This window comes from Yersinia ruckeri ATCC 29473 (genome assembly GCF_000754815.1).
Lineage (GTDB): Bacteria > Pseudomonadota > Gammaproteobacteria > Enterobacterales > Enterobacteriaceae > Yersinia > Yersinia ruckeri.
On sequence record NZ_KN150747.1, the window covers coordinates 1,303,608 to 1,418,950 of the forward strand.

The window sequence follows — 115,343 nt, forward strand, 5'->3', positions numbered from 1 at the left end:
ATCGAAGCTTACGAAAATTATGATTTCCACTTGGTTGTTCAGCGCCTGATGCAGTTCTGCTCAGTCGAAATGGGCTCCTTCTACCTCGATATCATCAAAGATCGTCAGTACACCGCGAAAGGCGATAGCGTTGCGCGCCGTAGCTGCCAGAGTGCATTGTTCCATATTGCGGAAGCATTGGTGCGCTGGATGGCTCCGATCATGTCCTTTACTGCCGACGAAATCTGGAACCAATTGCCGGGCGAACGTTCGGAATATGTCTTCACTGAAGAATGGTACCAAGGTCTATTCGGCCTGACCGGTGCGGAAAGCATGAACGACAGTTTCTGGGATGAGTTACTGAAAGTTCGTGGTGAGGTGAACAAGGTTCTGGAGCAGGCGCGCAGCGACAAACGCATCGGCGGTTCTCTGGAAGCGGATGTAACCTTGTATGCAGAACCTGAACTGGCAGTACGCCTGAACAGTTTGCAGGATGAGCTTCGTTTCGTCTTGTTGACTTCTGCCGCGCATGTGGCTGACTATGCCGCTGCGGGTGATGATGCACAGCAAAGCGAATTGATCGCCGGTTTGAAGATCACCTTCAAGAAAGCCGATGGTGAGAAATGCCCACGTTGCTGGCATTACACGCAGGATATCGGCCTGGTAGCGGAACACGTAGATTTATGTGGTCGCTGTGTCACTAACGTTGCCGGTGTCGGCGAAGAGCGTAAGTTTGCCTGATGAGTAAGCCGATTTGTTCGACCGGATTGCGTTGGCTTTGGCTGACGCTGTTGGTAGTGATCGTGGATTTGGGGAGCAAGCAGTGGGTGATGACTCACCTTGCTCTGGGGGAATCAATCCCTCTTATTCCTTTCTTTAATATGACCTACGCACAGAATCCGGGGGCTGCGTTTAGCTTCTTGGCAGATAAAGGCGGCTGGCAGCGTTGGTTCTTTGCGCTGATTGCCATCGCTATCACGGTGACACTGGCGGTACTGATGTATCGCTCCAGTGGCAAGCAACGCCTGATAAACTGTGCTTATGCGCTGATTATCGGCGGTGCGTTAGGTAACCTATTTGATCGCATGGTACATGGCGTGGTGATCGATTTTATTCATTTCTACGTTAATGACTGGCACTTCCCGATCTTTAATCTGGCCGACACGGCTATTTGTATCGGTGCTGCGCTAGTGGTATTCGAAGGGTTTTTAAGCCCTTCTGAAACGGCTGCAACAAAGAAAGGTGAGTAATATGTCAGACCGGGTACAGGATAACAGCGCCGTTTTGGTGCATTTCACCCTGAAACTGGAGGATGGCTCAACGGCTGAATCCACGCGCACGCACGGTAAACCGGCATTATTTCGCTTGGGCGATGGCAGTTTATCCGATCAGTTGGAAGAAGAACTGCTTGGATTGCAGGTCGGCGATAAGCACGCCTTTACTTTGCCACCGGAAGCGGCCTTCGGTCTAGAAAGCCCGGATTTAATCCAATACTTTAGCCGCCGTGATTTTGCGCAAACTGGCGTGCCGGATGCTGGCACTATTATGCTGTTTACCGCCCGTGATGGTAGCGAAATGCCAGGCGTGGTGCGTGAAGTGGCTGAAGAGTCCGTCACCGTTGATTTCAATCACCCATTGGCGGGTCAATCCATCAGCTTTGATATTGAAGTTCTGGAGATTGATCCCCAACCGGAGGCGTCTCATGCAAATACTGCTGGCTAATCCACGCGGCTTCTGTGCCGGAGTTGATCGGGCTATCAGCATTGTGGAACGTGCGCTGGAGATGTACGGTGCGCCCATTTATGTTCGCCATGAAGTGGTGCATAACCGTTACGTAGTTGATAGCTTGCGGCAGCGCGGAGCCATCTTCATTGAGGAAATCGCTGAGGTTCCCGATGGTTCCATCCTGATATTTTCAGCACATGGAGTGTCTCAGGCGGTGCGAGCTGAAGCCCGTTCTCGCCAGTTGACGATGTTGTTTGATGCCACCTGCCCATTGGTGACCAAAGTCCATATGGAAGTGGCTCGAGCCAGTCGCAAGGGCAAAGAAGCCATTTTGATTGGACATGCAGGTCATCCAGAAGTGGAAGGCACAATGGGGCAATACAGCAATCCGCAGGGGGGCATGTACCTAGTGGAGTCCCCTGCTGATGTCTGGACGCTCAAAGTCAAAAATGAAGATAATCTGTGCTTTATGACGCAAACCACCTTATCGGTTGATGATACGTCTGAAGTGATTGATGCTCTGAATAAGCGTTTCCCTAAGATTGTTGGTCCACGTAAAGACGATATTTGTTACGCCACCACGAATCGGCAGGAAGCGGTTCGCAATCTGGCGGATGAAGCTGATGTGGTTTTGGTTGTTGGCTCTAAAAACTCATCCAATTCCAATCGGTTGGCGGAGCTGGCTCAACGGATGGGTAAGGCGGCTTATCTCATTGACTCGGCTGATGATATACAGGAATCCTGGCTGAGCCATGTTTCCTGTATCGGTGTGACTGCCGGAGCCTCTGCGCCAGATGTCCTGGTACAGCAGGTGATTAGTCGTTTGCAAGCGTTAGGAGCAGGGCAGTCTATTGAGCTAATCGGCCGGGAAGAAAGTATTGTTTTTGAAGTGCCAAAAGAGCTGCGGGTTGATGTAAAACAGATCGACTAAGTGAACGGAATAGAGTAAAAGCAGCCCAAAAGGCTGCTTTTTTTATGCCGAAAGAAGAGGTATCACTGAAAAAAATCGTAAAATCTTGCCGCCATACATGACGTTTAATTGCATGAATATGCGCAAACAGATGCTGATTAAAGTTCGCTCAATACTGATATAGCAACCGATGATTGAAAAAAGAGGACTTGATAATTCAGCCCCACTAAGCCGTTGGTTTTTGTTAGATTAGTAATTAAGTGCTTTCACTGATAAAAATAGATGGATATCATTTTTTTCTAATACAGCTTAAATAATCTGGCAGACTCAGTATCAGACCGCTAATCTGAACCCGGATCAAGACGGATAAAAAACAATAAGAGGATTTATGACTGATGCAACAATTCGTGTCGCTATCGTCGGTGCTGGTGGCCGCATGGGGCGACAATTGATTCAGGCCATACACCACATCGCTGGCGTGACATTAAGTGCTGCACTGGAACGTAAAGGCTCATCGTTGGTGGGAACGGATGCCGGTGAACTGGCCGGCGTGGGCCGGTTAAATGTTAAAGTTACAGATGATATTGTCGCCGTAATAGACAGTATTGACGTGCTGATTGATTTTACCCGCCCTGAAGGCACGTTGGCGCATTTAGCCCTGTGTCGCCAGCATGGTAAAGCGATGGTTATCGGTACGACGGGCTTTGATGATGCAGGCAAAGCAGCGATTCAAGCCGCTGCCACTGATATTGGCATTGTTTTTGCGGCTAACTTCAGTGTTGGGGTTAACCTGGTTCTGAAGTTGTTGGAGAAAGCGACAAAGGTCATGGGCGATTACGCCGATATTGAGATCATCGAGGCACACCATCGTCATAAAGTCGATGCACCTTCGGGTACGGCGCTGGCAATGGGCGAAGCGATAGCCGAAACGCTAGGACGCGATTTGAAAGACTGTGCGGTATACAGCCGTGAAGGTTATACCGGTGAACGTAAAGAAGGCACCATCGGTTTTGCTACTGTCCGTGCGGGCGATATCGTCGGCGAACATACCGCAATGTTTGCTGATATTGGTGAGCGTGTAGAGATCACTCATAAAGCGACCAGTCGCATGACTTTTGCAAATGGTGCGATTAAATCAGCAATCTGGCTTTCAAATCAGGATAAGGGACTGTTTGATATGCGAGATGTCTTGGGTTTGAACGATCTATAAGAATATAAAATATAATAATTCTATGAATTTATATTTATAAGTCACTGATAGCATGGTGATATTTTATCGCCTTGCTTTATTTTTTTTATTTTAAGCTCTTTGTTTTGTTTTTGATGTTAGTTGTTTATTTATCTGTGTTTTGCCTTTGTTTTTGTCTTTTTATTGATGTTTTTTCTTCGCCATCACCTCGAGTCTCTCTGTAATCCACTTTTATTGCGTTTTTTACACTCAACCCACCTCGCAACCGTTTACTATGTTAACTTATCTTGTGTTTTTACTACTATAAACCCCGTATTTTCATGAGAAGGGTAAAAAACAAAGAAAAAATGCCAGTTTGGCTAGACAAGAGCGCCGCTCATCATTAAAATGCGCCCAATTTGCCAAAAATTGGCTTTGAGGGCGGTTTTTACATTGATTTAGATCGTTAATTCTGAATTAATATGCAGGTAATGTGACTGTTTATTCCCTGGAGGATGTTTTGATTAAGTCAGCGCTATTGGTTCTCGAAGACGGAACCCAATTCTACGGTCGGGCCATCGGGGCAGAAGGTACGGCAGTGGGGGAAGTGGTCTTCAATACGTCGATGACCGGTTATCAAGAAATCCTTACTGACCCTTCCTATTCCCGCCAAATCGTTACTCTTACTTATCCCCATATCGGCAATGTCGGCACCAATGCCGCCGATGAAGAATCCTCCTCAGTACACGCTCAAGGCCTTGTCATCCGCGACCTGCCATTGATTGCCAGCAATTACCGAAATGAAGAAGGCTTATCCGAGTATCTCAAACGCCACAATATCGTGGCGATTGCAGATATCGATACTCGTAAGCTGACACGTTTGCTGCGTGAGAAAGGTGCCCAGAACGGCTGCATTATCGCTGGCAATTTGACGGATGCGGCTGTGGCGTGGGAAAAAGCAAAAGCTTTCCCTGGTCTGAAAGGAATGGATTTGGCGAAAGAAGTGACCACCAGGGAAGCCTACACTTGGCTGCAAGGGAGTTGGACACTGGAAGGTGAGCTACCTGCGGCGAAAAAAGCCGAAGAATTACCCTTCCACGTGGTGGCTTACGATTACGGCGTAAAGCGCAATATTCTGCGTATGCTGGTGGATCGTGGTTGTCGTCTGACGGTGGTTCCTGCACAGACACCAGCGGAAGACGTCTTGAAGCTGAATCCAGATGGTATCTTCCTGTCCAACGGCCCAGGTGACCCAGAGCCATGTGATTATGCCATTACCGCCATCAAGCGTTTCCTTGAAACCGATATCCCAGTGTTTGGTATCTGTCTTGGTCATCAGTTACTGGCGCTCGCCAGTGGTGCGAAAACGGTAAAAATGAAGTTTGGCCACCACGGCGGCAACCATCCGGTAAAAGACCTGGCGGGTAACTGCGTGATGATCACCGCACAAAACCACGGTTTTGCCGTCGATGAAACCTCATTACCTGCAAACTTACGCACTACCCACACCTCATTGTTTGATGGTTCTCTGCAAGGCATTCATCGTACCGATAAGGCAGCATTCAGTTTTCAGGGACATCCTGAAGCTAGCCCGGGGCCGCACGATGCCGCACCGCTGTTTGACCACTTTATCGCGTTGATCGAAGCTTATCGCGCATCATCAGCAAGCACTAACAGCCAGTAATCAGGAGCTAAGACCATGCCAAAACGTACAGATATCAAAAGCATCCTGATTCTCGGTGCTGGCCCGATCGTTATCGGCCAGGCCTGTGAGTTCGACTATTCGGGCGCGCAAGCCTGTAAAGCACTGCGTGAAGAAGGTTATCGGGTCATCTTGGTTAACTCTAACCCGGCGACTATCATGACCGACCCAGAAATGGCCGATGCGACTTACATCGAGCCGATTCACTGGGAAGTAGTTCGCAAAATTATCGAAAAAGAACGTCCAGATGCGGTTTTACCGACCATGGGTGGGCAAACGGCGCTGAACTGTGCTCTGGAACTGGAACGTCACGGCGTGTTGGCCGAGTTTGGTGTGACCATGATTGGGGCTACCGCCGACGCAATTGATAAAGCAGAAGACCGCCGTCGTTTTGATATCGCGATGAAGAAAATTGGTCTGGATACCGCGCGCTCTGGCATTGCCCACAATATGGAGGAAGCGCTGGCGGTGGCGGCTGACGTTGGCTTCCCATGTATTATCCGTCCGTCCTTTACTATGGGCGGTACCGGCGGCGGTATTGCCTACAACCGCGAAGAGTTCGAAGAAATTTGCGAGCGCGGTCTGGATTTGTCACCAACCAAAGAGCTGTTGATTGACGAATCGCTGATCGGTTGGAAAGAGTACGAGATGGAAGTGGTGCGTGATAAAAACGACAACTGCATCATTGTTTGTTCCATTGAAAACTTCGACGCTATGGGGATTCATACCGGTGACTCGATCACCGTTGCACCTGCGCAAACCCTGACCGATAAAGAATATCAAATCATGCGTAACGCCTCGATGGCGGTACTGCGTGAAATCGGCGTAGAAACCGGCGGTTCCAACGTACAGTTCTCGGTTAACCCGAAAACTGGCCGTTTGATTGTGATTGAAATGAACCCGCGCGTATCTCGCTCCTCGGCGCTGGCATCTAAAGCAACCGGCTTCCCGATTGCTAAAATTGCCGCCAAACTGGCGGTGGGTTACACGTTGGATGAACTGACCAATGACATCACGGGTGGCCGTACTCCTGCCTCTTTTGAACCCTCTATTGACTACGTTGTGACCAAGATTCCTCGCTTCAACTTCGAAAAATTTGCTGGGGCCAACGACCGTCTGACCACTCAGATGAAATCTGTGGGTGAAGTGATGGCGATTGGCCGCACTCAGCAAGAATCTTTGCAGAAAGCCCTACGTGGTCTGGAAGTGGGTGCCACCGGTTTTGACCCGAAAGTCAGCCTGGATGACCCGGAAGCATTGACCAAGATTCGCCGCGAATTGAAAGACGCCGGTGCGGAGCGTATCTGGTATATCGCCGATGCTTTCCGCGCAGGTATGTCTGTTGATGGTGTTTTCAATCTGACCAACGTTGATCGCTGGTTCCTGGTGCAGATTGAAGAGCTGGTTCGTTTGGAAGAAAACGTCGCTGAATGCGGTATCAATGGGTTAACCGAAGATTTCCTGCGTCAACTGAAGCGTAAAGGTTTTGCTGATGCTCGCTTGGCTAAATTGGTTGGCGTCGCGGAAAGTGAAGTGCGTAAACTGCGTTACAAATTCAATATGCATCCGGTTTACAAACGTGTAGATACCTGTGCGGCAGAGTTTTCTACCGATACCGCCTACATGTACTCGACCTACGAGGAAGAGTGTGAATCCAACCCAACCAGTGACCGCCCGAAAATTATGGTGCTGGGTGGTGGCCCGAACCGTATCGGCCAAGGCATCGAGTTCGACTACTGCTGCGTCCATGCCTCTCTGGCTCTGCGTGAAGACGGTTACGAAACCATCATGGTTAACTGTAACCCAGAGACGGTCTCAACGGATTACGACACGTCTGACCGCCTGTATTTTGAGTCGGTGACCTTGGAAGACGTACTGGAAATTGTACGTATCGAGAAACCACAGGGCGTAATTGTACAGTACGGTGGGCAAACTCCACTGAAACTGGCGCGTGAATTAGAAGCCGCAGGCGTACCGGTTATCGGTACCAGCCCGGATGCGATTGACCGTGCTGAAGACCGTGAGCGTTTCCAGCAGGCGGTTAACCGTCTGGGTCTGAAACAGCCGGCGAATGCCACCGTTGCGACTATTGAACAAGCGGTAGACAAGGCCGCAGGTCTAGGCTATCCGCTGGTGGTGCGTCCTTCTTATGTGTTGGGCGGGCGTGCGATGGAAATTGTGTATGACGAAGTTGATCTGCGTCGTTACTTCCAGAATGCGGTGAGTGTCTCCAATGATGCACCGGTGCTGCTCGACCGTTTCCTTGACGATGCGGTTGAAGTGGACGTGGATGCGATCTGCGATGGTGAACGTGTGCTGATTGGCGGCATCATGGAGCACATTGAGCAGGCTGGCGTCCACTCCGGTGACTCTGCGTGTTCTCTGCCAGCTTACACCCTGAGCAAAGAAATTCAGGATGTTATGCGTCAGCAAGTTGAGAAACTGGCATTTGAACTGTGCGTTCGCGGTCTGATGAACGTCCAGTTTGCGGTGAAGAACAATGAAGTTTACCTGATTGAAGTTAACCCACGAGCGGCGCGCACCGTGCCTTTCGTATCCAAAGCAACCGGTATGCCGTTGGCTAAAATTGCCGCCCGCGTGATGGTGGGTAAATCGTTAGCTGAACAAGGTATTACTGAAGAAATCATCCCGCCGTACTACTCGGTAAAAGAAGTCGTATTGCCGTTTAACAAATTCCCTGGTGTAGATCCCATTCTTGGACCTGAAATGCGCTCTACCGGTGAAGTAATGGGGGTTGGCCGCACTTTTGCAGAAGCCTTCTCGAAAGCAATGTTGGGCAGTCAGTCTGGGATGAAGAAAAGCGGCCGCGCGTTGTTGTCGGTACGTGAAGGCGATAAAGCTCGGGTGGTTGATTTGGCCGCTAAGCTGTTAAAACAGGGCTTTGAACTAGATGCAACTCACGGTACTGCGGTTGTACTGGGTGAAGCGGGTATCAATCCACGTCTGGTTAATAAGGTGCATGAAGGTCGTCCGCACATTCAGGATCGTATTAAGAATGGAGAATACACTTATATTGTTAATACCACAGCGGGGCGTCAGGCTATTGAAGACTCCAAGCTGATTCGCCGTAGTGCATTGCAGTATAAAGTACACTACGACACTACGTTGAATGGTGGCTTTGCGACAGCGATGGCGCTAAATGCGGATCCAACTGAGCAGGTGATTTCGGTGCAGGAAATGCATGCCAGGATTAAGCAAATGAAAGGCTGATGCCGGAATAACAGAAGGACGATGGTAACATCGCTCAGACTGCTGGCAAACCGCGATCCTGCGATCTCTGGTGGGGAAGAGCGGTAGAAGAGTCAAGCGTCCGCGCCAGGGATGGCGCGGAACGAGCCGACAAGGACGTATTCACGGCGTCTTGACGATCTGCCGGTTTTCACCGCAGCGAGCACTTTGTCATTAACATCGCTCTTTTTTACTTGGCATTCGAAAAATCAGCTTAGCGCGACTTTAATACCCAGGCCAATCAGCAAACCACCTAATACCTTATCCATCCATTTTTGTGCCCTGGCTAAACTGCTACGAACGGGTGCGCTTTGAATCAAAATCACCAATAAAGGCCACCAAACTACTGCCAATGCCAGGATGATCGATGCGTACCACAGTTTTTCGCCGATTCCAGAGTTAATCTGAAGTATCTGAGTGAAAACGGCTAGGAAGAATAAGGTCGCTTTGGGATTCAATAAGTTGCAAAGGTAGCCTTGCAAGAATGCATTCTTCATTTTGATTGTTTGTTGTGATCGATCGCTGAGGCTAATTTTATTTTCCCCTTTTGACAATAATGCCTGAATTCCGACCCACATCAGATAAGCCGCACCAGCGTATTTCAAAAAATTAAATAGCCAAGGTGTTGTGGTAATTACCACTGCCAATCCGGCAACGCAGTAGGACATATGAGTAGCCACGCCACAGATAATGCCCAAAGCCGTCATCATGGCGGCAGAACGACGAAAACGAGCGGCGTTCTTGATTACCAGAAAAAAATCAGGGCCGGGAGAAAGCATGCCTAAGGTAGCGATAGTGGCGACAAATAATGAGGTTTCAAACATCAGCAGTTCCTAAGCGTTTAGCGACGAAAGTAAATAATAACGCGGTACTGGCTTCCTAACACGACCTTAATGGGTAAGATGTTAATCACTCACTTTTCACTCTTTCGACGGATATTGATGCAAAAATGATGAGCCAGGAGACGGTGATATGCCAAGGTATGCCTCACCAGCAGCAGCGGGAGATTACCCGGTTATGTATTAAATGTGCCCTGCTACTGTTACAGCATGGTGCAGAGAGTATGTTGGTGGAACAACTTTCTGCTCGGCTGGGCATCGCGTTGGGAATGGACAGTGTCGAAAGTTCGATCTCGGCGAATGCGGTGGTGTTGACGACGATAAGTCAGGGTATATGCCTGACTTCTACTCGAAAAAACACTGATCGTGGCATCAATATGCAGATGGTGACTGAGGTGCAGCATATTGTTATTTTGGCCGAACACCGGTTGCTGGATGCTCAGGATGTTGCCAAACGTTTTGATCATATCCGCCCACTGCGCTATCCACGTTGGTTGGTTGTCGTGATGGTGGCGCTATCCTGTGGTTGTTTCAGCAAGCTGAATGGTGGTGGCTGGGATGCTTTTGCCATTACGTTCGTTGCCAGTGGGCTGGCGATGTTTGTCCGACAAAGCTTGACCGCCCGCCATATGAATCCGTTGATCAATTTCTGTATTACAGCGTTTGTCGCCACCTCGGCCTCTGGTTTGTTGATGCGTCTACCACAGTTTGAACAGGCTTCCAGCGTTGCAATGGCCGCCAGTGTGTTACTGCTTGTGCCGGGATTTCCACTGATTAATGCGGTGGCCGATATGTTTAAAGGCCATGTCAATACGGGACTTGCGCGCTGGGCTATTGCCAGCCTGCTGACGTTATCAACCTGTATTGGTGTGGTGTTTGCGATGGCATTATGGGGGTTGCGGGGATGGGCATGAGTTTACTATGGGCATTACTGCAAGATATGGTGCTAGCCGCTATTCCAGCCTTAGGATTTGCGATGGTGTTTAACGTGCCGCAGCGCGCATTGCGCTATTGTGCCTTGTTAGGTGCTATCGGCCACGGTTCGCGCATGATAATGATGCATTTGGGCATGAATATCGAACTGGCTTCGTTATTGGCTTCGATAATGATTGGCATCATTGGTATCAGTTGGTCCCGCTGGTTACTTGCTCATCCTAAGGTATTTACGGTGGCTGCGGTTATTCCGATGTTTCCTGGTATTTCAGCCTACACTGCCATGATCTCTGTGGTTGAGATCTCTCATTTGGGATACAGCGAAGCATTGATGTCGACAATGGTGACAAACTTCCTTAAAGCTTCATTTATTGTTGGTGCATTATCGATCGGACTATCCTTGCCTGGGTTATGGCTTTATCGCAAACGTCCTAGCGTATAAGGCTTTTTTTTCATGACTCTCTATCCTGGTATTAAGAGCTATCTTATATGTGCGATTAGCATGATTATCACTATCGACGACCGATAAGGCTTTACGTATAGTGGCAGCAATTTTTCGGGACTGGCTTACTTGGCCTACTAGGGTTTAATAATGATTATCAGCCTGATTGCTGCACTGGCGGCGGATCGCGTTATCGGTATGGAAAATGCCATGCCGTGGCACTTACCGGCTGACTTAGCGTGGTTTAAACGTAACACGCTGAATAAACCGGTGATTATGGGGCGTAAAACGTTTGAATCAATTGGACGTCCGCTTCCAGGACGTTTGAACATTGTGATCAGTAGCCAGCCGGGTGCCGATAGCCGGGTGAGTTGGGCGACGTCAATCGATGAAGCTTTGGCTTTGGCGGGTGAAGTTGAAGAAGTGATGGTGATGGGGGGAGGACACGTCTATAGCCAATTCCTCGATCGTGCGCATCGTATGTATCTCACCCATATTGATGCTGAAGTGGGTGGCGATACTCATTTCCCTGATTATGAGCCTGATGAGTGGGAAACTTCTTTCAGCGAGTTTCATGACGCTGATGAAGCCAACTCTCATAGTTATTGCTTTGAGGTGCTAGAGCGTCGTTAGTCCCTTACGTTATAAAAATGCAGGCTGCTGACAAACCTCGATTCTGCGATCTCTGGTGGGGAAAATAGATAGAAGGGTCAAGCGCCCGCGCTAGGGATGGGGCGGAACGAGCCTACAAGGATGTATTCACGGCGTCTTGACGATCTGCCTGTTTTTACCGCGGAAAACATTTTATCATTAACCTCAATGGAGGCATCAACTGCCTCCGTTTTTATTTTTACAATAACCATTGCCGTTAATTGAATAATTCAGAGTAATCCAATCATTAAGTTAGATAAAGCTAGCCCATGCTTTGATTGATATATTGCTTCTGTTTGTGGATTTTATTTTATAATTTAATTAAACGGAGTGTTCAATGGAAAAGACTGGATTGTTTTTATTACTGACGCTGTCTTTATTTAGTCAATCGGTATCAGCATCAATAAATATGTGTCCAAACCCATCAGATATTGATGAGGCTCAGGGATTGGGGCTTTACTCAACGCCAGACGGAAAATGGCTGGGTGTTTCTCAGGGTATTGAAAATAATGGTGAAGTTAAACAGTTCTTACTGGCGTTATATCACCCTTATAAAAATAATGATCGTGAAATAGGTACTTTGGTTCGTTGCACCTATAAGCTCGATTTTGGCACCATTGATATGTATCTAAAAGATGAAGATGTGATCAATAATCGCGGTTTTTTCGTTTCTATTATAGGCAGTATTTTTTGGCACAAGGTAACATCGCCATTTCATGATGATAAATATGTCTGTTATTCCACAGATGTCAAATATTGTTCTTTTGAACGACTGGGGCATTATCAGATTAAACAATATGAATAAGTGATGGCCACCTCATATTAGTTGATATTCAGGTCTAGTAACAGTTAATTAGCCTTCATGTTCTTGATGATTGTGATGCAGGTATTAATTTTCACGGTTTTGTTATATAAATAATTCTCTGATTTATATTAATCTGATTACATCGATATCTATTTTTTTATTCATGACTATAAAATAATGATGGAAAGGAAAATAATAAAAACTGAATACAGACTGCTTAAAAAATCACGCTGGATAGCAGTTATAGGTCGAAAATTTCGCTGAAATAGGCCTGGCGAGTTTTCTTGGTTACTGGGGTTTCGCCAACGCCATTGGAGGATAGTCACATCAGTCACTTATACCAATATTGTAGTAGCCAGTGTTGAGATCTTTCGGGGTTAGATTGAATTCTTGCTGGGATCTGAATGAAAAATGGCACAAATTGATTCCGTGCCATTTAATCTCGTTAGACAGATTTAGACTGCACGGTTTTTTTGAGCGTTGCCATCCATGCTTTTTTGCTGGAAAGCATGCTGAGTAAAGTAGCGTTTGTCCTCCCAACGTAACATTGTTAACATTCCACCCCAGCAACATCCTGTATCTAGGGCATAAATGCCTTCGGGAGTGCCATTACCCTCTAGCGAAGCCCAATGACCAAATGCAATTGCATAGTCAGCATCAATCTGACGTGGTAAATCAAACCAGGGCTTTAATGGCGCAGGGGCGTTGTCCGGTGTATCTTTACAGATCATATCCAGTTGCCCATTAGGAAAACAGTAGCGCATACGTGTCAGAGCGTTGGTACTGAAACGTAGGCGGGCTAACCCTGACAATTCAGGACTCCAATTATTCGGCATATCACCGTACATGGCATCCAAAAATAATGGGTAGCTATCGCTACTCAGTACTGCCTCCACCTCACGAGCGCAAGTTTGTGCGGTTTCTATATCCCACTGTGGCGTAATTCCGGCATGTGCCATGACCAGCTTGAGCTCTTCATCAACCTGAAGTACTGGCTGGCGGCGTAACCAGTTGATCAGTTCGTCGGCGTCAGGAGACTCCAGCAATGGGGTGATACGATCTTTCGGTTTATTTCGGCTGATGCCCGCAAAGACCGCCAGTAAATGCAGATCGTGATTTCCCAGCACCATGCGAACCGCTGATCCCAAAGAGCGAACATAACGCAAGACATCTAAAGATGCAGGGCCACGGGCAACCAGATCACCGGTTAACCAGAGGGTATCTTGCTGAGGATTAAACTCAACTTGAGCCAGTAAGGCGCGCAGTTCATCTATACAGCCGTGAACGTCACCAATCAGGTAGGTAGACATAATTAATGGAGCCGGATTAATGGATCAGGGTTGGAATAGCTAGGCGGAAAACCGGAATCACCGTGCGGAACGCCTGACCAAGGTGATCGACCATGTGGTAATGACCTTCCATGGTGCCCAGTGGTGTTTCCAGTACCGCACCGCTGGTGTATTGGAACTCATTGCCCGGTAAAATCAGCGGTTGTTCACCAACAACACCTTCGCCTTGAACTTCGGTCCGGCGACCATTGCTGTTGGTGATCAGCCAATAACGACCAAGTAGCTGAACGTTTGAACGCCCAAGATTGCGAATAGTGACGGTATAGGCGAAGACAAAGCGCTCTTCATCCGGTATCGATTGGGTTTCCACATAGATACTCTGCACCTGCACACAAACTCGAGGCTGTTCAATCATTGCAAACTCCTGTTATTCCTGAGGTGTCTGAGCTGAAAGCCAGTTAGCCAGCTTGCAGTACTGCGCCACGGAAATATTCTCTGCCCGCAGTGTCGGATTGACACCTAACTCGGTTAATTGCTCTGGTGTGAATAAATCACCCAAGCTATTGCGCACGGTTTTTCTGCGTTGGTTAAAGGCTTGCGTCGTGATGCGACTCAGCATACGCACATCGCCTACCGGATTCGGCATATTAATATGGGGAATCAGGCGTACCACGGCAGAATCCACTTTAGGTGCTGGGGTGAATGCCGTTGGCGGCACTTCCAGAACCGGAATCACATTACAGTAATACTGAGCCATCACGGTCAGACGGCCGTAAGCCTTACTGTTTGGGCCTGCCACCAGACGGTTGACCACTTCTTTTTGCAGCATAAAGTGCATGTCCAGGATAGCTTGAGTATAGCTGAACAGGTGGAACATTAAGGGGGTCGAAATATTATAAGGCAGGTTACCAAACACTCGCAGTGGCTTACCTGACTGCTCTGCCAATTCAGCGAAGTTAACTTTCATGGCATCTTGTTGATGAATAGTCAGCTTGTCTTTTAACTGCGGATGGCAGGCTAAACGTGCCGCAAGATCGCGATCCAGTTCGATAACGGTCATGTGATCCATACGGGCAGCAACAGGTTCGGTCAATGCACCTAAGCCGGGACCGATTTCAACCACCGCTTCACCCGGCATCGGATGAATGGCGGAAACAATACTATCGATGACAAACTGATCGTTTAAAAAGTTTTGTCCAAAGCGTTTGCGGGCAAAATGCCCTTGGTGGACTCTATTATTCATTGCTGTTATTTATCATTTTAATGGCTAAATTTAATGCCGTTTTGAAGCTGCCTACATCGGCAGTGCCAGTGGCAGCGAGTTCCAAAGCGGTTCCGTGATCCACAGATGTGCGGATAAAAGGCAGGCCAAGGGTAATGTTTACCGCTCGTCCAAAGCCCTGGTATTTTAACACCGGTAGCCCTTGATCGTGATACATGGCTAATACGGCATCGGCATGTTGTAAATATTTCGGTTGAAACAGAGTATCTGCGGGGAGTGGCCCGACAAGATTGACTCCTTGCTGACGTAATTCATCCAGTGCCGGAATAATAATATCCAGCTCTTCGCGGCCCATATGGCCACCTTCACCGGCATGTGGATTTAATCCACAGACATAAATGCAAGGATGAAGAATGCCAAATTTGGTTTTCAAATCATGATCGAGAATCGTGATCACTTCATGCAAATTATCGCGGGTAATGGCGCGAGGAACCTCAAATAGAGGCAAATGCGTCGTGGCTAGCGCAACCCGTAATTCTTCGGTTGCCAGCATCATAACGACTTTTTCACACTGGCTACGTTCGGCAAAGAACTCAGTGTGGCCAATAAATGGCACGCCAGCATCATTGATGATACTTTTCTGTACCGGTCCAGTGATCAGTGCCGAAAACTCACCACGCAGGCATCCATCACACGCCTGGGCCAGTGTTTCAACAACATAGGCGCTATTTTCCCGGCATAAAACACCCGGGGTAACCGTATTTGCCGTAGCAATCGGCAGGATAGTCAAAGTGCCCGCTTGCTGAGGCTGGCCGACGGCATCCGGCTGATACGCCAGCAATTGTAGCGGCAAATCGAGATGTTTGGCTCGCTCAAGCAACAAGGCCGGATCGGCGCACACAACTAACTCAACAGGCCAATCCTGTTGAGCCAGAGTGATAACCAAATCCGGCCCAACCCCGGCGGGTTCGCCGGGGGTAATGACAACGCGATTATTTCTGTGCATCGCTACCATCAAGAATTTTTACGTATGAAGCGGCACGTTGTTCCTGCATCCAGGTCTGTGCTTCTTCCGCAAATTTACGGTTAAACAGCATACGATACGCACGATCTTTCTGAGCAGCGTCCGTTCTGTCTACTTGACGGGTATCCAGCAACTGGATTAAATGCCAACCGAAAGAAGAATGAACTGGCGCACTGATTTCGCCTTTCTTCAGTTTTAGCAAAGCATCGCGGAACGCAGGGTCATAGATATCTGGTGATGCCCAACCCAAATCGCCACCTTGAATTGCCGAGCCTGAATCTTCAGAAAGTCTTTTGGCTTCATCAGCAAAGGTCACTTTACCATTTTTGATATCATTCGCTGCGGCTTGTAATTTTGCACGAGCCTGATCGTCGGTCATAACGACGGAAGGCTTAAGTAAAATATGGCGAGCATGAACTTCGGTCACTGAAATCGATTTATTTTCTCCGCGAATATCATTTACTTTCAGGATATGGAAACCAACGCCTGAACGGATTGGGCCAACAATATCGCCTTTGCTGGTCGTTTTCAGTCTTTCAGCAAACAGTGTTGGCAATTCCTGCAACTTGCCCCAACCCATCTGACCGCCTTTCAGCGCCTGTGAGTCAGCGGAATTGGCAATGGCCAACTTACCGAAATCTGCACCTTTTTTGAGTTCGGCAACTAAATTTTTAGCCAAGTCTTCAGCCGTATCAACCTGCTGTTGAGATGGGTTTTCTGGCAGGGGAATCAAAATATGGCTTAAATTTAATTCGGCATCATCACCGGTTTGAGCGGAAATCTGCTTAGCCAGAGATTCAACTTCCTGCGGTAAAATATTTACCCGGCGGCGAACTTCATTATTACGAACTTCAGAGGTCAGCATTTCTTTACGAATCTGGGCACGATAAGTACTGTAGTTCAGGCCCTCTGCCGCCAAACGGCTACGCATTTGATCGGTTGTCATCCGATTTTGCGCCGCAATATCGGCGATAGCTTTATCCAGCGCTTCGTCCGAAACGGTAATACCCATTTTTTGTGCCATCTGTAATTGGATATTATCCATAATCAGACGCTCAAGAATCTGGTGGCGCAAAGTGGCTTCGTCAGGAATCTGCTGCCCGGCCTGTTGGGCATTGAGTTTCACCGACTGTAGCAAACCATCGACATCACTCTGCAAAACTACGCCGTTATTAACCACGGCGGCGACTTTATCAACTTCTTGTGGTGCTGCGAACGCGGTATTGGCACAAACCACCAATCCGAGAATAAGCGTTCTCCAGTTCTTCATACCTTTTCCATTATGTAATCCGCAGTTGCGGGTTTAAGTTCACTGAATTCAGTGTGTTACTCAGTATCAAAATGCGCTTTGGTAAGGCAGAATACCAGAGCGCAGCATTTGTTGGGTACCCAGACTGTGGTCGCTGCTCAAACCACGTAACTCGACGTTAAACGAGATTTTGTTATCATATTTACTGGTATTGTCCAGCGTGTTCCAGCCGTTGATTTTACGTTCATAGCCCAGATTAACCGCCCAGCAACAGGTATTGTACTGCACGCCGAGTAATTGGCTGGCCGGTTGTCTCGCTTTGGTATCGTAGTAATACGAGCCTACGATAGCCCAGCGATCAGCCAGAGGTAAACTGGCTGTAGCACCTACCTGAGAAATACCGTTCTGGTAGCCAGGGGCTTCAGTATTTATATTAGGCAGCGCCGCTTTAACATATTCAGGGCTAGCGTAACGGTAGTTCAATTGAAATACTGTTTCGGCATTATGGCGATATTCCATCACCGTATTACCCTGAGTCAAACTGCCCAGACGGGTGTCATACTGCGCCCCGCCTCTTAAACCCCATTTATCGGTAATTTTCCAGTAAGTGTCGCCGGCCCATACCAAGCTGCCAGTATCATCACTATTATCGATATTGGTCTGGTTTTTATTCTCATCACCGGTACGGGAACGACTGAAGTAATAGATTTGACCTAAAGAAACGTTAAAACGTTCAACCAGAGCATCATCATAAATACGCGAGGTTAAACCGGTGGCAATCTGGTTGGCGGATGCAATGCGATCCAGACCACTATAAGTACGATCGCGGAATAGCCCACTGTAGTCTGTTTGCAACAGGGTGGTATCGTAAAGGTAGATATCATCTTGGTTACGATAAGGGACGTACAGGTATTGCGCCCGTGGCTCTAAAGTTTGGGTATAATTCTCAGCCCAATCCATTTGACGATCAAATACCATTTTACCGTCGATTTTAAACTGCGGAATGACTCGGTTGACTGAGTCTTTTAAAGCAGGTGCTTGATTACCTTTGTTCGCAGCAGCATAACTGTTGGCAAAACCGGTAGGGATATCTTGCTGGTAATGGGTTGCCAGCAGTTTGGCTTCGGTATTGATACTGGCCCAGCCGTTGGCCAACGGTAGGTTGAGCGCAGGTTCGATGTGGTAACGGTCAGCTTTCGGATTATTCGGGTTAACGCTGGTAAATTTAGCAACCTGCCCATAAACATGCAGATCAAACGGACCAATATCGTTTTTGTAATAATTCAAGTCTAGCTGTGGCTGGGCGCGGTAGGCATTCGCATTACCTGCATCGGTAAATACCTGGAATTGTTTGGATGCCAAGGTGGCATTCCAGTTTTCCTGTGCGTAGCCTACGCTGAAAATCTGCGTGGCATAGCCATCAGTACTGGAGCCATACAAAGAGGTGAAGTCAGAAAAGTAGCGCGGATCACTCACTTTGGTGTAGTCGATATTAAAGCGCCATACCTGATCCATTACACCAGAATGACCCCAGTAGTATAACCAGCGGGCTTTATCATTATTGACGGGATCCAGACTTTTGTATTCCCGATCACTCGGCAGCCAGTCTAGTGCCATCGTACCGGAGCCAGGTGCCAGCAGGTAACGGAATTCGTTCTGGAGTTGGGTGCCCCGTTTTTCCATATAATGCGGCGTAATGGTGGCGTCAAAGTTAGGCGCGATATTCCAATAATACGGCAAGAAAAACTCTAAACCAGTATTTGTCGAATAACGCGCATTCGGAATCAGGAAACCTGAACGACGCTTGTTACCCACCGGAAGTTGCATATACGGGCTATAGAAAATAGGAACTGGGCCGATTTTAAAGCGAGCATTCCAAATTTCAGCCACTTCTTCTTCACGATCGTGGATCACTTCACTGCCCACTACGCTCCAGCTGTTATCGCCAGGCAAGCATGAAGTAAAGGTACCATTTTCTAAAATGGTATAGCGGTTTTGACCACGTTGTTTCATCAAATCCGCGTCACCACGTCCCTGACGGCCAACCATCTGATAGTTACCTTTGTCCATATTGGTATCTTTGGTATTCAGATTCGACCAGGCTTTGGGTCCTTTCAGGATAATCTGTGGGTCATCATAATTGACATCACCGATTGCGGTAACCGTTCGCACAGGCACCGGCTGACCGGACTCCTGGGTTTGATGTAACTGAACCTGGTTCGCGGTCAGGGTACTGTTACCCTGCTCTACAATCACGTTACCGGTGAACACCGCGCTGTCGGGATAATTGGCTTCGGTTTTATCCGCCTGGATATTCACTGGAAGCTGATTGGTATCACCCGTCACTAACGGTTTATCATAGGTTGGAACGCCGAACATACATTGTTCAGCGAGGCCAGCCAGCGATTGTTGGCTATAGAGTGCCGTCCATATCAACGTGGCCAGCAGTGTTGGGAATCTTTTTTTCATACGCGCTTTTGGTGTTCCGTCATCAGGGGCATCGTGTCGGCAAACGGTCTGAGACTATCTTACTCATCAGAGTTGCGCTAGCGTTAAATCCGGCCGTTTACACGTCTCGCCGTTAGGCACAGAGCTAAATGCCGAGTATGATAATGCAAAATTTGACTGACGGCATGGTGAATTGAGGAGTATATGCAGTATTGGGGAAAACTGCTCGGTCTGATATTGGGATTAATGTCCGGTATCGGTTTCTGGGGCGTAGTATTGGGGTTGATCGTCGGTCATATGGTAGATAAGGTACGTACCGTACGGCGACGCGGCTTTTTCGTCGATCAACAAACACGACAATCGCTGTTTTTTCGCACCACTTTTCAGGTTATGGGGCACCTAACCAAAGCTAAAGGACGCGTTACCGAAGTTGATATTCAACTCGCCAGTCAGTTAATGGATCGAATGCAATTGCACGGCGATGCTCGAACGTCGGCGCAGCAAGCTTTCCGCGAGGGGAAGGAAAGTGATTTTCCGCTACGGGCAAAACTACAGGAATTACGTAGTGTTTGTTTCGGTCGTTTTGATCTTATTCGGATGTTTCTGGAAATTCAGTTACAGGCGGCTTTTGCCGATGGTTCACTCCATCCGAATGAACGGCAGGTGCTGTATGTCATTGCTGATGAGCTGGGTATTTCCCGCAGTCAATTTGATCAATTCCTCAGCATGATCGAAGGTGGCCGCCAGTTCGGTGGGCAGGGTGGCTATTCCCAAGGCGGCTACCAGCAGGCACCACAAGGACCAACGTTGGCCGATGCCTGTAAAGTACTGGGAGTGAACTCTGATGATGATGCTGTCGTCATTAAGCGCGCCTACCGCAAACTGATGGGGGAACATCACCCGGATAAATTGGTTGCGAAAGGTTTGCCGCCGGAAATGATGGAAATGGCCAAGCAGAAGGCGCAAGAAATCCAAGCCGCTTACGATTTGATTAAGCGGGAAAAGGGATTTAAATAAGTTTTTATTGTTGATGGAGTGAGCGGGTTCAGTTGTCGTGAGATAAATGATGATCTCATTAGTCATACCGCAACCGATGGGAAGGCCGTTCGGCTTTTACCCGCTGACTCCACTCTTTTTGACCGCGTTCCCGTTCGGGATATTTTGTTTGAAAAATCATTCAAAAATCATTTAAAAATCATTTAAAAATCAGCTTCACTGCGAAAGTGCATTGGTGTGCCAAATTCTGGATGAGTTATGCATAACTCCTGAGCATGTAACTGCAAGCGTGATGCCATCGCTTTGGCTTCTGGATGGGCGTAGAAACCGTCGCCGAGGATAGGGTGACCCATGGCCAGCATATGCACGCGTAATTGGTGTGAGCGACCTGTGATGGGGGAAAGTTTCACCCGGGTGCTACCATCGGCATCGCGGCAGAGTACCTGATATTCGGTTTGCGCCGATTTACCGGTTTCGTAGCATACTTTTTGTTTTGGCCTGTTGGGCCAATCGCAGATTAGTGGCAAATCAATCAGACCTTCGTCTTGCTCTAAATGTCCCCAAACTCGTGCAATATATGACTTTTTAGGCTCGCGTTCACGGAATTGGCGTTTTAACTCTCGCTCTGCGGCTTTAGTCAGTGCTACGACCATGACTCCACTGGTCGCCATATCCAGACGATGGACGGATTCAGCAGTAGGAAAATCTGCCTGAATACGCGTCATGATGCTGTCTTTGTTTTCCGGTGCCCGACCGGGTACCGAAAGTAACCCGCTGGGTTTGTTAACCACCATAATATGCAAATCCTGGTACAGGATATGCAGCCAAGGATCGCGCGGGGGATTATAAGCTTCCATATTCAATCAGTTACCACCTTACCGCAAATTGAGATTTATTGGATATGAGAATGGATCAAAGAGCCGGATGCGATCCGGCTCTTCCTGGTTCAGGTGAATTATTGGTGAGTGACTACCACCAAACGGATCGCATCGAGACGCCATCCAGCCTGACTCAGGTTTTCCATGACCATCTTGCGGTTATGCTCCAGCGTTTCCAGCTCATCATCGCGGATATTTGGGTTGACGGCTTTTAATGCTTCCAAACGAGACAGTTCCGCACTCAGTTTCTCATCGGCTTCACGTGTGGCCGTTTCGATTAGCGCTTGCGCCTGTTCTTCTACCAGTGCTTCCGCCTGTTGCAACATGGTGTGTACTTCTTGCTGCACCGCATTGACCAGCTTACTGGAGGTATGACGGTTGACCGCGTTCAATTGGCGATTGAAACTCTCGAACTCGACCTGAGCGGCAAGGTTGGTACCGTTACGGTCCATTAGCATGCGCACCGGTGTCGGTGGTAGAAAGCGGGTTAATTGTAAATGTTTCGGTGCTTGCGCTTCTACCACATAAACCAATTCAGCCAACAGCGTACCAACTGGTAATGCTTTGTTTTTCAACAGAGAAACAGCACAGCTTCCAGTATCGCCAGACAGAATCAAATCCAAACCGTTACGAATAATCGGGTGTTCCCATGAGACAAACTGCGCATCTTCACGAGACAGCGCTTGATCGCGGTTGAAGGTCACGGTGCAGCCATCCTGCGGTAAGCCAGGGAAATCCGGTACCAACATATGATCTGACGGCGTCAGTACGATCAGGTTATCGCTGCGATCTTCTTGATTGATGCCGACGATATCAAACAGGTTGAGTGCGAAGCTGACCAGATTGATGTCATTGTCCTGATTGGCAATGGCTTCGGCCAGTTCTTGCCCGTGCTCGCCGCCATTGGAGTGCATTTCCAGCAGGCGGTCACGGCCTTGTTCCAACTGTAGTTTCAGTCCGTCGTGCTGTTTACGGCAGTTTTGGATAAATTCATCCAGCCCTTCCTGTTCGGCAGGCGTCGCCAGGTAGCCAATTAATTCCTGATAGGCGCTGTCGTAGATAGTCCTGCCGGTCGGGCATGTGTGCTCAAATGCATCCAGACCTTCGTGATACCAGCGTACTAATACTGCCTGAGCGGTATTTTCCAGGTAAGGCACCATGATCTGAATTTCGCGGTTCTGACCGATACGGTCCAGACGACCAATACGCTGTTCCAGCAAGTCTGGGTTAAACGGCAGATCAAACATCACCAACTGGCAGGCAAACTGGAAGTTACGGCCTTCGGAACCAATTTCGGAACACAGCAGAACCTGCGCCCCGTCTTCTTCAGTGGCAAAATACGCCGCTGCGCGATCGCGTTCGATCAGCGATAAACCTTCATGGAACACGGCGGCACGAATCGCTTCACGCTCGCGCAATACCTGCTCCAATTGCAGAGCGGTTGCGGCTTGAGCACAGATAACCAGCACTTTTTCATCGCGATTGGCGATCAAATAGTTAAGCAGCCATTCGACTCGCGGGTCAAAGTTCCACCAGGTCGCATTTTCCCCTTCAAATTCCTGATAAATCTGCTCTGGGTAAAGCATATCTCTGGCACGGGCTTCCAGCGATTTCTTCGCGCTCATAATACCGGAGACTTTAATGGCCGTTTGATACTGGGTGGGTAGCGGCAGCTTGATTTCATGCAGTACGCGGTGCGGGAAGCCTTTTACGCCGTTCCGGGTGTTACGGAATAGGACTCGGCTGGTACCGTGGCGATCCATCAACATGTTAACCAACTGACGACGGGCAGCCTCGCTGTCTTCACCGTCGCTATTAGCCGCTTTCAGCAACGGTTCGATATCCTGTTCGGCAATCATTTCGCCCAACATATTCAATTTGTCATCAGCCAGACGTTCACCGCCCAGCAACAGGGTGACGGCATCGGCAATCGGACGATATTGCTGCTGTTCGCTGACAAACTCTTCGTAATCGTGGAAACGATCCGGATCCAGCAGGCGTAAGCGGGCAAAGTGGCTCTGTTGACCCAGTTGCTCCGGTGTCGCTGTTAGCAGCAATACGCCGGGGATATTTTCAGCCAGTTGCTCGATAACCTGATATTCACGGCTCGGTGCTTCTTCGCTCCAAGCCAGATGGTGAGCCTCATCCACCACCAACAGATCCCAAGAGGCATCGGCCATCTGCTCCAAACGTTGCTTATTACGGCGGACAAAATCCAGCGAGCAGATAACCAGTTGTTCGGTTTCGAAAGGATTACTGCTGTCTTGCATCGCTTCAGAATAGCGGCTGTCATCAAACAGCGAGAAGCGTAGGTTGAAGCGGCGCAGCATCTCGACCAACCATTGATGTTGCAGGCTTTCCGGTACCACAATCAGCACGCGTTCTGCACGACCAGCCAACAATTGCTGGTGGATAATCATCCCGGCTTCAATGGTTTTACCCAGACCGACTTCATCGGCTAATAATACGCGTGGTGCATGACGTTGACCCACTTCATAGGCAATATGCAACTGATGTGGGATCAGGCTGGCGCGCACGCCACGTAGGCCACTCCACGGCAGTCGGAACTGCTCGCTTTGGTATTTACGAGCGCGGTAGCGCAGGGCGAAACGATCCATGCGATCGATTTGCCCGGCGAATAGCCGATCTTGAGGTTTACTGAAGGTCAGTTTGCTATCCAGTAACACTTCGCGCATTACCACGCCGGTTTCCTCGGTATCCAAACGGGTGCCGATATAGGTAATCAATCCGTTTTCGTGGATAACTTCCTCAACTTTCAGTTGCCAACCTTCGTGGTTACTGATGGTGTCACCGGGGTTAAACATCACGCGGGTGATTGGCGAGTCATTCCTGGCATAAAGGCGGTTTTCACCGGTTGCAGGGAACAGTAAGGTGACCATACGTACGTCGATGGCTACGACAGTACCCAGCCCAAGTTCGCTTTCTGTATCGCTGATCCAGCGTTGACCAAGTGTAAAAGGCATAAATTATCGGCTCGATTTTTGTTGTTTATCTAGGCGGTATGTTTGATAACGTTATGTTAATTCGTTATAAATTTAATTTTTTCGTCAACAGAATACCGGCGTTCATCATCAACTTACTGGCAATAGTTTACCCTCCATGCAGGCAAGTAGCCTAAGAGTCTGCCGGAATAAACAGAACAACGTACTTTACGTTGGCAGGCAGAGTCCGTTTGCACGGATAGATAACGATATTATGGTTGATGCACGATTCGGCAAGGGCGCTATGGTAATGGAAGGCGAGGCTGCCGTCACCTGTAAAACCGTCCTAAAGAGATTAAAACAGTCCCATCTGACCGGTTATCAACGTCGTAAAATCATCCTGCAAAAAGGGAAGTATAGCGTCTGCAACCGGTTGCAACTGTCGGGTGAGATAATGATCGTAATCGATGGGAGAATGCTGATTCTCTAACGGTTCAGGTCCAGCGGTGGTCATGATATAGCTAATCCAGCCGCCATTTTGGTATTGCAGTGGACGACCCTGTTGGCGGTTATATTCATCAGCAAGTCGCGCCGCGCGGGCGTGAGGCGGCACATTTCGCTGATAGTCATCCAGCTTGCGGCGTAAGCGTTTTCGATAAACCAGAAGATGATCCCGCTCACCGTTAAGCGTTTGCGCCACATAGTCACGAACATAATCCTGATAAGGCTGTTGCTGAAAAATCCGCTGATACAGTGCCTGTTGGAATTCTTGCGCCAGTGGTGTCCAGTCAGTGCGGACCGTTTCCAGCCCTTTATAAATCATGCGGTCGCCTTCTGGTGTTGTCACCAATCCCGCGTAACGTTTTTTACTGCCTTGTTCTGCGCCACGAATGGTCGGCATGAGAAAGCGACGGTAGTGGGTTTCAAACTCCAGTTCCAGTGCGCAGGGTAGACCAAAGGTGTCCTGTAAATGCTGTTGCCACCAATTGTTGACGTATTCGACCAGTGCTTTACCGATCTGGCTGGCCTGTTCGTCGCTGTGAGCGTGTTTCAGCCAGACAAAGGTTGAATCCGTATCGCCGTAAATCACTTGGTAGCCACGGGTTTCGATGAGTTCACGGGTTTGACGCATAATCTCATGACCACGCAGCGTGATCGAGGATGCCAGGCGCGGATCGAAGAAGCGGCAGCCGCTGGATCCCAATACACCATAAAAGGCATTCATAATGATCTTCAACGCTTGGGAAAGTGGCTTATTTTGCTGGCGTTTAGCCTCTTCGCGCCCTTGCCAGATCTGATTGACGATGGCGGGTAGACAATGTTTTTCCCGCGAAAACCAAGCATGACGAAAGCCGGGAACGGCGTGTTCCGGTACGGGCTGATGCATGCCCTCGATCAAACCAACGGGATCGATCAGAAAAGTTCGAATAATGGAGGGATACAGACTTTTGTAATCCAATACTAATACCGAGTCGTACAAGCCGGGTTGCGAATCCATGACAAAACCGCCGGGGCTATGTTCTTCCGGTAATTCCCCCAGATTGGGGGCCACATAGCCGATCCGATGCATGCGCGGTAGATAAAGATGGGTAAAGGCCGCGACGGAGCCGCCACTGCGATCGGCTGCCAGGCCAGTGACGCTGGCTCTTTCCAGTAAGAAGTCTAACAGTTCGGTTTTGGCAAAAACTTTGCTGACTAGCTCGCAGTCTTTCAGGTTATAACGCGCTAGCGCCGGTTTATCCTGAGCGAAGCGGCGATTGATTTCATCCATGCGCTGATAAGGCGTATCGCTATCTTTTCCCTCACCCAGCAAAGTTTGCGCGACAGATTCCAAACTGAATGAAGGAAAGTTCCAGGTGGCTGATTTTAGTGCTTCAATACCATCAATAATCAGGCGGCCAGCAGCGGAGGCAAAAAAATGTCCTTGTTTGAAGCCGTGTTCGCGCCATTCCAGCAGGTTACGGCCTCGGCCAAAACGGAGTGGGATTTGATAGCGATCCGCATGTTTTTGCAGTACCCGCAGATCGAATTGCACCAAATTCCAGCCGATAATGGCATCGGGATCGTGCTGTTCCAGCCATTGATTCAATTTTTCTAGCAGCAGTGGGCGGCTGGGAACATATTCCAGATCGAAATCTTGCGGTTGATCGTCGCCATTGGGTGGGCCGAGCATGTAAACCTGACGCTGACCACAGCCTTGTAGTCCGATACAGTACAGTTCGCCGTGCTCGCTGGTTTCAATATCCAGCGACAGCAGTTTCAGTGGTGGGCGGTAGTCCTCCGCAGGTTTCATGCGGGTTTCCAGTAACACCCCGTGGTTATTGGCTTGTCCGCTAAACCATACCGGCGCAGTAATAAAACGCTCCATTAGAAAGCGTTCCGGTGGCCGAATATCACTTTCATAAACATTCACACCGCCTTCTTTCAGCAGCCTATCCAGCCGCATCAGTTGGCGGTGCTGTGAACAATACAGGCCGAGCACCGGGCGGTGATGGAAATCGGCCAGAGGCAGCGGACGCAGTTGATAGCAATGTTCATCCCGCAGAATTTTTTCCGCCAATGATCGTTGCTCCGCAGGAATAAAGGCCACGGAAGATTGAGGCGGCAGGCGGACAAGCTGTGGCCCTTGGTCGGTTGCCAGCCAGAACTCGACTTCGGTACCTGCCGGTGTATCTCGCCAGTGGCGAGTAAGCAGGAAACCTTGGCGTGCTTGCTCTACAGGATGACCTTTAATAAATGCTACCTTTAATCAATGGCACGATGAATGAAGAGTAAGTCTATATTCTTTTAGTATGGGTTTTTATACAGTCATTGTCTATTTGAATGCTAACCTGCCAAGGTTGCCGATATCCGATAAATTTCCCGTTGCGGCAAGTGGGCAATTGCGGGTAATTAATCAGCCAAGTACCTAGGATGAGCGAGGATTGCCAATGTTATGTTTGAGTGAGAGGAAGGATACAAATCATTGATTGACTGATATTGAGTGTGATTGGACAATCTTACGCGCTTTATACAACGGATAAATTTATGGAAGCCTATTTAGAACATCTTCTGACACAATCGCTGGCTTTCACGCTATTTGTCATCATGTTTGTTACTTTTATCGAGTCTTTGGCCTTTGTTGGCCTGTTATTACCGGGAACGGTCATGATGGCGAGCGTGGGAGCGCTGATTGGTAGTGGTCAGGTTGGCTTCTATCCTGCTTGGGCTGCAGGGATTGTTGGCTGCCTGCTGGGAGATTGGATTTCCTACTTTATTGGGCGGGCATTTAAACAGCCGCTGCATCGCTGGTCATTTCTGCAGAAACATAAAACCATGCTGGATAAAACTGAGCATGCATTGCATCAACACAGTATGGCGACGGTATTGATAGGTCGTTATATCGGGCCTACACGCCCGTTGGTGCCGATGGTCGCCGGGATGCTGGATTTGCCGCCGCTGAAGTTCGCACTGCCCAATATTATTGGCTGTCTGACCTGGCCTGCGGTGTATTTCTTCCCCGGTATTTTGGCCGGTGTCGCAATCGATATTCCGCCGAGTGCCAACAGCTATATGTTTAAGTGGTTGTTATTCCTGGTTGCGCTCACAGTTTGGCTGGCTGTATGGCTGATTTGGCGTTGGATAAGGCACGGTAAACGCGGGCCGGACCGCTTGAGCATCTGGTTGCCGCTGGCGCGTTTGCGTTGGCTTACAGTGTTGATGGTGATAGCGGCGATAGCCAGCTTTATCTGGCTACATATGCAGCCACTTATGCCGATCTATCGCCATCTACTGTGGAATGTATTAGCGGGTTAAGATGGGGTAATTCCCAGAATTCGTGCTTCTGGAACCAATCCGTCCACCAGAGCCTGTGTCGGGCCATCGTAATAGATGCGCCCGTCGACCACCAATAGCGTGCGTTCGGCAATACGTGCGGCATCGTCCAAATTGTGGGATACCATCAGTAATGTCAGTTGGCGACGTTGGCAGACTTGATTCAGCAACTGAAGCATTTCGGTGCGTAAGGCCGGGTCGAGAGCGGAGAAAGGCTCATCCAGTAACAAAATAGGCTGACTGCGTACCAGACAGCGTGCTAAGGCCGCGCGCTGCCGCTGGCCACCAGAAAGTTGGGCAGGCAGACGATCCAGACAGGCCTCCAATCCGACCTGTTGGACGATTTGTTGGAACAATTGGCGCTGCTGGGCATTGAGTTTCAATCCGGGATGTAATCCCAACCCGATATTCTGTTCCACCGTTAAGTGTGAGAAAAGGTTATTCTCCTGAAACAGCATTGATACGGGTCTTTTAGCGGGGGGACTATTGCTGTGATCCTCATTATTTAACCGCATCTGGCCACTGGCTGGAGTCAGAAAACCAGCAATCAGGCTGAGTAAGGTGCTCTTACCGGCACCGCTCGGGCCAAGAATAGCCACCCGTTCACCTGGCTTAATATGCACATCAAAGCGCATTGGTAAGTGATCATATAAATAGGTAATTTTCTCAAGCTTTAGCATGGCGACCCGGCAATTTCTCAATAAGAGTAAACAGCAAGAAACACAGTAGCAGTAGCAGTAGCGCAGTCACGGCACCGTCATTACTGCGATATGCCCCGATTTGTTGATACAGATAGAATGGCAGCGTGCGGAAATGTTCATTGCCAAATAACGCCACAATGCCGAAATCCCCGATGGAAATTACGCAGGCAAAAGCCAGCGCTTGGGCCAACGCGCGTTTTAAGGCGCTAAGTTCTACCCAGCGCAATCGGTGCCAGCCGCGAATATCCAGTGATAGACACAGCGGGCCGTAGCGTTCAGCCAGATCGCGCATCGGATTATCGAGTACCTTTAGTGCATAAGGTATCGCAATCAGGGCATTGGCAAGAATAACCAGTGGATAGGGCGATTGAGGTAAGCCAATGGTGTCGTTGAGTAACAGGAAGAAGCCAGTAGCCAGCACAATGCCCGGCATTGCCAATATCACCATCCCGCTCATTTCCATGGCCTGACCCAAAGCCATTTTATGGCGTAGTTTCAGTTCGCGGCTGCTCCATAACAACATCATGGTAAGTAATACGCAGAGTACACCGGCTCCCAGCGCGATAGTTATCGAGGTAGTTAAAGCTTGCCATAGTGCTGGTTGTTGCAACACGGTTAACATTGTCCGATTACAGCCATCCACCACCACCGCTAACAGCGGAGGCAGCAGTAGCAGCAAGGCGGCGGCGATTAAAATGCTATCGCCGATGCGGCTCCAATAGCTATCCTGTGGGTTACGCCAAACCTGAGCGTGGGTATTGCCAACGGCCAGTACGCTATTGAGACGCTGGCTAAGCAGTACCCATCCCAGACAGCATCCCAGTTGAATCAGCGCCAACAGCGCCGCTCGCGCCAAATCATAGTCATAACTTAGCGCCTGATAGATCGCCAACTCGATGGTCGTGGCCCGCGGCCCGCCGCCCAGAGATAGCACCGTAGCGAAGCTGGCAAAGCACAGCATAAAAATCAATGCGCCAGTCGGCAGAATTTGGCGACGCAGATAAGGCCATTCTACCCAACGGAAATGCTGCCAGCTGTTCATGCCTAACTGGGCAGCCAATTGCCGCTGCTCTACCGCAATACTTTCCAGCGATTGCAATAATAAGCGGGTTGCCAGCGGCAGATTAAAGAAGATATGCGCCAGTAAAATACCCTGTAAACCATAGGGTGAAAAACGATACTCCACGCCCAGCCAGCCTAAAATCTGTGCCAGCCAGCCTTGACGACCGTAGACGCTCAGAATACCAAACAGTGCCACCAACACCGGTAGCACCAAGGTCATGGCACAGAGTCGCAGTAATAATTGGCGTCCGGGAAAGCGGCGGCGATACAGCGCGCGCGCCAATAATATGGCTGGTGCGACCGACAGCAGAGCGGACAGAAAAGCCTGCCAGAAGGTAAAACGCACCACATGCCATAGATAGCTGTCATGCCATACGCCCAGCCAATCGGCCGAGGGCGCATGCTGCCAGATAGCCGTGAATGCCAGTGAGGCCACGGTAATCAACAGACCGGAGGCAATCAACCCCGGCCATAACCATCCGGGAATTAATGGCTGACTGCGGATTGCCATGCTTGAATCCATTTGCTGCGGTTATCTGCCACGTCTTTTACATTGAATTCCAATGCTTTCTGCGGCACGGTCAGCGTATCAAATCCGGCGGGCAGATCCATTTTGATCACCGGGTACATCCAGTTGCCGGTTGGAATGTGGTTTTGGAACGCGGGAGAAATGATGAACTGCATAAATTTATGTGCCAGTTCCGGTTGCTTGCTGGAGGCAACCTGTCCGGCGACTTCAACTTGTAGGTAATGCCCTTCGCTAAAATCTGCAGCGGCGTATTGAGTTTTCTGTTCTTCAATCAGGTGATAAGCCGGGGAGGTGGTGTAACTGAGTACAAAATCCCCTTCGCCTTTCAGGAACAGTCCGTAAGCTTCACTCCAACCTTTGGTCACGGTAACGGTCTTTTTCGCCAACTGCTGCCAGGCCGTTGGTGTTTTATCACCATAGACTTTTTGCATCCACAGCATCAATCCCAAACCCGGTGTGCTGGTGCGAGGGTCTTGATAGATGATTTTCCACGGCGTCTCGCTACTGATCAGCTCATGTAGGCTTTTGGGCGGGTTCTTGATTTTATCCTTGTTATAGACGAAGGCAAAATAGCCGTAATCATAAGGAACGAACGTGTTGTTCTGCCACACGTCAGGCAGTACCAGTTTGCTGGTATCGACCTGACTTGGCACAAATAGCCCGGTTTTCTCTGCCGACTGTACCAAATTGTTATCCAGCCCCAATATCACGTCCGCCGGGCTATTTTTCCCTTCCATCCGTAGGCGGTTCAGTAAAGAAACGCCGTCTTCCAGTGCAACAAATTTTAGTTCGCAGTGACATTCTGCTTCAAAAGCTTGCTTGATGGCTGGCCCTGGTCCCCAATCAGCGGCGAAAGAATCGTAGGTATATACCGTTAAGGTCGGTTTGGCGGGGGCGGCGGCTAAAGCGGCAGTGGCCGAAAACAACAGCAAGCAGGGAAGAATTCGTTTAAACACTTTGCACTCCTCAAAAAGAAAGGTGGCAAAGGTATCTGAGGCGGCGGTCAATATTGGCAAATATATTGTTCGCCGAATATATGACTCTCTCAAATCCCTTCGCCGGTATTAACCGGATCAGGTTCGACGGGTTTACTCTCAGCAAAAATTTTGCACCCCGTTGAGACGGCGCTATTGTAAAGACATAGTTAATTCAATGAAAGCCTACTTATCCATCAGGTGGTGTAAACCACGCCGACTTGAAATCAAACCAGCCTAGCGTATTCATGCGTACGCCGCGCATGCTGTGCTGGCCGAATAACTTTAGCCAGTGATGGAATAGTGGATGAAATTGATGGCTATTGACCAAGTGCTGACTCCACTCGGCCAGCGGTAAGTCGTTATTACGCCATAGTTCGACATCCTGATGCAGTTCTTCGCTGAGGCAGTATTGCAGCAGCGGCAATTCATAAAGCGTTGCCATTAGAGAAAACTCAATGGGCAGATAGAAATTGGCGCTGCCGAGCCAGAGGTCACTTTTCGCCTCTCCCTGATACCAACTGGCGTAATCCAATACCTGCACAATCAGTTCGACCCCTTGCTCAGCCAAAACCTGACGTAACGTTTGGTTGATGGCATCGAATTCCGGATGTTCACTAAAGCAGGTTAACGTCAGCTCAGTGAGTCCGGCTGGCTTGTGACCCGGCGGATTCAGAAGATTGTGATGCCAACGTGGTAACATGCCATAAGCGGGCGACCAGTAACGCTGATAAAGCGCATCGGCATGGCTGAGTAATGCCACCGGCGTGATCAGTTCGCACAGCCAGCGTCTGACTTCTGGCCGGCAAATCAGGGAAGAGCGCTGGTCGAATAGCAAGAAATAGCAGCCTTCCTCCAGTCGACTTTCCAGTGCATCGCGACCGGTATCATCTGCCTGTAAATGAACGCCAGAAGAAACCAGATCTTCCGACAGATCGGGTAACACCCAAACATTCACCTCATCAATCAACGCCCTGAAACCAAAATAGTTATCAAAAGCTTGAATTTTAAATTGATTGTGGCGGTTGTGGACGACCGAATAAGGACCGGTGCCAATCGGATGGCGGGTAAAATCAGGCAGACTTTCCCATTCCTGTGGCAGAATCATGGCTTGAACACTGCCCAGTAACCAAGGTAGCCAATAGTCGGGCGTACTCAGGTGGACATCAATGACATAAGGCGTAGGGGAGTTAATCTGGATGATATGGGAAAACAGGGGTTGGGTCGTTAGGCGGCTTAACGAGCTAATCACATCCTCCGTTTCCAGCTCTCGTCCATGATGGAAATGAATCGCCGGACGCAGATAAAAGCGCCAGTGCAGCGGATTCAGGGGTTTCCAGTGATGAGATAAATCTGGCTCGACTTCCCCATTTTCCTCATTTATGCGAGTCAGTCCGTTAAAAATCTGTCGCACGATATGGGTTTCTGAACGCCTGAGCGCCGAACCGGGCAGTAGATTTTGCAACTGGCGATAGTAAAGAACTCTAAGTATATGTTTTCCTTGTCGAAAACTGCGTCCAAGTTGAGATAGTAGCATCTGGCGTACCGCTTGCTTATCACCCACCAACTGAACCAACTGATCGATATGGTCTTGTTCCAGGAGTTCTTCAGCTCGTTGTTGTTGTAGTGCCAAACCGGTGTAGAGAAAGGTGAGTCTGGAGCGTTTACCTCGACCCGCCTCAGCCTGCCAATTCAACCATCCGTTTTGCTGCATCGTTCCCAATAGAGAGCGAACGTGACGGCGTGAGCAATTTAGCACGTCGGCCAGCTCTTGCAGCGTGGTATCCATCGGTTGGCCGTGGTAATACTGCCATAAACGGATGAATTGGTGTTGCAGGCGAGAAGTGGACATAAAAGAGGAACTCCACGGCAAAATGCATCAATTTATCTTTCCCTATATTACGCAGATAATGATTCGTAATGAAAGGGGAGGAGCATGATGAAAAAGTTCTTAACCAAACAGTTTTATCAAGATTACTTTTCGGCAGTCAGGCAGCAGAAACGTGACTGGCTGAACTGGGTACCGATAGAATGGCGGATGCGTACGCTGGCAAATTTGACCCAGTGGGATATTGAGAATATGCCGGAAAAAGAATATCGCAAGCATCTGTAATGTCACTGGGTGACATTCTGGTTTTGTTGGCAAGAAAGGTTGTCTACCATCAAAAATTTCTGAGTAATGGTGTTTTTCACCAGCCAGTGGGGCGACCTGCTGGCTTTTTTATTCTCCGATAATTAATTGCTGCATAAGTATTAGGCTTTTAACTGCAATGACCCTTCTGTAGCATGTAAATGAATAGTGGTTTTTGGCGATGGAGCCTGAAATTGAAATGAAATCTGCCCTGATTGACTCCCGTCGGACTCATCCGGTTTTTATTGCGTTTTTTGTGGTGGCCTTTCTTTCCGGTATTGCTGGCGCATTACAGGCACCGACACTGAGCTTATTTTTAACCACCGAAGTTCATGCGCGCCCACTGTGGGTTGGGTTGTTTTATACCGTGAATGCCATCGCCGGGATTACGGTAAGTTTTGTGCTGGCCAAACGATCTGACTTGCGTGGTGATCGCCGTAAACTGATTATGCTGTGTTACGGCATGGCGGTCGGCAACTGCCTGCTATTTGCTTTCAATCGTGATTATCTGACTTTGATTACGGCCGGTGTGCTGCTGGCCGCGGTGGCCAATACGGCTATGCCGCAAGTATTTGCTCTGGCGCGCGAATATGCCGATAACTCGGCCAGGGAAGTGGTGATGTTCAGCTCCATTATGCGAGCGCAGCTTTCATTAGCATGGGTTATCGGGCCTCCACTTTCATTTATGCTGGCATTGAATTACGGTTTTACCCTAATGTTCTGTGTTGCGGCTGGCATCTTCGTGCTCAGTGGCATTTTGGTCTGGTTTCTGTTGCCCTCGATTCCTAAGGCCGTGGTGGCGGAAGATGCACCAGTGGCGATTCAGGCCGGACTGTTTGCTGATAAGAATGTGTTGCTGTTGTTTATTTCATCGATGCTGATGTGGACCTGCAACACTATGTATATCATTGATATGCCTTTATATATCACCGCGGATTTAGGGTTGCCGGAACGTCTGGCTGGATTATTGATGGGGACTGCCGCCGGCCTGGAAATTCCTATTATGCTATTGGCCGGTTATTCAGTTAAACGCTTTGGCATGCGTAATATTATGTTGCTTGCCGTGGCTGCTGGCGTCGTGTTTTATGTCGGCCTGATATTGTTTAAATTCAAAGCGGCGTTGATGCTATTGCAGATCTTTAATGCCATTTTTATCGGCATTGTTGCTGGTATTGGCATGCTTTATTTTCAGGAATTGATGCCCGGTCGAGCGGGTGCTGCGACCACGCTATTTACCAACAGTATTTCCACCGGTGTGATTCTGGCGGGAGTATTGCAGGGGATACTGACAGAAAACCTCGGCCACTATGCGGTTTACTGGATGGCTGCTGCGTTGGCAGTGTTATCGCTACTGATTTTTAGCCGCGTGAGGTCAATTTAAAAAACTTTACTCCCCCAGTGATAAGTGACCGGGGGATGAGCCAAAAAGACACATCTCTGGGGATTAGCGCAAGAACTCGGGCTGTTGCAGCTCGTAGGCAGAGATAAGATCTTTGTGTTGCAAGGTCAATCCGATGCTGTCTAGCCCATGCATCAAGCAATGCCGGCGGAAACCGTCAATCTCAAAAGAATAGCGTTTACCCGCGGCATGGACGGTTTGTTGTTCTAAATCAACAACAAATTCAATGCCTTCATTGCTTTCCACTAACTTGAATAGTGTATCGACATCGGCGTCACTTAATGTCACTGGTAATAATTGGTTATTGAACGCATTGCCATAAAAGATATCGGCAAAGCTGGGGGCAATGACCACCTTAAATCCGTAATCCGTCAGTGCCCAAGGGGCATGTTCACGGGAGGAGCCGCAGGCAAAATTTTCCCGCGCCAACAGGATAGAAGCCCCTTGATAGCGTGGACGGTTCAATACGAATTCAGGGTTATCAACCTGACCGGCGGCATCCAGAAAACGCCAGTCATGAAACAGATGTTGACCGAAACCGGTGCGGGTTACTTTTTGCAAATACTGCTTAGGAATAATGGCATCTGTATCGACATTCGCTGCATCCAGCGGAGCGACCAAACCGGTGTGTTGAATAAATTTTGCCATGGGCGCTATCTCCGATTAATGAGTGGGTGCGGTTAAATCGCGCACATCAGCAAAGTGACCGCTTACTGCGGCAGCAGCTGCCATGGCTGGGCTCACCAGATGAGTTCGTCCGCCGCGCCCCTGGCGGCCTTCAAAGTTACGGTTGCTGGTGGAAGCGCAACGTTCGCCCGGCTCCAGACGGTCATTGTTCATTGCCAAACACATTGAACAGCCCGGTAGACGCCATTCAAATCCAGCTTCGATAAAGATTTTATCCAAACCTTCCGCTTCGGCCTGCGCTTTTACTGGGCCGGATCCGGGAACCACGATAGCCTGCACACCGCTGGCCACTTTGCGCCCTTGGGCGATAGCAGCCGCAGCGCGTAAATCTTCAATCCGTGAGTTGGTACAAGAGCCGATAAAGACTTTATCAATTGCGATCTCGGTCAGTTTGATACCGGGTTGCAAGTCCATATAAGCCAGTGCTTTTTCGGCGGAAGCTCTCTCCACGGGATCGCAGAAGGATTCCGGTGTCGGGATCAACTGATTGATGGCAATGACCTGACCGGGGTTGGTGCCCCATGTTACTTGCGGTGCGATCTCCGCTGCATCCAACCTGACCACGGTATCGAATGCGGCGTCGGCATCGGATTTCAGCGTACGCCAATAAGCGAGGGCTCGCTCCCAGCTTTCGCCGGTTGGAGCAAACTGTCGGCCTTTCAGGTAGGCAAAAGTCGTCTCATCTGGCGCAACCAAACCGGCTTTGGCACCCATTTCAATCGCCATATTGCAAACCGTCATCCGGCCTTCCATGCTCAGTGCTTCAATAGCACTGCCACAGAACTCGACAATATGACCGGTGCCAGCAGCACTGCCGGTTTTACCAATAATCGCCAGCACGATGTCTTTGGCGGTGATTCCTGCGCTGACCTTACCGTGGACTTCAATTTTCATGTTCTTGGCGTGGCCCTGCTTCAGCGTTTGAGTGGCTAAAACATGCTCAACTTCCGAAGTGCCGATACCGAAAGCCAGGGCACCAAAGGCACCGTGAGTCGCGGTATGAGAATCTCCGCAAACAATGGTCATGCCTGGCAGTGTCATACCTTGCTCTGGGCCAATAACATGAACAATGCCCTGATACGGGTGGTTCAAGTCGTATAACGCGATGCCGAATTCAGCGCAGTTTTTGATCAACGCCTGCATCTGGATGCGTGCCATTTCACCGCTGGCATTGATGTCTTTACTCTGTGTCGAAACGTTATGATCCATCGTGGCGAAGGTTTTGCCTGGCTGGCGAAGTGGGCGACCCATCGCCCGTAAACCGTCAAAAGCCTGCGGCGAAGAGACTTCATGTACTAAATGGCGATCGATATACAGCAGCGGTGTCTCGTTCGGGGCTTCTCGAACGATATGGGCATCATATAATTTCTGATATAAGGTTCTGGCCATCTTAACCCCGCTTGGTGATAAGGCTGGCGATCACATCACCCATTTTATTGGTACCAATCGCTTGGCCACTGCCTACCAAATCCGCAGTGCGATAACCCTGTTCTAAAGCCTGATTAACCGCGTGTTCAATAGCGTCGGCGGCAGCATCTTCACCTAAACTGAAACGGAATAACAAGGCAAGAGACAGGATCTGGGCAATGGGGTTAGCAATATCCTTGCCAGCGATATCAGGTGCAGAACCGCCAGCAGGCTCATATAAACCAAAACCTTGCTCATTCAGACTGGCAGAAGGCAACATGCCCATCGAACCGGTAATCATGGCGCATTCATCAGACAAAATATCACCAAACAGGTTGGAACACAGCATAACGTCGAACTGGGACGGATCTTTAATCAACTGCATAGTTGCGTTATCAATATACATATGTGACAAGGCGACATCTGGGTAATCCGCAGCAATGGCCGTCACCACTTCACGCCACAGAATCGAGCTTTGTAACACGTTGGCTTTATCCACGGAGGTGACTTTACCGCGACGTTTGCCGGCCGATTCGAAAGCGATACGTGCAATACGTTCGATTTCAAAGCGGTGATAAACTTCGGTATCGAAAGCGCGTTCGTACATTCCCTGGCCATCACGGCCTTTCGGTTGACCAAAATAGATACCGCCGGTCAACTCACGCACACACAGAATATCGAAGCCACGAGCCGCAATATCACTGCGCAGAGGGCAGAAATCTTCCAAGCCTTGATGCAATTTGGCTGGGCGCAAGTTACTGAACAACTTGAAATGTTTGCGTAACGGTAATAATGCCCCACGCTCTGGCTGTTCGGCGGGAGGTAAATGTTCCCATTTTGGTCCGCCAACGGAGCCGAATAAAATTGCATCGGCCTGTTCACAGCCGTTGATTGTTGCTGTTGGCAGCGGGCAGCCTTGACGATCGATAGCGGCACCACCGATGTCATAAACGCTGGTTGAAATCCGCATGTCGAAGCGCTGACGCACTGCATCCAGGACTTTATTTGCTTGCACCATGACTTCCGGGCCAATACCGTCACCGGGTAAAACGGCAATATGATAAGTTTTTGTCATCTTCACACCATTTCCTGAGAGTTTTGTTGCAAGCGCTGCTTTTCTATTTCTACCTGCTGTGCGCGCCAGATGTTATTCAATACGTGAACCAATGCCTGGGCAGAGGATTCGACGATATCGGTGGCTAACCCGACACCGTGGAAACGGCGGCCCTGATGCTCGACGACGATATCAACCTGGCCCAGAGCATCTTCGCCCTGACCCTTGGCGGACAATTGGTATTTAACTAACTCAATCGGGTAATCGGTAATGCGGTTAATCGCCTGATAAACCGCGTCTACCGGACCGTTACCTGTAGCCGCTTCGGATTTCACCTGTTCACCACACACCAATTTTACCGAAGCCGTTGCCATCACGCTGGAGCCGGATTGCACGCTAAAATAGTCCAAACGATAATGTTCAGGTTCTTCCTGTTGTTTATTGATAAAGGCCAGTGCTTCCAAATCATAATCGAATACTTGCCCTTTTTTATCCGCCAGCTTCAGGAAGGCGTCATACAACGAATCCAGATTGTAATCAGCGTCTTGGTAGCCCATTTCTTCCATCCGATGCTTCACTGCTGCGCGGCCAGAGCGGGATGTCAGATTCAATTGCACGGCTTTTAAACCGATGGATTCTGGGGTCATAATTTCGTAGTTTTCACGGTTTTTCAGCACGCCATCTTGGTGAATACCGGAAGAGTGGGCGAAAGCGTTGCTGCCAACAATGGCTTTGTTGCCCGGAATCGGCATATTGCACAATTTACTGACCAATTGGCTGGTGCGGTAAATTTCCTGATGGTTGATATTGGTGTGGACACCCAGCATTTCATGACGCACTTTAATCGCCATGATCACTTCTTCCAATGAACAGTTACCCGCACGCTCCCCCAAGCCATTAATGGTGCCTTCAACCTGACGAGCACCAGCCTGAACTGCGGTAATGGAGTTGGCCACGGACATGCCCAAATCGTCATGGCAGTGGACAGAAATAATGGCCTTATCAATATTAGGAACGCGTTCATACAGGTTGCTAATGATTCCACCAAACTGGTACGGCGTGGTGTAACCCACGGTATCCGGGATATTGATGGTTGTTGCACCGGCACCGATCGCCGCTTCTACAATACGGCACAGATTATCAATCGGCGTGCGGCCAGCATCTTCACAAGAAAACTCAACGTCATCGGTGTAATTCCGCGCGCGTTTTACCGAGTGAACGGCCATCGCCAGAACGTCGTCAAAAGTACGTTTTAATTTGGATTCGATATGTAAGGTAGACGTCGCCAAAAAGACGTGGATGCGGAAGGCTTCGGCGATACGCAGGGCTTCGGCAGCTACATCAATATCGTTGTCCACACAGCGCGCCAATGCACAAACCCGGCTATTTTTAATCTCTCGAGCAATGGTTTGAACTGACTCAAAGTCTCCGGGGGAGGAAACGGGGAAACCCACTTCCATAATATCGACGCCCATTCTCTCCAAAGCCAGCGCAATCTGTAATTTTTCTTTCACACTCAGGCTGGCTTGCAACGCCTGTTCGCCATCGCGCAATGTGGTATCGAATATAATGACTTGTTGACTCATCAGATAATTCCTTTTTTGGGTGATTTTTTTGCGCGCGACGGATAAAAAAAAACCCGCGCATTTGCGCGGGTTTCTGAATCTCGATGGCTGAATCAGTTCTGATTTCCGTCCACCAACATACCGCGCAAAAGGAATGCGTTAAGTAGTAGGCTTAGTAGACGGATTGAGTCGAACATGGTCAGTTTCTCATCGGTTAATTATTTCGCTTCCTAATTTGATACGTGATTTTGAAAGCAGTGTCAACTTTTGTTTTAAATGGCGACTTATACTGGTTACATGATTTTCCCTCACTGTTTATTAGAGTTAAACTCTTCTATTTTGTTTTTTCTGATTTTTTATTCCATTAAGGCATTCTTTACTGCAATAATTATTTGCCATATGGCATTAAACTTGGCCGATTATGCTTATGAGTGAATTTATTCTTCTTCTCGGCGATCCAGATGAATCGTTAATACTTGTTTAAGTAAAATTATCCTCTGACAAACTTGATAAGGTGGATAAAAATGACAGATAGCATTAATGTAATAAGGCATCTTACTGCATTCGCTATTGACGATGATTAATAATCATAAATATATTTATATGAAGTCGTGCCAATGTATTCACAAATTAAATGTGTCAAGCTTTAGTTTATTAATCCACACTTAATGTTTATTATGTCAATGTTATGGTTTCAATCATTTAACAGCTGTTAATTTATTTTAAGAACTAATAAGGTTCAATTTATGAAGTTATCATTTAATAATGGCATGATTATGAATCATCGTATTTTGTAATGTGAAGGTGTTATATGTTTTTTTAGGGCTATTTATCTCACCACTGAAACGGGTTCGTTTCAATGATAATATGCCAGATTATTCTCTTTTATTGATGTATGAGGACTCTCTGTCAATAGGATGCGTTAGATGTGATACGTAGTTTCACATTTTATACAAGGACGAGACTCATAGTTATCACTTTAAAAATGATAGCAAATGAGAACATTGGCTCTATTAATTGTGAGATATCTAATATATCAGTAATTAAACTAATTGATATCAAGGATAGTCATAATACTAATAGCGCCATCTGCATAAAGCTTAGTGGAGTTAAGCATGTCTGAACACAACTTAGTAACTGCAAATCCAGTAGCTAAAAAAGAATCTTTTGATGTCCATCTGCGAAGTGTCGATCTCAATTTACTGACGGTTTTTGATGCCGTTATGCAAGAGCAGAATGTCACTCGTGCTGCGCAATCATTGGGTATGTCGCAGCCTGCGGTCAGTAATGCAGTTGCACGATTAAAACTGATGTTTGATGACGAACTCTTTTTCCGTAGTGGTCGTGGCATCCAACCTACGATCAGAGCCAAACAGTTATTTGGCCCGGTTCGTCAAGCATTGCAATTGGTGCGTAATGAATTGCCGGGTGTCGGTTTTGAATCGAAAAGCAGCGAACGTTTGTTTAACCTTTCTATTTGTAGTCCACTTGATGTTCGCCTGACTGCCGAGATAGTTAGTCGGGTAAAACAATGTGGCCCACATGTTCAGTTATCGATTAAATCCTATCTGAATGATGATATTGAACATCAGTTACGCTATCAGAAAACCGATTTTGTGATCGGTTATACTGAATTTGAACGACCAGAATTCAAACGCGCACTTTTATTTAATGATGAACTTGTATTAGCTGTTTCTGCCAACCATCCACGGATCAAAAGTACCATTACATCTGAGCAACTTTTTGAAGAGCAGCACGCTGTCGATTCATTGGATAAGGTCGGTTCATTTAGTAAAAACTATTATGAGGCTAATGATATTTCACATACTATTGCTTATGAAAGTACGGATATGAATAGCGTTCTTAATGTTGTGTCTAAAACAAGTTATGTTGCTATAGTTCCGCGCTGGCTAATAAAAATCTGTAGTGAAGAGTCTAATTTGAAATTGATTGAGTTACCGTGGGCAAATACTACACGGGCCTGTTACCTGACCTGGCATGAATCCACCGATCGAGATAAAGGACATCAGTGGATGAAAGCATTATTAAGTCAATTTAGTATTTCGATTTAAATTACATTATTGGCTACAGGTACTGTTACTACTGGGGTGCTTTCGGTACCCCAGTAGTTTTGCTGTCAGTCATTGTAATTGCCACTTCATGTGCACGCAGGTTCATTACCCCCCCAACTTGGGGCGCTTCTTGTTTTTCCAGTAGTGATGTCATTTCGAATAAAAGTTGAAATTTTTTGTATTAAATTGAAATATATAGAAAAATATATTTCCCACCACACTTTTACGTCGAAATCTGTTTGCCATAGGCGTCAGAGTGAGTAGACTGCGCAAAAAAGTGAACACCTGTAAGCTGAAATCTTGGCTGGAAGGGGTCATTACTCTATACTTTTCTATTAAAACGCCGGGTAGTTCTTATTATGATAAATAAATTGCAGCAATATCATTTGGTGAGTCGACTGCATCAGCAGATTAATGATCGTGCTGATCGGGTTGCGTTTCGCCAGTGGTCACCCGTTACTGAAATGCAACTTACCTGGCAACAAGTTGGTCAGCATGTAAAACGCATTTCAGCTGCATTATTGGCTTTGAACGTCAGTGTTCAAGAAAATGTCGGAATTTTTGCCAATAACAGCATGGCTTGGTCATTAGTCGATTTGGCCATTTTACAGCTGAGAGCGGTTAGCGTTCCTCTTTATGCCACCAATACGGCGCCCCAAGCGGCTTTTGTGGTCAATGATGCGGATATTCGCATTCTATTTGTTGGTGGCCAATCTCAATATGATGTTGCTGTTACGCTGAAAGCGACTTGCCCACAGTTGGAAAGCATTGTTGTGCTGGATCCGACGGTAGATCTGGGTAGCTGTGAATATGCACAATATTTATCGTCTTTCGAAACCGAACCGGATGCGGAGATTCAGGCATTACTCAATGCTCGTATCGACAGCCGCGATTTAAACGATCTCTTTACGCTGATTTATACCTCCGGTACCACTGGCGAACCGAAAGGCGTGATGCTGGATTACCGCAATATGGCGGCTCAGCTCTACCTTCATGACGAACGCTTGACGCTAACGACGGATGATATTTCCCTAAGCTTCCTGCCGCTTTCGCATGTTTTTGAACGTGCGTGGAGTTTCTATGTGATGCATACCGGCGCGCAGAATGTCTATATCAGTAACACTGATTGGGTACGTCAGGCGATGCAGGCAGTCAGCCCGACGGTAATGTGTGCCGTTCCACGATTCTATGAAAAAGTCTTCAGTGCCATTCATGAGAAAGTTGCTCAGGCAAAGTGGTATCGTCGGGCGTTATTCCATTGGGCAGTCGGCTGTGGAAAGAGAAAATTCCGTCAGCAACAGCAAGGCCGACAACCGTCGTGGTTCTCCAACCAGTTAAACCGTCTGGCTGATCGTTTGGTGCTGCAAAAGTTGCGTGGTGTTCTTGGTGGTCACGTGCGTTTTTTACCGGCGGCTGGGGCGCGCCTCGATGACAATGTGATTCTGTTTTTCCAGGCTATTGGTATCAATATCAAGTATGGCTATGGGATGACGGAAACTTGCGCAACGGTATCCTGTTGGGAAGAAGGTCGCTTCCGTTTTGGTTCTATCGGTAAACCACTGCCGGGAATTGAAGTGCGTATGGGGGCTGAAAATGAAATTCAGATCCGTGGGCCGATTGTGATGCGGGGTTATTTGAATAAGCCGGAAGAGACGGCGGCTACCTTTACCCAAGACGGCTGGTTGAAAACCGGTGATGCGGGTGCCATTGATCAGCAAGGTAATCTATTTATCACCGAGCGTTTGAAAGACTTGATGAAAACATCAGGGGGCAAATACATCGCGCCTCAGATGATCGAAGGCACGCTGGGTCAGGATCGTTTTATCGAACAAATCGCAGTGATTGCCGATACACGCAAGTTTGTTTCAGCGTTGATTGTGCCGTGTTTTGAGTCTTTGGAAGAATATGCCAAATCTATCAATCTGAAATACCATGATCGTCTGGAATTGTTGCGCCATAGTCACATTGTGGAAATGTTTGAGCAGCGCTTGAAAGAGATGCAGAAAGAACTGTCGAAATTCGAGCAGGTAAAACGTTTTACGCTATTGCCACAGGCTTTTTCAATGGAGTCCGGTGAACTGACGCCAACCCTTAAATTACGCCGTAAAATCATTTCTCAGCGCTATCAGTTGGAAATCGACTCTATGTACCGGGATTAAGTCGGCGGCTATTATTTTCTCTGGCCTGATACGCCGCATTGTTCGGTTAAATGCAACGTATTGGCCAGAACCCTGCTGCCGACACGTATCATCCTCTCCAGCCTCATCGCGGTTCTTTTTGCATAAATGTTATGCAAACGTGATTACCTCATTTAGTTCTGTTATTGCCAGCGACATCAATATAATCCAGATAGTTTATCGGGTCTTGCTAGTGTTTTATTTTTGTAAAATTAATGAAACTAGCGGGCCGCCGATTTTACCTTCGCTTTGCGCCCTATTTGCTGTTTGCCTGCCAGAAATTCTGACGTTATGTTAATTCATCATATTCGAACAATAACAAGAGTTGGGCCTCGTGCCTTTCCTACAGGACAACGTAGAAATGACTTGCGGTTGTCTAAAAAAAGCAAACCTAAGCCTGGAGGCAAAACCCATGGAGATGTTGTCAGGAGCCGAGATGGTCGTCCGGTCGTTAATCGATCAGGGCGTAAAACATGTATTCGGTTATCCCGGCGGGGCCGTACTTGATATTTACGATGCCCTGCACACCGTTGGGGGAATCGACCACATTTTAGTTCGCCATGAACAAGGTGCGGTTCATATGGCTGATGGCTATGCTCGGGCAACAGGCGAAGTTGGCGTCGTGCTGGTGACTTCTGGCCCTGGCGCGACTAACGCGATTACCGGGATTGCCACCGCTTATATGGATTCCGTACCTATGGTGGTGTTGTCTGGTCAGGTACCCAGCTCACTTATCGGTTTTGATGCTTTTCAGGAATGCGACATGGTCGGTATTTCCCGACCCGTGGTAAAACACAGTTTTCTGGTAAAACGCACCGAAGACATTCCTTCGGTATTGAAAAAGGCGTTTTATCTGGCTTCCACTGGCCGTCCTGGTCCGGTAGTGATTGATTTGCCGAAAGATATCGTCAGTCCGGCGGTGAGAATGCCTTATGCCTATCCGGATCAGGTTAGCTTACGTTCGTATAACCCGACGGTACAAGGGCACCGTGGGCAAATTAAACGTGCGCTGCAAACCATTTTGGCTGCAAGAAAACCCATCATGTATGTGGGTGGCGGTGCGATTAATTCCGCTTGTCATGAGGAGCTGTTAATTTTGGCGGAGAAATTGAATCTGCCAGTAACCAGTTCATTGATGGGATTGGGCAGTTTCCCCGGCACTCATCGTCAAAGTGTTGGTATGCTTGGGATGCATGGCACTTTTGAAGCCAATATGGCGATGCATAATGCGGATCTGATTTTTGCCGTGGGCGTGCGTTTTGATGACCGTACGACCAACAATTTGGCTAAATACTGTCCAGATGCCACCGTGTTACATATTGACATCGATCCGACCTCGATTTCGAAAACGGTAAATGCAGACATTCCTATTGTGGGCGATGCCAAACAAGTGCTTCAGCAAATGCTTGAATTGGCAGCACAGATCGACTGTGTCCAGGATTTTGATGCCTTGCGCGATTGGTGGCAGTCGATCGAACAATGGCGTGCTCGCGATTGTCTGAGCTACAACAAAGAAAGTGGCAAAATCAAACCACAGGCGGTGATTGAAACTTTACACCGTTTGACCAAAGGCGATGCTTACGTCACTTCTGATGTAGGCCAGCATCAAATGTTTGCCGCGCTCTATTATCCGTTCGATAAACCACGCCGTTGGATTAACTCAGGCGGCTTGGGAACCATGGGATTTGGTTTGCCTGCCGCTTTGGGCGTAAAACTGGCGTTGCCGGATGAAACCGTGGTGTGTGTGACCGGCGACGGTAGCATCCAAATGAATATCCAAGAGTTGTCCACAGCGCTGCAATATAATCTGCCAGTATTGGTTTTGAACCTGAATAACCGCTATTTGGGCATGGTGAAACAATGGCAGGACATGATTTATTCTGGTCGCCATTCGCAGTCTTATATGGAATCTCTACCTGATTTTGTCAAACTGGCTGCAGCCTATGGGCATATAGGTATTGCCATTCGCACTCCAGATGAGCTGGAAGGCAAGCTGGCAGAAGCATTAACGCAATTGACAGAAACTAATCGTTTAGTGTTTGTTGATGTCACCGTTGATGAAACCGAACATGTTTACCCGATGCAAATTCGCGGTGGTGGTATGGATGAAATGTGGTTAAGCAAAACGGAGAGAACCTAATGAGACGCCGGATTTTATCAGTATTGTTGGAAAACGAATCCGGGGCGCTGTCTCGGGTGGTCGGCCTGTTTTCACAACGTGGCTATAACATTGAAAGTTTGACCGTTGCACCGACTGACGATCCGACACTTTCCCGCATGACGATCCAGACCGTCGGTGATGAAAAGGTATTGGAGCAGATTGAGAAACAGCTACATAAACTGGTTGATGTTCTCCGAGTGAGCGAACTGGTTCCTGGCGCGCACGTTGAGCGGGAAATCATGTTGGTTAAATTGCAGGCCAGCGGCTATGGTCGTGAAGAAATCAAACGCTGCACCGAGATTTTCCGCGGGCAGATTGTTGATGTAACCGCCACGCTTTATACCGTCCAACTGGCTGGTACCAGCGATAAACTTGATGCATTCCTTAATGCAGTGCGTGAAGTGGCCGAGATTGTTGAAGTTGCACGTTCCGGCATTGTCGGTGTTTCCCGTGGTGATAAAATCATGCGCTAAACCGGATTCCAACTACGCTGCTGCATAATTTAAGGCTCTGCGTTGACGCAGGGCTTTTTTTTTACATTTTTAACTCACATAGCGACATCTTATGGTGAAAGCGGTTGCTCAATCGAGTGTTCTGCGGTTAGATCTATCATGGGTTATATCCATGGTCAGATTATGTATATAAAACCCTCGGCAGACCAATCTGCCTTTCATTACTTTACTGGGTTTATAAGGGGTTAACGTGAAACTGGATGAAATCGCGCGTCTTGCGGGTGTTTCGCGCACTACGGCCAGTTATGTCATTAATGGCAAAGCGAAACAGTACCGTGTCAGCGATAAGACAGTCGAAAAAGTGATGGCTGTGGTGAGAGAACACAACTATCACCCTAATGCCGTAGCGGCTGGTTTACGCGCGGGCAGAACCCGATCCATCGGTTTAGTTATTCCAGATCTGGAAAATACCAGTTATACACGTATTGCCAATTACCTTGAGCGTCAGGCGCGTCAGCGCGGCTATCAACTGTTGATCGCTTGTTCTGAAGATCAACCGGATAACGAAATGCGTTGTATTGAGCATCTGCTTCAACGGCAGGTCGATGCGATTATCGTTTCGACAGCTTTGCCACCAGAGCATCCGTTCTATCAGCGCTGGGCAAATAAACCTTTCCCAATTATTGCGTTAGATCGGGCTTTGGATCGAGAGCATTTTATCAGCGTAGTTGGCGCCGATCAGGACGATGCCTTGATGCTGGCGCAAGAATTACGAACATTCCCAGCAGAATCCATTCTTTATCTGGGTGCCTTGCCCGAACTTTCCGTAAGTTTCTTGCGGGAGCAGGGATTCCGTGAGGCTTGGCAGGATGATCCGCGTAAAGTCGATTACCTGTATGCCAATAGCTATGAGCGTGATGCGGCTGGTACGGTGTTTGCTGAATGGCTAAAGACGCATCCCATGCCCCAGGCATTATTCACCACCGCATTCCCGCTGTTGCAAGGTGTGCTGGACGTCACTTTACAGCAAAGTGGTCGCTTACCAACCAATCTGGCTATCGCTACTTTTGGGGATAATGAGTTACTGGATTTCCTCGAATGTCCGGTGCTGGCTGTTGCCCAGCGTCATCGGGATGTGGCCGAAAGAGTGCTGGAACTGGTACTGGCCAGCCTGGATGAGCCGCATAAACCGAAGCCGGGTCTGACGCGAATCCGGCGTGATTTATTCCGTCGGGGGAGTTTAAGTCGTAAATAACGCGCTGAATCATGAATGCAATCGGGCACCTAAATAGGTGCCCGAATTCTATCTAAAACGCTTACCCAGTGTGCCTTAAAGCCCCGTCCTTCAGGGCGGGGATATAAGGCACGGTTTTCCACCTAACTGAGTGTTTGTTGTTGCTCAATGTATTGCCTGATGATGGATATTGGCGCGCCGCCGCAGCTACTGGCAAAGTAACTCGGAGTCCACAGAACGCCTTTGTAATAATACCGAGCCGCAATATCAGGGCGGTCACGACGCAGTAACCGACTTGATACCCCTTTGAGGCTGTTAACTAAACTGGAAACTGCCAGTTTTGGTGGGTAGTTAATCAACAGGTGAACATGCTCACTTTCACCATCCATCTCAACTAGCTCGACATCAAAATCAGCGCATACGCTGGCAAAATAGCCTCTCAGCTTCTCGATAGCATCCTGATCAAATACTTTGCGTCGATATTTGGCGACAAACACCAAGTGTACATGCATCAGGAAGGTGCAGTGTCTACCTCGACGAATATCAATTTTTTTTATCATAGGCCAAGAGTATAATTCTCAATATGAAACGACTACAAGCCTTCAAGTTCCAGTTAAAACCCAATGGTCAGCAGGAGCGCGATATGCGGCGCTTCGCTGGGGCATGTCGTTTTGTATTTAATAAATCATTGGCCTTGCAGAACGAAAACCATGAAGCGGGAAACAAATACCCTCCCTATGCAAAAATGACAGCATGGCTTGTTGAGTGGAAAAAAGAACCTGAAACTCAATGGTTGAAAGAATCACCTTCTCAGTCTTTGCAGCAAGCGTTAAAAGACCTCGAACGCGCCTATAAAAACTTTTTCCAAAAACGGGCATTATTCCCACGGTTTAAAAAACGCGGGCAAAGTGATTCATTCCGCTATCCGCAAGGTGTGAAGCTGGATCAGGACAATAGTCGCATATCGTTGCCAAAATTGGGCTGGATCAGCTACCGCAATAGTCGTCAGGTTGTAGGCGAGGTGAAAAACGTCACCGTCAGCCAGTCATGCGGTAAGTGGTTCGTCAGCATCCAGACGGAATACGAAGTATCGGAACCTCAACATGAATCAACATCAATGGTTGGTCTGGATGCAGGAGTAGCAAGACTCGCCACGCTCTCTGATGGCACTGTTTTTGAGCCTGTAAACAGCTTTAAATCCAACCAGAATAAACTCGCCAGACTCCAGCGTGTAATGAGCCGTAAGGTTAAGTTCAGCAACAACTGGAAGAAAGCAAAAAGCAAAGTACAAAAGCTGCACTCTCGTATCGCAAACATCCGCCGCGACTACCTTCACAAAGTCAGCACGACAATCAGCAAAAACCACGCAATGATCGTCATTGAAGACTTGAAGGTTGCCAACATGTCAAAGTCGGCAGCGGGTACGGTAAGCCAGCATGGGGGCAACGTCCGTGCAAAATCCGGCTTAAACCGTTCGATATTAGATCAGGGGTGGTACGAACTCCGCCGCCAGCTTGAGTACAAACAGCTCTGGCGCGGTGGTCAGGTGCTGGCAATTAATCCAGCCTACACCAGTCAGAAATGTGCCTGCTGTGGTCATACAGCGAAAGAAAACCGCCAGTCACAAAGTCAGTTCGCGTGTCTGGAATGTGGATATACAGAGAACGCCGATATAAACGGCGCTCGTAATATTTTAGCGGCGGGACACGCCGCGTTAGCCTGTGGAGAGATGGCAGCTTTAGGCCGCTCGATGAAGCAGGAACCCACCGAGGTGAGTCAGGCTTCGGTCTGAACGCTGTAGGAATCCTCGCCCTTTAGGGCGGGGAGGATGTCAAATCGGTTTGTTTCTTCTCAAACATATCCGGTAACGCGGAATAGTCGACGACAGTATTCAAGGAAGTAGCCATAAGCCACGCCCATCACCATCGAAACCACGGCGTTACTGGCAACCGCGGTAGCAATTTGCTGGAAGTCGGCACCTACGATCCACAAAATAATAGCGTAAACCGGTGATTGAAAACTCACATAAGCCAGCAAATCAGCCAGATTTTTTGCCCAACCAGAATGGTTGCCGTGACGGCGGGCAAACCGGATAAAACTATCCCGATACATACCATAAGGCCAAGCAATAAGAATATTTACCGGAATCGACAGCAAGCGCGAAGACAGCGATTGTTCAAAACTCATCCCGGAAACCAGAATTTCGATCACCATACCGGTTATAAAGCAATAAACCACCAGAGCAAAAGTATCAGCAGCGGCACTACGTAAACGAGAATCAGTAGAAAACATCGTTCTAACCTCCCAAATAGGGAAAAAATCTGTGGATAGATTAAATACCCTTCATTTCTTTATTTAATGTTTATTTTTTTCAACTATAGCAGTCTATTGTTTTAACTTTTCCTGCAAAAGTAGTGTACATCACTGCCTTGATTATTATAACTAGCTGAAAATTTCTTTTTTTAACATTTGCCTGATTTTTATACGTTTAACTGGTCTGGAAAAACCTCTTTGTGGTGAATTACGCGGAGGGATACATGTTTACTGTTACAAAACATATGGTTAGATTTGGCTAGGGCATGGTTCGAAGGAAGATTGATAATATCGAGGGTCAAAAAAAGCGATTTCAATACGTCATTCTAATTTGGGATTTTTCTTATTATTCTTATTTTTATTAAAAAAGACTACTTAATCAGCGTTTAATAATTTATTTCAAAATAGATTCATCCTCTGCTGGGAAATTGAAGTAAAATACGGGTCAGCCAATACCGTACAATTTTAAAGGTATTATTCGCTGCTGAGTTACAGCCAGATGGCGGCGTCGGATAATTCTTTGCTGCCGCCAGTAACGACGGGATATACGCGCAGTTCCGAATATTTCGGTATGTGCAATTTTTATACTGAAAATGAGATATCCCTTGCAGAAGGAATTAATGTGACAATTAATTTATAAATTAATTGTTATGTAATCAGTAATATCATTTGTTGGAAAAATAGCCGTTTTATCATGATGTTAATTTCCGCACTGCCAACTGAAAATGCCCCTTCTACGAGATATATCTCAAAATAGACCCATAAATATTGCTAAACCGCATCTGCTCTGGCTTGACAAGGTTTTCATACCATCCGTAAACTCTTTAATGTGGGGATTTGTGGGATAAAGTGGCAAATAAGGCCATGAGGGGTAACTCAACCATGTTTCGTGGGGCAACGGTGGTTAACCTCGACAGCAAAGGGCGGCTTGCGGTACCAACCCGTTATCGGGATTTGCTGAACGAGGAAATGCAAGGACAGATGGTCTGCACCATTGACCTTCACCAACCATGCCTGTTGCTTTATCCACTGCCCGAATGGGAAATTATTGAACAAAAGCTATCTCGTCTATCAAGCATGATTTCCGCTGAACGTCGTATTCAACGTTTACTACTGGGACATGCCAGTGAATGCCAGATGGACGGTTCTGGGCGTTTGTTGATTGCCGCTACATTGCGTCAGCATGCCGGACTGAGTAAAGAAGTGATGCTGGTTGGACAGCTCAATAAATTCGAGCTGTGGGATGAACAGACCTGGTATCAACAAGTCAAGGATGACATAGACGCACAACAGTCGACTCAGGAACCTTTATCTGAGCGGCTACAGGACTTATCGCTATAAGCATGGTAGATCACTATAAGCACACAAGCGTGCTGTTGGATGAGGCCGTTAACGGTCTGAATATTCGCAGCAACGGCATTTATATCGACGGTACTTTTGGTCGTGGTGGCCATTCACGTCTGATTTTGTCCCAACTTGGGCCAGAAGGACGTTTGATTGCAATTGACCGGGATCCGCAGGCAATTGAAGCGGCAAAATCGATTACCGATCCGCGTTTCTCAATCGTACATGGTCCATTTTCCGAATTGGCACATTATGTGCGAGAGCTGGATTTGGTCGGGAAAATTGACGGTGTACTGCTGGATCTTGGCGTTTCTTCGCCGCAGTTAGATGATCCTGAGCGCGGTTTCTCCTTTATGCGAGACGGGCCATTGGATATGCGGATGGATCCTTCACGCGGTATCTCTGCCGCTGAATGGTTGATGAAAGCCGGAGCTGACGACATTGCTTGGGTATTGAAAACCTTCGGTGAAGAGCGTTTTGCCAAGCGTCTGGCTCGTGCCATTGTTGAACGCAACCTGACTCAGCCGATGACACGTACGACAGAACTGGCGAATTTAATCGCTAACGCCAGCCCGTTCCGTGAGAAGCACAAACACCCGGCCACGCGCAGCTTCCAAGCGATCCGTATTTATATCAACAGCGAGCTGGAAGAGATTGAGCGGGCTTTGGAAGGTGCACTGGAAGTTCTGGCTCCTGCTGGTCGTCTTTCTGTCATCAGTTTCCACTCCCTTGAAGATCGTATTGTTAAAAACTTTATTCGTAATCAAAGCCGTGGGCCAAAAGTGCCAGCAGGGTTGCCATTAACGGAAGAGCAATTACAAAGTCTGGGTGGACGTAATTTGAAAGCCGTAGGGAAAATGATGCCTTCCGATGCGGAAGTGGCAGAAAACCCTCGGGCGCGTAGCTCGGTATTGCGTTTTGCTGAGAGGATTAACGCGTGATAGGACACGAACGCCACGGCTTGGTTGGGGTGATTGGCGCGGACTTGATCCGTAATGCCAAAATCCCTTTGATTCTGCTGGTCGCGGTGTTGGTGTCTGCGGTGTTGGTGGTGACGACCGCTCACCGCACGCGATTATTGACCGCCGAACGTGAGCAATTGGTGCTGGAGCGTGATGCTCTGGACATCGAGTGGCGCAACTTGATTCTGGAAGAGAACGCCTTGGGCGATCATAGCCGTGTCGAACGCATCGCGACTGAAAAATTGCAAATGCAACACGTTGATCCGGCACAAGAGAACATTGTGGTTAAACAATGAATAAATTTGCTATCACCATGACTCGGAGTAGCCAAGGTAACGCATGAAAGCAGCGCGCACCGGTAAGTTGAAACGGCAGGAAGAACAAGCCAGCTTTATAAGCTGGCGTTTTGCATTGCTGTGCGGCTGTATCTTGTTGGCTTTAGTTGGCTTGATGCTACGTACCGCCTATCTGCAAGTCATCAACCCGGATAGGCTGGTGCGCGAAGGGGATATGCGTTCGCTGCGCGTTCAGGCTGTGCCGACAGCCCGTGGCATGATCAGCGACCGCGCCGGAAGGCCTCTGGCCGTTAGTGTGCCGGTTAATGCTATTTGGGCCGATCCAAAGGAATTGCATGATCGGGGCGGAATCACTCTGGATACACGCTGGAAGGCATTGTCCGATGCGCTGGGTGTTCCTCTCGATCAATTGGTTTCCCGCATTAACGCCAACCCGAAAGGGCGTTTCGTCTATTTGGCTCGTCAGGTTAATCCCGCGATTGGCGATTACATTCACAAGCTGAAACTGCCAGGTATTTATCTGCGCCAAGAATCACGTCGTTACTATCCAGCCGGTCAGGTTATGGCTCACATTATTGGTGTAACCAATATTGATAGTCAGGGGATTGAAGGCGTTGAAAAAAGTTTTGATCGTTGGCTAACCGGTCAGCCGGGTGAGCGTACGGTACGGAAAGACCGCTATGGTCGGGTCATTGAAGATATCTCTTCTGTAGACAGTCAGGCGGCGCATAACCTGGTGCTAAGCGTCGATGAACGCTTGCAGGCGCTGGTTTACCGTGAGCTGAACAACGCGGTTGCTTTTAACAAGGCAGAATCAGGTACGGCAGTGCTGGTGGATGTTAGCACCGGTGAAGTGCTGGCGATGGCCAATAGTCCCTCTTATAACCCGAACAATCTGACCGGTACGCCGAAAGAAGCCATGCGTAACCGGGCAATCACCGATATTTTTGAGCCTGGTTCTACCGTCAAACCGATGGTCGTGATGACCGCATTACAGCACGGTGTCGTGAAAGAAAATAGCGTGCTTAATACTCTGCCTTACTCCATTAGTGGCCATCAGATCAAAGACGTGGCGCGTTATGCTGAGTTATCGGTAACCGGGATTTTGCAGAAGTCGAGTAACGTTGGTGTTTCTAAACTGGCGTTAGCGATGCCATCCTCAGCGTTAGTAGATACTTACTCACGTTTTGGGTTTGGGAAAGCGACCAATTTGGGGTTGGTCGGAGAAAGTAGTGGCTTATATCCAAAAAAACAACGGTGGTCCGACATAGAGAGGGCCACCTTCTCTTACGGCTACGGGCTAATGGTAACGCCGTTACAATTAGCGCGTGTCTATGCAACGATTGGCAGTCTCGGCATATATCGCCCGCTGTCGATTACCAAAGTTGATCCGCCGGTTGCCGGTGAACGTATCTTCCCTGAGTCCATTGTTCGTACCGTGGTTCATATGATGGAGAGCGTGGCATTACCGGGTGGTGGTGGTACCAAGGCGGCTATCAAGGGTTATCGTATTGCTATTAAAACCGGTACCGCCAAAAAGGTCGGGCCGGACGGTAAATATGTGAACCGATACCTTGCCTATACTGCCGGTGTTGCCCCGGCAAGTAACCCTCGATTTGCTCTGGTGGTGGTTATCGACGACCCACAGGGTGGAAAATATTACGGTGGTGCGGTTTCTGCACCGGTATTCGGCGCAATTATGGGTGGCGTGCTGCGCACCATGAACATCGAACCGGATGCATTACCCACCGTTGATAAAAGCGAATTAGTGACTAATACAAAAGAGGGTTCAGGTGGCAGATCGTAACTTGCGCGAATTACTCGCTCCTTGGGGGCTTGATGTCCCGGGGCGTGCGCTACGGGAAATGACATTAGACAGCCGTGTCGCGGCTGCCGGGGATCTGTTTGTCGCCGTTGTCGGCCACCAGACGGATGGGCGGCGTTATATTCCGCAGGCTATCGCCCAAGGAGTGGCGGCGGTGATTGCCGAGGCTGAAGGGATTGCGGCGGATGCCAGTATAACGGCAATGCACGGTGTCCCGGTAATCTATCTGAGTAATCTGAATCAGCATTTATCCCGACTGGCTGGGCAATTTTACCAACAACCTGGCGCGGCACTGCGTTTGATCGGCGTGACTGGCACCAACGGCAAAACCACCACCACACAATTATTGGCGCAATGGAGCCAGGCGCTGGGCGAAACCAGCGCGGTGATGGGAACCGTAGGCAACGGTTTATTGGGGCAGGTAATACCGACAGAAAATACCACCGGTTCTGCCGTAGATGTACAACAGGTATTGCATTCACTGGTTGAGCAAGGTGCCACCGTTGCGGCAATGGAGGTTTCTTCCCACGGCCTGGTACAAAATCGTGTTGCTGCGCTACCGTTTGCTGCCGCGGTGTTCACTAACCTGAGCCGTGATCATCTGGATTACCACGGTGATATGGCGAGTTATGAATTGGCTAAATGGCTGCTGTTCTCCACTCATCAGTCCGAACACAAAATTATCAATGCTGACGATGATGTCGGGTTACGTTGGCTCAGCCAGTTGCCACAGGCGGTTGCCGTCAGCATGGAAAACAAGGTTCCTCAGGGCTGGAGTGGCCCGTGGTTATCAGCCAGCCACGTTGATTACCATGATAATGGTGCAACCATTAACTTTGACTCCAGTTGGGGTAAAGGCCAGCTGGACAGTCGCCTGATGGGAGCGTTTAACGTCAGTAACCTGCTGGTTGCGCTTTCTACCTTGTTATCACTAGATTATCCACTGGCTGATTTACTGGCCGCAGCGCCGCAGTTGCAGCCGGTGTGTGGCCGGATGGAAGTGTTTAACGCACCGGGTAAACCGACGGTCGTGGTGGATTATGCCCACACGCCAGATGCGTTGGAAAAAGCATTGGCGGCCGCACGGTTGCATTGCAAAGGTCAGTTATGGTGCGTATTTGGCTGTGGCGGCGACCGTGACAAAGGTAAGCGCCCACTTATGGGGGCTATCGCAGAACAACTGGCCGATCGCGTCGTGGTTACCGATGATAACCCGCGTAGCGAAGAGCCGCAGGCGATTGTCGCCGATATTCTTGGCGGTTTGATGGATGCGGGTCGTGTACTGGCGATTCATGGTCGAGCAGAAGCGGTGACCAGCGCAATTATGCAGGCCAAAGAAGATGATGTAGTACTGGTGGCCGGTAAAGGTCACGAAGACTATCAATTGGTGGGGCACCGTCGCCTGGATTACTCCGACCGCATTACGGTCGCGCGTTTGTTGGGGGTGGTGGCATGATTCCCATTTCTCTACAACAACTTGCGCTACAGCTCGATGCTGAACTGGTCGGCAACGACGGTATGATTACCGAAGTAACTACCGATACGCGTAAGGTAACGGCAGGCTGTCTGTTTGTGGCATTGAAAGGTGAGCGTTTTGACGCACATGATTTTGCGGAAAATGCGATAGCCGCAGGTGCTGGGGCTTTGCTGGTAAGTAAGCGCTTATTGGTGGATGTGCCGCAAATCGTGGTGAAGGACACTCGTCTTGCTCTTGGTCAGTTTGCTGCCTGGGTACGTCAGCAGGTGCCAACCAACGTGGTGGCGCTGACGGGTTCTTCTGGCAAGACCTCGGTTAAAGAAATGACCGCTGCGATTCTGCGTCAATGCGGTAATGTGCTGTATACCGCGGGTAACTTTAATAACGATATCGGCGTGCCGTTGACGCTACTGCGTCTAACGCCAGAACATGATTTTGCCGTTATCGAGTTGGGTGCTAACCACATTGGTGAGATTGCTTACACCACCGATTTAAGTCGTCCAGAAGCCGCGCTAGTGAATAATCTGGCAGCTGCACATCTGGAAGGTTTTGGATCGTTGGCAGGGGTTGCGCAAGCTAAAGGCGAAATTTTCGCCGGCCTACCCGCCAACGGTATCGCGATTATCAACGCCGATAGTCATGATTGGTCGCACTGGCAGACTACGCTGGCGCATAAACAGGTTTGGCGTTTCTCGCCACTGGGCGGTGAAGATATCGATTTTTATGCCACCGACTTGCGCATTGAACAGCAAGGCATGAATTTCACGCTGCATTCTCCTTTTGGTCATGTTGTCGTTTCACTGCCGTTACCAGGCCGCCACAATGTGGCTAACGCTTTGGCGGCGGCGGCTTTGGCTATATCGGTTGGGGCTGATTTAGACGCTGTTCGTGTCGGGCTGTCTCAGTTGAAGGCGGTGCCGGGGCGTTTGTTCCCGCTGGTGTTGGCCGACGGGAAATTGCTGCTGGATGACACTTATAACGCCAATGTGGGTTCGATGACGGCGGCAGTGCAGGTCTTGGCAGAAATGCCGGGCTACCGGGTGATGGTCGCGGGTGACATGGCAGAACTAGGTGAAACTGCCGAGGACTGCCACCGCCAGGTTGGTAACGCCGCCAAACTGTCCGGTATTGATAAGGTATTAACTGTTGGCACATTAAGTCAACTGATCAGCAGTGCCAGTGGTCATGGCGAACATTTTCACGATAAGAGCGCGTTGACGGCTCGTTTGGCAGCGTTGTTGTCCCAACATCAAGTTATCACCGTATTAATCAAAGGGTCACGTAGTGCTGCCATGGAAAGCGTAGTGCAGGCGTTACAGGAGAAAGCATCATGTTAGTGTGGTTGGCTGAGTATCTGGTCAAATTTTATTCCGGTTTTAACGTCTTCTCTTATTTGACGTTTCGCGCCATTGTCAGTCTATTGACCGCTCTGTTTATCTCTTTATGGATGGGGCCGCATCTGATCGCCTATTTACAGAGGCTACAAATTGGTCAGGTTGTGCGTAATGACGGCCCAGAATCTCATTTCAGCAAACGCGGTACGCCAACCATGGGCGGGCTGCTGATCCTGTTCTCCATCACCATTTCGGTATTGATGTGGGCTTATCCGTCCAATCCCTACGTCTGGTGTGTACTGTTTATTCTGATCGGTTACGGCATCATCGGTTTTATCGATGATTACCGTAAAGTGGTTCGTAAAAATACTAAGGGCTTGATAGCTCGCTGGAAATACTTCTGGCAGTCAGTGATTGCATTGGTGGCCGCTTTTGCCATGTACAGCATTGGTAAAGACACCTCAGCCACGCTGTTGGTGGTGCCTTTCTTTAAAGATGTCATGCCACAGCTAGGGCTGATGTATATCTTGCTGGCTTACTTTGTCATCGTTGGAACCAGTAATGCCGTTAACCTGACTGATGGTTTGGATGGATTGGCGATCATGCCTACAGTTCTGGTTGCTGCCGGTTTTGCTTTGGTCGCTTGGGCAACGGGCAACGTCAATTTCGCCAGCTATCTGCATATTCCCTATTTGCGCCATTCCGGTGAGTTAGTGATTGTCTGCACTGCCATTGTCGGTGCGGGTCTCGGCTTCTTGTGGTTCAACACCTACCCGGCACAGGTGTTTATGGGTGACGTCGGTTCCTTGGCTCTGGGCGGAGCCTTAGGCACTATCGCGGTATTATTGCGCCAGGAATTCCTGCTGGTGATCATGGGCGGGGTGTTTGTGGTAGAAACGCTGTCGGTGATTTTGCAAGTCGGTTCCTTTAAGTTACGCGGGCAACGAATATTCCGCATGGCACCGATTCATCATCACTATGAACTGAAAGGCTGGCCGGAACCGCGCGTGATCGTGCGCTTCTGGATTATTTCGCTGATGCTGGTCCTGATTGGCCTGGCGACGCTGAAGGTGCGGTAATTATGGTGGATTATCAGGGTAAACAAGTCGTCATTATTGGGCTGGGGCTAACCGGTCTCTCCTGCGTTGATTTCTTTATGACTCGCGGTGTGACGCCACGGGTTATGGATACCCGTATCAATCCGCCTGGCCTAGATAAACTGCCAACCAGTTTGGAGCGCCATTTGGGCGATCTGAATCAGCAATGGTTACTGGATGCGGATCTGATTGTTGCCAGCCCAGGCATGGCGTTAGCGCATCCTGCATTGAGTGCGGCTGCGGATGCTGGTGTTGAAATCGTCGGTGATATTGAACTGTTCTGCCGTGAAAATCAGGCACCTATCATCGCTATTACCGGTTCGAACGGCAAAAGTACCGTGACTATGCTCGTTGGCGAAATGGCGAAAGCGGCTGGCTGGCAAGTGGGCGTCGGCGGCAATATCGGTGTACCAGCGCTGACATTACTGAAGCAAGAAAATCAATTGGTGGTTTTGGAGTTATCCAGTTTCCAGCTTGAAACGACCTCCAGCCTGCAAGCAACAGCGGCGACGATCCTTAACGTGACCGAAGACCATACGGATCGTTATCCTTTTGGTTTACAACAGTATCGCGCTGCCAAACTGCGTATCTATGATAACGCAAAAATCTGCGTAGTGAATGCCGATGACGCGCTAACTATGCCAGTCCGTGGTGCCGACAGCCGTTGCATCAGTTTTGGCGTTGATGTTGGCGATTATCACCTGAACAAGCAACAGGGTGAAATCTGGCTGCGGGTCAGTGGTGAGAAAGTATTGAACACCCGTGAAATGAAGCTGACGGGTCGCCACAATTATACCAATGCCTTAGCGGCGCTGGCGCTGGCGGATGCTGCGGGTATCCCGCGCTCTTCCAGCCTGAAAGCATTAACCACTTATGCTGGTTTGGCTCACCGCTTCCAACTGGTGTTTGAAAACCACGGCGTGCGTTGGATCAATGATTCCAAAGCGACCAATGTTGGTAGCACTGAAGCGGCACTGGACGGCTTACACATCGATGGAACCTTGCACCTGCTGTTGGGGGGCGACGGTAAATCGGCTGACTTCTCTGGACTTACGCGTTTCCTGCAAGGGGACAAAGTACAGGTGTATTGCTTTGGACGTGACGGTGAACAGCTGGCACAGCTCCGGCCTGAAGTATCGCAACTGACTGACACCATGGAACAAGCAGTGAAATTACTGGCGCCGACGCTAAAAGCAGGCGATATGGTCTTGTTGTCACCGGCTTGTGCGAGTTTGGATCAGTTCCGCAACTTTGAACAACGGGGCACAGAATTTGCCCGTCTGGCGGAGGAACTGGGCTGATGCGCATGCTGGGGCTAGGGTTGTTTAACACATTAAAGCACTGGGTCATGGGATCGCGGGAAAGCGACACCACCAGTATGGTGCTTTATGACCGAACCCTGCTGTGGCTGACGTTTGGTTTGGCTATTGTCGGTTTTGTGATGGTGACATCAGCATCGATGCCGATAGGTCAGCGATTGGCGGGCGATCCTTTCCTGTTTGCCAAGCGCGACGCGCTGTATCTTGGTTTGGCTTTGGGCTTGTCATTGGTCACGCTGCGTATCCCTATGGACGTGTGGCAGCGTTATAGCAATATAATGCTGTTGCTTTCTATTACGTTGCTACTGATTGTACTGGTCGTGGGAAGCTCGGTGAATGGTGCCTCCCGCTGGATCGCCATTGGTCCGCTGCGTATTCAGCCTGCCGAGCTTTCCAAGCTGTCATTATTTTGCTACTTGGCCAGTTATCTGGTGCGTAAGGTTGAAGAGGTTCGCAGTAACTTCTGGGGCTTCTGCAAACCCATGGGTGTCATGGTGATACTGGCGGTATTGCTGCTGGCTCAGCCGGATTTGGGTACCGTGGTGGTATTATTTGTCACCACGCTGGCGATGCTGTTTTTGGCGGGAGCCAAAATGTGGCAGTTCCTGGCGATTATCGGCTCTGGAATCTTTGCCGTTTGTCTGCTGATTATTGCCGAACCCTATCGTATGCGCCGGGTCACTTCCTTCTGGAATCCGTGGGAAGATCCGTTTGGCAGTGGCTATCAGTTGACTCAGTCACTGATGGCATTTGGTCGCGGTGAATTCTGGGGACAAGGACTGGGTAATTCGGTGCAAAAACTCGAGTATTTACCGGAAGCGCATACCGATTTTATTTTCGCTATTTTAGGCGAGGAACTCGGCTATTTCGGTGTGGTTTTGGCTCTGTTAATGGTATTCTTCGTCGCTTTTCGTGCTATGTCCATTGGTCGTCGAGCATTAGAGATTAATCAGCGGTTTTCCGGCTTTTTGGCCTGTTCAATTGGTATCTGGTTCAGCTTCCAGGCGCTGGTTAACGTTGGGGCCGCGGCTGGGATGTTGCCGACCAAAGGTCTGACGCTTCCCCTGATAAGTTACGGTGGTTCAAGTCTGTTGATTATGTCAACAGCCATAGTGTTACTGCTACGTATTGATTTTGAAACGCGACTGGCAAAAGCCCAGGCGTTTGTAAGGAGTGCCCGATGAGTGGGAAAACCAAGCGTTTAATGGTGATGGCCGGTGGCACCGGTGGGCATGTGTTCCCCGGATTGGCTGTTGCTCATCATCTGATGGCGCAAGGCTGGCAGGTGCGTTGGTTAGGCACCGCCGATCGCATGGAAGCCGATTTGGTCCCCAAACATGGCATTGAAATCGACTTTATTCAGATTTCTGGTTTACGCGGCAAAGGGCTGAAAGCCCAATTGACGGCTCCGGTGCGAATTTATCGCGCCATTCGTCAGGCACGCAAAATCATGCGTGATTACCAGCCGGATGTCGTGCTGGGCATGGGGGGCTATGTTTCCGGCCCCGGCGGTTTGGCAGCGTGGATGAATGGTATTCCGGTGGTATTGCATGAGCAAAACGGTATCGCCGGTTTAACCAACCGCTGGCTGTCGCGTATTGCCAGCAAGGTGTTACAGGCGTTCCCCGGAGCTTTTCCTCACGCTACGGTTGTGGGCAACCCAGTTCGTACCGATGTGCTGGCATTACCGCTACCCACAGAACGCCTGGCGCACCGAGAAGGGCCAACCCGTGTGCTGGTGATTGGCGGTAGTCAGGGGGCGCGAGTGCTGAACCAGACCATGCCGCAGGTAGCGGCAAAGTTGGGTGATAAAATTACGCTGTGGCATCAAGTTGGTAAGGGCGCATTGGCTGAAGTCGAACGCGCCTATCAATCGGTCGGGCAGACGCAGCATAAGGTCACCGAATTTATTGACGATATGGCGGCGGCTTATGCTTGGGCTGATGTGGTGGTGTGCCGTTCCGGTGCGCTGACGGTGAGTGAAGTGGCGGCTGCGGGTTTGCCCGCTATTTTCGTGCCATTCCAGCATAAAGATCGTCAACAGTATTGGAATGCCTTGCCGCTGGAAAAGGCCGGTGCGGCAAAGATTATCGAACAGCCACAGTTTAATGTGGAAGTTGTCACTCAATTGCTAGAACAGTGGGACAGACCCACATTGCTGACGATGGCACAACAGGCAAGAACGGTTGCTATTCCTGATGCGACCGAGCGAGTGGCGGCGGAAGTCATTGCAGCGGCCAAATCCTGAGACAGAAATATGCCTGATAACACGCTGTAGCGTGAAAAGTAACGGGCAGAGTTAATGAACAGTTGGCGTTTAACGCGGGCTGTGAATACGCAACAAATTACATAGTGAAGAGAACCGTGAATACACAACAACTAGCGAAACTACGTACTATCGTGCCCGAGATGCGACGCGTCCGGCACATTCACTTTGTCGGCATTGGTGGTGCTGGCATGGGTGGTATCGCTGAAGTGTTGGCAAACGAAGGCTACCAAATTAGTGGTTCTGACCTTGCGCCAAATTCGGTCACTCAGCAGTTGAGTGCATTGGGCGCACAGATTTATTTCCATCATCGTCCAGAAAATGTTCGTGACGCCAGCGTAGTGGTTGTTTCAACGGCGATTTCTGCGGATAACCCGGAGATTGTTGCTGCGCGTGAAGCGCGGATTCCCGTGATTCGCCGCGCCGAAATGCTGGCCGAGCTCATGCGTTATCGCCATGGTATTGCCGTAGCCGGGACACACGGTAAAACCACGACTACGGCGATGGTTTCCAGTATTTACGCGGAAGCGGGTCTGGATCCTACTTTTGTTAACGGTGGTTTGGTGAAGGCCGCCGGTGTGCATGCGCGTTTGGGTTCTAGTCGTTATCTGATAGCAGAAGCTGATGAGAGCGATGCCTCTTTCCTGCATTTGCAACCGATGGTGGCGATTGTGACCAATATCGAAGCCGACCATATGGAAACTTATCAGGGTGACTTCGAAAATTTAAAACAGACGTTTATCAACTTTTTACACAACCTGCCGTTCTATGGCCGCGCAGTGATGTGCGTGGACGATCCTGTGGTGCGTGAGTTATTGCCGCGCGTAGGCCGCCACATCACCACTTACGGCTTCAGTGATGACGCAGATGTGCAGATTGCCAGCTATCGGCAAATTGGGCCGCAGGGTCACTTTACTCTACGCCGTCAGGATAAATCTTTGCTGACGGTGACCCTGAATGCACCGGGTCGCCACAATGCGCTTAACGCCGCTGCTGCCGTGGCAGTAGCGACCGAAGAAGGCATCGATGATGAGGCAATTTTACGCGCCCTAAGCAGCTTCCAAGGTACGGGGCGTCGTTTCGATTTTCTCGGCAATTTCCCGTTGGAGAAGGTGAACGGTAAAAGCGGCAGTGTGATGCTGGTGGATGATTATGGTCATCACCCGACGGAAGTCAGTGCCACGATTAAAGCGGCACGTGCAGGTTGGCCGGACAAACGTATCGTTATGGTTTTCCAACCGCATCGTTATACCCGTACTCGCGATTTGTACGATGACTTTGCCAATGTGCTGGAAGACGTGGATGTCTTGCTGATGTTGGATGTCTATGCTGCTGGCGAGACAGCGATTCCGGGGGCTGATAGCCGATCGTTGTGCCGGACAATCCGTAACCGTGGGCAGTTGGATCCGATTCTGGTGTCAGACAGCGACAGCGTACCGTCAGTATTGGCAAAGGTACTCAATGATAATGACCTGATTCTGGTTCAAGGTGCCGGGAATATTGGCAAGGTTGCACGCAATCTGGCCGAAACCAAATTGCAACCACAGACAAAAGAGGAGGAACACCATGGGTGAGAAAGTTGCCGTATTGCTAGGTGGTACCTCCGCTGAACGTGAAGTGTCGTTGCTGTCGGGTCAGGCGGTTTTAACCGGGCTACGGGAAGCCGGTATTGATGCGTATCCTATTGATACTCGTGACTTTCCTGTCACTCAGTTAAAAGAACGAGGTTTCGATAAAGCCTTTATTGCATTGCACGGCCGTGGGGGTGAAGACGGTACTCTGCAAGGCGTATTGGACTTCCTGCAATTGCCTTATACCGGCAGTGGCGTGATGGCATCAGCGCTGACGATGGACAAGTTACGTAGCAAATTGGTGTGGCAGGCTTCCGGTTTGCCTGTTTCTCCCTTTATTGCCCTGTCTCGTCAACAATTTGAAACACTTTCTTCAGGTGACTTCGCTGCCGGTATCGCTAAGCTTGGCCTGCCGCTCATTGTCAAGCCAAGCCGTGAAGGCTCTAGTGTGGGGATGAGCAAGGTCAATCATGCCAGCGAATTGAATGCGGCATTGCAAGAAGCGTTTCGTCACGATAATGACATATTGATCGAAAAATGGCTCAGTGGCCCGGAATTCACGGTGGCAATGCTGGGTGACGAGGTTTTACCTTCAATTCGTATTCAGCCAACCGGTGTTTTTTACGATTATGAAGCGAAGTATCTATCTGATACTAAACAGTATTTTTGTCCGAGTGGTTTAGGTGAGCAACAAGAGCAGCAATTGGCTGAACTGGCTCGTCAGGCATACCAGGCGCTAGGTTGCAGCGGCTGGGGACGGGTTGATGTCATGCAGGACGGTGACGGTGGTTTCTATCTGCTGGAGGTTAATACCTCGCCGGGTATGACCAGCCACAGTCTAGTGCCGATGGCAGCCAAACAGGCTGGGATGAGCTTCTCCCAGCTAGTCACGCGTATTCTGGCGTTGGCTAACTGATATGTCGCAAGCAGCCCTGAACGCACGGGAACGTGTCGCAGAAGCCGAAACCCGAGCCGCTCGTCGAAGTAACGGCGGTCAACTGGCAGGTCTGGTTTTCCTGCTGATGGTGCTGGGCACGGTGATGTGGGGGGGTTGGGCCGTAGTGGGGTGGATGAAAGATGCCAGCCGACTGCCACTGTCAAAATTGGTCGTAACCGGCGAGCGCCATTACACCACTAATGATGATATTCGTCAGGCGATCCTGGCATTAGGCGCACCAGGTACCTTTATGACGCAGGATGTGAATATCATCCAGCAGCAAATTGAACGGTTACCTTGGATTCAGCAGGCCAGCGTGCGTAAACAATGGCCGGATGAGCTGAAAATCCATCTGGTGGAATATGTTTCGGTCGCTCGCTGGAACGATCTGCATATGATTGATGATGCAGGGAAATCGTTCAGTGTGCCTTCAGAGCGCGTAGGCACTCAGAAACTGCCGTTACTGTATGGGCCTGAAGGCAGTGAACAGGATGTTCTTGAGGGCTACCGGGCAATGAGTAAGATTTTGGCGGCCAATAAATTTACGCTGAAAATGGCAGCAATGACTGCACGCCATTCTTGGCAACTGGCCTTAGATAATGACGTTCGGCTGGAACTGGGTCGGGATGACCGCATGGGGCGTTTACAACGTTTTATGGAATTGTATCCGATGTTAGAGCAGCAGCCAGACAAGCGGGTCAGCTATATCGACCTGCGTTATGACACTGGCGCTGCCGTGGGATGGTCCCCAGTATTTATCGACCCGCAGGGCGGTAATCAGCAGAACAGTAATCCGCAACAGAATCAGGCACAGGCAAAACAACAATGATCAAGTCGACGGACAGAAAACTGGTAGTAGGTCTCGAGATCGGCACGGCAAAGGTCTCCGCATTGGTAGGGGAAGTTCTGCCCGATGGCATGGTCAACATTATTGGGGTGGGCAGCTGCCCGTCCCGTGGTATGGATAAGGGTGGCGTTAACGATCTCGAATCGGTGGTGAAATGCGTCCAGCGTGCGATCGATCAAGCAGAGTTGATGGCAGATTGCCAAATTTCCTCTGTTTATCTGGCATTATCGGGTAAACATATAAGTTGTCAGAATGAAATCGGGATGGTTCCTATTTCAGAAGAGGAAGTGACTCAGGAAGATGTAGAGAACGTAGTGCATACCGCGAAGTCGGTACGTGTGCGTGACGAACATCGGATCTTGCATGTTATCCCACAAGAATACGCGATTGATTACCAGGAAGGGATCAAGAATCCGGTCGGTCTTTCCGGCGTGCGGATGCAGGCCAAAGTACACCTGATTACCTGCCATAACGATATGGCGAAGAATATTGTCAAAGCGGTTGAGCGCTGTGGTTTGAAAGTCGATCAGCTTATTTTTGCCGGTCTGGCCGCCAGTTATGCGGTACTGACCGAAGACGAACGCGAATTAGGTGTTTGTGTGGTAGATATCGGCGGCGGCACTATGGATATGGCGGTTTATACTGCTGGCGCGCTGCGCCACACCAAAGTGATCCCCTACGCCGGGAATGTGGTTACCAGCGATATAGCCTATGCCTTCGGGACACCACCGACGGATGCGGAAGCGATTAAAGTTCGACACGGCTGCGCGCTCGGGTCGATTGTCAGCAAGGACGAAAGTGTAGAAGTGCCAAGTGTTGGCGGACGACCTCCTCGTAGTCTGCAAAGACAGACACTGGCCGAGGTGATTGAACCACGCTATACCGAACTGCTGAATCTGGTAAATGATGAGATTTTACAATTGCAGGAACAATTACGTCAGCAAGGCGTAAAGCACCATTTGGCAGCAGGTATTGTCCTGACTGGCGGTGCGGCACAAATTGATGGCTTGGCTGAATGTGCACAGCGGGTGTTCCATGCTCAGGTACGAATTGGGCAGCCGCTTAATATTACCGGGCTGACGGATTATGCGCAGGAACCTTATTACTCCACTGCTGTTGGGTTATTGCATTACGGTAAAGAATCTCATCTCAGTGGTGAGTCAGAAGTAGAAAAACGTGCCTCAGTGGGCAATTGGTTTAAACGTATCAATAGCTGGCTGAGAAAAGAGTTTTAATGTTTCAATAAAGAGATCATGCTGAACATATTTTTTGATCTCGAAGCGACAGGCACAAAACGGAGAGAAACTATGTTTGAACCTATGGAACTGACCAATGACGCGGTGATTAAAGTCATCGGCGTCGGCGGTGGCGGTGGCAACGCTGTCGAACACATGGTGCGTGAGCGCATCGAAGGTGTTGAATTCTTTGCCGTTAATACAGACGCTCAGGCGCTACGTAAAACGGCAGTTGGCCAGACTATTCAGATCGGTAGCGGTATTACCAAAGGTCTGGGTGCTGGTGCGAACCCGGAAGTGGGTCGTAATTCAGCGGAAGAAGACCGAGAAGCTCTGCGTGCAGCACTTGATGGCGCAGATATGGTCTTCATCGCGGCAGGTATGGGTGGGGGTACCGGTACCGGTGCGGCACCAGTAGTTGCTGAAGTAGCAAAAGAACTGGGTATTCTGACAGTCGCCGTGGTTACCAAGCCTTTCAACTTTGAAGGCAAAAAACGCATGGCATTCGCTGAGCAGGGTATTGCCGAGTTGTCCAAACATGTGGACTCATTGATCACTATTCCGAACGACAAGTTGTTAAAAGTTCTGGGTCGCGGCATTTCCTTACTGGATGCATTCGGTGCAGCCAACGACGTGTTGAAAGGCGCTGTTCAGGGGATCGCTGAATTGATCACTCGTCCGGGCCTGATGAACGTTGACTTTGCTGACGTGCGTACCGTGATGTCCGAAATGGGTTATGCCATGATGGGTTCCGGTGTTGCCTGTGGTGAAGATCGTGCGGAAGAAGCGGCAGAAATGGCGATTTCCAGCCCGTTGTTGGAAGATATCGACTTGTCTGGTGCCCGTGGCGTGCTGGTTAACATCACTGCTGGTTTCGATCTCCGTTTGGATGAATTCGAAACTGTAGGTAACACAATTCGTGCTTTCGCATCTGACAACGCTACCGTGGTTATTGGTACGTCACTGGATCCTGAAATGAACGATGAACTGCGTGTCACCGTGGTTGCTACGGGTATCGGTATGGACAAACGTCCTGAAATCACGCTGGTTACCAATAAGCAAACTCAGCCAGTGATGGATCACCGTTACCAGCAGCACGGTATGTCACCTTTGCCGCAGGAAGTTAAAGCTGCAGCTAAAGTGGTGAACGACCAGACGGCTCAAACGAACAAAGAGCCTGATTATCTGGATATTCCAGCTTTCTTGCGTAAGCAGGCGGATTAATTTCCGAAAATTTGGAATCTCCGCTCTTTGTGCTAAACTGTCCCGCCGATCTTCTTATATGCTAGATCGGTAGGATGGATAACATTGCGAGATAAAACGATGATCAAACAAAGGACATTAAAACGTATTGTACAGGCGACGGGTGTCGGTTTGCATACCGGCAAAAAAGTCACGCTGACAATGCGACCCGCGCCGGCTAATACCGGGGTCATCTATCGTCGCACTGACTTGAATCCACCGGTTGATTTCCCGGCAGATGCAAAATCCGTGCGTGATACCATGCTCTGTACTTGCCTGGTCAATGAGCATGACGTGCGTATTTCAACCGTTGAACATCTCAACGCTGCTTTAGCAGGGTTAGGGATCGATAACATTGTTATAGAAGTAAACGCACCTGAAGTGCCGATTATGGATGGTAGCGCGAGTCCTTTCGTGTACTTACTGCTAGATGCCGGAATTGAAGAGCTGAATTCAGCGAAGAAATTCTTGCGCCTGAAAGATACCGTACGGATTGAAGACGGTGATAAATGGGCTGAGCTGTCTCCATTTAATGGATTCCGTTTAGATTTCACCATTGATTTTAATCACCCGGCGATAGATTCCAGTACGCAGCGTTACCGCTTGGATTTCTCGGCTGATTCATTTGTACAGCAAATCAGTCGTGCGCGTACTTTTGGCTTTATGCGTGATATCGAATATTTGCAGTCCCGCGGTTTGTGCCTGGGCGGTAGTTTCGATTGTGCCATCGTGGTAGATGATTACCGCGTTCTGAACGAAGATGGCCTGCGCTTCGAAGATGAGTTTGTTCGTCACAAAATGCTGGATGCCATCGGCGACCTGTTTATGTGCGGCCACAATATTATTGGTGCGTTCACCGCGTACAAATCGGGTCACGCACTGAATAATAAGTTACTGCAAGCCGTATTGGCCAAACAGGAAGCTTGGGAATATGTGACGTTCCAGGACGAAGCCGAAATGCCATTGGCATTTAAAGCACCGTCCACGGTATTGGCTTACTAAAAGCGATTACTTCTCACGTTTGGTTGCGTTGGCACTCTCTCCGGCCAACGCCGCCAGCCGTTCCAAAATAGTCCTTAATTTTTCCGGGCTACGGCTAGCTAATCCTCGTAATTCCTTTGCACTTTCCAAACTCAAGTGGCGTAATGGCACCGTTTCTTCGGTTTTCTGCGAAGATTTAATGGCTTCTTGTATTTTGTTATGTCCCTTCGCCATTAACGCAGGATTAATCCTGATGTCGATTGAAGACAATGATGGTAGAATTTGCGCTCGTAGTGCTGAAAGCAGGTTGGGTTGTTCGTAACGTAACCGCATTAACCAACTGGCGTTGGCGGTTTCCAGCACCAAAACACTCTGTCGATAATTAGCTACACGGCACCAAGGCTGCAACTGTGATGGGAGTAATCCTTTCACCGCACGATTGAGTTTTAACAGTGCGACAGCGCGTTGTTGTACGTTGTGCAGTGGGCCTTTTTCCGCTGCAGTCGCATCATCGAACAGAATATCTAATAATTGTGGGCGGCTTTCACGCATTGACAGGGCTCCGGCGGATTTTAAACTTGTGATCGGTATTCTAAATCGTTGGCGACAATTTGGCAGACGTTATTTCTGGCCGCATCTCCTGTTGGGGATGGTCGCGGCGAGTCTTGGCGTGCCGTCCAACCTGTCCGGCGCACCGGATCAAGCCGCGTTGCCGAGTACATCGTCTAGCCAAAGTCGCCAGAATAACGGTGCTTCCAGTCATTTTCAGAGTCTTGCATTATTGCAAGACACGCATCGTCGCTCTTCATTCAGCGTAGACTATTGGCAGCAGCATGCGCTTCGCACCGTCATTCGTCATCTTTCTTTTGCGCTTGCGCCTCAGGTTTCCTACAGTCGCGTTCAGGAAGAGGTTGAAAAGCTAGAGCAGATTGAGCCGACACAGATTCAACAGCTTGCTCTGCTGGATACGCTTAACGCATTACTCACTCATGAGTCGCGGCCACCAACTATCATTCGTTATACCAAACGTGCACCTCAGCCCGTTTTCTCCCTACATCAACCTGGCTTATGGCTTGCTCAAGTACAAGGTATTCGAGCCGGCCCCGTTCGCTACAGCTAGCTATCTTCTGAAGAATTCAATTTAACGAAACCTTTGACCGCCGGTTTGGTGGTCTTGTAAGAGATATAAAGAATTATGCTAATCAAATTACTTACCAAAGTCTTTGGCAGCCGTAACGATCGTACTCTGCGCCGTATGAGCAAAGTGGTTGATGTTATCAATCGCATGGAACCGGACATGGAAAAGCTGTCCGATGAAGAATTAAGAGCCAAAACGGATGAATTCCGTGCCCGTCTGGCAAAAGGCGAAGTATTGGAAAACCTGCTTCCGGAAGCTTTTGCCGTCGTACGTGAAGCCAGTAAACGTGTGTTCGGTATGCGCCACTTTGATGTGCAGTTACTGGGTGGCATGGTGCTGAATGAACGTTGCATAGCCGAAATGCGTACCGGTGAAGGTAAAACCCTGACCGCGACGCTGCCTGCCTACCTAAATGCGTTAAGCGGTCGCGGTGTCCACGTCGTAACCGTCAACGATTATTTGGCACAGCGCGATGCGGAAAACAACCGTCCACTGTTTGAGTTCCTGGGTCTGAGCATTGGTATCAACCTGCCAGGTATGACTGCGCCAGCCAAGCGTGCAGCCTATGCCGCCGACATTACTTACGGCACTAACAACGAATACGGTTTTGACTACCTGCGCGACAATATGGCATTCAGCCCAGAAGAGCGCGTACAGCGTCCGTTGCACTATGCATTGGTCGATGAAGTTGACTCCATCTTGATCGATGAAGCCCGTACACCATTAATCATTTCTGGCCCGGCAGAAGACAGTTCAGAAATGTATATTCGGGTTAACAAACTGATTCCAAAACTGATACGCCAGGAAAAAGAGGATTCAGATAGTTTCCAGGGGGAAGGTCACTTCTCGGTGGATGAAAAGTCCCGTCAGGTGCATTTGACTGAACGCGGTTTGATTAAGATTGAACAGATGCTGGTCGAAGCCAGCATTATGGAAGAAGGCGAGTCCCTGTACTCTCCGGCCAACATTATGTTGATGCACCACGTAACTGCTGCCTTGCGTGCCCACGTGCTGTTTACCCGTGACGTCGACTACATTGTTAAAGACGGTGAAGTGATTATCGTCGATGAACATACTGGCCGTACCATGCAGGGGCGTCGCTGGTCTGATGGTCTACATCAAGCTGTTGAAGCTAAAGAAGGCGTGGAAATCCAGAATGAAAACCAGACCCTGGCATCCATTACTTTCCAGAACTATTTCCGTATCTACGAAAAACTGGCCGGTATGACCGGTACTGCTGATACCGAAGCCTTCGAATTCAGTTCTATCTATAAACTGGATACCATTGTTGTTCCAACTAACCGCCCAATGATTCGTAAAGATCTGCCAGATCTGGTTTATATGACCGAAATGGAAAAAATTGGCGCGATTATTGAAGACATTCGTGAACGTACGGCCAAAGGGCAGCCCGTGTTGGTGGGGACTATTTCCATCGAGAAATCCGAAGTGGTTTCTGCTGAGTTGACTAAAGCCGGTATCGAACACAAGGTTCTGAACGCCAAATTCCATGCTATGGAAGCAGAAATTGTTTCTCAGGCAGGTCAGGCGGGAGCGGTGACTATTGCCACCAACATGGCTGGTCGTGGTACCGACATCGTGTTGGGTGGTAGCTGGCAGAGCGAAATCGCACAGTTGGAAGACCCAACTGAAGAGCAGATTGCCGAGATTAAGTCCGCCTGGAAAGTTCGCCATGATGCTGTTTTAGCTTCGGGTGGTTTGCACATCATTGGTACCGAGCGCCACGAATCCCGTCGTATTGATAACCAGCTGCGTGGTCGTGCTGGTCGTCAGGGTGATGCCGGCTCCTCCCGCTTCTATCTGTCAATGGAAGATGCATTGATGCGTATTTTTGCCTCTGACCGCGTGTCTGGCATGATGCGTAAACTGGGTATGAAACCTGGCGAAGCTATTGAACATCCGTGGGTGACCAAAGCGATTGCTAATGCCCAGCGTAAAGTTGAAAGTCGTAACTTCGATATCCGTAAACAATTGTTGGAATATGATGATGTTGCCAACGACCAGCGTCGCGCGATTTATAGCCAACGTAATGAGTTGTTGGACGTGTCTGACGTTAGTGAAACCATTAATAGCATCCGTGAAGATGTCTTCAAAGTGACGCTGGACAGCTATATTCCACCACAGTCTCTAGAAGAAATGTGGGATATTGAAGGCTTGGAACAGCGTTTGAAAAACGATTTCGACCTGGATATGCCGATTGCACAGTGGCTGGAAGATGAGCCACAGCTACACGAAGAAACATTACGTGAGCGCATACTTCAGCAGGCCATTGATGTTTACAACCGCAAAGAAGAAGTTGTTGGCATTGAAATGATGCGTAGTTTCGAAAAAGGCGTGATGCTACAAACGCTGGATTCCCTGTGGAAAGAGCATTTGGCCGCCATGGATTACCTGCGTCAGGGTATCCATCTCCGTGGTTACGCGCAGAAAGACCCTAAACAGGAATACAAGCGTGAGTCTTTCGCGATGTTCGCGGCTATGCTGGAATCCCTAAAATATGAAGTGATTAGCGTGCTGAGCAAAGTTCAGGTTCGTATGCCGGAAGAAGTTGAAGCGCTGGAAGTCCAGCGTCGTGAAGAAGCCGAGCGTTTGGCCAGACAGCAGCAGCTAAGCCATGAAAATGACAATAGTGCTTTGATGTCACAGGAAGAGGCGAGAGTCGCGGCAAACCTTGAGCGCAAAGTAGGTCGTAATGACTCATGTCCTTGTGGTTCAGGCAAAAAATATAAGCAGTGCCATGGCCGTTTGCAGAAATAACGCTGTAGCTGGGTAAAATAGTTAAAACAGTAAATTGCAGGGCGGCCGAATAGACCGCCCTTCTTTTTGCTTAAATTCGTGCTAACCGGAAGTTAACGCGAGATAAAACGGGGAATAACAGTATGAAACACTTACAGATTGCTGTAGGTATTATCCGCAATGCGCAACAAGAGATTTTTATTACGCAACGTGCGGTAAATGCCCATATGGCGGGTTTCTGGGAGTTTCCTGGCGGTAAAATAGAACTGGGCGAAACGCCTGATGCCGCTTTATATCGTGAATTATTGGAAGAAACCGGCATTGTGGTACAAAACGCGATACCAATAAAAACGCTGGAGCATCATTTTCCCGATCGCATCGTCACACTGATGTTTTATCTGGTGGAACAATGGCAGGGAGAACCGTTTGGTCGCGAAGGACAACCTATGCGTTGGGTAAAACAAAGCGAATTACAGGCAGAAGAGTTTCCACCTGCGAATCTGTCGATTGTTGAGTTGCTGAGATCTCAAGTGTAAAGCCTCTTGGATAGGAGCAGTCTCTCGTTGCTCCTATTATCACAATGGGAGTTAACAAAAATATACCGTCAACTCTCGCACCGTGTGGCACTGTCACTGGGGATCTTCTTCGCTCCACTCATCGCTATCAGAAAGCTCGCCCTGGCTTGGGATTCGCTTTTCTTCATCGGCCCATTCGCCGAGATCGATTAGCTGGCAACGTTTGCAGCAGAAGGGACGATAAGGGCTTTGCTCACCCCAAATAACGGTATTTCCACAGGTTGGGCAATTAACCTGAATTTCGCTTGAATCCATTTTATCTCCTGAAACTTGCTTACAGCATAACGCTTATACGGTCGCTTATCATCTTACTGAATGCGAAATTAACAACAGGCTAATTCGAATGTTAGCCGTTCCGGTACGGTGCCATTCTCGCTATCCAGCGGCAGAAAACGTATGGCATAACGGGTCTTATGGCCTGAAACCTGTGGGTAAAGCTGGTGCTCCATTGAAATGCGTAACCGCAATAAATCGGCTCCTTCCGCGTTATCCTGAAAGAATCCGTTTAGGCTGATTTGGCTGCGCAATGGGCCAGATTGGCGGATTAAATCCAAAATTATCGTCAACGATTGGTTCAATGGTGTCAAAGTATCGAGCAACGTATTGATATGTCGATCCCGCTGTCCTTGAGGCAAGTGCAGCCAGATATGCAATGTTGGTAAATCGAAGCTACAGCAGCCACCGGGAATACTGAGACGCTGGCGAACCAGACTGATTAGCCGATCTTCTTTCAGCGACTGTCCAATCCGCGGAGCTGACATCAGCACTGATGCCCGTTGTTTTAACTGCTCACGCAACTTATCAATAACCGTCATGTCGACGCCAGGAACATCGGCCCACAACTGTAGTTTTTGTTGTTGTCGCTCAAGTTCTTTCAACAAATCGGTACGTACTTCACCTCGTTCGAGAACATCGATCAAATCAGAGGCGGTACGGAAAAAGGTCAGAGCATTGGCAATATTGGCCAAACTTCGTTGATTTTCTAATTGCTGCAACAAGAATTCGATACGCAACCAAGTACGCATTTTTTCATTAAGCGGGTGTTCAAAAAGTACTGTTGAGGTGAGATCACTCATCGATGTAAATCCTGTTGGGTCACGGTCGCCAACCTTAAATATCGGTGATGGAGAGAGGCAACGAGCGGCGGGATCGTTGAGGGATCACCGCTATTGTCAATAATATCATCTGCGGAGGCCAAACGCTGTTGACGAGAGACCTGCGAGGCTAAAATATGTTCTGCTTGCTGACGGCTGATACCGTCTCTTGCCATGGTACGCTTAAGTTGAATTTCTGGTGCAACATCTACAACCAATACTCGATTTGCTTTATTGCTCAGGTTATTTTCAACCAGCAACGGGATCACCCAAAGTGCATAAGGCGCCTCGATCATGGCGAGCTGACGTTGCGTTTCTTGCTGGATTAACGGGTGCAATAGTGCATTGAGCCAGTTTTTTTCTTGTGGATCATTAAATATTTTTTCCCGCAATGCTGAACGATTCAGGCATCCATCGGTGAGCAGAATGTTCTGTCCATAACGGCTTTTAATCTCGTTTAGCGCTGGCGTGCCAGGTTCTACAACCTGACGGGCAATAACATCAGCGTCGACCAAAGAAACACCTAAATTGGCGAAAGCATTGGCCACCGTGCTCTTGCCACTGCCAATTCCTCCAGTAAGTGCAACAATATAAGTCATCAGGTCGCCTTGCATACTGCCGTTGAATAAGCGAATTGTAACTGAAAGTAGCGTGTTAGACATAGCGTGTATGCATTCAGATATGCTGATTATCAAATGTATCAGCCAGCTAGCTATGGATGTGCATATTTTGCAAATTTACGCGGGCGTCTACTAAATAAAAACAGAAGATAACGTGATTCATTTAGGTAGGAGAGTTTCGGTGATTTTCAGGTAATTTGTGGGAGTGTAGCTTAAATAAAGGTAAATTCGCAGTCTTGCCGAAGAATTATTCCTGCGTATGATAGCTTCACTGGAAATGGCGTCTATCACGCCCGATCTCGTTTTGCGATCTATCGCCAATAACCAGGAAACTAAAAGCCATGCGTATTGAAGAAGGTTTGAAATTAGGTTTTAAAGATGTATTGATTCGACCTAAACGCTCCACGCTGAAGAGCCGCTCCGAAGTTGAATTAGACCGCCAGTTTACCTTCAAACATTCAGGTTGCAGTTGGGCTGGTGTCCCAATTATTGCTGCCAATATGGATACCGTCGGCACCTTCCGTATGGCTGAAGTTCTTGCCTCATTTGATGTGCTCACCGCTGTACACAAACACTATTCTGTTGAGCAATGGGCCGATTTTGTGCGCCGGGTACCTGAATCCGTGTTACGCCACGTGATGGTTTCTACTGGTACGTCTCAGGCTGACTTTGTCAAAATGAAGCAAATCCTGGCTCTTTCTCCAGCACTGAAATTCATCTGTATCGATGTGGCGAATGGTTATTCGGAACACTTTGTGGCGTTCTTGCAAAAAGCCCGTGAAGCCTGTCCTGATAAAGTGATCTGTGCTGGTAATGTTGTTACTGGCGAGATGGTTGAAGAGCTAATTTTGTCCGGTGCTGATATTGTAAAAGTCGGTATTGGCCCAGGTTCGGTTTGTACCACCAGAGTAAAAACTGGTGTGGGTTATCCGCAACTTTCAGCGGTGATTGAATGTGCTGATGCGGCTCATGGTTTAGGTGGGCAGATTGTCAGTGACGGCGGTTGCTCTGTTCCTGGCGATGTGGCAAAAGCTTTCGGTGGTGGCGCAGATTTCGTGATGTTGGGCGGAATGCTAGCGGGTCATGATGAGTGTGAAGGCAAAGTTGTCGAAGAGAATGGCGAGAAATTCATGCTGTTTTACGGTATGAGTTCTGAGTCGGCAATGACACGACATGTGGGTGGGGTAGCTGAATATCGTGCTGCCGAGGGGAAAACTGTAAAATTACCATTGCGTGGTTCGGTTGATAACACCGTGCGTGATATTATGGGCGGATTACGCTCAGCCTGTACTTATGTTGGTGCTTCTCATCTGAAAGAACTCACCAAACGCACCACTTTTATCCGCGTTGCAGAGCAAGAAAATCGGGTGTTTGGTAGCAACTAAGTCTGATTTCGTCGCCACAGATTGACGATGGTTGTTCTAGCTAACGGCTGAATATTATGAAAGGACACTGATTGAGGTGTCCTTTTTCGTTGCCCGCCCCCCAAACCCCAAACCCCAAACCCCAAACCCTACAAAATGACCTGCTAGCCAATAACACCGCCTAATTGGAAGATCGGTAAATACATCGCGATGACCAGCGTTCCAATAATAATACCTACGATCAACATTAGTGTGGGTTCCAGTATCTGAGTAAGATTATCGGCTAGTTCTTCCGTTTGCTGCTGTTGCCAATTGGCGAGTTTTTCTAACATCATATCCAGTGAGCCTGACTCTTCACCAATACGCACTAGTTGCCGGCAAAGTGGCGGGAAAAGCGACTGATGTGATAGAGCCTCATTAAGCGGTACACCTTGGTTAATTAGCTGATAAATATGGTTGATGGCTTTTTTGTAAGGCCAATTATTTACTGACATTGCCGCAGCCTGTAATCCACGATCCAGCGTTAGACCCGCATTTTGTGTAACTGACAAGGTTCTGAAAATTTGGCTAAGACAGTGCCCTTGAATTAATGGTGCGATGAGCGGAAGGCGTAATAGAAAGCGTTGTTCTCGCTGTTGCCAGTGCAGTTTTTTTCTTATCTTGTAGCTATAAGTTAAAAATATAATGGTAAGAGCAGTAATAAAGTAAACACCATAACTTACCAGCACTCCAGATAAGTAAAGCAGCCCTAAAGTTAGACCCGGTAGTGATGTGTTAAGCGACTGATAGAGCTGTGCAAATTGTGGTAATACCATCATCAGCATAAAGATACTTACGCCTAATGCGACTGCACAAACAAAGGCTGGGTATCTAAGTGTCTTGGCGACTTTTTTTTGTAATTGTTGCTGTTTTTCCTGCTGTTCAGCCAATCGAATGCAGCATTTATCTAGTTCTCCGGTTAGCTCGGCAACGGCAATTAACTGTGTATATAGCGTTGGAAATATCGAAGGATAAATAGAGATAGCTTCAGAAAGTGGTTGTCCATGAATAACATTTTCACCAATCTCTCGTAACAGGCAACGCCACATTGGTGTATCAGCTTCAGTAGCCAGTAATTGCAGACTATTCATCAAGGGCAGTCCGGCTTGTAATAAGGTGGCTAAATGGCGAGTAAAACGAATCAAATATTGACTCTGTTGAGAAGGTGCATTTAGGCGTTGTTCACCTTTGATGGCAATAGGCTGAATCCCCAGCTGTATAATGCGGTCACGGGCGGTTGTCTTTTCTTTTGCTAGGCACTCTCCATTAACAATATTTCCTTCATCATCAATTCCTTGCCAGATAAATAGTCGTAATGTCATATATCGGCCTTTAGCTGAGACAAGTGACCAAAGACTCGCGAGATTTCATCTAAGCTGGTAATTCCTTCCCTAACTGCATTTAATCCGGCATTGAGCAGGGTATCATTTTCCCGGATAAAATCAGTACAGACTGAGGATTCCAGATTGCCACCTTGCGCCAGTATTTTTTGGATGGATCCGGTGATAGGCAGCATTTCATAAATACCTGTTCGACCATAATATCCTCCATTGCAATGCTCGCATCCAGTGGCTTGCCAGTGTGAAAGCGGCTCTGTCCACACCGAGGGGAGAAGCGTCACTGGTTGTGATGCGCGTTGTTTGCATTGCTGACACAGGCGACGCACCAGCCGTTGAGCAACCGTGAGTTTTAGGCAGGATGCCAGCAGATGATGACGGACGCCCATTTGAGCAAGTCTGCTTAGTGTTTCTCGGGTTGAGTTTGTGTGTAACGTAGATAGAACGAGGTGACCGGTTAGTGCCGCTCTGACAGCAATATTTGCCGTTTCATCATCCCGTATTTCGCCAATCATGATGACATCTGGGTCTTGCCGCAGTAGCGCTCTGAGCGTTAATGCAAAGTCCAGGTCTATTTTTCTGTTGGTTTGGGTTTGATTAATACCATCAACCGTTATTTCGATAGGATCTTCCACGCTGCAAATATTACGGCACTGTTGGTTAAGGTATGACAGGCAACTGTATAATGTAACGGTCTTTCCGCTCCCTGTTGGCCCGGTGACTAATATTAAACCCTGCGGCAACGTTAGTGCCTCCTGTAGTGTTTTAAGGGCATCAGGTGTTAGCCCTAGATACTGAAGTTTCTGTTGTTGGTGACTATCGAGAATACGTAGAACGATTTTTTCACCGTACTGAGTCGGCAATGTAGCAATACGCAGAGAGTAATTTTGCTTATCAAGATTGAGGTTAAGTTGGCCATCCTGGGGCAAGCGACGTTCAGCACTATTGAGTTTTGCCATGACTTTTAGACAAGCGCTAATACGGTTTATCAAACTGGGCGGTGGGGATATTATTGGGTGCAATATCCCGTCTATTCGCAATCGGATGCGGTAATGATGCTGGTAAGGTTCGAAATGAATATCCGATGCTCGTTTTTGAATTGCGGCACGTAATGTCTGATAAATAAAGCGAACGACGGGTATATCGCTTTCATGATTGAGCGTTGTGATATTTTGCCCATCAAATTGGTGTGACTCTGTTTTTTTCAGATCAGGTGGATGATTTTCTGCTTGTTCCGTCACCTGGAGTTCTGTATCTACATCTGATTTTATAAAGTGGGTTCCCGGTTGTGCGTGGTGGAGATGCTGCTCTATTTTTGCTGCTGGCCACAGCACTACTTCTATTTTTAAGCCACATGCAAAACTCAGCGTATTAATAACCTCTATATTTGGGTGTTGAAGCATGGCAACAGTTAATACATTTTGGTTTATTTTCAGTGGTACTGCCTGATAGTGCAGGCAAAGCCGTGATAGTTCATCGCCGGCTTCTCCGTTATTGGTTAGGTTATTTTTATGCATCGCTGTTTTGTGTATCTTTAAAAGCGAATATGGATTTACAGGCATCACTCATTCCGCTGTCCTTCGCGGTACATGTGCGAGACCACTCCAAATTGCCAGAATGGTTTTTTACCGGCGTTAGAACCACACTTAATCCTTCCAGTGTTTCCTGACCTGAAATACTGATAACGCCTTGAACAACCTGAATCATTTTCACATAACGCGTAGGTTGGTTGACTGGAATCCCCTGAGCGCCTGAGTTACAGCCAGTTAATGTTGAATGTTCCATTGAACAGACTTCAATCGCCATTCGGTAGGGAGCCGCAGTTTGCAGCATATCGGTCATTGCTGCCTTTTGGATGTAACCTTGATAGGCGGGGATACCAATACCACCGAGAATAGCGATGATGACTATCGAAACCATTAATTCTATAAGCGTAAAACCGTGGGAATAATGCATTTACACACTCCTTGTTATGAAAGACAGGGCAAGGGTGCATATTTTTTATCGGGGGTGAAAGTCGATTGAAACTGATTTGCGAGGAGTATTGGGGGTTATCGTTTGTGTTGCACAAAACGGGTGGATTCTTTCGGCGAGCCTCGCAAAAAAGAGCTCATTACTTTCTGAGCTCTTTTTTCTATCAGGGGAACTTGTTAGCTTTGCTGAAAACGCATGGAAAGGTCTAACGCGGTGACATGTTTGGTCAGTGCGCCGACAGAAATGAAATCAATGCCGGTTTCAGCGTAGCGGCGAATCGTTTCTAGAGTGACATTGCCAGAGACTTCTAACTGGGCACGATGGTTTGTGAGTTTCACTGCATCATGCATCATCGGAATGGTGAAATTATCGAGCATGATGATATCGGCCCCGGCATCCAGCGCCTGTTCTAGTTCATCCAATGATTCAACCTCGACTTCAACAGGTACATCAGGGTGAATCCAGAATGCCTTGCTAACTGCTTCTTTAACCGAACCAGCGGCAATAATGTGGTTTTCCTTTATCAGAAAGGCATCGGTTAGCCCTAGGCGGTGGTTGCTGCCACCACCACAGAGGACGGCGTATTTTAATGCGGTACGCAAGCCCGGCAGTGTTTTTCGGGTATCAAGCAATTGGGTGTGCAGGCCGTCCAACTGATCAACATAGCGTCTGACTTCAGTTGAAACACCAGATAACGTTTGTACAAAGTTTAACGCGGTGCGTTCTCCGACGAGCAAGGTTCGAGCTGGACCCGCGAGACGGCAAAGCGGTTGGTTTACATCTATTGCGTCGCCATCAGCCACCAGCCATTTGATGTCGACTTTACCACCGAGCTGAATAAAGACCTCGTTCACCCAACGTTGGCCGCAGAAAATGCCTGCTTCACGCGTTATTATGGTGGCAGAGGCCTGCTTATCAGCAGGGAGTAGTTGAGCGGTTAAATCGCGATCGGCGTCAACTTCTCCTCCCAGATCCTCGCTTAAAGCCAGAGCGACGGAAGATGGGATATCATTATGAATTCGCTCTAATAATGCGGCGCGACGACTGTCGGCACTGTAGTTGCGTGTCGGCATATAAAACTCCGAAATGGCGGATAGGTAGTTGTTTAAACATGCTACCCTGTTGCTAGCGGTAGTGCTACCACTGAGCCTATTCTGTATACGTATCGAGGTGATTAATGCAGTTAGATAATGGTTGGATTACCGGCGTAAAACGGGTGATTTCTCCTCATTTTGATCTCAGACCGGAAAGTGAAGCGCCTTCTCTTTTGGTCATTCATAACATTAGCTTACCGCCAGGCCAGTTTGGTGGTCCATATATCGACCAGCTTTTTACCGGAACGCTAGATGCCAATGAACATCCTTATTTTGCCGATATCGTGCATCTACGGGTCTCTGCGCATTGTTTAATCCGTCGTGATGGCGAGATTATTCAGTATGTGCCATTTGATAAACGAGCCTGGCATGCTGGTGTTTCTCAGTTTGATGGGCGTGAGCGATGTAACGATTTTTCTATTGGTATCGAGTTGGAAGGAACGGATGTGTTACCGTTTACTGACGCACAATATCAAAGTTTGGCGCAGATCAGTGCGTTATTGTTCTCTCATTATCCAATGACATTAGAACGAGTAACTGGGCATAGCGATATAGCGCCAGGCCGTAAAACCGATCCAGGTGCAGCTTTTGACTGGGTATTATATCGGAAGAGTTTGGTTCCATTTTTGGCGTAACTTTGCGGCAACCTGGGCAATCTTATTAGCGGTCACTGTCTCGTCGTTTTAGTTTTGTTTGTAACAACCGTTGCCGGGATACATAAGGCCTGATATTTCGGGCCATTGGAATGTTAAGGGAGAGGGGAACCTATGACGCTGTTTACGCTTTTACTGGTATTAGCCTGGGAGCGCTTATTCAAGCTAGGCGAACACTGGCAGTTTGACCATCGGCTTGAGGTGGTTTTCCGTCGGATGCACCATTTCTCTCTGCCGCAAACTCTTGGTATGACTATTCTATCTATGGCGATAGTTAGCCTGCTATTGCAGTTGGTGCAGGGCTATTTATTCGGTTTTCTTCAACTATTGCTGTGGGTTTTTATTTGCCTGCTCTGTATCGGTGCAGGTGGGATAAGAAAACATTATCGGGCTTACTTGAAAGCGACTCGTCAAGGGGATACCGATGCCAGTACTCAAATGGCAGCAGAATTAGCGTTGATTCATGGTCTTCCTGTTGATTGTGGTGAAAAAGACCGGTTACAGGCGCTGCAAAACGCATTGCTCTGGATTAATTTTCGCTACTATCTTGCTCCCTTATTCTGGTTTGTTGCCTGCGGTTCCTATGGTCCGGTAGCATTAGTGGGCTATACATTCCTGAGGGCTTATCAGACTTGGTTGGCCCGCCATCAGACGCCGTTACAACGCTCCCAGTCTGGTATTGATAGCATTTTGCATTGGCTGGACTGGATACCAGTACGTCTGGTGGGCGTTGCTTACTCATTACTAGGACATGGAGAAAGGGCATTGCCAGCTTGGTTCGCATCGTTGGGTGACTGTCGTTCTTCTCAATATCAAGTGTTGACCCAACTGGCACAATATTCACTGGCGCGTGAACCTCATTTAGACCCGGTGCAGACACCAAGATCAGCTGTATCTTTAGCGCGAAAAGTTACACTAACAGTGATTGTCGTAGTCGCGTTATTAACGATTTATGGTGCGTTGGTCTAGGGTATAGGACATTACTGACGTATTTTGATGCATGCATGTTGGTAGGGCGCGGTATATTCCAGGGTAAACATCTGGTGCTGGAATATACCGTCAGCGGTTTGGCTCGCGCATCAGCTTATTCCGCTGCTGATGCGTTGTGGTGTTATCAGGATTTGGCGCGTTTTTTTAACATATAACCCACGGCCAACAGCAAAACCCATACCGGAATCAGCAGTACTGAAATCTGAATACCCGGTGTTAAGCACATAATCACCAAAATACCGGCCATAAAGGCCAGACACAGATAATTACTGAACGGATACCAGAAGGCTTTAAATTTCGGCTCGATACCTTCGCGGTTTTTGGTTGCGCGGAATTTCAAGTGAGCGAGGCTAATCATCGCCCAGTTGATCACGAGCGCGGAAACCACCAATGCCATCAATAATTCAAAAGCACGGCCTGGGATCAGATAGTTAATCAGCACACAAAAAGCCGTGGCGAATGCTGAAACCGCAATGGCAATCACTGGAACCCCACGACCATCGACTTTCAACAGCATTTTCGGGCCATTGCCCTGTTTGGCTAAACCAAACAGCATGCGACTGTTACAGTAAACGCAACTGTTGTAAACCGACAATGCTGCTGTCAATACAACGATGTTCAACACCGTTGCCACCACATTGCTGTTCAATGCATGGAAAATCAGTACAAATGGACTGCCGCCTTCGACAACTTTGCCCCACGGGTATAGTGACAGCAAAATCGTGAGAGAACCAATATAAAACAGTAGGATGCGATAGATAACCTGATTGGTGGCTTTAGGGATGCTTTCGGCTGGATTTTCTGCTTCTGCTGCGGTGATACCGACTAATTCAAGACCACCGAAAGAGAACATAATCACTGCCATTGCCATCACCAAGCCCATGATGCCATTGGGGAAGAAACCGCCCTGTGCCCATAAATTGGTCACTGTGGCTTCTGGGCCACCTTGTCCGCTCAGTAATAACCAGCCGCCAAACAGGATCATGGCGATGATGGCGAGTACTTTAATCAGGGCAAACCAGAACTCCATCTCGCCGTAAACTTTGACATTCGCCAAGTTGATGGCATTAATGGCGAGGAAGAACACAGCGGCAGATACCCAGGTCGGGATCTCCGGCCACCAGTATTGGACATAGATACCCACGGCGGTGAGCTCTGCCATTGCCACCAATACGTAAAGCACCCAATAGTTCCAGCCGGAAGCAAAACCGGCAAAATTTCCCCAGTACTTAAAAGCAAAATGACTGAATGAGCCTGCAACCGGCTCTTCAACGACCATCTCACCCAACTGGCGCATGATCAGGAATGCAATAAAACCGCCAATCGCATACCCCAGTAATACAGAAGGGCCAGCCATCTTTATGGTTTGTGCGATACCGAGAAAAAGCCCGGTGCCAATTGCACCGCCTAAGGCAATGAGCTGAATATGGCGATTTTTAAGACCACGTTTTAGCTCCGCTCCTTCTTGTTGAACACCCATCGTTGCATCCTCTGTCATTTTGGCTCATGGCCATAAGTATTAATTGTGGTGTGTAATTCTAAAGTTCCGCTATTTGTATTATTTCATTTACGGGTTGGTAAATTAAAAATCAACTCATTGGCTACCCATAAGGCAAGAATAGTGGTAGGCAATAATTATTGCATCTGATTTTTCTATTAATTGTCGTTGTTTTGTTCAAAACGGAAATAAAAGTGCCAATAGTGTTCTGGCAAGTGAAAGGCCATAAAGAATGGTGTGAGTGTTTTTTAGACTATTACCGAGATGTGGGTGATTAATTAAATGGTCAAACCAGTTTTCAGCGGCACTCAATTGCATTAGAGATGTAGCAAAAGAATAATGTGAATTTAAATGCATGCTTAAAGATTTTATATGCAATAAATGGTCAACTATAACGCTTCAGCTTGCCTATTTACCCTATTTATAATCGTTACAATTTTGGCGGGGTGAGTAATGATATTACCGTCTATTGGTTATCACGATGCGGCGTAATATTGGTGAATTTGTTAAAATGTGCGGGCTTTCATGATTTCGGTCAAGGTCTGTATGGACAGCTAATGAATACTTTGTTACTTTATCGTCACGTTTTTGAAATTGGTATTACCAATTGACTCCGCGCTACTCGCAGAGATGAATTCACTCAATATGGCTGACAGCGCGACTGATAAAAAACATGGCCTACAACAAAATACGTCAACCCAAATTATCAGATGTTATCGAGCAGCAGCTTGAATACCTGATCTTGGAAGGAACATTACGTCCGGGCGAGAAATTACCGCCTGAACGTGAGTTGGCGAAGCAATTTGATGTTTCCCGACCCTCTCTGAGAGAAGCAATCCAGCGGCTAGAGGCCAAAGGCTTGCTGTTGCGCCGTCAAGGTGGCGGTACTTTCGTACAAACCAACCTATGGCAAAGCTTTAGCGATCCGCTGGCGGAGCTATTAGCTGATCATCCTGAATCACAATTCGATTTGCTGGAAACCCGTCATGCCCTTGAAGGCATCGCCGCCTATTACGCTGCGTTGCGCGGTACTGATGAAGATCTGCACATCATTCGTGAATGTCATACTGCGATTCAACAGGCACAAAACAGCGGTGATCTGGACGCTGAAGCTGATGCCGTCATGCAATATCAAGTGGCTGTCACAGAAGCTGCGCATAATGTGGTTTTACTGCATTTGCTGCGTTGTATGGGGCCGATGTTGGAACAGAACGTCAAACAGAACTTCGAATTGCTCTACTCGCGCCGGGAAATGCTGGCAACAGTAAGCAGTCACCGCGCCGGGATATTTGAGGCGATTGTGGCTCGCGAGCCGGAAAAAGCGCGCGAAGCCTCACACCGTCACTTGGCGTTTATTGAGGAAATTTTGTTGGATCTCAGTCGTGAGAATAGCCGCCGAGAGCGCTCGCTACGACGTCTCCAACAACGCAAGGATTAAGGGCTTGTCCTCATAGAGGATCGGTTCTATGTGCTTATTTTGAGCACTAAAGCGGCAACTAAACTGATGAGCCTATCTTCCGGTGCTTTCACCAGGGCGCGTGTTTTAACTCTGGTTTTATGACTCTGGTTAAAACACAGGAAGATAGACTCCAAATAAACCATTAGAGACAGATAAGGAATACCACCATGTCAGAACGTTTAATCAATGACGTGGATCCGATCGAAACCCGTGACTGGCTACAGGCGATTGAATCGGTTATCCGTGAAGAAGGTGTTGAGCGCGCTCAGTATCTGATTGATCAGGTTTTGGGCGAAGCCCGTAAAGGCGGCGTAAGCGTAGCTGCCGGTTCCGTGAACCGCAACTACGTTAACAGCATCGCAGTAGAAGATGAACCCGCTTACCCAGGCAACCTGGATCTGGAGCGTCGTATTCGCTCTGCCATCCGTTGGAACGCAGTGATGACCGTGCTGCGTGCGTCTAAAAAAGACCTGGATCTGGGCGGCCACATGGCATCCTTCCAGTCTTCTGCGACCTTCTACGAAGTTTGCTTCAACCACTTCTTCCGTGCTCGCAACCCAAAAGACGGTGGCGATCTGGTTTACTTCCAGGGCCATATTTCCCCAGGCGTTTACGCACGTGCTTTCCTGGAAGGCCGCCTAACCCAAGAGCAGATGGACAATTTCCGTCAAGAAGTTCACGGTAAAGGTTTGTCTTCTTACCCGCATCCTAAACTGATGCCTGAATTCTGGCAGTTCCCTACCGTTTCGATGGGTCTGGGGCCAATCAGCGCCATTTATCAGGCCAAGTTCCTGAAGTATCTGTCTCACCGTGGTTTGAAAGACACTTCTGCACAAACCGTTTACGCTTTCTTGGGTGATGGTGAGATGGATGAGCCAGAATCCAAAGGTGCGATCACCATCGCTACCCGTGAGAAACTGGACAACCTGGTGTTTGTTATCAACTGTAACTTGCAGCGCCTTGATGGCCCGGTTACCGGTAATGGCAAGATCATCAACGAATTGGAAGGCATCTTCAGCGGTGCTGGCTGGCAGGTACTGAAAGTTATCTGGGGCGGTCGTTGGGATGAGCTGCTGCGTAAAGATACCAGCGGTAAACTGATTCAGCTGATGAATGAAACGCTGGATGGTGATTACCAGACCTTTAAATCTAAAGACGGTGCTTATGTCCGTGAACACTTCTTTGGCCGTTTCCCAGAAACTGCTGCATTAGTGAAGGACATGACCGACGACGAGATCTGGGCGCTGAACCGTGGTGGCCACGATCCGAAGAAAGTCTTCGCAGCACTGAAAAAAGCGCAAGATACCCAAGGCAAACCAACCGTAATCCTGGCGCATACCATTAAAGGTTACGGCATGGGTGAAACTGCTGAAGGTAAGAACATCGCTCACCAGGTGAAGAAAATGAACATGGAAGGGGTTCGTCACTTCCGCGATCGTTTCAATGTGCCAGTTGCCGATGCCGAAATCGAAAAACTGCCATACATCACCTTCGAGAAAGATTCCGAAGAGTACAAATATCTGCATGAACGCCGTCAGGCACTGGAAGGCTACGTGCCAACCCGTATGCCTAAGTTCACTGAAAAGCTGGAAATGCCAGCATTGTCAGATTTCAGCTCCTTGCTGGAAGAGCAGAATAAAGAAATTTCTACCACCATCGCCTTTGTTCGTGCGCTGAACGTGATGCTGAAGAACAAGTCTATCAAAGACAGAATTGTTCCAATCATCGCCGATGAAGCCCGTACTTTTGGTATGGAAGGTCTGTTCCGTCAGATCGGTATCTACAGCCCGAATGGTCAGCAATACACCCCGCAAGACCGTGAACAGGTTGCTTACTATAAAGAAGACGAAAAAGGCCAGATCCTGCAAGAAGGGATCAACGAACTGGGCGCAGCCTCTTCCTGGTTGGCCGCTGCGACTTCTTACAGCACCAACGATCTGCCGATGATTCCTTTCTATATCTACTACTCCATGTTCGGTTTCCAACGTATTGGCGATCTGTGCTGGGCGGCAGGTGACCAACAGGCGCGTGGCTTCTTGGTCGGTGGTACCTCAGGTCGTACTACTCTGAACGGTGAAGGCCTGCAACATGAAGATGGTCATAGCCATATTCAGTCTCTGACTATCCCGAACTGTATTTCTTACGATCCGGCTTATGCTTACGAAGTCGCTGTCATCATGCATGATGGTCTGGAACGTATGTACGGCGAAGCGCAGGAAAACGTTTATTACTACCTGACCACGCTGAACGAAAACTATCACATGCCAGCAATGCCGCAGGGTGCAGAAGAAGGCATCCGTAAAGGTATCTACAAGCTGGAAACTCTGGCCGGTGATAAAGGTAAAGTTCAGTTGATGAGTTCTGGTGCTATCTTGCGCCATGTTCGTGAAGCTGCCCAGATTTTGTCTGAACAGTATGGCGTGGGTTCTGACGTATACAGCGTCACTTCCTTCACCGAATTGGCACGTGATGGCCAGGATTGTGAGCGTTGGAACATGCTGCACCCAACCGAAACTCCACGCGTTCCTTACGTAGCTCAGGTGATGAACGACGCTCCAGCTGTTGCTTCTACCGACTACATGAAGCTGTTCGCTGAACAGATTCGTAACTTTATTCCTGCCAGCGAGTTCCGGGTTCTGGGTACAGATGGTTTCGGCCGTTCTGACAGCCGTGAAAACCTGCGTCACCACTTCGAAGTTGATTCTTCTTACGTTGTGGTTGCCGCTCTGGGTGAATTGGCTAAACGTGGCGATATCGACACCCGCGTAGTTGCAGAAGCCATTACCAAGTTTGGTATCGACGCCGACAAAGTTAACCCGCGTCTGGCATAAGAGGTAAAGAGCAAATGTCTATCGAAATCAATGTACCAGACATCGGTGCAGATGAAGTTGAAGTCACCGAAATCATGGTGAAAGTTGGCGATACCGTTACAGTTGAGCAGTCGCTGATCGCTGTAGAAGGCGACAAAGCCTCTATGGAAGTTCCCTCTCCGCAAGCGGGTGTGGTGAAAGAGATTAAAGTTGCCGTTGGCGATAAAGTCGAGACTGGCAAACTGATCATGGTCTTCGAATCAGCGACAGGTGCCGTAGCGGCTCCTGCTAAAGCAGAAGAGAAAGTAGCGGCAGTCACTCCAGCACCTGCGGTCAGCGTAGTCAAAGACGTCGCGGTACCGGATATCGGTTCTGACGAAGTTGAAGTCACCGAAATCATGGTGAAAGTAGGTGATCGCATTGAGGCTGAACAGTCCCTGATCTCCGTGGAAGGTGATAAAGCTTCGATGGAAGTTCCGGCACCGTTCGCGGGTATTGTGAAAGAAATTAAAATTGCTACTGGCGATAAAGTCAGCACCGGTTCTCTGATTATGGTGTTCGAAGTTGCCGGTGCTGCGGCACCGGTAGCGACAGCTCCGGCTCCGGCAGCAGTTGCACCAGTAGCGTCAGCAGCGAAAAACGTTGAAGTGCCAGACATTGGTGATGACGAAGTTGAAGTGACCGAAGTGATGGTGAAAGTAGGCGATAAAGTCACTGCTGAACAATCACTGATCACCGTAGAAGGTGACAAGGCTTCGATGGAAGTGCCGGCACCATTCGCGGGTACCGTGAAAGAAATCAAAATCAGCACCGGCGACAAAGTGAAAACCGGCTCTCTGATCATGGTCTTCGACGTGGAGGGCGCAGCACCGGCTGCCGCTCCTGCCCAGCAAACTGTAGCACCTGCGGCAGCGCCAGCGAAAGTCGCTGCGCCAGCGGTAAAAGCAGAGAGCAAAGGTGAGTTTACTGAGAACGACGCTTACGTCCACGCCACGCCGGTTATCCGTCGTTTGGCTCGTGAGTTTGGCGTTAATCTGGCGAAAGTGAAAGGGACTGGCCGTAAAGGTCGGATCCTGCGCGAAGACGTTCAGGCTTACGTGAAAGATGCGGTGAAACGCGCTGAAGCGGCTCCGGCAGCAGTGGCTGGCGGCGGTCTGCCTGGCATGTTGCCTTGGCCGAAAGTTGACTTCAGCAAGTTCGGTGAAATCGAAGAAGTAGAATTGGGTCGTATCCAGAAAATTTCAGGTGCCAACCTGAGCCGTAACTGGGTCATGATTCCTCATGTTACCCAATTCGACGAAGCCGATATTACTGAAGTTGAAGCCTTCCGTAAGCAGCAGAACATCGAAGCTGAGAAGAAGAAACAGGATCTGAAAATCACCCCGCTGGTGTTCCTGATGAAGGCTGTGGCTAAAGCGCTTGAAGAATTCCCGCGCTTTAACAGCTCTATTTCCGAAGATGGTCAGAAACTGACGCTGAAGAAATATATCAACGTTGGTGTTGCAGTGGATACACCAAATGGCCTAGTGGTTCCGGTGTTCCGTGATGTTAACAAAAAAGGCATCGTTGAGTTGTCTCGCGAGCTGGCGGTTATCTCCAAGAAAGCACGTGACGGTAAACTGACTGCCTCTGATATGCAGGGCGGCTGCTTTACCATCTCCAGTCTGGGCGGCATTGGCGGTACGGCGTTTACGCCGATCGTCAACGCACCAGAAGTGGCTATTCTGGGTGTGTCTAAATCATCCATGAAGCCGGTTTGGAATGGTAAAGAGTTTGCTCCGCGTCTGATGCTGCCTCTGTCTCTGTCCTTCGATCACCGTGTGATTGATGGCGCGGCAGGTGCGCGTTTCGCAGCCTACATTGCCACCATTATGGCTGATATTCGCCGTTTGGTTATGTAATCCATGAGGCCGGCGTTTGTGTCGGCCTTATTATTACTTGGCTTACGCTTATATCACTGATAGTTATCAATCAACCTTGTTTTGCTCGTTACATTAGTCGACAAGGTTGTTGAGACACTCGTCACTCGATGCGGCTTTTCAGAGTATTAACAATTCTGTAAACTGCTCGCAGTGTAAGCGTCCCGGTGGATGAAGGGCGTTATGAACTTTATTAGCCTAATAAATGACGTCTGACCCGCCGGACAAACAATTAAGAGGTCATGATGAGTACTGAAATTAAAACTCAGGTCGTGGTACTTGGGGCAGGCCCAGCAGGGTACTCTGCTGCTTTCCGTTGTGCGGACTTGGGTTTGGAAACCATTCTGGTTGAACGTTATTCCACCTTGGGTGGTGTTTGCCTTAATGTAGGTTGTATCCCATCGAAAGCATTGCTGCATGTTGCAAAAGTGATCGAAGAAGCCAAGGCATTGGCTGAACACGGTATCGTTTTTGGTGAGCCAAAAACTGATATCGACAAGGTTCGGGTCTGGAAAGAGAAAGTTATCACCCAGTTGACTGGCGGTTTGGCAGGTATGGCTAAAGGCCGTAAAGTCAAAGTGGTAAACGGTTTCGCTAAATTTGCCGGAGCTAACACTCTGGTTGTGGAAGGCGAAAATGGCCCAACTACCATCACCTTCGATAACGCGATTATCGCGGCAGGTTCTCGTCCGATCCAACTGCCATTTATTCCTCATGAAGATCCGCGCGTGTGGGACTCAACGGATGCATTAGCACTGAAATCTGTCCCAGAACGTCTGTTAGTTATGGGTGGTGGCATCATCGGTCTGGAAATGGGTACTGTTTACCATGCTCTGGGTTCGAAAATTGATGTGGTTGAAATGGCTGATCAGGTGATTCCAGCGGCTGATAAAGACGTGGTGAAGGTCTTCACCAAGCGCATCAGCAAGCAATTCAACCTGATGTTGGAAACCAAAGTTACAGCGGTAGAAGCCAAAGAAGATGGTATCTACGTGACAATGGAAGGCAAAAAAGCCCCAGCGGAACCACAACGTTACGATGCCGTATTGGTAGCTATCGGTCGTGTACCTAATGGTAAACTACTGGATGCAGGTCAGGCTGGCGTAGAAGTTGACGAGCGTGGCTTCATCAATGTCGACAAACAGCTGCGTACCAATGTACCGCACATCTTTGCTATCGGTGATATCGTGGGTCAGCCAATGCTGGCGCATAAAGGTGTTCACGAAGGCCACGTTGCTGCTGAAGTGATTTCTGGTCTGAAGCATTACTTCGATCCGAAAGTGATTCCATCCATTGCCTATACTGAACCAGAAGTCGCATGGGTTGGTTTGACCGAGAAAGAAGCGAAAGCAAAAGGTATCAGCTACGAAACTTCCACCTTCCCGTGGGCGGCATCTGGCCGTGCTATTGCTTCTGATTGTGCAGATGGCATGACCAAACTGATCTTCGACAAAGAAACTCACCGTATTATCGGTGGTGCTATTGTCGGTACCAACGGTGGTGAACTGTTGGGTGAAATCGGTTTGGCCATTGAGATGGGTTGTGATGCTGAAGATCTGGCATTGACTATCCACGCTCATCCAACACTGCATGAATCCGTGGGTTTAGCCGCTGAGATTTACGAAGGTAGCATTACTGATTTACCTAACCCGAAAGCGAAAAAGAAATAATTTCTTGCTGGCGTAGAAAGAACATCAAACGGCTCCTTATTCAGGAGCCGTTTTTACTGAAATAACCACCTCAATGCATTTGAACTGGCGGTGGAATGATGTTCGGCAGTCGGCCTCTTAGAACTCGCATTTCGACTTCAATGGTTCCATCGTCGATGGTTTTTATCTCAGTCACCAAAAAAGGGCTACGAGGAAGAAATACTCTCATGTCTTCATTATTTTCCAGAAGGTCTGAAACATCGGTACTGTATGTTAATCCTTTGGGATAGTGAATGGTGTATCTTATATTGACCTGTCCATCATGAAGATTTTCTGAATTAAATTGCTCCGCATATTCTTCATCTGAAGTGGTGCTAAAAAAGGCATCATTACTGTAGATTTCTTCTTCCACGACGTTCGCTTCAAAATCAGCCCTATCTCTGATTTCCCCACGATAAACGGTATCAGTATTATCTTCGCTTAAATATCTGAACGTTTTATTCCTTAATGATATATTAATATCCGAATGACGGGATAGAGCATTGGTTAACTGTTCGATTTCCATTTGAAATCTTGGCGGGATTTCTTTGCTCCGCATTATTTTATTTATTCTTATATAACCGTCTTCAGTATAATCTCTTAGGGCAAAGTAATCTTGGAAACTTATTTTTCTATTGCTACGTAACTTATTATAACTTTCTATTTCATGATTTATATCAAGTTGAGTATCATGAAAAAATTCCTTACTGTAAATGCTTTCAATCTCCTCTATTGCTATTTCTATTTCATTTTCCTCAATGGGACTTCTGCGGTTTATTATTGTGAATTTACTTTTCCCGACTTCTTGAACAAAATCTTCTTCATTATCAGACTCCTTAACGCTGGATGAATCTGAATCGAATTCTGACTCTGACTCTGACTCTGACTCTGACTCTGACTCTGACTCTGACTCTGAATTTGAACTCGCTATTCTTGCCCGCTTATTGGGTGGTTCCTTATATAGTGTTGGAGCATCTGGATCTCCTAAAAGATAACCAATTTTGCCATTGACTCTTCTTAGGGTTCCTTCGGTTTTTGTTTTTTTTGTTGTTGATAAGAGGGGCGTTTTTTCTGTGCTGGAACCCGATTTAGCTGTTGTAGGCGCTTTTGTTGTAGACACCTTGGTTGTAGAAGCCCTGCTTGTAGTTACTGTTGTTGTTGGCTTGGTTGGTAGTTTTCCTATGGAGAATTTAAATCCTTTCGGCTGTGGGGTTGGCCCTCCGGAGAGAATACCGATACCGATATCCAGAGCAATTTCTTCATCTGTTTGCGGTGGGGTTTTCCCTTGATCTTCAGGTACTGTTTTACAGGAAATACCTCTTTCCCATTTACAATGTCGTGATTGATAGTCTGACCAATTTTCTTTATTAGACTGCCATACAGGTTTAGCTTCACGTGAATAGGCAATATTTCCCCATAGTATGGTGAATAAAATTGATAACGTCATAACCAGTTTCATATTCACTCCTTGTCTGTTTAAATAATCCATTACTTACATAAATGACTAGCTTGGTTAAACTAGCATTTAGTGGAATATGATAAATTATAAAATAAGGGGGTTTAATATTGAATAATGATTGTTGCGTAATCTGGAAGATAAATTATTTTAGTGTTATTTGTGAGGTGAGAGGCCTCCCCAGGATTTCATTGGTATAATATTAAATATTCGGCACACTATGTTAGTTAAATTTGCGATGCAGGTATATCATAATAAGATGGAACTCTGATTAATATTTACGTATTGTTTTTCTGTATTAGCATGGCGTATTTTAATCGAGCATGATGGAAATATTCCAATATCGTAACGTGATTATTTTCACGAAAATGACGTTGTAAGGCTCCAAGGTTTAGATGAGTGGATTGAGTTAGCTCATTCATTGACTATAACGGTACAATAAAAATCATCGATATGACCGATAGTGTCAGCAATGTCCAGCCCCGCTTTTTACCAAGGTGATACCTGTAATACAGAACCGGCACAGAGGGATAGTATCCTCTCTATAAATATGGTTATTATGACTGGAGTCACAATGACCGATAGCGCTTGCTGGAACCGCTCATTGGCAGCGTCACGCCGTATTTCAGTTGATTACGCTGTACTCAACGATTCAGCAAAAATTTAATGTTGCTTTTATGTGAACGAATTAACAACCAATTCAAATCCTGATATGCTGGCTGCGCAGAACCGGGCACTTACCCTACAACTTTAGGCATCGATTCCGGTGACCGGAGAGAATGGTTAGCCAGGCAAAATAAATGATAATGAAAGCGAGGAGAATGTCGTGCTAGAAGAATACCGTAAGCACGTAGCCGAGCGTGCTGCTGAGGGTATCGTCCCTAAGCCATTAGATGCATCTCAAATGGCGGCGCTGGTTGAAGCATTGAAAAATCCACCTGTTGGCGAAGAAGCATTCCTATTAGATCTGCTGACTAACCGCGTTCCACCCGGTGTTGATGAAGCAGCCTATGTTAAGGCCGGATTTCTGGCCGCCATCGCCAAAGGCGAAGCCATTTCCCCACTGATTACACCTGAAAAAGCCATCGAATTACTCGGTACCATGCAGGGCGGATATAACATCCATCCCCTGATTGAGGCGCTGGATAATGAAAAACTGGCTCCCATTGCTGCCAAAGCCTTGTCCCACACGTTGTTGATGTTTGACAATTTCTACGACGTGGAAGAAAAAGCCAAAACAGGCAACCCGTATGCCAAGCAGATTATGCAGTCCTGGGCCGATGCGGAATGGTATCTGTCTCGCCCGGCACTGGCGGATAAAATCACCGTAACCGTGTTTAAAGTGACCGGTGAAACCAATACCGACGATTTATCTCCCGCGCCAGATGCCTGGTCGCGCCCGGATATTCCGTTGCACGCGCTGGCTATGCTGAAGAATGCCCGTGAAGGTATTTATCCAGACCAACCCGGTAGCGTTGGTCCGATCAAACAAATCGAAGAACTGAACAAGAAAGGCTTCCCGCTAGCTTATGTTGGTGATGTCGTTGGGACCGGTTCTTCCCGTAAATCAGCCACTAACTCAGTGTTGTGGTTTATGGGGGACGATATCCCTCATGTACCGAATAAACGCGCTGGCGGAGTGGTATTGGGCAGTAAAATTGCTCCGATCTTCTTTAACACGATGGAAGATGCAGGGGCGTTGCCAATCGAAGTTGACGTTGCCAAGCTTAATATGGGGGATGTGATCGATATTTTCCCATATCTGGGTGAAGTCCGCCGCCATGATACTGGTGAAGTGCTGGCTACCTTTGAACTGAAAACTGACGTATTGTTGGATGAAGTGCGCGCTGGTGGCCGTATCCCGTTGATCGTAGGCCGTGGTTTAACCACCAAAGCCCGCGAATCTCTGGGGCTACCGGTCAGTGATGTATTTCGTCAAGCCAAGCCGGTTGCCAAAAGCAACAACGGTTTCTCTCTGGCGCAGAAAATGGTTGGCCGTGCCTGTGGTGTGCATGGCGTCCGTCCTGGTGAATACTGCGAACCTAAAATGACCTCTGTGGGTTCTCAGGATACCACTGGGCCAATGACTCGTGATGAGCTGAAAGATTTGGCGTGTCTGGGCTTCTCCGCTGATTTGGTGATGCAGTCGTTCTGCCATACTGCGGCTTATCCTAAGCCAGTTGACGTAACGACCCACCATACACTGCCTGATTTCATCATGAACCGTGGTGGAGTTTCTCTGCGTCCGGGCGATGGTATTATCCACTCTTGGTTGAACCGCATGCTGTTACCGGATACGGTTGGCACTGGCGGTGACTCCCATACCCGCTTCCCGATTGGGATTTCTTTCCCGGCAGGCTCTGGTCTGGTGGCATTTGCTGCCGCTACGGGTGTTATGCCGCTGGATATGCCTGAGTCGGTTCTGGTGCGTTTTAAAGGCAAAATGCAGCCGGGTATTACTCTGCGCGATCTGGTTCATGCCATTCCTTATTACGCAATTCAGGAAGGCTTGCTGACCGTTGAGAAAAAAGGCAAAAAGAATATTTTCTCTGGTCGGATTCTGGAAATCGAAGGTTTACCTGAGCTGAAAGTGGAACAGGCGTTTGAACTGGCGGATGCTTCTGCCGAACGTTCTGCCGCCGGTTGTACCATCAAGCTGGATAAAGCGCCAATCACCGAATATCTGCAATCCAACGTGGTATTGCTGAAGTGGATGATTGCCGAGGGTTACGGCGACCGCCGTACGCTGGAGCGTCGTATCACTGGCATGGAGAACTGGCTGGCTAATCCTCATTTGTTGGAAGGCGATGCCGATGCAGAATATGCCGCGGTAATCGAAATCGATCTGGCCGAGATCACTCAGCCAATCCTTTGTGCGCCAAATGATCCCGATGATGCCCGTTTGTTATCTGATGTAGCCAATAGCAAGATCGACGAAGTCTTTATCGGTTCCTGCATGACCAACATCGGTCACTTCCGCGCAGCCGGCAAATTATTGGATCAACACAAAGGTCAACTACCAACCCGTTTGTGGGTGGCACCACCAACCAAAATGGATGCGGCTCAACTGACGGAAGAAGGCTACTACAGCATCTTCGGCAAGAGTGGTGCCCGCGTTGAAATCCCAGGTTGCTCATTATGTATGGGTAATCAGGCGCGAGTTGCCGACGGTGCTACTGTGGTATCAACGTCGACCCGTAACTTCCCGAACCGTTTGGGTACTGGTGCTGATGTTTATCTTGCATCGGCTGAACTGGCGGCCATCGCGGCGTTATTAGGTCGTTTACCAACGCCAGATGAATACCAGACTTATATGGCACAGGTTGATAAGACGGCGGTAGATACTTATCGTTACCTTAATTTTGATAAGCTGAATGAATATACGGCGAAAGCTGACAGTGTGATCTTCCAGACCGCTCTATAAACAGCGTTTGGCGTTATTCATAATGAGTTAATAATTGAAGGGGGCCAATGGCCTCCTTTTTTTATTGGTTAGCCGGCTACCATGACACCGTGCTGACCGCTGACGACAGTCTGATGGCAATGATTCCGAATCAGCTTTGCTGATTTGTACCGAATAACTATTAGGCATACCTTTCAAACTACGGTTTAAGCCGCTATATTCCGCCTCCGACTATGGGAAGCCTTGGCCTCCCATTTTTACTTTATGTAATAGCATGATGTATGTTGCATAATTATTGGGAACTTGCACCAAGTTAGCTTGCTAATAATGTCTAAACTAATACTAAGAGCAACAGGGGGCGTGCTATGGACTATGAATTTTTGCGTGATCTTACCGGACAGGTAATAGTCAGATTTTCCATGGGGCATGAGGTGATCGGCCACTGGCTCAATGAAGAAATCAAAGGCGATCTAGCCAAGCTTGATCAGATCGAAGAAGCGGCGTCGCAGGTGGCGGGTAGTGAACGCCAATGGCAATTGGTGGGGCATGAATACACCTTGTGGCTGGACGGTGAGGAGGTCATGGTTCGAGCCAACCAATTGGACGTCGAGGGCGATGAAATCGAAGAAGGTATGAATTATTACGATGAGGAAAGCCTCTGTTTGTGTGGATTAGAGGATTTCCTCACGGTTCTGAAAGGTTACCGAGCCTTTCTGCTGAAATACTGAGCGTCTTATTCACTCGGTGATGATGCTGATTTTCTACTGGCAGACCAACATAATAATGAGCCAGTCACTACCATCCCTACGCCTGGCAGAAATGTGGCTGACGGTGGTGTACTAAGCCATAGGCTGGCGATCAATATTGATAGTAAAGGTGTGAAATAAGACAGGGCAGCAACCAAGGTGGCGTTGCCCTTTTTCATGGCGCTGTCCCAGCAAAGATAAGCTAATGCGGTGCTGGTTCCCATCATCAGTAATTCCATCACTGCCTGCGGGGTAAAGTGGAGTGGGCCTGGCGTCAAAGTAAAGAACAGCAACCACAGACACAGCGCACAGACGAGCAGAAACAGTGGCAGTGCGCCGCGTCCACGACTGTACAGACGTACCAGATTGGAATAGATCGCCCAAGAAAATGCCGCCACCAGTGCCAGGCCGTAAGCCAGTGGATTACTGCTGATATTGGTTTTGAGTATGCTGATATCCAGACCGTTTCCGCCGCTAACGACCCAGATAACGCCGAACAAGGCGATAGCAGCGCCAGGCCACAGCCACCAGCGGGCTCGCATTTTTAGTAGCACGACTGCAAACAGTAAGGTCAGACTCGGCCATAGATAATTGATCAGACCAATCTCCAGCGTTTGCTGACGATTATTAGCCATGCCGATAGCGATGACAAAAGCGACCATATAAATCACGAATAACGTTCCACATCCTAACAAGTAAGCCGGATGTTGACCTCGTACCTGCGGTTTACCCGCGACCAACCAGACAAGCATACCGCTGACGCTATAGATCGCGGCACCAGCGCCAAATGGTCCTAATGCTTCGGTTAACCCACGGGTTAACGCGACACTCATACTCCAAAGTATGATAGCTACGATGCCCAATAAAGTCGCGGAACGTTCCATGTCAGTAGGCTCTGTATTAACGATGAATTATTAGTCAGAGTACGGTATTTGAACTGGAAAGCATAGGATTCATGATTGATTTTTATCAGGTTTGTGAGGGGTTCGATCAAAGAAGAGAGTGGGGGAAAATAGGCAATAAACACAATCTGCGCTGTCGGATAACCCGCCAATTGATGGGTTTTTGAGCACCCGATCTTATGGTTTTAAACACAGGCAGGTTAACCTGCCTGTAGTCAATTACACTTCTGGAACGTTACGTCCGTAGTAGATTTCCTGCATTTCTTTATACAGCAGGCGAGTGATGGTGGCTTTCTCTTCATCACTCAGCTGCTCAGGGCTGGCGTTAAACAGGTAGTGTTTCAAATCGAAATCTTTCAGCATCATCTTGGTGTGGAATATGTTTTCCTGGTAAACATTGACATCCACCATGTGATACAGCGACTTTATATCATCAGACATAAAGTTTTGGATCGAATTGATTTTATGATCGATGAAATGTTTCACCCCTTTCACGTCGCGAGTAAAGCCGCGCACCCGATAGTCCATAGTGACGATATCGGACTCCAACTGGTGAATCAGGTAGTTTAGTGCTTTCAGTGGTGAAATCACACCACAGGTGGAGACTTCAATATCGGCGCGGAAAGTACATACTCCCCCTTCCGGGTGGCTTTCAGGATAGGTGTGTACACAGATGTGACTCTTATCCAAATGGGCAACCACCGTGTTAGGCAAGGGGCCAGGATGCTCGGAGGTATCGACATCGCGTGGGTCGATAGGCTCTTCGCTGACGAGAATAGTGACGCTAGCGCCTTGAGGATCGTAATCCTGGCGAGCAATATTCAAAATATTCGCGCCGATGATCGAGCAAGTTTCACTCAAGATCTCGGTCAAGCGGTTGGCATTGTATTGTTCGTCAATGTAGGCGATATAGCCATCGCGGTCAGCTGCGGTCTTGGCATAACAAATATCGTAAATACAAAAACTCAGGCTCTTGGTCAGGTTGTTGAAGCCGTGCAGTTTAAGCTTGTGCAATTTAGTTCACCTCCTTACGGATTAATACTCAACGTTTTGTGGAAAGTGCATTCAGCAAATACTGAGGTAAAGCAAAGCTACCAGTATGAATTGCTGGATTGTAATAGCGACAGGTCAGACCCGCTTGTAAAAACCGGGTTTGCAAGGTGGCCAGATCCAACTGACGCAGTGCTGGGTTTTGTGTCGCCCAGGCAAAGGTCATGATACCGCCATAATAGGTAGGTATTGCTGCCTGATAAAAACTGACATCAGCAAAATAATGACTGAGCTTCTTGTGGCTATCGACCGCTTCGTCCTGCTGTAGGAAGCACACGCCGTTCTGCGCGACGAAAATACCACCTTCGTTTAGGCTGCGGGCACATCCTTCATAGAACGCTGAAGTAAATAGACTTTCACCGGGACCGATTGGATCGGTGCAGTCAGAGATGATGACATCGAACTTTTCATCTGTCTGACTGACAAAATTGACGCCATCGTCGATCACCAACTTGAAGCGTGGATCGTCATAGGCACCGGCATTGTGATGAGGGAGATACTGGCGACAGAACTCGACCACTCCGGCATCGATTTCAACCATAGTGATTTGTTCAACGCGGCTGTGGCGCGCAACTTCGCGCAGCATAGCACCGTCTCCACCGCCAATGATTAACACTTTCTTCGCCTGACCGTGGGCCAGTAGAGGAACGTGGGTCATCATTTCGTGATAAATAAACTCATCGCGCTCGGTGGTTTGCACCACGCCATCCAGTGCCATAACGCGACCCAAGACCGGGTTTTCGAAGATGACCAAATCCTGGTGCTCGGTTTTCTCACGGTACAGAACATTCTCGACTGAGAAATACTGGCCGAAATTGGCATGAAGTGTTTCATACCAAAGCTCTTTCTGGGACATGTTAGGGGTTCTCCTCCACGGTAACAGCCATGAAAAATGGGCGCAACATCATAGCCAACTCTGCCTGAGGTTGCACGGTTGAATTTCAGACAGAGGTTATTGGGTAGGGTATTAGTTGGCGTAAGACAATAGACTGAGTGAATCCCTAGCCAAGGATTTGCATTTGGTTGGCATCGGAATGGCGATGCCACGCAGATCGCGATAGCTCTCTTCACCCAAGTTTTTCATATTAAAGCTATTATAGTTATGCAGATCCCAATGGTTCTGTTGGGCAAAATAGACAATCGCCCGCTTAATTTCTCCATTAGGCAGTTGGTTGTAACCACAATCATTTTTTAGATAAACGAAAACCGCCGTCAGATCGGCAAGATCCTCCGCTTCGGATTCAGTTAAGGCCTGACTGGCAGATGAAAATCCGCACAGAGTGAGCAGCAGTAAGACTAACGTTGTTCTTTTCATGGCGGAAATTTGCTTATTTTATTGTCAAAGAACGTTATCACACTTGGCCTCCCGCACACTAAATTTTCTTATTAACACTGGCGTAGGCACACAGTCTGGATGATTGTCGCTTGACCTTACCGTAAGGGGAGCGTTTAGGCTCTAGACTAATTATATGTCCTGATATTCTTTTCCCTCGGACTCATTTAATAAGGAGACGACCATGCATCGCCGGGATTTCATTAAATTGACGGCCGCTTTTGGAGCCGCCACGTCACTACCACTGTGGAGTCGAGCCGCTTTTGCCTCCGAAATGCCTAGATTGCCGATTCCACCTCTGCTTGCTCCGGATGCCAACCGCAAGATTCAACTACGATTACAAACCGGTAGTATGCTGTGGGTTCCAGGGCAAACGACCCAAACCTGGGGAATTAATGGCGGATTTCTTGGCCCGGCTATTCGTCTACAACGCGGTAAGCCGGTGACAATCGAAGTGAATAATACCTTACCCGAAGCGACAACGGTGCATTGGCATGGGCTGGAGATTCCTGGCGAAGTGGACGGCGGCCCGCAAGCGTTGATCGCAGCGGGAGCGACTCGCACCGTGTCTTTTACCGTCGATCAGCCAGCCGCAACCTGTTGGTTCCATCCGCATACGCATAATAAAACTGGCTATCAGGTGGCGATGGGGCTGGGTGGACTGGTGCTGATTGAAGATGAGGAAAGTAGCAAACTTGCGTTGCCCAAACAGTGGGGTGTCGATGATATTCCGGTTATTTTGCAGGATAAATTGCTGAACCAAGACGGGCAGATTGATTATCAACTTGATGTGATGACGGCGGCGGTGGGTTGGTTTGGCGATAAAATGTTTACTAATGGTGCTCAGTATCCTCAGCAAATAACTCCGCGTGGTTGGGTTCGTTTACGTTTACTGAATGGGTGTAATGCGCGCTCTCTTAATCTGGCCCTTAGCAACGGTCGGCCAATGTATGTGATTGCCAGCGATGGTGGCTTCCTGCCTGAGCCGGTCGTTGTCACTGAATTACCGATTCTGATGGGTGAGCGATTCGAAATTCTGGTTGATATGTCGGATGGTAACAGCTTGGATTTAGTGACCTTGCCGGTTAAGCAAATGGGTATGACGCTAGCACCTTTTGACCAGCCATTACCCGTACTGCGTTTGCAGCCGTCTCTGAGTGCGGGCAGTAAGACGCTACCGGATCAATTAATTGCTCTGCCAGTATTGCCATCATTGGATGGGCTGAAAGAGCGCTGGTTCCAATTAATGATGAATCCACAGTTGGATATGCTGGGTATGCAGGCGTTAATGACTCGCTACGGTCACCAAGCTATGGCTGGTATGAATATGGATCAGCATGGCGGCATGGCAATGAATGAGTCCGGAAAAGGCCGCATGGCCGGCATGGATCATGCGGCCATGGGACACGGTAACATGGCTGGCATGGAACCGGGCGCTAAGGCGGCGGATTCCTTCGATTTTAGCCACGCGAATATGATTAACGGCAAGGCGTTCTCCATGACCGAAGCCGCGTTTGATGTCAGACAGGGGCAATACGAGAAGTGGACCATTTCCGGTGAAGGAGACATGATGCTGCATCCGTTCCATATACACGGTACCCAGTTCCGTATTCTGACGGAAAATGGCCAGCCGCCAGCGGCACATCGGCGTGGATGGAAAGATACGGTACGCGTTGAAGGCGCGCGCAGCGAAGTGCTGGTTCGCTTTAATCATCTGGCTCCTGCCAGCCAGTCTTATATGGCGCACTGTCATTTACTGGAACATGAAGATACCGGCATGATGCTCGGTTTCACCGTGAGTGCCTAACCGACTCCCCGAGCCTAACTGGCTCGGGAAATTTTATCGTTCCAGCGATATGTTATTCACCAAAGACTTAACTTCTCTCGCTTGTTCACGCGTCGCAACTGTTTTCCCGCTATGCTAAACTCAGCGGCTTTCTTCAGGCAACCGACGTTAAAAACATATGAAACACACCGTAGAAGTAATGATTTCCGAACAGGAAGTAAAAAATCGTATCGCCGAATTAGGCAGCCAAATCACCGAGCACTACCGTGACAGCGGCAGCGAAATGGTTTTGGTAGGATTGCTGCGTGGTTCTTTCATGTTTATGGCGGACTTGTGCCGTACCATCAATGTTTCCCACGAAGTGGATTTCATGACCGCCTCCAGCTACGGCACGGGTATGACTTCAACCCGCGATGTGAAAATCCTTAAAGATCTGGATGAAGATATTCGTGGCAAGGATGTCCTGATCGTAGAAGACATCATTGATTCAGGTAATACATTAAGCAAAGTGCGTGAAATTCTGCAACTGCGTGGGCCAAAATCTCTGGCCATTTGCACCCTGCTGGATAAACCCGAACGCCGCGAAGTCGATGTACCCGTCGAGTGGGTGGGTTTCAAAATTCCAGATGAATTTGTTGTCGGTTACGGCATCGATTATGCACAGCGCTATCGTCATTTGCCGTATGTAGGAAAAGTTGTCCTGCTGGACGAATAAGGGTGATCCGCGGCTGCGCTTCGCCATTCCTGGCTTGCGCAGTACCTGCAATTCTCATCCTATTGTCTTGTTGTCTTGACGGATGGGGCATTAACGCAAAGATCGCGAGGTTTCCTTCGAACGGCGAACAACGCTGAACGAAGGGACACCGGATTACATGCTTTTACCTTGCAATAAGGTCGCCATAGCATTTTGGTAAGCCATTTCCAGGCTGCTCAGGCTGGTGGCCGAAACTTCTAAATCACGTAGCAAGCCATCTTCAATGCCATAAACCCAACCGTGAATCATCGCTTTCTGCCCACGTTTCCAGGCGGAACGCACGATGGTTGAATGACCCAGGTTATAAACCTGTTCGACAACGTTGATTTGGCATAACACATTACTGCGTTCTTCTTCTGCCAACTCTCCCAGTAACGACCGATGTTTGTACCACAGGTCGCGGATGTGTAGTAACCAGTTATCGATCAGTCCCATTTCATCACCTTTGATTGCAGCTTCAACGCCGCCACAGCCCAGATGGCCGCAGATAATGATATGTTCAACCTGAAGTACATCAATGGCGTATTGCACCACAGACAGACAGTTTAAATCGGTGTGAATAACCAAATTGGCAACGTTACGGTGAACAAATAATTCCCCGGATTTCAGACCAGTTAGTTGCTCGGCAGGGACCCGACTATCGGAACAACCGATCCAGAGAAAACGCGGTTTTTGCGCTTGAGACAGGTGCTCAAAAAAACTGGGATCTTGCTTGCTGATGGAGTTTGACCAAGAGCGATTGTTCGCGATGAGTTTTTGGATTTCTTCCATCGATGTTAATAACCTGTAATAAACGGATTGCGATAGGATAATATACGGCAAGCATTATGATTTAGAAATCGGAACAGTTGTTTCTGATAGGATACAATATTGCCCGAGTAGCAACTTCCCGGAGTTTATCTGGTTCTCACTGGCTCTCTACGACTTGTCCCCTGCGGGATGGGTGGGATAAGCCATTGATATTCCTTACTGGAAGTTCTTCATTGAATAAGGTCCATTTTTACTTATGACATATGCACTGGAATTAACGCAGCTCACCAAAACCTATGCCGGTGGCGTTCAGGCTTTACGTGGTATTGATTTACATGTTGAGGCCGGGGATTTTTATGCCTTGCTTGGGCCTAATGGTGCCGGTAAATCAACCACCATCGGCATTATCAGTTCGCTGGTCAACAAAACCTCGGGCAAGGTTCAGGTGTTTGGTTACGATATTGACAAAGATATTGTGAATGCCAAACGCCAGCTCGGTCTGGTGCCGCAGGAATTCAACTTTAACCCGTTCGAAACCGTATTGCAGATAGTGATCACTCAGGCGGGTTATTATGGAGTTACGCGGCGCGAAGCGCTGGCGCGGGCAGAGAAATATCTGAGTCAGCTTGATCTGTGGGGCAAACGCAACGAACGAGCCATTCGCCTGTCCGGTGGTATGAAACGCCGTTTGATGATCGCCAGAGCCTTGATGCATCAACCAAAACTGTTGATTTTGGATGAACCTACCGCTGGGGTCGATATCGAATTACGCCGTTCAATGTGGGGCTTCCTGAAAGAATTGAACGCGCAAGGCACCACCATCATCCTCACCACGCATTATCTGGAAGAGGCTGAAATGCTGTGTCGGAATATCGGTATTATCCAAAACGGTGAGTTGGTAGAAAATACCACGATGAAAAAACTGTTGGGAAAACTGGAATCTGAAACCTTTATTTTTGATCTTGGGGTAAAAAGCGCGTTGCCACAATTGGAAGGTTATCAGTATCGCCTGATTGATACATCTACGCTGGAAGTTGATGTAAAACGCGATCAGGGTCTTAATAGCTTGTTCAGTCAGATGAGTGCGCAGGGTATTCAGGTACTTAGCATGCGGAATAAAGCCAACCGCCTGGAAGAGCTGTTTGTTAATCTGGTTAATGGCAACGGGGGAGAAAAAGCATGACCCGTCTGTATTGGATCGCGTTACAAAGTATCTGGATCAAAGAGATTACTCGTTTTGGCCGTATTTGGATTCAGACTCTGGTGCCGCCGGTTATTACTATGTCACTGTATTTTGTGATCTTCGGTAATCTTATTGGTTCAAGAATTGGCGATATGGGCGGTGTGGATTACATGCAATTCATCGTTCCTGGTCTGATTATGATGGCGGTAATCACTAACTCTTATGCCAACGTGGCGGCTTCATTTTTTGGTGCCAAATTCCAACGTAGTATTGAGGAGTTGCTGGTAGCGCCAGTTCCGACCCATATTGTTATCGTCGGTTACGTTGGCGGCGGTGTTGCTCGGGGAATTTGTGTCGGTGTCTTGGTAACGATTATTTCGCTGTTTTTTGTACCGTTGCAGGTACATTCCTGGTCGATGATCGCGCTCACCCTAATGCTGACGGCAGTTCTGTTTTCTCTTGGTGGCTTGCTTAACGCCGTATTTGCTAAAACCTTTGATGATATCAGCCTGATCCCGACCTTCGTGCTCACGCCGCTGACTTATCTGGGCGGCGTCTTCTACTCGCTGACGCTGTTACCACCGTTTTGGCAGGCGGTGTCAAAATTGAATCCTATTGTGTATATGATTAGCGGGTTTCGCTATGGTTTCCTCGGTATTTCCGATGTGCCGCTGGTCTTTACTCTAGGCGTATTGGTGGCCTTTATCGCGGTGTTTTATAGCCTGGCTTGGTATTTGATTGAACGTGGTCGTGGTTTACGCACTTAAACCGCGCCCACTCAGGGGGCGGCCTGACACCGCCCCCTGCTACCAAAGTTGTCGAGCCAATGATGCAATGGCCGATAAATAAAATAAATATTCGCCCAGATGAATATGCTCTTTCTCAAGATTTAGCATCTTATGCTATGCTGGCGCACCAGAATTTCCCCTTTTCACTTCAGCGCAGTTACGCGAATAAGTAGAACGATAATGTGGCATAAAAACAGAATAGCGATTGGGATGCTACTCGGTATTGTCATGTCGGTCATGATACCGGCAGCTCACGCAGACCTCCTGTCAGACGACCCAGTAACGCCCTCCAGATACATGACCGCAGAACGCGATAGCGAAATTTATGCGCTGATCGGCGAGCATGTCATTCCGGTGGGAGAAATCAAGAAGGGGCAGTTATTGCAGGTATTCCCGGCTGCGGCGGAATATTATGAATTTAAATTTGGTCATGGCATCGGTTTTATTGATAAAGATGATTTAAAAGAGGTCAATAAAGCTCGGAAAACCAACGATAGCTTGGGTGATTTAAATAAGCCGTTACCAAATCAAAATATTCTTATCAAGCGTGAAACGCGGGTCTTTGTTGCTCCGGATACCGACAGTGAAGAGTTCGGTGTGCTAGAGGAAAACCTGCGCTACCCGATTATTGGCAAACTGAAAGACCGGCTGAATAATAGTTGGTATCAGGTCAATATTGGCCAGCGATTAGGCTATGTCAGCGGGAAGGATACCGAAATTGATAACGGCATTCCTGTGCTGACATATCACCATATGCTGAAAAATGAAGAGAATAAGCGCTTCAGAAATACTTCAACCACAACGTCGGATGTTGCATTCAGTAACCAGATGGCTTACCTCAAACAGGCTGGTTACGATACTATCTCGATGTCTCAGCTCGAAGGCTACCTGAATAATCAAATCAACCTGCCAGCGAAAGCCGTAGTGCTGACATTTGATGATGGTTTAAAATCGGTTAGTCGCTATGCTTATCCTATTTTGAAAGAGCAGGGTTTTCGCGCTACTGCATTTATTATTTCTTCTCGTATCAAACGCCATCCGCAAAAATGGAATCCTGACTCATTACAGTTCATGAGTATTTCCGAGCTAAAACAGATTCAGGACGTATTTGATGTGCAGTCTCATACCCATTTCCTACATCGGACGGATAATGCGCATAATCCGATATTATTGAGCCGCTCATATCATAATATTATTTTTGATTTTGAGCATTCGCAGCGGGCATTATCACAATTCAATCCCCATGTTATTTACCTGTCATATCCATTTGGTGGTTTTAACCAAAAAGCCATTGATGCGGCGAAAAACTCGGGTTTCCATCTGGCAGTGACGACCATGCAGGGTAAAGTGAAACCGGGCGACAATCCGTTTACGTTAAAACGGTTGTATATTTTACGCACGGATTCAATACCGACCATGGCTGAGCGTATTGCTAACCAGCCAACCGTGGCTGCGGGGCGGCCACCCGTGGTGATAGAAGCTGAATAGTGACAAGATAAGCGTCAAAAAATAAAAAGGAGCCAAAAATGGCTCCTTTTTTATGAATATCAATATGATGTCAGGCCTAGGCAACTTGAACCGGCACCGATTTAGCTTTGCGTTGCAGGTGATTTTCACCTTCAAAATAAGCCACTTTAGGATGGTGCAAGCGGGCATCAATATCTGACATTTGCACGTAAGAACAAATAATCAGTTTATCGCCAACGCAGGCACAACGGGCTGCTGCACCGTTGACAGAGATAATACGCGAACCGCGTTCAGCGGCTATCGCGTAGGTAGAAAAACGCTGACCGTTATCAACGTTATAAATATCTATTGCTTCATATTCCAGAATGCCAGCGGCCTCCAGAAAATCCTGATCGATGGCGCAGGAACCTTCGTAGTGCAAATCAGCCTGAGTTACTTTAACCCGATGCAGTTTGCCTTGCAGCATGGTGCGTATCATAGCCTTACCCTTAACCCTGATGTAAACCCGATTAATTCTGTCTGGCAGATCAATTCGGATGAATAACGCAGATGGCGTTAACACTGAGGCATCCTGCATTCAGTATCTTGCTTCAGTTTTGCTGATTTTATAGGTGCTGTCTATAGATTGGTGAGGACTGAGATTAATTTCAGCGTGAGAATATGAAGTTGTCGTGGAATCAGGGACGCTAGTCGGGTAGCGGGGGAATATCCCGTACCCGACCAGAGGACGTTCGCCAGATCAGTTGATCAGATCGACCTGTTGATTATCAATCAATCGCGCTTTACCCAGCCATGCGGCCATCAGAATGACCGCTCGCTGGCTGTCGACCGTCAGCGGTTGCAGGTTTTCGGCATCGCGAATAAACAGCTCATCTGGGGTGAAACCGGCCGCATGTAAATGTTCTGCTGCATCGGTCAGTAGCTCATCAATATGACGTTCGCCCAACGTCAGTTTTTCTGCAAGATTATTCATGATCTTAGCCAATTGTGGTGCGATCTTGCGTTCTTCTAGCGTCAAATAGCCATTGCGGGAACTGAGCGCCAGCCCATCTTTGGCTCGTTTAATCGGTACACCGACGATATCAATGTCGTAACCCATATCCGCCACCATTTTGCGGATAAGCGCCAATTGCTGGTAATCTTTCTCACCAAAACAGGCGATATCCGGCTGCACCAGATTGAATAGCTTGCTGACGATGGTTGAGACGCCACGAAAATGGCCGGGGCGGCTGGCTCCTTCCAAAATAGTAGAAAGGATCGGGACATCAGCGTAAGTTTGCTGTTCCAAATTGGTGGGGTAAATCTCGGACGGCGCAGGTGCAAAGACCAAATCTACACCTTGACGCGTCAATTTTTCGCAGTCTTCCTGTAAGGTTCGCGGATAGTTTGCCAGATCATCTGGGCGTTCGAACTGCATCGGGTTGACAAAGATACTCACCACTACGACATCGGCACGGGCTTTTGCTTCTTCCACCAGTGTCAGGTGTCCATCGTGGAGATTGCCCATCGTCGGAACCAGCGCAATACGTTTGCCTTCCTGTCGCCAGCGGCGAATTTCCTGACGTAAAAATGGCAAGGTTTCAATAATCAGCATTCCCTTTCTCCTGGGGTATTGGAAAGCATGTACGGGTCATACTTCAAACTGTATGTGTGTTGGCTGCACGCGATCACCCGAATCACTAACTGGGATAAGCGTCCCAAGATTCACTCGTTTGCTGCCTTCCGGTAATTTTTACTATGTAATGCGAGTGGCACTTATTGGAATGTATGCTCTTCTGCCGGATAAATCCCTTGCTCCACTTCCTGAATATATTGCTGTATTGCGGTGCGGATATCACCGGCCTGAGCCAGAAAGTTTTTGCTGAATTTGGGGATATGGCCACCGGTAATGCCCAGTGCATCATGCATCACCAGAATTTGTCCATCGGTAACATTGCCAGCGCCAATACCGATCACTGGGATCGCCAGGGCTTCGGTAACGCGGCGCGCCAGTTCAACCGGTACGCATTCCAATACCAGCAGTTGAATACCCGCTAGTTCCAGCGCCTGTGCATCTTTAAGTAATTGATTAGCAGCGACTTCTTCGCGACCCTGAACTTTATAGCCACCAAAGATATTGACCGATTGCGGTGTTAAACCAAGATGACCACAAACCGGTACGGCGCGCTCAGCCAGCATACTGACGGTTTCGCATAGCCAGCTCCCACCTTCCAGTTTTACCATATTGGCACCGGCGCGCATCAGCTCGGCAGCGTGGGTAAAGGTTTGTTCTGGCGTGGCATAACTCATAAAGGGCATATCAGCCAACAGTAGGCATTGTGGCGCACCACGGCGCACTGCACGGGTGTGATAGGCCACATCGGCGATCGTGACCGGCAGGGTTGAATCAAAGCCTTGTAAGGTCATACCGAGGGAATCACCGACCAGCATGACCTGAATGCCTTGCTCGAAGAACAGTTGGGCAAAGCTGGCATCGTATGCGGTGAGGGTGGCGAACTTACGCTGTTCTTGTTTCCACTGGCGTAAATGGGTCAGGGTGATCGCTTTCATTACTCGTTCTCCAGAAAATAACCCGACAGGCTCAAAACACTGCGCGTTATCGCATTTGCGGCCTGCAAAAAGTAAATCTCATTCTACTGTATGCGCCACTAGACCGCGAGAGCGTAGAGTAACAGCATGATTCGGTTACAAAATGATCAAAATAGTAGCATGCTAACAAAGTTGAAGGGGGAAGTGTACAAGAGAAGTGCGGGGAAAAACGACCCGAAAATGAGCCGAAGTTACCAGGGAGTCAGGCCATTTTTCGCTACCAATGTCAGCCGATTAGCCAGTGATTCTCCGTCTGGAAATATCAGATCCGGTGCAATATCGGCCAATGGATACAACATGAATTCCCGTTCTTTCAGGCCGTAATGAGGAACGGTAAGGCGATCTGTGTGAATAATCTGCTCACCGTACAACATGATATCCAGATCAAGGGTGCGTGGTCCCCAACGCTGATCTTTGCGAACCCGGCCCTGATTGCGTTCGATCTCTTGGGTATGATCCAACAACTGTTCTGGCGGTAACGCCGTGTCTAACGCGACCACGGCATTAAGAAAGTCAGGCTGATCCTGTGGACCAAGAGGGCGAGTCCGGTAAAACGCTGAACAGGCAACAAGGCGGGTGCGTGGCAGATGCTCCAACGCCTCCAAAGCGGTTTTCACCTGTTGCAATGGTTGGGCAAGGTTGCTGCCCAGCGCAATATAAACCCGGATCATATTCCCTGTTATGCCCCTTCTTTACGTTGGGTCGGTTTACGTGGACGGCGTGAGCGGGAACGGCGCGGTGCAGGATCGGCACCCAAAGTATTCAACATCGTTTTTTGATGCAACGGTGTTGCTTCCTGGAATTCGCCCCACCACTGCGTCAAACGTTGCAGTTCATGGTTATTTTCCACTTCAGCACGGAGCGCCAGCAAATCGTAGGCGGCACGGAATTTCGGGTGTTCCATCAGTTTGTGCGCCCGCTTGCCTTGGCGACGAGACAGACGTAGCTGTAACAGCCAAATATCGCGAACCAGTGCAGTAATGCGTTTGGGAATGGCGAGAGAACGGCACTCTTCATCCAAAATGTCATTCATGGCCAGCGCGAAGGCATCGTAATAGGCCAAACCGCTTTCCTGCGTCAGTTTTTGCGCATGTTCAATCAGTGGATACCACAGCATCGCCGCAAACAGGAATGCCGGGTTGACCCGTTGATCATTCTGGAGACGGTAATCGGTGTTTTTTAACACCTGAATCAGAATTCGCTCCATTGGCGAATCGTTATGCTCGGTAAAGTTACGGGCAATCAGCGGGAATAAGGGTTGGAAAAGCTGATATTCACATAATTTAAGGTAGGTTTTATAGCCGTAACCCGATTGCAGCAGTTTCAACGACTCTTCAAACAGGCGCGCCGGTGGAATTTCACGTAGCAGTGACGCCAGACGTGGAATCGGCTCCGCAGTTTCCGGGCTGATGGTCATATCCAGCTTGGCAGCAAAACGCACGGCTCGCAGCATCCGCACCGGATCTTCCCGATAGCGTACTTCTGGATCGCCGATCAGGCGGATAATACCTTGTTTCAGATCACGCAGACCGCCGGTGTAATCCCTTAGTGCAAAATCGGAAATCCCGTAATAAAGGCTATTAATGGTGAAGTCGCGACGTTGTGCGTCTTCCTCAATAGAACCGAAGATATTGTCCCGTAGCAGCATGCCGTTCTGAGCTTGCTGTGAGGAGTTTTTATCATTACTTTCAGGTTGTTGCTGTTCGTGATGGCCACGGAAAGTGGCTACTTCAATAATTTCCGGCCCAAACATCACGTGCGCCAGACGAAAACGGCGACCGACCAAACGGCAGTTACGGAACAGTTTTCGAACCTGTTCTGGCGTGGCGCTGGTGGTGATATCAAAATCTTTTGGCTTTTTGCCAAGCAGTAAGTCGCGGACGCCGCCGCCGACCAGATAAGCTTCAAAACCTGATTTATTCAGGCGATAGAGTACCTTCAGTGCATTATCACTGATTTCTTTGCGTGAAATATTGTGTTGATCCCTCGGAATAACCGTCATTGGACGTTTTTCCTCAAGCGGTACCGCATGTTGTACGCGGCCGGTATCAGTTCTAGCGGGCCTTTTTTCTTTGCGGGCCACTTTATCTTCACCGGTAACTTTATCTTCACGGACATTTTTGTCTTCGCGGATCAGTACCTTACGGCAGAAATTGGCTACTCGGGTAAAAATGGTACACCTCGATAGTGACTAATAAAAAACAGAACTACGGAAAAACAGCGGCTAATCATAGCTCACCGAGGTTCCTTTGAGAATGCCGATGTGTTTTCTGGCTGAGCTATTGCACTCTGGTGTGGAAGAGAATCCAGGCTCCAGTGCTCAATTGCCCAGCGTAATAATAACGATAGATCAAGATCTTGCCAGCTTTCTGGCATCGGCTGATGAAGAAATTTCAACGCGCTGACCAAAATCGGGCGTGGATCGCCATCAGGCAATGATGGTGCGTGATTCTGTTTGGATAATTTATGACCGTCATAATTCAGCGCCAGTGGCAGGTGAATATAAGTCGGTACAGGCTGTTGTAACTGGTTATACAACGCAATTTGCCGCACTGTCGGTTCGATCAAATCGGCTCCGCGCACTATTTCCGTGACCCCTTGAAACGCATCATCTACCACGACTGCCAGATTGTAAGCAAACAATCTGTCCCGGCGGCGAATGATAAAATCCTCTTCGGCCAGCGCTGGATCGGCGTGAAGCTGACCGAGTAGGCGATCATGAAAAGCATAAACCGGATGGGTTTGGCGTAATCGAATCGCGGCATGATCAGGCGGCAGGTGACGATTTCGGCAATGCCCATCATAGAAACCGCCGATATGCTGAATCCGACTGCGGGTGCAGGTGCAGTAATAGCTTAACCCTTGCTGCTGCAGCCAATCAAGGGCTGCGCGGTAGGCATCGTGACGGTGGGATTGATAGATGACCTGACCATCCCAGTGGAGGCCATAATGCTCTAGCGTGGCAAGGATACGATTAGCGGCTCCCGGAATTTCACGCGGAGGATCAATATCTTCAATGCGTACCAGCCAACTTCCGCCTTGGGCGCGGGCTTGCAGGTAACTTCCGAGAGCGGCAATCAGTGAGCCGAAGTGTAAATCTCCGGAAGGAGAGGGCGCGAAACGTCCCACATAACGATGATTTTCTGACATAAATAAAGGGAGTGTGCTCCCGTCATGTTAATACGGTGCCGGAGAAAACTCAGGCACCGTGTCACACGTTCTTGCTGTGTTAGCCAGCCATCTGCTTTTCGCGGATTTCAGCTAAGGTTTTACAGTCAATGCATAAATCTGCAGTTGGCCGTGCTTCCAAACGGCGAATACCGATTTCTACACCACAAGATTCGCAGAAACCGAAGTCGTCATCTTCCACTTTTTTCAGCGTTTTCTCGATCTTCTTAATGAGCTTACGCTCACGATCGCGGTTACGAAGTTCAAGACTGAATTCCTCTTCTTGAGCTGCACGGTCAACCGGATCAGGGAAGTTAGCAGCTTCGTCTTGCATGTGAGATACAGTACGGTCTACTTCATCCCTGAGCTGATTGCGCCACGCTTCAAGAATCAGCTTAAAATGCGAAAGCTGGGCGGCATTCATGTACTCTTCGCCTGGCTTCTCTTGGTACGGCTCCACCCCAGCGATGGCGAGAATGCTCAAGGACGAGGTTTTACGTTTTTGCCCTTCTTGCATGATGCTTCTCCTACATTCATACGCACTATCGAACGATTCCCCAAGTGCGGGGAAAAATCAGGCCGCTATAAATAACAGATGGGAGGTAGGTTGGCAATTATTCCTGTCGCCTGCTTGACAATGGTGTGAAGGAAGGCGTATTTGGCGAGGTGCTATTCGGCAATCGGCTTTTTAATCAGCAGTTGGCCGGTAGAACCTAAACCGTTAATAACGGCAAGCGAGCAGCGAGCTCGATACCGTCAGGCGATAGTTGAAAACCGTAACATATCACTTCCACCCCTGACGCCTGAGCCTGTGCCAACAACTCGGTATAGCGCGGGTCAATATGTCGGGACGCGGCGACCTGCCTGATACCCGAATGCAATACGGCAAAGAACAATACAGCCCGATGCCCTTCAGCAACACTCTTTTGCAATTCACGCAGATGTTTTTGTCCCCGTAGCGTTACCGCATCTGGGAAATAGCCACATTGTTGTTGCAATAAGGTTACCGATTTCACTTCAATATAGCAGTTGGCTTTATTTTCTGCCTGTAATAACAAGTCGATACGGCTATTTTCCGCGCCGTACCTTACCTCACGATAGACAGCACTGTAACCGGATAATTCTGGTATTGCATCACGTGTTATCGCTTCATTGACTAACCCATTGGCGCGCATGGTATTAACGCATATCCAATCACCGGTTTGAGTCTGCGTCAGCTCCCAAGTGTGGGGATATTTACGTTGAAGATTATTGGAGGTGGAATACCACAGGGTATCACCGGGTGTCGCACATCCGGTCATGGCTCCGGTATTTGCACAATGAATAGTCAAGGTCTCTCCCGCTGGAGTGATCACATCAGCCAGGAAACGTTTATAGCGCTGGATCAGCGTAGCGGGTTTGAGCGGGGAGTCAAATTGCATCTTCTTTCCTTATTTTATCGCCCAACGGCCAGCTTTTAAGCACTTTATAACGGGTGCGCCCACGGCTATATACTGATTCATAGAGTGAGAACTGATTTGGTGTAAATTGTCCCACATCCGCTTTGGGCGGTAACATAACCGGTTGGGTGGCATGGCGAAACAGAGTGATATGAGGATGAAACGGCAGTGGATTTTGGTAGCAGCCATTGCGTGCAGCTTGAGAGCGCAATAATTCTGCAAGCTGCAATAATCCTCTTGGCGCTTGCTTACACCCCAACCACACGACGCCAGAACCTGGCCAATGCCCCAAGTCGTCGAGTCTAATGGTGAACGCGGGCTGGTGAATACGTCCGGCCAACTGTTGTAGCGCCTGTGATTTTTGCTCACTCACCTCGCCGAGAAAGGCTAGCGTCAGGTGTAAATTGGCGGCAGCAATCGGGTGGCCGGTTTCTGCCGCAAACTGTTCTGCGCGCCATTGTACAATCTGTTGCTGATGGGGTTTGGCTAGCGCCAGAGCAAAGAACAGTCGTCGGTTTACTGGATCAGTCATCACTAGCGTTTCGCATCGTTAAAGCCCTATAGCCAAAATTATGGGTGTCACCGGTAATCATTCAATAAATCCCGAT

The 115,343-nt window shown here is 48.5% G+C and carries 98 protein-coding genes and 1 riboswitch (1 of these 99 only partly in view); of the genes, 54 read left to right on the plus strand and 44 right to left on the minus strand.

Features of this window, described 5'->3' with window-relative positions; genetic code table 11:
- The 7 genes from ileS to carB all read left to right on the plus strand — a co-directional run.
- On the plus strand, positions 1 to 720 hold the final stretch of the coding sequence (ileS, locus tag DJ39_RS05755) for an isoleucine--tRNA ligase (RefSeq protein WP_004721124.1). Its footprint begins 2,097 nt before the window's first position; the window shows 720 of its 2,817 coding nt (coding positions 2,098-2,817); the start codon falls outside the window, past its left edge; the stop codon is at positions 718 to 720.
- Positions 720 to 1,229, plus strand: a complete 510-nt coding sequence (lspA, locus tag DJ39_RS05760; RefSeq protein ID WP_038240905.1) for a signal peptidase II — start codon at positions 720 to 722, stop codon at positions 1,227 to 1,229. The genes ileS and lspA overlap by 1 nt, the downstream gene beginning before the upstream one ends.
- A 1-nt stretch (position 1,230) precedes the next feature.
- A complete protein-coding gene (gene fkpB, locus DJ39_RS05765; RefSeq protein ID WP_004721126.1) occupies positions 1,231 to 1,701 on the plus strand; it encodes an FKBP-type peptidyl-prolyl cis-trans isomerase in 471 nt (156 codons plus the stop codon).
- Complete coding sequence (gene ispH / locus DJ39_RS05770) at positions 1,682 to 2,635, plus strand: 4-hydroxy-3-methylbut-2-enyl diphosphate reductase (RefSeq protein ID WP_038251216.1); 954 nt, start codon at positions 1,682 to 1,684, stop codon at positions 2,633 to 2,635. Before fkpB ends, ispH begins: the two co-directional genes overlap by 20 nt.
- Before the next feature lie 367 nt (positions 2,636 to 3,002).
- On the plus strand, positions 3,003 to 3,824 hold the full coding sequence (dapB, locus tag DJ39_RS05775; protein ID WP_004721129.1) for a 4-hydroxy-tetrahydrodipicolinate reductase: 822 nt from the start codon (positions 3,003 to 3,005) through the stop codon (positions 3,822 to 3,824).
- A 478-nt stretch (positions 3,825 to 4,302) separates the two neighbouring features.
- Positions 4,303 to 5,466 (plus strand): glutamine-hydrolyzing carbamoyl-phosphate synthase small subunit, encoded by a 1,164-nt coding sequence (gene carA, locus DJ39_RS05780; protein ID WP_004721131.1) that lies wholly within the window; start codon positions 4,303 to 4,305, stop codon positions 5,464 to 5,466.
- Positions 5,467 to 5,481: 15 nt separating this feature from the next.
- Positions 5,482 to 8,715 carry a carbamoyl-phosphate synthase large subunit gene (carB, locus tag DJ39_RS05785; RefSeq protein WP_004721133.1) on the plus strand — a complete coding sequence of 1,078 codons (3,234 nt, stop codon included), beginning with the start codon at positions 5,482 to 5,484 and terminating at the stop codon, positions 8,713 to 8,715.
- 227 nt (positions 8,716 to 8,942) lie between these two features.
- On the opposite strand, the gene DJ39_RS05790 is transcribed toward carB, so the two are convergent.
- Entirely contained in the window at positions 8,943 to 9,557 is a 615-nt protein-coding gene (locus DJ39_RS05790) for a LysE family translocator (RefSeq protein WP_004721556.1), read from the minus strand.
- 128 nt (positions 9,558 to 9,685) lie between these two features.
- Between DJ39_RS05790 and DJ39_RS05795 the strand changes: the two genes are divergently transcribed.
- The 4 genes from DJ39_RS05795 to DJ39_RS05810 all read left to right on the plus strand — a co-directional run bounded on the left by DJ39_RS05795 (position 9,686) and on the right by DJ39_RS05810 (position 12,403).
- Complete coding sequence (locus DJ39_RS05795; RefSeq protein ID WP_038251678.1) at positions 9,686 to 10,486, plus strand: threonine/serine exporter family protein; 801 nt, start codon at positions 9,686 to 9,688, stop codon at positions 10,484 to 10,486.
- On the plus strand, positions 10,483 to 10,947 hold the full coding sequence (locus DJ39_RS05800; protein ID WP_038240936.1) for a threonine/serine exporter: 465 nt from the start codon (positions 10,483 to 10,485) through the stop codon (positions 10,945 to 10,947). The genes DJ39_RS05795 and DJ39_RS05800 overlap by 4 nt, the downstream gene beginning before the upstream one ends.
- Before the next feature lie 150 nt (positions 10,948 to 11,097).
- Positions 11,098 to 11,580, plus strand: coding sequence for a type 3 dihydrofolate reductase (folA, locus tag DJ39_RS05805; protein ID WP_004721562.1), 483 nt, complete (start codon positions 11,098 to 11,100; stop codon positions 11,578 to 11,580).
- Positions 11,581 to 11,935: 355 nt separating this feature from the next.
- On the plus strand, positions 11,936 to 12,403 hold the full coding sequence (locus DJ39_RS05810; protein WP_004721563.1) for a DUF3757 domain-containing protein: 468 nt from the start codon (positions 11,936 to 11,938) through the stop codon (positions 12,401 to 12,403).
- 455 nt (positions 12,404 to 12,858) lie between these two features.
- On the opposite strand, the gene apaH is transcribed toward DJ39_RS05810, so the two are convergent.
- The 6 genes from apaH to lptD form a co-directional block, all read right to left on the minus strand.
- Positions 12,859 to 13,713, minus strand: a complete 855-nt coding sequence (gene apaH / locus DJ39_RS05815) for a bis(5'-nucleosyl)-tetraphosphatase (symmetrical) ApaH (RefSeq protein ID WP_004721565.1) — start codon at positions 13,711 to 13,713, stop codon at positions 12,859 to 12,861.
- A gap of 16 nt (positions 13,714 to 13,729) precedes the next feature.
- Complete coding sequence (apaG, locus tag DJ39_RS05820) at positions 13,730 to 14,107, minus strand: Co2+/Mg2+ efflux protein ApaG (protein ID WP_038240893.1); 378 nt, start codon at positions 14,105 to 14,107, stop codon at positions 13,730 to 13,732.
- Between the two features lie 12 nt (positions 14,108 to 14,119).
- Complete coding sequence (gene rsmA, locus DJ39_RS05825; protein ID WP_038240891.1) at positions 14,120 to 14,935, minus strand: 16S rRNA (adenine(1518)-N(6)/adenine(1519)-N(6))-dimethyltransferase RsmA; 816 nt, start codon at positions 14,933 to 14,935, stop codon at positions 14,120 to 14,122.
- A complete protein-coding gene (gene pdxA / locus DJ39_RS05830) occupies positions 14,928 to 15,920 on the minus strand; it encodes a 4-hydroxythreonine-4-phosphate dehydrogenase PdxA (RefSeq protein ID WP_038240935.1) in 993 nt (330 codons plus the stop codon). The genes rsmA and pdxA overlap by 8 nt, the downstream gene beginning before the upstream one ends.
- Complete coding sequence (surA, locus tag DJ39_RS05835) at positions 15,907 to 17,208, minus strand: peptidylprolyl isomerase SurA (RefSeq protein ID WP_004721572.1); 1,302 nt, start codon at positions 17,206 to 17,208, stop codon at positions 15,907 to 15,909. Before surA ends, pdxA begins: the two co-directional genes overlap by 14 nt.
- Before the next feature lie 66 nt (positions 17,209 to 17,274).
- On the minus strand, positions 17,275 to 19,656 hold the full coding sequence (lptD, locus tag DJ39_RS05840) for an LPS assembly protein LptD (RefSeq protein WP_004721574.1): 2,382 nt from the start codon (positions 19,654 to 19,656) through the stop codon (positions 17,275 to 17,277).
- Positions 19,657 to 19,839: 183 nt separating this feature from the next.
- Between lptD and djlA the strand changes: the two genes are divergently transcribed.
- Positions 19,840 to 20,652, plus strand: coding sequence for a co-chaperone DjlA (djlA, locus tag DJ39_RS05845; protein WP_004721576.1), 813 nt, complete (start codon positions 19,840 to 19,842; stop codon positions 20,650 to 20,652).
- Positions 20,653 to 20,834: 182 nt separating this feature from the next.
- On the opposite strand, the gene rluA is transcribed toward djlA, so the two are convergent.
- The 3 genes from rluA to DJ39_RS05860 all read right to left on the minus strand — a co-directional run bounded on the left by rluA (position 20,835) and on the right by DJ39_RS05860 (position 27,185).
- A complete protein-coding gene (rluA, locus tag DJ39_RS05850; protein ID WP_004721578.1) occupies positions 20,835 to 21,488 on the minus strand; it encodes a bifunctional tRNA pseudouridine(32) synthase/23S rRNA pseudouridine(746) synthase RluA in 654 nt (217 codons plus the stop codon).
- Positions 21,489 to 21,586: 98 nt separating this feature from the next.
- Positions 21,587 to 24,493 carry an RNA polymerase-associated protein RapA gene (gene rapA / locus DJ39_RS05855; RefSeq protein WP_004721579.1) on the minus strand — a complete coding sequence of 969 codons (2,907 nt, stop codon included), beginning with the start codon at positions 24,491 to 24,493 and terminating at the stop codon, positions 21,587 to 21,589.
- A 313-nt stretch (positions 24,494 to 24,806) separates the two neighbouring features.
- Positions 24,807 to 27,185: a DNA polymerase II gene (locus DJ39_RS05860; RefSeq protein ID WP_038240886.1), complete on the minus strand. Its 2,379-nt coding sequence runs from the start codon at positions 27,183 to 27,185 to the stop codon at positions 24,807 to 24,809.
- Between the two features lie 293 nt (positions 27,186 to 27,478).
- On the opposite strand from DJ39_RS05860, the gene DJ39_RS05865 reads away from it, so the two are divergent.
- Entirely contained in the window at positions 27,479 to 28,246 is a 768-nt protein-coding gene (locus DJ39_RS05865; protein ID WP_004721584.1) for a DedA family protein, read from the plus strand.
- On the opposite strand, the gene thiQ is transcribed toward DJ39_RS05865, so the two are convergent.
- From thiQ to sgrR, 4 genes are all read right to left on the minus strand, one after another.
- Complete coding sequence (gene thiQ, locus DJ39_RS05870; protein ID WP_038240884.1) at positions 28,243 to 28,944, minus strand: thiamine ABC transporter ATP-binding protein ThiQ; 702 nt, start codon at positions 28,942 to 28,944, stop codon at positions 28,243 to 28,245. The two genes, DJ39_RS05865 and thiQ, sit on opposite strands and share 4 nt — an antisense overlap.
- Positions 28,931 to 30,538, minus strand: coding sequence for a thiamine/thiamine pyrophosphate ABC transporter permease ThiP (gene thiP / locus DJ39_RS05875; protein WP_038240882.1), 1,608 nt, complete (start codon positions 30,536 to 30,538; stop codon positions 28,931 to 28,933). The genes thiQ and thiP overlap by 14 nt, the downstream gene beginning before the upstream one ends.
- Positions 30,514 to 31,512 (minus strand): thiamine ABC transporter substrate binding subunit, encoded by a 999-nt coding sequence (thiB, locus tag DJ39_RS05880; RefSeq protein WP_038240880.1) that lies wholly within the window; start codon positions 31,510 to 31,512, stop codon positions 30,514 to 30,516. Before thiB ends, thiP begins: the two co-directional genes overlap by 25 nt.
- A gap of 76 nt (positions 31,513 to 31,588) precedes the next feature.
- Positions 31,589 to 31,682: riboswitch (TPP riboswitch) on the minus strand.
- Between the two features lie 38 nt (positions 31,683 to 31,720).
- Positions 31,721 to 33,382, minus strand: a complete 1,662-nt coding sequence (gene sgrR, locus DJ39_RS05885; protein ID WP_004721591.1) for an HTH-type transcriptional regulator SgrR — start codon at positions 33,380 to 33,382, stop codon at positions 31,721 to 31,723.
- A gap of 84 nt (positions 33,383 to 33,466) precedes the next feature.
- On the opposite strand from sgrR, the gene sgrT reads away from it, so the two are divergent.
- Together sgrT and DJ39_RS05890 are read left to right on the plus strand one after the other, a co-directional pair.
- The gene (sgrT, locus tag DJ39_RS17355; protein ID WP_004721593.1) at positions 33,467 to 33,643 is read left to right on the plus strand and encodes a glucose uptake inhibitor SgrT; all 177 of its coding nucleotides are present in this window, start codon (positions 33,467 to 33,469) and stop codon (positions 33,641 to 33,643) included.
- Between the two features lie 217 nt (positions 33,644 to 33,860).
- On the plus strand, positions 33,861 to 35,042 hold the full coding sequence (locus DJ39_RS05890; protein WP_038240933.1) for an MFS transporter: 1,182 nt from the start codon (positions 33,861 to 33,863) through the stop codon (positions 35,040 to 35,042).
- A 63-nt stretch (positions 35,043 to 35,105) separates the two neighbouring features.
- Here DJ39_RS05890 and leuD read toward each other — a convergent pair whose 3' ends face one another.
- The 4 genes from leuD to leuA are packed head-to-tail and all read right to left on the minus strand — an operon-like array spanning position 35,106 to position 39,794.
- Positions 35,106 to 35,708, minus strand: coding sequence for a 3-isopropylmalate dehydratase small subunit (gene leuD, locus DJ39_RS05895; RefSeq protein ID WP_004721597.1), 603 nt, complete (start codon positions 35,706 to 35,708; stop codon positions 35,106 to 35,108).
- Positions 35,709 to 35,723: 15 nt separating this feature from the next.
- The gene (leuC, locus tag DJ39_RS05900) at positions 35,724 to 37,136 is read right to left on the minus strand and encodes a 3-isopropylmalate dehydratase large subunit (protein WP_004721600.1); all 1,413 of its coding nucleotides are present in this window, start codon (positions 37,134 to 37,136) and stop codon (positions 35,724 to 35,726) included.
- Position 37,137: 1 nt separating this feature from the next.
- Complete coding sequence (leuB, locus tag DJ39_RS05905) at positions 37,138 to 38,229, minus strand: 3-isopropylmalate dehydrogenase (RefSeq protein WP_004721603.1); 1,092 nt, start codon at positions 38,227 to 38,229, stop codon at positions 37,138 to 37,140.
- Positions 38,230 to 38,231: 2 nt separating this feature from the next.
- Positions 38,232 to 39,794 carry a 2-isopropylmalate synthase gene (gene leuA, locus DJ39_RS05910; RefSeq protein WP_004721605.1) on the minus strand — a complete coding sequence of 521 codons (1,563 nt, stop codon included), beginning with the start codon at positions 39,792 to 39,794 and terminating at the stop codon, positions 38,232 to 38,234.
- A 1,094-nt stretch (positions 39,795 to 40,888) separates the two neighbouring features.
- Here leuA and leuO point away from each other — a divergent pair.
- The 5 genes from leuO (at position 40,889) to cra (ending at position 47,890) form a co-directional block, all read left to right on the plus strand.
- Positions 40,889 to 41,845, plus strand: a complete 957-nt coding sequence (leuO, locus tag DJ39_RS05915) for a transcriptional regulator LeuO (protein ID WP_004721609.1) — start codon at positions 40,889 to 40,891, stop codon at positions 41,843 to 41,845.
- 359 nt (positions 41,846 to 42,204) lie between these two features.
- Positions 42,205 to 44,004: an AMP-dependent synthetase/ligase gene (locus tag DJ39_RS05920; protein WP_004721611.1), complete on the plus strand. Its 1,800-nt coding sequence runs from the start codon at positions 42,205 to 42,207 to the stop codon at positions 44,002 to 44,004.
- Positions 44,005 to 44,434: 430 nt separating this feature from the next.
- On the plus strand, positions 44,435 to 46,162 hold the full coding sequence (ilvI, locus tag DJ39_RS05925; RefSeq protein ID WP_004721614.1) for an acetolactate synthase 3 large subunit: 1,728 nt from the start codon (positions 44,435 to 44,437) through the stop codon (positions 46,160 to 46,162).
- Complete coding sequence (gene ilvN / locus DJ39_RS05930) at positions 46,162 to 46,656, plus strand: acetolactate synthase small subunit (RefSeq protein ID WP_038240876.1); 495 nt, start codon at positions 46,162 to 46,164, stop codon at positions 46,654 to 46,656. Before ilvI ends, ilvN begins: the two co-directional genes overlap by 1 nt.
- 229 nt (positions 46,657 to 46,885) lie before the next feature.
- On the plus strand, positions 46,886 to 47,890 hold the full coding sequence (cra, locus tag DJ39_RS05935) for a catabolite repressor/activator (protein ID WP_004721616.1): 1,005 nt from the start codon (positions 46,886 to 46,888) through the stop codon (positions 47,888 to 47,890).
- A 122-nt stretch (positions 47,891 to 48,012) separates the two neighbouring features.
- Here cra and tnpA read toward each other — a convergent pair whose 3' ends face one another.
- A complete protein-coding gene (gene tnpA / locus DJ39_RS05940) occupies positions 48,013 to 48,429 on the minus strand; it encodes an IS200/IS605 family transposase (protein ID WP_038251221.1) in 417 nt (138 codons plus the stop codon).
- 23 nt (positions 48,430 to 48,452) lie between these two features.
- Here tnpA and DJ39_RS05945 point away from each other — a divergent pair, with 23 nt between their 5' ends.
- Entirely contained in the window at positions 48,453 to 49,661 is a 1,209-nt protein-coding gene (locus tag DJ39_RS05945; protein WP_038251223.1) for an RNA-guided endonuclease InsQ/TnpB family protein, read from the plus strand.
- Positions 49,662 to 49,720: 59 nt separating this feature from the next.
- Here the strand turns inward: DJ39_RS05945 and DJ39_RS05950 are convergent, their stop codons facing one another.
- The gene (locus tag DJ39_RS05950; protein WP_004719057.1) at positions 49,721 to 50,161 is read right to left on the minus strand and encodes an L-alanine exporter AlaE; all 441 of its coding nucleotides are present in this window, start codon (positions 50,159 to 50,161) and stop codon (positions 49,721 to 49,723) included.
- Between the two features lie 903 nt (positions 50,162 to 51,064).
- Here DJ39_RS05950 and mraZ point away from each other — a divergent pair.
- From mraZ to lpxC, 16 genes are all read left to right on the plus strand, one after another.
- Positions 51,065 to 51,523: a division/cell wall cluster transcriptional repressor MraZ gene (mraZ, locus tag DJ39_RS05955; RefSeq protein WP_038240874.1), complete on the plus strand. Its 459-nt coding sequence runs from the start codon at positions 51,065 to 51,067 to the stop codon at positions 51,521 to 51,523.
- 2 nt (positions 51,524 to 51,525) lie between these two features.
- Positions 51,526 to 52,467 (plus strand): 16S rRNA (cytosine(1402)-N(4))-methyltransferase RsmH, encoded by a 942-nt coding sequence (gene rsmH, locus DJ39_RS05960; protein ID WP_038240871.1) that lies wholly within the window; start codon positions 51,526 to 51,528, stop codon positions 52,465 to 52,467.
- The gene (gene ftsL, locus DJ39_RS05965) at positions 52,464 to 52,784 is read left to right on the plus strand and encodes a cell division protein FtsL (RefSeq protein ID WP_038240869.1); all 321 of its coding nucleotides are present in this window, start codon (positions 52,464 to 52,466) and stop codon (positions 52,782 to 52,784) included. Before rsmH ends, ftsL begins: the two co-directional genes overlap by 4 nt.
- A 43-nt stretch (positions 52,785 to 52,827) precedes the next feature.
- On the plus strand, positions 52,828 to 54,591 hold the full coding sequence (locus DJ39_RS05970; RefSeq protein ID WP_004719061.1) for a peptidoglycan glycosyltransferase FtsI: 1,764 nt from the start codon (positions 52,828 to 52,830) through the stop codon (positions 54,589 to 54,591).
- Entirely contained in the window at positions 54,578 to 56,065 is a 1,488-nt protein-coding gene (gene murE / locus DJ39_RS05975; protein ID WP_038240867.1) for a UDP-N-acetylmuramoyl-L-alanyl-D-glutamate--2,6-diaminopimelate ligase, read from the plus strand. Before DJ39_RS05970 ends, murE begins: the two co-directional genes overlap by 14 nt.
- The gene (gene murF, locus DJ39_RS05980; protein ID WP_038251224.1) at positions 56,062 to 57,423 is read left to right on the plus strand and encodes a UDP-N-acetylmuramoyl-tripeptide--D-alanyl-D-alanine ligase; all 1,362 of its coding nucleotides are present in this window, start codon (positions 56,062 to 56,064) and stop codon (positions 57,421 to 57,423) included. Before murE ends, murF begins: the two co-directional genes overlap by 4 nt.
- Positions 57,417 to 58,499 carry a phospho-N-acetylmuramoyl-pentapeptide-transferase gene (gene mraY / locus DJ39_RS05985; protein ID WP_038240863.1) on the plus strand — a complete coding sequence of 361 codons (1,083 nt, stop codon included), beginning with the start codon at positions 57,417 to 57,419 and terminating at the stop codon, positions 58,497 to 58,499. Before murF ends, mraY begins: the two co-directional genes overlap by 7 nt.
- A gap of 2 nt (positions 58,500 to 58,501) precedes the next feature.
- Entirely contained in the window at positions 58,502 to 59,818 is a 1,317-nt protein-coding gene (gene murD, locus DJ39_RS05990; RefSeq protein WP_004719064.1) for a UDP-N-acetylmuramoyl-L-alanine--D-glutamate ligase, read from the plus strand.
- Positions 59,818 to 61,020: a cell division protein FtsW gene (gene ftsW, locus DJ39_RS05995; protein WP_038240861.1), complete on the plus strand. Its 1,203-nt coding sequence runs from the start codon at positions 59,818 to 59,820 to the stop codon at positions 61,018 to 61,020. The genes murD and ftsW overlap by 1 nt, the downstream gene beginning before the upstream one ends.
- Positions 61,017 to 62,084: an undecaprenyldiphospho-muramoylpentapeptide beta-N-acetylglucosaminyltransferase gene (gene murG, locus DJ39_RS06000; RefSeq protein WP_038240860.1), complete on the plus strand. Its 1,068-nt coding sequence runs from the start codon at positions 61,017 to 61,019 to the stop codon at positions 62,082 to 62,084. Before ftsW ends, murG begins: the two co-directional genes overlap by 4 nt.
- Positions 62,085 to 62,200: 116 nt before the next feature.
- On the plus strand, positions 62,201 to 63,676 hold the full coding sequence (gene murC, locus DJ39_RS06005) for a UDP-N-acetylmuramate--L-alanine ligase (RefSeq protein WP_038240859.1): 1,476 nt from the start codon (positions 62,201 to 62,203) through the stop codon (positions 63,674 to 63,676).
- Positions 63,669 to 64,589 (plus strand): D-alanine--D-alanine ligase, encoded by a 921-nt coding sequence (locus DJ39_RS06010; protein WP_038251225.1) that lies wholly within the window; start codon positions 63,669 to 63,671, stop codon positions 64,587 to 64,589. The genes murC and DJ39_RS06010 overlap by 8 nt, the downstream gene beginning before the upstream one ends.
- 1 nt (position 64,590) lies before the next feature.
- Entirely contained in the window at positions 64,591 to 65,439 is an 849-nt protein-coding gene (ftsQ, locus tag DJ39_RS06015; RefSeq protein ID WP_004719068.1) for a cell division protein FtsQ, read from the plus strand.
- The gene (gene ftsA, locus DJ39_RS06020; RefSeq protein ID WP_038240853.1) at positions 65,436 to 66,692 is read left to right on the plus strand and encodes a cell division protein FtsA; all 1,257 of its coding nucleotides are present in this window, start codon (positions 65,436 to 65,438) and stop codon (positions 66,690 to 66,692) included. Before ftsQ ends, ftsA begins: the two co-directional genes overlap by 4 nt.
- A gap of 72 nt (positions 66,693 to 66,764) precedes the next feature.
- Positions 66,765 to 67,916, plus strand: a complete 1,152-nt coding sequence (ftsZ, locus tag DJ39_RS06025) for a cell division protein FtsZ (RefSeq protein WP_038240851.1) — start codon at positions 66,765 to 66,767, stop codon at positions 67,914 to 67,916.
- 99 nt (positions 67,917 to 68,015) lie between these two features.
- Positions 68,016 to 68,936: a UDP-3-O-acyl-N-acetylglucosamine deacetylase gene (gene lpxC, locus DJ39_RS06030; protein ID WP_004719071.1), complete on the plus strand. Its 921-nt coding sequence runs from the start codon at positions 68,016 to 68,018 to the stop codon at positions 68,934 to 68,936.
- 6 nt (positions 68,937 to 68,942) lie between these two features.
- On the opposite strand, the gene DJ39_RS06035 is transcribed toward lpxC, so the two are convergent.
- Positions 68,943 to 69,467, minus strand: coding sequence for a DUF721 domain-containing protein (locus DJ39_RS06035; protein WP_004719072.1), 525 nt, complete (start codon positions 69,465 to 69,467; stop codon positions 68,943 to 68,945).
- 28 nt (positions 69,468 to 69,495) lie between these two features.
- Here DJ39_RS06035 and secM point away from each other — a divergent pair, with 28 nt between their 5' ends.
- The 3 genes from secM to mutT all read left to right on the plus strand — a co-directional run bounded on the left by secM (position 69,496) and on the right by mutT (position 73,343).
- Entirely contained in the window at positions 69,496 to 70,035 is a 540-nt protein-coding gene (gene secM, locus DJ39_RS06040) for a secA translation cis-regulator SecM (RefSeq protein WP_004719073.1), read from the plus strand.
- Positions 70,036 to 70,110: 75 nt separating this feature from the next.
- Positions 70,111 to 72,828 carry a preprotein translocase subunit SecA gene (gene secA, locus DJ39_RS06045; protein ID WP_004719074.1) on the plus strand — a complete coding sequence of 906 codons (2,718 nt, stop codon included), beginning with the start codon at positions 70,111 to 70,113 and terminating at the stop codon, positions 72,826 to 72,828.
- A gap of 122 nt (positions 72,829 to 72,950) precedes the next feature.
- Complete coding sequence (gene mutT / locus DJ39_RS06050; RefSeq protein ID WP_004719075.1) at positions 72,951 to 73,343, plus strand: 8-oxo-dGTP diphosphatase MutT; 393 nt, start codon at positions 72,951 to 72,953, stop codon at positions 73,341 to 73,343.
- 93 nt (positions 73,344 to 73,436) lie between these two features.
- Here mutT and yacG read toward each other — a convergent pair whose 3' ends face one another.
- The 3 genes from yacG to coaE all read right to left on the minus strand — a co-directional run bounded on the left by yacG (position 73,437) and on the right by coaE (position 75,075).
- Positions 73,437 to 73,637, minus strand: a complete 201-nt coding sequence (yacG, locus tag DJ39_RS06055) for a DNA gyrase inhibitor YacG (RefSeq protein ID WP_004719076.1) — start codon at positions 73,635 to 73,637, stop codon at positions 73,437 to 73,439.
- Positions 73,638 to 73,705: 68 nt separating this feature from the next.
- A complete protein-coding gene (gene zapD, locus DJ39_RS06060) occupies positions 73,706 to 74,458 on the minus strand; it encodes a cell division protein ZapD (protein WP_038240848.1) in 753 nt (250 codons plus the stop codon).
- Entirely contained in the window at positions 74,455 to 75,075 is a 621-nt protein-coding gene (gene coaE / locus DJ39_RS06065; protein WP_038240845.1) for a dephospho-CoA kinase, read from the minus strand. Before coaE ends, zapD begins: the two co-directional genes overlap by 4 nt.
- Before the next feature lie 362 nt (positions 75,076 to 75,437).
- Here coaE and DJ39_RS06070 point away from each other — a divergent pair, with 362 nt between their 5' ends.
- Positions 75,438 to 76,481, plus strand: coding sequence for a GMP reductase (locus tag DJ39_RS06070; RefSeq protein WP_004719079.1), 1,044 nt, complete (start codon positions 75,438 to 75,440; stop codon positions 76,479 to 76,481).
- Positions 76,482 to 76,624: 143 nt separating this feature from the next.
- Here the strand turns inward: DJ39_RS06070 and hofC are convergent, their stop codons facing one another.
- The 4 genes from hofC to nadC all read right to left on the minus strand — a co-directional run bounded on the left by hofC (position 76,625) and on the right by nadC (position 80,883).
- Positions 76,625 to 77,821 carry a protein transport protein HofC gene (gene hofC, locus DJ39_RS06075; protein WP_038251230.1) on the minus strand — a complete coding sequence of 399 codons (1,197 nt, stop codon included), beginning with the start codon at positions 77,819 to 77,821 and terminating at the stop codon, positions 76,625 to 76,627.
- A complete protein-coding gene (gspE, locus tag DJ39_RS06080) occupies positions 77,818 to 79,353 on the minus strand; it encodes a type II secretion system protein GspE (RefSeq protein ID WP_038251232.1) in 1,536 nt (511 codons plus the stop codon). Before gspE ends, hofC begins: the two co-directional genes overlap by 4 nt.
- Positions 79,346 to 79,792, minus strand: coding sequence for a prepilin peptidase-dependent pilin (ppdD, locus tag DJ39_RS06085; RefSeq protein WP_004719082.1), 447 nt, complete (start codon positions 79,790 to 79,792; stop codon positions 79,346 to 79,348). The genes gspE and ppdD overlap by 8 nt, the downstream gene beginning before the upstream one ends.
- Positions 79,793 to 79,986: 194 nt before the next feature.
- Positions 79,987 to 80,883, minus strand: a complete 897-nt coding sequence (gene nadC / locus DJ39_RS06090; RefSeq protein WP_004719083.1) for a carboxylating nicotinate-nucleotide diphosphorylase — start codon at positions 80,881 to 80,883, stop codon at positions 79,987 to 79,989.
- A 104-nt stretch (positions 80,884 to 80,987) separates the two neighbouring features.
- Here nadC and ampD point away from each other — a divergent pair, with 104 nt between their 5' ends.
- The gene (gene ampD, locus DJ39_RS06095) at positions 80,988 to 81,539 is read left to right on the plus strand and encodes a 1,6-anhydro-N-acetylmuramyl-L-alanine amidase AmpD (RefSeq protein ID WP_004719084.1); all 552 of its coding nucleotides are present in this window, start codon (positions 80,988 to 80,990) and stop codon (positions 81,537 to 81,539) included.
- A 132-nt stretch (positions 81,540 to 81,671) separates the two neighbouring features.
- Positions 81,672 to 82,526 carry a beta-lactamase regulator AmpE gene (gene ampE, locus DJ39_RS06100; protein WP_004719085.1) on the plus strand — a complete coding sequence of 285 codons (855 nt, stop codon included), beginning with the start codon at positions 81,672 to 81,674 and terminating at the stop codon, positions 82,524 to 82,526.
- Positions 82,527 to 82,671: 145 nt separating this feature from the next.
- Here ampE and DJ39_RS06105 read toward each other — a convergent pair whose 3' ends face one another.
- Positions 82,672 to 84,027, minus strand: a complete 1,356-nt coding sequence (locus DJ39_RS06105) for an amino acid permease (protein ID WP_004719086.1) — start codon at positions 84,025 to 84,027, stop codon at positions 82,672 to 82,674.
- 691 nt (positions 84,028 to 84,718) lie between these two features.
- On the opposite strand from DJ39_RS06105, the gene pdhR reads away from it, so the two are divergent.
- The 4 genes from pdhR to lpdA all read left to right on the plus strand — a co-directional run bounded on the left by pdhR (position 84,719) and on the right by lpdA (position 91,903).
- A complete protein-coding gene (gene pdhR, locus DJ39_RS06110; RefSeq protein WP_004719089.1) occupies positions 84,719 to 85,483 on the plus strand; it encodes a pyruvate dehydrogenase complex transcriptional repressor PdhR in 765 nt (254 codons plus the stop codon).
- Between the two features lie 188 nt (positions 85,484 to 85,671).
- Positions 85,672 to 88,335 (plus strand): pyruvate dehydrogenase (acetyl-transferring), homodimeric type, encoded by a 2,664-nt coding sequence (gene aceE / locus DJ39_RS06115; RefSeq protein ID WP_004719090.1) that lies wholly within the window; start codon positions 85,672 to 85,674, stop codon positions 88,333 to 88,335.
- A 14-nt stretch (positions 88,336 to 88,349) separates the two neighbouring features.
- Positions 88,350 to 90,215 (plus strand): pyruvate dehydrogenase complex dihydrolipoyllysine-residue acetyltransferase, encoded by a 1,866-nt coding sequence (aceF, locus tag DJ39_RS06120; protein ID WP_004719091.1) that lies wholly within the window; start codon positions 88,350 to 88,352, stop codon positions 90,213 to 90,215.
- A gap of 263 nt (positions 90,216 to 90,478) precedes the next feature.
- On the plus strand, positions 90,479 to 91,903 hold the full coding sequence (gene lpdA, locus DJ39_RS06125; RefSeq protein WP_038244993.1) for a dihydrolipoyl dehydrogenase: 1,425 nt from the start codon (positions 90,479 to 90,481) through the stop codon (positions 91,901 to 91,903).
- A 70-nt stretch (positions 91,904 to 91,973) separates the two neighbouring features.
- Here the strand turns inward: lpdA and DJ39_RS06130 are convergent, their stop codons facing one another.
- Complete coding sequence (locus DJ39_RS06130; RefSeq protein ID WP_256466103.1) at positions 91,974 to 93,380, minus strand: ADP-ribosyltransferase; 1,407 nt, start codon at positions 93,378 to 93,380, stop codon at positions 91,974 to 91,976.
- 823 nt (positions 93,381 to 94,203) lie between these two features.
- Here DJ39_RS06130 and acnB point away from each other — a divergent pair.
- Positions 94,204 to 96,801 carry a bifunctional aconitate hydratase 2/2-methylisocitrate dehydratase gene (acnB, locus tag DJ39_RS06135; protein WP_004719096.1) on the plus strand — a complete coding sequence of 866 codons (2,598 nt, stop codon included), beginning with the start codon at positions 94,204 to 94,206 and terminating at the stop codon, positions 96,799 to 96,801.
- 344 nt (positions 96,802 to 97,145) lie between these two features.
- Complete coding sequence (gene yacL / locus DJ39_RS06140; RefSeq protein WP_038244997.1) at positions 97,146 to 97,508, plus strand: protein YacL; 363 nt, start codon at positions 97,146 to 97,148, stop codon at positions 97,506 to 97,508.
- Between the two features lie 5 nt (positions 97,509 to 97,513).
- On the opposite strand, the gene yddG is transcribed toward yacL, so the two are convergent.
- The 4 genes from yddG to DJ39_RS06160 all read right to left on the minus strand — a co-directional run bounded on the left by yddG (position 97,514) and on the right by DJ39_RS06160 (position 100,793).
- Positions 97,514 to 98,410 carry an aromatic amino acid DMT transporter YddG gene (gene yddG, locus DJ39_RS06145; RefSeq protein ID WP_038251234.1) on the minus strand — a complete coding sequence of 299 codons (897 nt, stop codon included), beginning with the start codon at positions 98,408 to 98,410 and terminating at the stop codon, positions 97,514 to 97,516.
- 237 nt (positions 98,411 to 98,647) lie between these two features.
- Positions 98,648 to 99,442, minus strand: a complete 795-nt coding sequence (gene speD, locus DJ39_RS06150) for an adenosylmethionine decarboxylase (protein ID WP_004719100.1) — start codon at positions 99,440 to 99,442, stop codon at positions 98,648 to 98,650.
- Between the two features lie 28 nt (positions 99,443 to 99,470).
- Entirely contained in the window at positions 99,471 to 100,334 is an 864-nt protein-coding gene (gene speE / locus DJ39_RS06155) for a polyamine aminopropyltransferase (RefSeq protein ID WP_004719101.1), read from the minus strand.
- 111 nt (positions 100,335 to 100,445) lie between these two features.
- Positions 100,446 to 100,793 carry a YacC family pilotin-like protein gene (locus DJ39_RS06160; protein ID WP_004719102.1) on the minus strand — a complete coding sequence of 116 codons (348 nt, stop codon included), beginning with the start codon at positions 100,791 to 100,793 and terminating at the stop codon, positions 100,446 to 100,448.
- Between the two features lie 202 nt (positions 100,794 to 100,995).
- Between DJ39_RS06160 and cueO the strand changes: the two genes are divergently transcribed.
- Both cueO and hpt read left to right on the plus strand, forming a co-directional pair.
- Positions 100,996 to 102,618 carry a multicopper oxidase CueO gene (gene cueO / locus DJ39_RS06165; RefSeq protein WP_004719103.1) on the plus strand — a complete coding sequence of 541 codons (1,623 nt, stop codon included), beginning with the start codon at positions 100,996 to 100,998 and terminating at the stop codon, positions 102,616 to 102,618.
- A 157-nt stretch (positions 102,619 to 102,775) separates the two neighbouring features.
- Positions 102,776 to 103,312 (plus strand): hypoxanthine phosphoribosyltransferase, encoded by a 537-nt coding sequence (gene hpt, locus DJ39_RS06170; RefSeq protein WP_038245003.1) that lies wholly within the window; start codon positions 102,776 to 102,778, stop codon positions 103,310 to 103,312.
- Positions 103,313 to 103,465: 153 nt separating this feature from the next.
- Here hpt and can read toward each other — a convergent pair whose 3' ends face one another.
- Positions 103,466 to 104,122: a carbonate dehydratase gene (gene can / locus DJ39_RS06175; RefSeq protein WP_004719105.1), complete on the minus strand. Its 657-nt coding sequence runs from the start codon at positions 104,120 to 104,122 to the stop codon at positions 103,466 to 103,468.
- Positions 104,123 to 104,357: 235 nt separating this feature from the next.
- On the opposite strand from can, the gene DJ39_RS06180 reads away from it, so the two are divergent.
- The 3 genes from DJ39_RS06180 (at position 104,358) to DJ39_RS06190 (ending at position 107,560) form a co-directional block, all read left to right on the plus strand.
- Positions 104,358 to 105,284, plus strand: a complete 927-nt coding sequence (locus DJ39_RS06180; protein ID WP_004719106.1) for an ABC transporter ATP-binding protein — start codon at positions 104,358 to 104,360, stop codon at positions 105,282 to 105,284.
- Complete coding sequence (locus DJ39_RS06185) at positions 105,281 to 106,051, plus strand: ABC transporter permease (RefSeq protein WP_038245005.1); 771 nt, start codon at positions 105,281 to 105,283, stop codon at positions 106,049 to 106,051. Before DJ39_RS06180 ends, DJ39_RS06185 begins: the two co-directional genes overlap by 4 nt.
- A 201-nt stretch (positions 106,052 to 106,252) precedes the next feature.
- Positions 106,253 to 107,560 carry a polysaccharide deacetylase family protein gene (locus tag DJ39_RS06190; protein WP_038245009.1) on the plus strand — a complete coding sequence of 436 codons (1,308 nt, stop codon included), beginning with the start codon at positions 106,253 to 106,255 and terminating at the stop codon, positions 107,558 to 107,560.
- A gap of 76 nt (positions 107,561 to 107,636) precedes the next feature.
- Here the strand turns inward: DJ39_RS06190 and panD are convergent, their stop codons facing one another.
- From panD to thpR, 9 genes are all read right to left on the minus strand, one after another.
- Positions 107,637 to 108,017, minus strand: a complete 381-nt coding sequence (panD, locus tag DJ39_RS06195) for an aspartate 1-decarboxylase (protein ID WP_038245063.1) — start codon at positions 108,015 to 108,017, stop codon at positions 107,637 to 107,639.
- A 261-nt stretch (positions 108,018 to 108,278) separates the two neighbouring features.
- The gene (panC, locus tag DJ39_RS06200; protein ID WP_004719111.1) at positions 108,279 to 109,133 is read right to left on the minus strand and encodes a pantoate--beta-alanine ligase; all 855 of its coding nucleotides are present in this window, start codon (positions 109,131 to 109,133) and stop codon (positions 108,279 to 108,281) included.
- A 161-nt stretch (positions 109,134 to 109,294) separates the two neighbouring features.
- Positions 109,295 to 110,089 carry a 3-methyl-2-oxobutanoate hydroxymethyltransferase gene (gene panB / locus DJ39_RS06205; protein ID WP_004719112.1) on the minus strand — a complete coding sequence of 265 codons (795 nt, stop codon included), beginning with the start codon at positions 110,087 to 110,089 and terminating at the stop codon, positions 109,295 to 109,297.
- Positions 110,090 to 110,319: 230 nt separating this feature from the next.
- Positions 110,320 to 110,799, minus strand: a complete 480-nt coding sequence (folK, locus tag DJ39_RS06210; RefSeq protein ID WP_004719113.1) for a 2-amino-4-hydroxy-6-hydroxymethyldihydropteridine diphosphokinase — start codon at positions 110,797 to 110,799, stop codon at positions 110,320 to 110,322.
- Positions 110,800 to 110,807: 8 nt separating this feature from the next.
- Positions 110,808 to 112,301 carry a polynucleotide adenylyltransferase PcnB gene (pcnB, locus tag DJ39_RS06215; RefSeq protein WP_071665726.1) on the minus strand — a complete coding sequence of 498 codons (1,494 nt, stop codon included), beginning with the start codon at positions 112,299 to 112,301 and terminating at the stop codon, positions 110,808 to 110,810.
- 62 nt (positions 112,302 to 112,363) lie between these two features.
- Positions 112,364 to 113,278, minus strand: a complete 915-nt coding sequence (gluQRS, locus tag DJ39_RS06220) for a tRNA glutamyl-Q(34) synthetase GluQRS (protein WP_004719115.1) — start codon at positions 113,276 to 113,278, stop codon at positions 112,364 to 112,366.
- 79 nt (positions 113,279 to 113,357) lie between these two features.
- Positions 113,358 to 113,813, minus strand: a complete 456-nt coding sequence (gene dksA / locus DJ39_RS06225; protein WP_002209354.1) for an RNA polymerase-binding protein DksA — start codon at positions 113,811 to 113,813, stop codon at positions 113,358 to 113,360.
- A 196-nt stretch (positions 113,814 to 114,009) separates the two neighbouring features.
- Positions 114,010 to 114,717: a DNA/RNA nuclease SfsA gene (gene sfsA, locus DJ39_RS06230; protein ID WP_038251236.1), complete on the minus strand. Its 708-nt coding sequence runs from the start codon at positions 114,715 to 114,717 to the stop codon at positions 114,010 to 114,012.
- Positions 114,707 to 115,267 carry an RNA 2',3'-cyclic phosphodiesterase gene (gene thpR / locus DJ39_RS06235; protein ID WP_004719117.1) on the minus strand — a complete coding sequence of 187 codons (561 nt, stop codon included), beginning with the start codon at positions 115,265 to 115,267 and terminating at the stop codon, positions 114,707 to 114,709. The genes sfsA and thpR overlap by 11 nt, the downstream gene beginning before the upstream one ends.
- Between the last annotated feature and the right edge of the window lie 76 nt (positions 115,268 to 115,343).

Bases quoted from the DNA above. Each gene is read 5' to 3' on its own strand.
- lspA (WP_038240905.1), top strand. From the start codon at position 720: ATGAGTAAGCCGATTTGTTCGACCGGATTGCGTTGGCTTTGGCTGACG.
- fkpB (WP_004721126.1), top strand. From the start codon at position 1,231: ATGTCAGACCGGGTACAGGATAACAGCGCCGTTTTGGTGCATTTCACC.
- ispH (WP_038251216.1), top strand. From the start codon at position 1,682: ATGCAAATACTGCTGGCTAATCCACGCGGCTTCTGTGCCGGAGTTGAT.
- dapB (WP_004721129.1), top strand. From the start codon at position 3,003: ATGACTGATGCAACAATTCGTGTCGCTATCGTCGGTGCTGGTGGCCGC.
- carB (WP_004721133.1), top strand. From the start codon at position 5,482: ATGCCAAAACGTACAGATATCAAAAGCATCCTGATTCTCGGTGCTGGC.
- DJ39_RS05790 (WP_004721556.1), bottom strand. From the start codon at position 9,557: ATGTTTGAAACCTCATTATTTGTCGCCACTATCGCTACCTTAGGCATG.
- DJ39_RS05795 (WP_038251678.1), top strand. From the start codon at position 9,686: ATGAGCCAGGAGACGGTGATATGCCAAGGTATGCCTCACCAGCAGCAG.
- DJ39_RS05800 (WP_038240936.1), top strand. From the start codon at position 10,483: ATGAGTTTACTATGGGCATTACTGCAAGATATGGTGCTAGCCGCTATT.
- folA (WP_004721562.1), top strand. From the start codon at position 11,098: ATGATTATCAGCCTGATTGCTGCACTGGCGGCGGATCGCGTTATCGGT.
- DJ39_RS05810 (WP_004721563.1), top strand. From the start codon at position 11,936: ATGGAAAAGACTGGATTGTTTTTATTACTGACGCTGTCTTTATTTAGT.
- apaH (WP_004721565.1), bottom strand. From the start codon at position 13,713: ATGTCTACCTACCTGATTGGTGACGTTCACGGCTGTATAGATGAACTG.
- apaG (WP_038240893.1), bottom strand. From the start codon at position 14,107: ATGATTGAACAGCCTCGAGTTTGTGTGCAGGTGCAGAGTATCTATGTG.
- rsmA (WP_038240891.1), bottom strand. From the start codon at position 14,935: ATGAATAATAGAGTCCACCAAGGGCATTTTGCCCGCAAACGCTTTGGA.
- pdxA (WP_038240935.1), bottom strand. From the start codon at position 15,920: ATGCACAGAAATAATCGCGTTGTCATTACCCCCGGCGAACCCGCCGGG.
- surA (WP_004721572.1), bottom strand. From the start codon at position 17,208: ATGAAGAACTGGAGAACGCTTATTCTCGGATTGGTGGTTTGTGCCAAT.
- lptD (WP_004721574.1), bottom strand. From the start codon at position 19,656: ATGAAAAAAAGATTCCCAACACTGCTGGCCACGTTGATATGGACGGCA.
- djlA (WP_004721576.1), top strand. From the start codon at position 19,840: ATGCAGTATTGGGGAAAACTGCTCGGTCTGATATTGGGATTAATGTCC.
- rluA (WP_004721578.1), bottom strand. From the start codon at position 21,488: ATGGAAGCTTATAATCCCCCGCGCGATCCTTGGCTGCATATCCTGTAC.
- rapA (WP_004721579.1), bottom strand. From the start codon at position 24,493: ATGCCTTTTACACTTGGTCAACGCTGGATCAGCGATACAGAAAGCGAA.
- DJ39_RS05865 (WP_004721584.1), top strand. From the start codon at position 27,479: ATGGAAGCCTATTTAGAACATCTTCTGACACAATCGCTGGCTTTCACG.
- thiQ (WP_038240884.1), bottom strand. From the start codon at position 28,944: ATGCTAAAGCTTGAGAAAATTACCTATTTATATGATCACTTACCAATG.
- thiP (WP_038240882.1), bottom strand. From the start codon at position 30,538: ATGGCAATCCGCAGTCAGCCATTAATTCCCGGATGGTTATGGCCGGGG.
- sgrR (WP_004721591.1), bottom strand. From the start codon at position 33,382: ATGTCCACTTCTCGCCTGCAACACCAATTCATCCGTTTATGGCAGTAT.
- sgrT (WP_004721593.1), top strand. From the start codon at position 33,467: ATGATGAAAAAGTTCTTAACCAAACAGTTTTATCAAGATTACTTTTCG.
- DJ39_RS05890 (WP_038240933.1), top strand. From the start codon at position 33,861: ATGAAATCTGCCCTGATTGACTCCCGTCGGACTCATCCGGTTTTTATT.
- leuD (WP_004721597.1), bottom strand. From the start codon at position 35,708: ATGGCAAAATTTATTCAACACACCGGTTTGGTCGCTCCGCTGGATGCA.
- leuC (WP_004721600.1), bottom strand. From the start codon at position 37,136: ATGGCCAGAACCTTATATCAGAAATTATATGATGCCCATATCGTTCGA.
- leuB (WP_004721603.1), bottom strand. From the start codon at position 38,229: ATGACAAAAACTTATCATATTGCCGTTTTACCCGGTGACGGTATTGGC.
- leuA (WP_004721605.1), bottom strand. From the start codon at position 39,794: ATGAGTCAACAAGTCATTATATTCGATACCACATTGCGCGATGGCGAA.
- leuO (WP_004721609.1), top strand. From the start codon at position 40,889: ATGTCTGAACACAACTTAGTAACTGCAAATCCAGTAGCTAAAAAAGAA.
- DJ39_RS05920 (WP_004721611.1), top strand. From the start codon at position 42,205: ATGATAAATAAATTGCAGCAATATCATTTGGTGAGTCGACTGCATCAG.
- ilvI (WP_004721614.1), top strand. From the start codon at position 44,435: ATGGAGATGTTGTCAGGAGCCGAGATGGTCGTCCGGTCGTTAATCGAT.
- ilvN (WP_038240876.1), top strand. From the start codon at position 46,162: ATGAGACGCCGGATTTTATCAGTATTGTTGGAAAACGAATCCGGGGCG.
- tnpA (WP_038251221.1), bottom strand. From the start codon at position 48,429: ATGATAAAAAAAATTGATATTCGTCGAGGTAGACACTGCACCTTCCTG.
- DJ39_RS05945 (WP_038251223.1), top strand. From the start codon at position 48,453: ATGAAACGACTACAAGCCTTCAAGTTCCAGTTAAAACCCAATGGTCAG.
- DJ39_RS05950 (WP_004719057.1), bottom strand. From the start codon at position 50,161: ATGTTTTCTACTGATTCTCGTTTACGTAGTGCCGCTGCTGATACTTTT.
- mraZ (WP_038240874.1), top strand. From the start codon at position 51,065: ATGTTTCGTGGGGCAACGGTGGTTAACCTCGACAGCAAAGGGCGGCTT.
- rsmH (WP_038240871.1), top strand. From the start codon at position 51,526: ATGGTAGATCACTATAAGCACACAAGCGTGCTGTTGGATGAGGCCGTT.
- DJ39_RS05970 (WP_004719061.1), top strand. From the start codon at position 52,828: ATGAAAGCAGCGCGCACCGGTAAGTTGAAACGGCAGGAAGAACAAGCC.
- murF (WP_038251224.1), top strand. From the start codon at position 56,062: ATGATTCCCATTTCTCTACAACAACTTGCGCTACAGCTCGATGCTGAA.
- mraY (WP_038240863.1), top strand. From the start codon at position 57,417: ATGTTAGTGTGGTTGGCTGAGTATCTGGTCAAATTTTATTCCGGTTTT.
- murD (WP_004719064.1), top strand. From the start codon at position 58,502: ATGGTGGATTATCAGGGTAAACAAGTCGTCATTATTGGGCTGGGGCTA.
- ftsW (WP_038240861.1), top strand. From the start codon at position 59,818: ATGCGCATGCTGGGGCTAGGGTTGTTTAACACATTAAAGCACTGGGTC.
- murG (WP_038240860.1), top strand. From the start codon at position 61,017: ATGAGTGGGAAAACCAAGCGTTTAATGGTGATGGCCGGTGGCACCGGT.
- DJ39_RS06010 (WP_038251225.1), top strand. From the start codon at position 63,669: ATGGGTGAGAAAGTTGCCGTATTGCTAGGTGGTACCTCCGCTGAACGT.
- ftsQ (WP_004719068.1), top strand. From the start codon at position 64,591: ATGTCGCAAGCAGCCCTGAACGCACGGGAACGTGTCGCAGAAGCCGAA.
- ftsA (WP_038240853.1), top strand. From the start codon at position 65,436: ATGATCAAGTCGACGGACAGAAAACTGGTAGTAGGTCTCGAGATCGGC.
- ftsZ (WP_038240851.1), top strand. From the start codon at position 66,765: ATGTTTGAACCTATGGAACTGACCAATGACGCGGTGATTAAAGTCATC.
- lpxC (WP_004719071.1), top strand. From the start codon at position 68,016: ATGATCAAACAAAGGACATTAAAACGTATTGTACAGGCGACGGGTGTC.
- DJ39_RS06035 (WP_004719072.1), bottom strand. From the start codon at position 69,467: ATGCGTGAAAGCCGCCCACAATTATTAGATATTCTGTTCGATGATGCG.
- secA (WP_004719074.1), top strand. From the start codon at position 70,111: ATGCTAATCAAATTACTTACCAAAGTCTTTGGCAGCCGTAACGATCGT.
- mutT (WP_004719075.1), top strand. From the start codon at position 72,951: ATGAAACACTTACAGATTGCTGTAGGTATTATCCGCAATGCGCAACAA.
- yacG (WP_004719076.1), bottom strand. From the start codon at position 73,637: ATGGATTCAAGCGAAATTCAGGTTAATTGCCCAACCTGTGGAAATACC.
- zapD (WP_038240848.1), bottom strand. From the start codon at position 74,458: ATGAGTGATCTCACCTCAACAGTACTTTTTGAACACCCGCTTAATGAA.
- coaE (WP_038240845.1), bottom strand. From the start codon at position 75,075: ATGACTTATATTGTTGCACTTACTGGAGGAATTGGCAGTGGCAAGAGC.
- DJ39_RS06070 (WP_004719079.1), top strand. From the start codon at position 75,438: ATGCGTATTGAAGAAGGTTTGAAATTAGGTTTTAAAGATGTATTGATT.
- hofC (WP_038251230.1), bottom strand. From the start codon at position 77,821: ATGACATTACGACTATTTATCTGGCAAGGAATTGATGATGAAGGAAAT.
- gspE (WP_038251232.1), bottom strand. From the start codon at position 79,353: ATGCATAAAAATAACCTAACCAATAACGGAGAAGCCGGCGATGAACTA.
- ppdD (WP_004719082.1), bottom strand. From the start codon at position 79,792: ATGCATTATTCCCACGGTTTTACGCTTATAGAATTAATGGTTTCGATA.
- nadC (WP_004719083.1), bottom strand. From the start codon at position 80,883: ATGCCGACACGCAACTACAGTGCCGACAGTCGTCGCGCCGCATTATTA.
- ampD (WP_004719084.1), top strand. From the start codon at position 80,988: ATGCAGTTAGATAATGGTTGGATTACCGGCGTAAAACGGGTGATTTCT.
- ampE (WP_004719085.1), top strand. From the start codon at position 81,672: ATGACGCTGTTTACGCTTTTACTGGTATTAGCCTGGGAGCGCTTATTC.
- DJ39_RS06105 (WP_004719086.1), bottom strand. From the start codon at position 84,027: ATGGGTGTTCAACAAGAAGGAGCGGAGCTAAAACGTGGTCTTAAAAAT.
- pdhR (WP_004719089.1), top strand. From the start codon at position 84,719: ATGGCCTACAACAAAATACGTCAACCCAAATTATCAGATGTTATCGAG.
- aceE (WP_004719090.1), top strand. From the start codon at position 85,672: ATGTCAGAACGTTTAATCAATGACGTGGATCCGATCGAAACCCGTGAC.
- aceF (WP_004719091.1), top strand. From the start codon at position 88,350: ATGTCTATCGAAATCAATGTACCAGACATCGGTGCAGATGAAGTTGAA.
- lpdA (WP_038244993.1), top strand. From the start codon at position 90,479: ATGAGTACTGAAATTAAAACTCAGGTCGTGGTACTTGGGGCAGGCCCA.
- DJ39_RS06130 (WP_256466103.1), bottom strand. From the start codon at position 93,380: ATGAAACTGGTTATGACGTTATCAATTTTATTCACCATACTATGGGGA.
- yacL (WP_038244997.1), top strand. From the start codon at position 97,146: ATGGACTATGAATTTTTGCGTGATCTTACCGGACAGGTAATAGTCAGA.
- yddG (WP_038251234.1), bottom strand. From the start codon at position 98,410: ATGGAACGTTCCGCGACTTTATTGGGCATCGTAGCTATCATACTTTGG.
- speE (WP_004719101.1), bottom strand. From the start codon at position 100,334: ATGTCCCAGAAAGAGCTTTGGTATGAAACACTTCATGCCAATTTCGGC.
- DJ39_RS06160 (WP_004719102.1), bottom strand. From the start codon at position 100,793: ATGAAAAGAACAACGTTAGTCTTACTGCTGCTCACTCTGTGCGGATTT.
- cueO (WP_004719103.1), top strand. From the start codon at position 100,996: ATGCATCGCCGGGATTTCATTAAATTGACGGCCGCTTTTGGAGCCGCC.
- hpt (WP_038245003.1), top strand. From the start codon at position 102,776: ATGAAACACACCGTAGAAGTAATGATTTCCGAACAGGAAGTAAAAAAT.
- can (WP_004719105.1), bottom strand. From the start codon at position 104,122: ATGGAAGAAATCCAAAAACTCATCGCGAACAATCGCTCTTGGTCAAAC.
- DJ39_RS06180 (WP_004719106.1), top strand. From the start codon at position 104,358: ATGACATATGCACTGGAATTAACGCAGCTCACCAAAACCTATGCCGGT.
- DJ39_RS06185 (WP_038245005.1), top strand. From the start codon at position 105,281: ATGACCCGTCTGTATTGGATCGCGTTACAAAGTATCTGGATCAAAGAG.
- DJ39_RS06190 (WP_038245009.1), top strand. From the start codon at position 106,253: ATGTGGCATAAAAACAGAATAGCGATTGGGATGCTACTCGGTATTGTC.
- panD (WP_038245063.1), bottom strand. From the start codon at position 108,017: ATGATACGCACCATGCTGCAAGGCAAACTGCATCGGGTTAAAGTAACT.
- panC (WP_004719111.1), bottom strand. From the start codon at position 109,133: ATGCTGATTATTGAAACCTTGCCATTTTTACGTCAGGAAATTCGCCGC.
- panB (WP_004719112.1), bottom strand. From the start codon at position 110,089: ATGAAAGCGATCACCCTGACCCATTTACGCCAGTGGAAACAAGAACAG.
- folK (WP_004719113.1), bottom strand. From the start codon at position 110,799: ATGATCCGGGTTTATATTGCGCTGGGCAGCAACCTTGCCCAACCATTG.
- gluQRS (WP_004719115.1), bottom strand. From the start codon at position 113,278: ATGTCAGAAAATCATCGTTATGTGGGACGTTTCGCGCCCTCTCCTTCC.
- dksA (WP_002209354.1), bottom strand. From the start codon at position 113,813: ATGCAAGAAGGGCAAAAACGTAAAACCTCGTCCTTGAGCATTCTCGCC.
- sfsA (WP_038251236.1), bottom strand. From the start codon at position 114,717: ATGCAATTTGACTCCCCGCTCAAACCCGCTACGCTGATCCAGCGCTAT.
- thpR (WP_004719117.1), bottom strand. From the start codon at position 115,267: ATGACTGATCCAGTAAACCGACGACTGTTCTTTGCTCTGGCGCTAGCC.